Origin of the sequence: Actinomadura sp. 21ATH (assembly GCF_041951345.1) — a bacterium.
GTDB lineage: Bacteria > Actinomycetota > Actinomycetes > Streptosporangiales > Streptosporangiaceae > Spirillospora.
In genome coordinates this window covers 112,378-218,991 of record NZ_JBGNUR010000014.1, presented here as the reverse complement: position 1 = coordinate 218,991, position 106,614 = coordinate 112,378, and the positions used below count along the sequence as shown (strand labels likewise).

The window sequence follows — 106,614 nt, the reverse complement described above, 5'->3', positions numbered from 1 at the left end:
GTGGGTCGTTCGGTGGTTATGGCGAAGGGGAAACACCCGGTCCCATCCCGAACCCGGAAGTTAAGCCCTTCAGCGCCGATGGTACTGCATGGGAGACTGTGTGGGAGAGTAGGACACCGCCGGACATATATTGGTCGAGGGTCGCCCCGGTTTACGGGGCGGCCCTCGACGCGTGTCTGGGACCTGCCAAAATAGGTGAGAGCAGGTCGACGAAACCACCGAGAACAGTGACGGACGTGATGAGCGCGGAAGAGGACGGCCGCAGCGACGAGAGCCGCGAGCGGCGCGGCAAGGACGGGGGGCGCGGTACGCCTCCCCGCCGCGGGGGCGGCGCACGCAACGGCTCCGGAGGCGCGGGGTTCCGCAACAGCGGCGGCCCTCGGGATCGCGGCTCCCAGGGACAGCGCGGTCGTTCTGAAGGCGCGGCCGGTGAAGGCGGACGGGGTCGTCCGTTCAGCGGAGGGCGTCCCGGCTCGAGCGGTGGCTGGAAGGGCAAGCGAGACGATCGCGGCCAGGAGCGTCCGTTCAAGCGGTCCGATGACCGGCGCGGACCGAATACCGGGTCTCGCGGCTCGGGTCCCGGAGGCGGCTCGCAGGAGGGGCGCAGGTTCGGGTCTCGTCCCCAGGGCGCGAGCGGCGGTCCCCGCAGGGATGACCGTCCTCAGAGGAGCGATCGCTTCTCCCGGGACCCCGGTCCCAGGCGGGACGATCGCGGGCCCCGCCGCGATGATCGTCCGCAGCGCGACGATCGCTTCAAGCGCGATGACCGGCCGCGCCGGGATGACCGGTTCGCCGCCGGTGGCGGGCCTGGACGCGGTGAGCGTCCGCAGCGTCCCCCGCGCGATGACCGTTTCGGGCGTGACTCCGGCCCGCGGCGTGACGATCGTGGACCGCGACGCGATGACCGTCCGCAGCGGGACGACCGGTTCGCCCGTGGTGGCCGTCCTCAGCGTGATGAGCGTCCGGGGCGCGATGACCGCTTCAAGCGGGACGATCGGCCGCGTCGCGATGAGCGCTTCTCCAGGGACGACCGTCCGCAGCGTGATGACCGGCCGCGTCGCGATGAGCGTTTCGCTCGGGACGACCGGCCGCGCCGGGATGATCGTCCGCAGCGCGACGATCGCTTCAAGCGGGATGACCGGCCGCGTCGCGATGAGCGCTTCTCCAGGGATGACCGGCCGCGTCGGGATGACCGGGGTGCCCGTGACGATCGGCCCCGTCGGGACGACCGTCCTGCTCGTGGTGATCGGCCGCGTCGGGACGACCGTCCTGGACGGGGCGAGCGGTTCGGGCGTGGTGATGATCGTCGGCAGGGCGGCGGCGGGCCGCGGCGCGACGGGCGCGGACGCCCGGGCGACCGGGACAGGCCGCAGGGACGCTCTTACGGGCCGCGTGACCGTTCCGGGCGCCGGGACCAGATGGAGGCCCAGGAGCGGCAGGCGCCCAAGCACGACGATCCGCTGCTGCCGGATGACGTGACCGGTGAGGAGCTGGACGTGGAGGCGCGCGAGGAGCTGCGCACCCTGCCCAGGGACCTGGCCGGGCGCGTCGCGCGCCATCTCGTGATGGCGGGGCGGCTGGCGGAGGACGAGCCCGAGACCGCGTACCGGCACGCCAAGGCCGCGCGCCGGCTGGCGTCGCGGGTGGGTTTGGTGCGGGAGGCGGCGGGTCTCGCCGCGTACCACGCGGGCGAGTGGGCGGAAGCGCTCGCCGAACTGCGCGCGGCGCGCCGGCTGAGCAACGCCGAGGACGCGTACCTGCCCGTCATGGCGGACTGCGAGCGCGGCCTGGGTCGTCCCGAGCGCGCGCTGGACCTGGTGAAGTCGCCGGAGGCCCAGAAACTCGACCAGGCGTCCCGGATCGAGCTGCGGATCGTGGAGTCCGGCGCGCGCCGTGACCTGGGCCAGTACGACGCGGCCGTGGTCACGCTTCAGGTGCCGGAACTCAGGGACCGCAGGCTTCGCCCGTGGTCGGCGCGGCTGTTCTACGCGTACGCCGACGCCCTGGCCGAGGCCGGGCGGGACACCGAGGCGGCCGAGTGGTTCGCCAGGACGGCGGCCGCCGACCGCGACGGGGAGACCGACGCGGCCGAGCGGTACGCCGAGATGGAGGGCCTGGACATCCTCGACACCGAGGAGGACGAGGCCGAGGCCGCCGCGGCCGTCGACGAGAAGGCCGAAGGCGAGGCCGGGATGGACGGCGCGGGCGTGGAGCAGGACGGTCCGGACGCCGGAGAGGACGCCGGCGACGGTGCGGAGGCCGGCGAGGTCTCGGACCCGACCGCCATCGCGTTCAAGGCGGCCCCGGCCGAGCCGCAGGCGGCGCCGGAACGGCCCTCAGAGGAGTCCGAGGCGCCGCGAGGGTCCGTGCAGGGCTCCGACGTTCCCGAGGCGCCGGCGGTCTTCCTGGAGCCGCAGGCGGACGACCGGCCGGACCCGGACGCGGACGGGGACGAGGAAGGCCCCTCCGCAGGCTGATCGCCTCCCACTCCCCGGCCGGCCGCCGCGCGCCGGCCGGGGAGTTCGCGTTCACAGGGGCGGTGGGGTTGACGGGTGTCGCGGTTCGGCTGATATTCACGAGATCGTGCCGTTCGGGGGGTGAGGGCGTCATTCGCGCATGATCGACTCCCTCGCGACCTTGATCTCGTGAGGAGCGTCATGGCGACCCCCCTGAACCGACGCATGTTCCTGCGCGCCACGGCCATCGCCGGCGGCACCACCGCCTTCTCGGGCGCGCTCTGGCACCAGGCTTTCGCCGGGCCCGCGCAACCCGGGCCCGGCCCGTACGGAGCGCTCCTGCCCGCCGACGCCAACGGCCTGCAACTGCCCGAGGGCTTCCGCAGCAGGATCGTGGCCCGCTCCCTGCAGCGGGTGGCGGGCACGCGCCACACCTGGCATCCGGCCCCTGACGGCGGCGCGTGCTTCCAGGACGGCGACGGCTGGATCTACGTGAGCAACGCCGAGGTCCCCCTGGTGGGAGGCGTCTCCGCGATCCGGTTCGGCGCCGACGGCACGGTCGCGTCCGCGTACCGGATCCTGAACGGGACCACGCTCAACTGCGCGGGCGGGGCCACCCCGTGGAACACGTGGCTCTCCTGCGAGGAGCACGACTTCGGGCTCGTGTACGAGACGTACCCCCAGGGCGGCAAGGCGGCGCAGTCCCGTCCCGCCATGGGCCGGTTCAAGCACGAGGCGGCCGCCTGCGACCCCGACCGCAAGGTCGTGTACCTCACCGAGGACCAGTCGGACGGCTGCTTCTACCGTTTCCGCCCGAGCACCTGGGGCGACCTGTCATCAGGGACCCTTGAGGTCCTCCTGGGAACGGGGACCGGCCCGGTGCGCTGGGCCAGGGTGCCCAACCCCCGCATCTGGACCACGCCGACCCGCGACCAGGTCTCCGGGGCCATGCGGTTCGACGGCGGCGAAGGCTGCTACTACGCGCGCGGCATCTGCTACTTCACCACCAAGGGCGACGACCGGGTGTGGTCGTACGACGCCGCCGCCGAGACGCTCGACCTCGCCTACGACGACGACCTCGTCACCGGGGGCGAGCCCCCGCTCTCCGGCGTGGACAACATCACGGGCGCCGCCTCGGGGGATCTCTACATCGCCGAGGACGGCGACAACATGGAGATCAACATCATCACCCCGGAGGGGACCGTCGCGCCGTTCCTGCGCATCGTGGGACACGACGAGTCCGAGATCACCGGCCCGGCGTTCTCCCCTGACGGCAGGCGCCTCTACTTCTCCTCCCAGCGAGGCGAGAGCGGGTTCATCGGGGGGACCGACGGGTTCACGTACGAGGTGACCGGCCCCTTCCGGAGCTGACCGCCCGCTCCCTCACCGGCGGCCCCAGCCGCAGTGGCGGCCGGGGCGCCACCCGAGTCCGGCACGCCGGAACGACCGGCCGGTGGCGTGGCGCCGCGGCCGCCGGGCCGCCCCGTGCGGGGGGTGCGTCCCGGTGCCCGAGCACCAGCGGCACGGCGACGGGGCCCCTGAGGGGCCGACGTAGTGCGCGTGCATCAGGCGTGCCGGTTCAGGGCGTGCATGATGCCGGCGACGTTGCTCTCGGCGCCGTTGAGCAGCTCGTACTTGGCGGCCAGCTCTGGATCGGCCCCTTCGCGCGTCACCGCGTAGCGCTCGTTCGTGCGGTCGCGCACCATCTCCACCGCGTGGTCGAGGTCGAGGCCCTCCTCCTTGGCGTCGCGCACCGCGTCCACCCAGATCCGCAGTTCCTCGGCGGACCGCTCCAGCGTGTCGGCCACCTCCACCACGGGCCCGTAGTGGGCGAACAGCAGGCGCTGCGGTCCCAGCTCCCGGAACTTCCGCAGCGACGCCAGCGCCGTGTCGAGGTCGAAGTCCGGGGGAGGCGTGGCGGGGCGCACGTCCTTGGTCTCGGGGACGTAGATGCCGGCCGCGTCGCCCACGTACAGGTCGCCGGTCTGCGAGTCCATCAACCCCACGTGGTGCTTGGCGTGGCCGGGGGAGTAGTACGACTCCAGCCGGCGGCCGCCGCCCAGGTCGATCGACCCGGTCTCCTCGACGGCCCGGATCCGCGCCGCCTCCGTGGGGCGCAGTTCCCCGAACAGCGTGTCGAGGGCGTCGCCGTACACCATGCGCGCGCTGCGCATGAGCCGTTCCGGGGACGCCAGGTGCCGCGCGCCCTTCTCGTGCACGACCACCTCGGCCTCGGGGTACGTCTCCGCGATGTCGCCGACCCCGCCGGCGTGGTCGAGGTGGATGTGCGTGACGACCACCGTCGCGAGATCGGCGGGCCCGACGCCCAGCTCGCTCAGCGCGTTCCGGACGACCGGGGCCGACCCGGCGGTGCCCGGCTCCACCAGGCACGGCCGGTCGGACAGGATCAGGTATCCCGCGGTGATGCCCGAGTAGCCCGCCATGCGTGTGTCGATCTCGTAGACGTCCCCGCCGAGCGGCGTGATCGTGGTGTCCATCGGACGATCATCTCTCGCATCCGGCCGCGTTATCCACAGTTCGCGCGGCGGGATGGACGCGGGGCCGGTCAGCAGCGTCTCAGGACGAGGCCCGTGCGGGGTTTGGGGCCGAAGGACGTGGACTTGCGGGGGACGCGTTCGCCCTGGGCGGCGACGGCGAGGACGTCCTCGACCTTCAGCGGGTTGAGGATCACCGCGGTGCCGCCGGTACGGCGGGCGCGGGCGATGGCGGCCGCGGGGTCGTCGTGGACGACCTCGACGCTCCGCTCGTCCTCGGGGATCTTCCAGATGTCGCGGATGAGGAGATGGTCGAGGACCGCGGTGTCGAGGGCGCGCCAGCGGGCGGAGTGGTCGCGGGGCAGGGCGCGTTCGAGGCGGCCGGGGTCGGGGCCGGTGAGCAGGTGCAGGCCGTCGCCGGCGGCCAGCAGGAAGGCGGGGCCGGGGACGTCCCGAAGGGCCTCCGTACCGGAGACGGGGGTCACGTCGAACGCCTCGCGCGCCAGTGCGAGAGCGGTGGACGGGGGCAGGTCCGGCAGGACGCGGTGGATGGCGCCCAGGTGCGGCGGGTGGCGGGTGGAGTCGACCAGGAGGGCCAGGCCGTAGTCCCAGGTGGCCTCGGGGTGGCGGGCCTGGAGGGCGCGGTAGGTGGCGTAGCGGTGGTGGCCGTCGGCGATCAGCGCCTGGCGGGGGGCGAGGTCGGCGGCGATCCGGGCGTGCAGGGCCGGGTCGTCGATGCGCCAGAGGCGGTGCGGCTGGCCGCCGGCGCGGAAGTCCATGAGGGGTGGGAGCCCGGCCGCCGCATCGATGATCTCCGCGGTGTCGCCGCCGCCCTCGTAGATCAGGAAGATGGGCTCCAGGTTGGCGCGGGTCGCCTCCATGAGGGCGAGGCGGTCCCGCACGGGCCCGGGGTAGACGTTCTCGTGGGGCAGCACCACCTGGTCGGCCTCGGCGCGGATGCCGAGGGCGCCGATCAGCCCGCGCTGCCCGCCGGTCTCGTACAGGTAGAGCGCCGGCGCGGGGTCGGTGATCAGCGAGCCGTCCGCGAGCCAGCGGCGGAACGTGGCCGCGGCGTCGCCGTAGCCGTCCGGCAGCGTCAGCCGGACGATGTTGTGCCCGCCGCCCGCCTTCAGGCGCTCGACCTGGTCGCGGTCCAGCAGGTCGTACGGAGGGCTGGTGACCGCGGCGGGATCGATGTGCGGGGCGAACCGCACGCCGCGGAAAGGCGCCAGTTCGAGCCCCGCGCCGCGGCGGGCCCCGGGCTCCGGGCGGCCGGGCCCGGCGCCGAAGATCCGGGCGCTGAACTCCTCCGGGTCGTGCTCGGACGGGAAATCGGCCTCCACCGTGCGCATGCTAGTCAGCCACGGGTGAGGGAGCGGCGGGCGGGTACGGTCCAAGTGATCGGTGCGATCGGCGTGACCGGTGCGATCGGCGTCCGCGGGAGGTCCATATGGATGGTCAAGGATCGGGACGGCCGGACGATTCCCAGAGCGGCGTCCATCCCGACCCCGCCGGCCCGGACGGCGGGGTCTACGAGTGGTACACGCGGGGGCTGGCGCTGCTGAAGGCGGGCAGCGCGGCGGCGGCGGTGCAGCTGCTGGCGCGGGCGGCCGACGCCGAGCCGGCGTCGCGGTCGATCCGGGAGGCGCTGGCGCGGGCGCAGTTCGGGGCGCGGCGGTTCCGGGAGGCCGCCGAGAACTTCCGCTTCATCGTCGAGGTCGATCCGGCCGAGGACTACGCGCTGTTCGGGCTCGGGCTGTCCCTGAGCCGCCTCGGCGACTTCCAGGGCGCGGTGGAGCCGCTGGCCCTCGCCGCGGCCATGCGCCCCGAGAACAGGGACTACGCGAAGGCGCTGCGCCATGTGCGGGCCACCCTCGATGCCCGGAGGTGACGCTCTCGTACGATGGCGCGGATGAGAAGCTGTGACCGCCCGCTGTGCGAGGCATACGACGTCGCCCTGCTCGATCTCGACGGCGTCGTCTACATCGGCCACCGGCCGGTGCCCGCGGCGGCGGAGTCGCTGGCCAAGGCGCGGGCGGCGGGGCAGCGGCTCGCATTCGTGACCAACAACGCGTCCCGGACCCCGTCGGCGGTCGCGGCGCTGCTGACCGACGTGGGCGTCCCGGCGCGGGCGGAGGACGTGGTCACCTCCGCCCAGGCGGCCGCGCGGCTGCTGTCCGAGCGGCTCCCGCAGGGCGCGAAGGTGCTCGTGGTGGGCGGCATGGGACTGCGCCACGCCCTCTACGCGCGGGGCCTGAGGCCCGTCTCCACGGCCGCGGAGGAGCCGGCGGCGGTCGCCCAGGGCTACGACCCGGGCCTCTCCTACGGGCTGCTGGCGGAAGGGGCGGCGGCGGTACGGAACGGGGCGCTGTTCGTGGGCTCCAACGGCGACCTCACGATCCCGGGCGGGGGAGGCCCGCCGAAGCCGGGGAACGGCTCGCTGCTGAAGGTCATCGGCGCCGCGACCGGAGTGGAGCCGATCGTCACCGGCAAGCCCGAACGCCCCCTGCACCGCGAGTCGGTGATCCGCACGGAGGCGCGGCGCCCGCTGGTGGTGGGCGACCGTCTCGACACCGACATCGAGGGCGCCCACAACGGCGGCTCCGACAGCCTGCTGGTGTTCACGGGCGTGACCGAGCCGATGACCGCGCTCACGGCGCCGCCGCACCAGCGCCCCGCCTACCTCGCCCCCGACCTGTCCGGCCTGCTCGTACCGCATCCCGAGGTGCGCGAGGAGCAGGGCCGCTTCCTGTGCGGCGGCTGGACCGCGCAGTGGGACGGCGGCCAGGTCGAGCTGACGGGCGAGGGCGACGCCTACGACGGGCTGAGGGCCCTGTGCGCCGCCGCGTGGAGGGACGGGACGGTTCCGGAGGCGAGCGCGTTCGAGCGCTCGCTCCAGCGCCTCGATCTTGGCTGAACGTCCTCTTCCCGTTCGCCGGGCGGTCATGAGCGGATGATGACCTCTCCTGAGTTCATGACGGGAGAGGTGTTTCATGAGGCGTGTGTTGGCGGCGGGACTGGTGGCCGCGGGGCTCGCGGGTCTGGTGGGGGTGGCCGCCCCCGCCCAGGCCGAGGGCGGGAAGGCCGGGGGCGGGAGATTCGACCTGCAGGCGCACCGGGGCGGGCTCGGGCTGGTCGTCGAGAGCACGATCCCGGCGTTCGCGAACGCGCTGGAGCTCGGGGTCACCACCCTGGAGCTGGACGTGCAGATCACCGAGGACGGGCACGCGGTGGTGACGCACGACCGCCGGGTCAGCGACCGCAAATGCCAGGACACCGCCCCCGCCGTTCCGGGCGACCCCGAGTACCCCTATGTCGGGAAGTACGTCAACACGCTCTCGCTCAAGCAGGTCCGCACCATGGACTGCGGGACGCGAACCCTGCCGGAGTTCCCTGGGCAGCGGGCCGTGCCGGGGGCGAGGATGCCGCTCCTCCGCGAGGTGTTCGCGCTGGTTCACCGCTACCGCGCGTACGGCGTGAAGCTCAACGTCGAGACCAAGGTGGAGGCGGGGGCGCCGCACGAGACGGCTCCGCGCGAGCAGTTCGTCCAGGTCACGGCGCGGGAGGTGCGGCGCGCGCGCATGCTGCGCCAGGTGACGATCCAGAGCTTCGACTGGGGCGCGCTGATGCGGATACGCCAGGTCGAGCGCAGGCTGCCGCTCGTCGCGCTCACCAACTACGACTTCCTGCAGACAGGGCGGCCCGGGCGCTCGCCCTGGCTCGGCGGCATCGACATCGACGACTTCGGCGGCGACCCGCTGCGGGCGGTGAGGTCGTTCGGCGCGGACGCGTTCTCGCCCGTCCACGGGTTCCCGCAGAACGGCAAGGTCACCGACCCGGGCTACCGGCCGTACGTGACGAGGGACATGGTCCGGCGCGCGCACCGGATGCGGCTCAAGGTGGTCCCCTGGACCGTCGACGACGCCCCCACCATGGCCAAGCTCATCGACGACGGCGTGGACGGGATCATCACCGACCGCCCGGACGTCCTGCGCGCCGTCATGGCCGAGCGCGGCATGCGGCTGCCCCGCGCGTACCGGGGCCGCTGACCCCACCCGGCACGGCCCCCGCCGACGCCCGCCGTCCGGGGCCCGGACGGCGGGCGGCGAACGTCACAGCAGCTTGCGCAGGCGGAGCAGGTCGAAGATGCTCGCCTCGATCTTGAGCCGGCCGGACGCCCACGCCTTGGCCGGGTTCAGCTCGTCGTCGGCCAGCGCGACCAGGTCGTCGCTGGCCACGGTGAGCCGCACCTGGGCGCCCTTGGCGTCGCCGGTGGGCTCGAACGGGTCGAGCCCGCCGGCGTGCAGCCGGGTGGCGTAGGCCACCCCGAGATCGGGGATCCGGCAGCTGATCGTCCGTTCCACCACATGCTCGGCGAGCCGGTCGGCGTCCACCGCCGCCAGGCGTTCCGCGATGCGGCCGAGCGCGCCGCGGCACTCCTCCTCGTTCGCCATGGTCAGGCCGTTCCCCGTTCGATCGACGACGATGTCGTGATGGGACGGTAGCGTTCTGACCGGGCCCGTGCGACTCGCGGCGGGCGATCGGGGCCCGCTGGAGGGAGACGAGATGTCCGACGAGGCCGCGCAGGACCCGGCGCAGGCGGGGCCCCCGCGCGCGCACGCGGCGGCCCCGCCCGGTCCCGAGCCGACCGGCGATCCCCGCGTCGACGACGCCCTGGCCGGGCTGAACGGGCTGGCCGGCACCCCGGTCGCCGGGCACGTGGCGGTCTTCGGCGAGATCCACCGGCGCCTGCAGGACCTCCTGACCTCCGCCGACCAGGACGACCACCCGGCGGCCCCCGCCGCGCCCGCCCCCGGCGGGCCGCGCGGCCCGTACCCGGGGCCGCGTCCGGGCCCGCAGGGAGCCCGTCCGGCGGCCCCCGGGCCCTGGACCGGGACGGGCGGGGGGCGCGGGTGACGCGGCGGCGGCTGGACGCCGAACTGGTGCGGCGGAAGCTGGCGCGGTCGCGGGAGCACGCCTCGGAGCTGATCGCCGAAGGCCGGGTACGGGTCGGCGGCCGGCCGGCCTCGAAGGCCGCGACGCAGGTCGAGGCCGGGGCGGCGATCCTCGTCGACACCGCCGACGAGGGGCCCGGGTACGTCTCGCGCGGCGCGCACAAGCTGGCCGGGGCGCTGGCGGCGTTCGACGGGCTGAAGCCGGCGGGCCGGGTGTGCCTGGACGCGGGCGCGTCGACCGGCGGGTTCACCGACGTGCTGCTGCGCGCGGGCGCCGCGCGCGTGTACGCGGTCGACGTCGGCCGCGGCCAGATCGCCTGGTCGCTGCGCACCGACGACCGGGTCACCGTCCTCGAGCGGACCAACGTCCGCGACCTGACGCCCGAGCTGCTCGGCGCGCCCGAGGCGCCCGCGCCCGACCTGGTGGTCGGCGACCTGTCGTTCATCTCGCTGCGCCTGGTCCTGGAGCCGCTGCGGCGCTGCGCCGCGCCCGGCGCCGACTACGCGCTCATGGTGAAGCCGCAGTTCGAGGTGGGCAAGGACCTGGTCGGCGCGGGCGGCGTCGTGCGCGACCCGGAGCTGCGCGCCGGCGCGGTACGGGACGTCGCACAGCACGCGGCGACGCTCGGCCTGGGCGTGCTCGGCGTGACCGCGAGCCCGCTGCCGGGCCCGGCTGGCAACGTGGAGTACTTCCTGTGGATGCGGGCCGGCGCCCCGCCGCTGGCGGACGCCGACCTGGCGCGGGCCGTCGCGGAGGGACCGCAGTGATCCGTTCCGGCGGGCCCGACGTAGAAGCGGGCGTGGAAGGCACAGTGGAAGCGAACGCGGCAACGGCGTCGGAGCGTGCGCATGGGTGAGAGAGCGGTACTGGTCGTCACGCACACGGGACGGCCGGAGGCGGTGCGCAGCGCGCAACTGGTGATCGACCGGCTCAGCGCGGCGGGCATCTCGGTCCGCGTCCTGGAGAGCGAGGCCGCCGACATCGGCTGCGCGGGCGTGGACGTGCGGCCGGGCACCGCCGAGGCGGCCGAGGACGCCGAGGTCGTCATGGTGCTCGGCGGCGACGGCACGCTGCTGCGCGCCGCCGACCTGGCGCGCCCGGCCGGCACCCCGCTGCTCGGCGTCAACCTCGGCCACGTCGGCTTCCTCGCCGAGGCCGAGCGCGAGGACCTGGCCGCGACCGTCGACCGCGTCGTCAGCCGCCGGTACGACGTCGAGGAGCGGATGACGATCGACGTCGTCGTGCGCCGCAACGGCGGCGTCGACGGCACGACGTGGGCGCTGAACGAGGCCAGCGTGGAGAAGGCCGAGCGCGAGCGGATGCTGGAGGTCGTCGCCGAGATCGACGGCCGCCCGCTGTCCAACTGGGGCTGCGACGGCGTCGTGTGCGCCACCCCGACCGGCTCGACGGCGTACGCGTTCTCCGCGGGCGGCCCGGTGGTGTGGCCGGAGGTCGAGGCGATGCTGGTGGTGCCGATCAGCGCGCACGCGCTGTTCTCCAGGCCGCTGGTGGTCTCGCCGCGGTCCGCGGTGGCGATCGAGGTGCAGCCGGGCACGGCCCGCGCGGTGCTGTGGTGCGACGGCCGCCGCACCCTGGACCTGCCGCCGGGCGCGCGCGTCGAGGTCCGCCGTGGCGCCGCTCCGGTACGGCTCGCGCGGCTGCACCTGACGCCGTTCACCGACCGGCTGGTGACCAAGTTCGGGCTGCCGGTCACCGGCTGGCGCGGCCGGGCCCGGCAGGCCGCGGCCGCCGCCCTGCCGCCGGGCCCGCCGGCCGGGCCGCCGGACGACGAGCCGGCCGGCCGCGAGCTGACCAGGAGCCGTCCGGCAGACCTCAGCGGACCCGCGACGGGCGAGGTGACCAGGGACGATGCGATCGATACGGGCGGACCTGAACCGGGCGGGGAGGCCCCGGGCGGGCGAGGGCGGTAACCTCACCAGCGAGGCGCTGAAACCGGGATCTGTTTTGCGAGGGGTTGTGACGCTGGTGCGTCCGATGGTCGATGAGGTGCGGATCCAGGGCCTCGGTGTGATCGACGAGGCCGTGCTCGATCTGTCCCCGGGGTTCAACGTCGTCACCGGCGAGACCGGTGCGGGCAAGACCATGGTGGTCACCAGCCTGGGCCTGATGTTCGGCGGCCGCGCCGACCCGCAGCGGGTCCGGCCGGGCGCCGACCGCGCCACCGTGGAGGGCCGGATCGTGGTCGATCCGGGCGGCCGGGTGGTCGAGCGGGTCGAGGAGGCGGGCGGCGAGCTGGACGACGGCGCGCTGATCATCACCCGCTCGGTGTCGGCGGAGGGCCGCTCGCGGGCGCATCTGGGCGGCCGGTCCGTCCCGGTGAGCCTGCTGATCAACCTGGCCGACGATCTGGTGGCCGTGCACGGGCAGTCCGACCAGCAGCGGCTGCTGCAGGCTGGCCGGCAGCGCGGCGCGCTCGACCGGTACGCGGGCAACGCCCTGGTGAAGCCGCTGCGCGCGTACACCGCGACGTACCGGCGGCACCGCGAGGTCACCGCGCTGCTGGAGGAGCTGACGACCCGGGCGCGCGAGCGCGAGCAGGAGGCCGAGCTGCTGCGCTTCGGCCTGGAGGAGATCGAGAAGGTCGATCCCAAGCCGGGCGAGGACGCCGAGCTGGCGGCCGAGGAGGAGCGGCTCGGGCACGCCGACGCGCTGCGCGGCGCCGCCGACACCGCGCACGAGTCGCTGCTGGGCGACCCGTCGGCCGCGTTCGAGGCGGCCAACGTCGTGAGCCTGCTCGGCACCGCCCGCAACGCGCTGGACGCCGTGCGCGACCACGACCCCGAGCTGGCGGCGCTGGCCGACCGGCTCGCCGAGGCCGGCTACCTGGTCTCGGACGTGGCCACCGATCTGGCCGCCTACGCCGAGTCGGTGGACGCCGACCCGGCGCGGCTGGCGGTCGTCCAGGAGCGGCGCGCCGAGCTGACCGGGCTCACCCGCAAGTACGGGCAGACGCTCGACGAGGTCATCGAGTGGTCGCGGACGTCGGCCGCGCGGCTCACCGAGCTGGAGGGCGACGACGACCGGATCGAGGCGCTGCGCGCCGAGCACGCCGAGTTGTCGGAGCGGATCGCGGCCGAGGCCGCGGAGCTGACGTCGGTGCGCACGAGCACGGCCGAGCGGTTCTCGGCGGCGGTGACCGAGGAGCTGACCGCGCTCGCGATGCCGCACGCCCGCGTCCACGTGACCGTGAGCCCGACCGGCGAGTACGGCCCGCACGGCGCCGACGAGGTCGAGGTGCGGCTCGCGCCGCACCCGGGCGCGCAGCCGCTGCCGCTGCACAAGGGCGCCTCGGGCGGCGAGCTGTCGCGGGTGATGCTGGCGATCGAGGTGGTGTTCGCGGGCGCCGACCCGGTCCCGACGTTCGTGTTCGACGAGGTCGACGCGGGCGTGGGCGGCAAGGCCGCGGTCGAGATCGGCCGCCGGCTGGCGCGGCTGGCCCGCAACGCCCAGGTGATCGTCGTCACCCACCTGCCGCAGGTCGCGGCGTTCGCCGACCAGCACCTGCTGGTGGAGAAGTCCGACGACGGCACCGTGACCAGCAGCGGCGTCACCGCGCTCGACCGGGAGGGCAGGGTCCGCGAGCTGTCGCGGATGCTGGCCGGCCTGGAGGACTCCGAACTCGGCCGCGCCCACGCCGAGGAGCTCCTGGAGCTGGCCGCCGAGGAACGGTGACGGCCCCGCCCCTGCCCGCGGCCCGTTCCGGCGCCGGAACGGGCGGGCCGGGGCGGGTGATCCGTCTCACAGGCGGGCGTTCCGACAAGGGCGGCGAGCCGAAAACAACGCACCGTGCACGAACGAACACGCCTGCCCGTTCGTCGTTACCGGTGTCGCCCCCCGTGCTCTGGCAGGATGATTGTTGATGAACGACCCGTCTTCGACCACCGAGCGGCGCGTCCGGCTCTCCCAGAAGCTGCCGCGGCGCGTACTTCCGCTGCGCCGTGGCAGGGAGGACGGCCGCGCCGGAGTCAGCGCCACGGTACGGCTCGACCGCCGCACCAAGAACCTGACCAAGCGCCTGCAGCCCGGCGAGATCGCCGTCATCGACCATGTCGACCTCGACCGGGTCAGCGCCGAGGCGCTGGTGTCGTGCGAGGTCGGCGGCGTGGTGAACGTCGCGCCGAGCATCTCGGGCCGCTATCCCAACCTCGGCCCGCAGATCCTGGTGGAGGCCGGCATCCCGCTGGTCGACGACGTCGGCCCGGAGATCTTCACCCGGCTCGACGAGGGCGACCAGGTCCGGCTGGAGGACGAGGTCCTCTACCGCGGCGACGAGGTGATCGCCAAGGGCACGGCGCAGAACGCCGAGACCGTCGAGGCGTCCATCATCGAGGCCAAGGCGGGGCTGTCGCACCAGCTCGAGGCGTTCGTCGCCAACACGATGGAGTACGTCAAGCGCGAGCGCGACCTGCTCATCGACGGTGTCGGCGTGCCCGAGGTCACCACCCGGCTGGAGGGCCGGCACGCGCTCATCGTGGTGCGCGGCTACCACTACCGCGAGGACATCGCGGCGCTGCGGCCGTACATCCGGGAGTACCGCCCGGTGCTGATCGGCGTGGACGGCGGCGCGGACGCGCTGCTGGAGGCCGGCTACCGGCCCGACATGATCGTCGGCGACATGGACTCGGTCTCCGACGACGCGCTGACCTGCGGCGCCGAGATCGTCGTGCACGCGTACCGGGACGGCCGGGCGCCCGGCCTCAAGCGGGTGCACGAGCTCGACCAGGAGGCGGTGGTGTTCCCGGCCACCGCGACCAGCGAGGACATCGCGATGCTGCTCGCCGACGACAAGGGCGCCTCGCTCATCGTCGCGGTCGGCACGCACGCCAACATGGTGGAGTTCCTCGACAAGGGGCGCGCCGGGATGGCGAGCACGTTCCTCACCCGGCTCCGGGTGGGCAGCAAGCTCGTGGACGCCAAGGGCGTGAGCCGCCTCTACCGCAGCAGGATCTCCACCGGCTCGCTGCTGTTCCTCGTGCTCGGCGCCTTCATCGCCATGACCACCGCCGTGTTCATGTCGCCGGCCGGGGACGTCATCCGCCCGCTGCTGGCCGACCGCTGGCACGCGTTCATCTTCTGGCTGACCGGACTCTTCACGTGATCGATTTCCGCTACCACCTCGTCTCCATCGTCGCGATCTTCCTGTCGCTGGCGCTGGGCATCATCCTCGGCTCCACCACGCTGTCGCAGTCGGTGACCAAGGGCCTGCAGCGGCAGACCGCGGCGCTGGCCAAGAGCAACGAGGAGCACCGCCGCGCGGAGGACAGGCTGCGCCGCCAGGTGGAGGGCGACGAGAACTTCGCCCGCTCGCTGGCCCCGCAGATCGTCGCCGACCGGCTCAAGGGCCAGTCGGTGGTCTTCGTCGAGACGCCGGGCGCCAGCAACTCCAGCATCGAGCAGCTGAGCGGCCTGGCCAAGAACGCGGGCGCCACCGTCACGGGCCGGGTGACGATCCAGAAGAAGTTCCTGGACGACAACCAGACCAGCACCGTCGACGAGCTGGCGGCCCAGCTCAAGCCGGCCGACCTGGCGTTCCCGTCCGGCGCCGGCACCTACGACAAGGCCGGCGCGGTGCTGGCCTCGGCGCTGGTGACCAAGGACGCCGCCAGCGCGGGCCGGGAGGACGCCGCCACCGCCTCGATCCTGGGCGGGTTCCGGCAGGCGGGTTACGTGACCACCAGCGGGAAGCCCGGCCAGCATGCGACACTCGCGGTCATGATCGCACCGTCGTCGCCGTACGCGTCCGAGGGCGGCGACACCGACAACAAGGCGCTGCTCTCGCTGGCCGGCGCGCTGGACGGCGCCGGGAGCGGTGCCGTGGTCGGCGGCCCGACGACCTCCACGCAGGAGGGCGGGCTGCTCGCCGCGCTGCGCGACTCCGACACCGACAAGGCGGTCTCCTCGCAGGACACCGTCGACACGGCCTCGGGCCAGGTGGCGGCGATCCTGGCGCTGCAGAACGAGATGAGCGGCAGGACCGGCCGCTACGGGACGGGCTCGGGCGTGAACGGCTACCTCCCCTCGCCGGTCCCGGCCGCCGGAGGGAACGGGTGACCATGATCCGACCTGCCGCCCGGGTGCTCGCGGGCGCCGCGCTGGGCGCCGTCGCGGCGGGTGCCGCGTACCGTGCGCTGACCGCCCGCCCGCCCGGGCTGAACGGGCTGCCGGGCGAGGAGGTCTGGGGCCGCACCAACCACCGCGGCGAGCCGGTCACCCTCCTGGAAGGGCCCGCGTTCGTGGCCGGCGCCACCGCCGGCGCGCTGCTGGCGCCCGGCCTCGGCGGCCGGGTCCGCGCCGCCGCGCTGCTGGCCGGCGCCGGCGCCGGGATCCTCGGCGGGTACGACGACCTGGCCGGATCGGCGGACTCGCGCGGCTTCAAGGGGCATCTGGGCGCGCTGGCCAGGGGCGAGGTCACCAGCGGCGCGGTGAAGATCCTCGGGATCGGCGCGACCGGCCTGGCCGCCGCGGCCATCGCGGGCTCGTCCGCTCCGACCCGTACCGGGCGGGCGTTCGACACGCTGGTGAACGGCGCGATCGTGGCCGCCGGCGCCAACCTGATGAACCTGTTCGACCTGCGCCCCGGCCGCGCGATCAAGGTAGGGTTGATCACCGGCGTGCCGCTGGCGGTCACCCCCGCCGGCTCGGCCGTCGTCGCCGCCCCGCTGGGCGCCGCCGCCGCGCTGCTCCCCGAGGACCTGGCCGAGCGCGCCATGCTGGGCGACACCGGCTCCAACGCGCTCGGCGCGCTGCTGGGCCTGGCCGCGACCCGGCTGGGCCGCGGCCCCCGGCTGGCGGTGCTGGCCGGCCTGGCCGGGATGAACGCCGCCAGCGAGTTCGTCTCCTTCACCAAGGTGATCAAGAACACGCCGGTCCTGGACCGGATCGACATGCTGGGCCGCCGCCCGCCGGCGGTGCCCGCGCCGGGGGTCTCGGTCCCCGCGCAGGCGGGCCCGGCCCCGGTCGCCGACCCGGCCGGCTGAGCCCGCCGCGCCCGCGCGGCGCGGGCGTACGCCCGCGGCGGCGGGCCGGGCATGCCGGTCCGGTGCGGGCCGTGCCCACCCGAGCCGCACGGAAGGACCGTGCCGACCGGCCGGATCCGTGCGCGAGCCGTGCCCGTCCGCGCGGGCCCGCCGCGCGGCCGCCCCCCGACCATCGACCTACCGCCAGTGGTGAGAACCAGACCGTGACACCGACAGACGCGCCGCCGTCCCCCGCGGAGCGGGCGTGACGCCGCGCACGCGCCGGATCGCCGGCGGGCTGGCCGGTGCCGCGGTGGTCATCGGCGTGATCACGGTGCTGTCGCGGCTGGCGGGATTCGGGCGCACCTACGCGTTCTCGCAGACGGTCACCACGTCGTGCCTGAGCCAGGCGTACTTCACCGCCACGCAGCTGCCGAGCATCGTGTACGAGATCGTCGCGGGTGGCGCGCTGGCCGGCATGGTCGTGCCGGTGCTGGCGGGTCCGGCCGAGCGCGGCGACCGGGAGCAGGTCAAGCGGATCGCCTCGGCGCTGCTGACCTGGATCGTCCTGCTGATGCTGCCGCTGTCGGCGCTGATGGCGCTGCTGTCGCGGCCCCTGATGGAGCTGCTGGTGGGCGGCGACCTCCAGGGCTGCTCGCGGTCGGGGATCGTGTCGGTCGGCGCCGACATGATGGCGGTCATGGCGCCGCAGATGGTGATGTACGGGGTCGCGGTCGTCCTGTACGGCCTGCTCCAGTCGCACCGCCGGTTCGTCGCGCCCGCGCTGGCGCCGCTGATGTCGAGCGTGGTGGTGATCGGGGCGTACCTGGCGTACGCGCCGCTGGGCCGCGGGTACGAGAACGACCTGGCGGGCCTGCCGCTGCCGGCCGAGCTGACGCTGTCGATCGGGACGGCGCTCGGCGGGGTCGCGATGGCCGCGACGGCGGGCGTGGCGGCCTGGCGGCTGCGGCTGGGACTGCGGCCCGCGCTGCGCTTCCCCGAAGGAGTGGCGCCGAAGGTGCGGCGGCTCGCGGCCGCCGGGCTGGCGACGGTGCTGGCGCAGCAGCTGTCGGCGCTCCTGGTGGTGCGGCTGAGCTACGAGGGCACCGGCGGGGCGCTGGCCAACTACCAGTACGCGTGGGCGATCTACCTGCTGCCGTGGGCGATCCTCGCGGTGCCGATCGCGACCAGCGCGTTCCCGATGCTGTCGGCGCGCGTGGAGGAGCCCGCGGAGTTCGACCGGATCACCGCCGCCACCACCCGCGCGGTGATAGTGGCGTCGTGCGCGGGCGCGGCCGTGCTCGCCGCGGTGGCGCTCCCGGCCGCCGCGGTGTTCAATCCCGGGCAGGCGGACCAGCGGGAGGTGCTGAGCCGGGCGGTGCTGGCCTTCGCGCCGGGACTGCTCGGATACGGGCTCGTCGCCCACCTGGGCCGGGTGCTGTTCGCCTGCCATCGGGGGAGGATGGGGGCCGCCGCCACCGTCGCCGGCTGGCTGCTGGTGATGGCCGCCGACGTGGCGCTGGTGCTCACCGTCGAGCGGCAGTGGGTGGTGGCGGCGCTGGGCCTGGGCAACGCCGCCGGCATGACCGTGGCGGGGGCGCTGCTGCTGGCCGCGGTGGTGCGGGCCCGGGGCCGGGCGGCGGTACGGGGCGTACCGCGCGCGCTGGCCGCCGGGATCGCCGGGGGAGCCGCCGGAGGGGCCGCGGGCAACGCCGCCGCGGCGGCCTTGGGCACGGGGGGACAGGTGCTGAACATCGGGATCGCCGCACTCGCCGCCGCCGTCGCCGCGGCCGCGTTCGCGGCGGTCGCGTTCGTGATCGACGGCCGGGATCTGCGGGCCGTGCTGACGGGTGGGCGGAGGCCGGGGGGCCTGGGGGTCCGCCCCCGGAGTGACACTGAGCCGGAAGGTGGGCGGAATGACTGAACGACACGCTCCCGCGGGAGACGCGGGCAAGCTGGACGGGCTGCGGGTGGCGCTCGTCCTCGGCACCAGCGCGGGCGGCGTCGGCCGGCATGTGCGGTCGGTGGCGTTCGGGCTGGCCGGGCGGGGCGCGCGGGTGGTGGTGTGCGGGCCCGCGGAGACCGAGGAGACGTTCCGGTTCGGGCGGCACGGCGTGCGGTTCGCCGAGGTCGACCTCGCCGACCGGCCCCGCCCGGTGGCGGACGCGAAGGCGGTGGGGCGGCTGCGCGCGATGCTGCGCGGCGCGGACGTGGTGCACGCGCACGGGCTGCGGGCGGGCGGCCTGGCCGCGGCCGCCTGCGCGCGGGTCGCCCCCGGGCCGCTGCGGCTGGGCCGCGGCGGCGTCCCCCTCGTGGTGACGCTGCACAACGCCGTGACCGCCGGCGGGAGGACGGCCGTGGCGTACGCGGCGCTGGAGCGCGTCGTGGCGCTGGGCGCCGACGAGGTCCTCGGCGTCTCGCCCGACCTGGAGGACCGGATGCGCGAGCTGGGCGCCCGCTCGGTCGGGCACGCGCTGGTGCCGGCGCCGGTGCCGCGCTCGCAGCCGGGCCCGGCGGCCCGGTCGGACCTGCGCGCCGAGCTGGGCGTGGGGGAGCGGCCGCTGATCCTGACGGTGGCGCGGCTGGCCGACCAGAAGGGGCTGCCGCTGCTGCTGGACGCGGCGCGCGGGTGGGCCCGCCGGACGCCGCCGCCGCTGGTCGCGATCGTCGGGGGCGGCCCGCTGAAGAACGCGCTGCAGGAGCGGATCGACCGCGAGGACCTGCCGGTGCGGCTGCTGGGGAGCCGCGGCGACGTCCCGGCGCTGCTGGCGGCGGCCGACGTGACCGTGGTGCCGAGCCTCTGGGAGGGGCAGCCGCTGATCGTCCAGGAGATCCTGCGGACCGGGCGGCCGCTGGTGGCGACCCGCGTCGGCGGAATCCCCCAGATGGTGGGGGCGGGGCGGGCGCCGGGCTCCGGGGACGCGCTGCTGCACGGCCCGGAGGCCGAGGCGGCGCTGCTCGTCCCGCCGAACGACCCCGCCGCGCTGGAGCGGGCCGTGAGCCGCGTCCTGGACGACTCGGCCCTGGCCGTCCGGCTCGGCGCGGCGGCCGCGGAGCGGGCCGAGTCGCTGCCGAGCGAGTCCGACGCGGTGGACCAGCTCGCGGGCATCTACCTGCGCCTGGCCGGCTGAACCGGCGCCCGCGTGGGAGGTGGTCGGGTCTTAGACGCCTCCTGCGCGGATCCGGTTCGATCTTTTCCGGAAAAAGTTCTGGATCTTTGGAACGCACCGGGAGGGCCCTACGTTTCAGGAGGTAGTGGAGGGGAGTATCCCTGCGCGCCGGTTTCGTCAGCACGGCCGATCCGTATCGGCCCGGGACCGGCGGCCCGTACTCATCAGCAGGGCGGGAGAGACCTCCGGCGCTGAACCATGCCCGCCGGAGGTGCTGTTTTGCACGTGTCCCCCCTGGTGTGGGGCCTGACGCTGTTCGGGATCCTCGCCATCATCCTCGCCGACCTGTTCCTCATCCACCGCAACGACACCCGCGAGTTCACCACTCGCCGGGCCGCGTTCTGGTCGACGATCTACATCGGCCTCGCCGTCGTCTTCGGCCTCGGCGTCTGGGCGTTCTCCGGAGGCGAGTACGCCGCGCAGTACTTCGGCGGCTTCGTCACCGAGAAGAGCCTGAGCGTCGACAACCTCTTCGTCTTCATGGTGATCCTGGCGCGGTTCGCCGTGCCGAAGGCCGCGCAGCACACCGTGCTGATGGCCGGGATCATCATCGCGCTGGTCCTGCGCGGCGTCTTCATCGCCGCGGGCGCCGCCGCGCTGCACGCCTTCACCTGGGTGTTCATCATCTTCGGCGCGCTCCTGATCTGGACCGCGATCGGCATGATCCGGCACCTGGACGACGAGGAGGAGGTCAGCGAGAACTTCCTGCTGCGCTGGGCGCGCAAGGTCCTGCCGACGAGCGACGAGTACGAGGGCAACAGGCTCTTCACGCGCAAGAACGGCCGCCGGCTGTTCACCCCGCTGTTCATCGTGATCGTGGCGATCGGCTCCACCGACGTGATGTTCGCGCTGGACTCGATCCCGGCGATCTTCGGCCTGACCACCGAGCCGTACCTGGTCTTCACCGCCAACGCGTTCGCCCTGATGGGCCTGGTGCAGCTGTTCTTCCTGGTGGGCGGGCTCGCCGAGCGGCTGGTCTACCTGAGCCACGGGCTGGCGTTCATCCTCGGCTTCATCGGGGTGAAGCTGATCCTGCACGCGATGCACGAGTACGGTGTCTCCTGGGCTCCCGACATCCCGATCTGGCTGTCCCTCGCGGTGATCGCCGGAACGCTGGTGGCCGTCACGCTGGCCAGCCTCACGGTCGGCCGGCGGTCCGCGCCGGCCGCCGCGAAGGGCGGCCCGGAGGGCGCCGTGGAGGGCTCCTCCGGGACGGCGCCGAAGGCCGCCGGCGCGGGCGACGCGAGCGCCCCGGCCGCGCCGGCCGAGCGCGAGGAGGCGCGCGAGGTGTGAGGGCCGCGCGTTACCCGATCTGAGACGAAAGTCACTTCCCACGGTGACCCGAATCCTGTTCTAGAATCAGGGTCGACACCAATGGGGCTGAGAGAAGGTGACGCATGGCCATCGGGCTGACCGAAGAGCATGAGGCACTCGCCGAGTCGGTACGCGGATTCGCCGAGCGCAACATCACGGCCGCGGTCGTACGGGCCGCGCTGGACGCCGGCGAGGAGGTCCGCCCGGAGTTCTGGTCGGCCCTGGCCGAGCAGGGCCTGCTCGGCCTGCACCTGGACGAGGAGCACGGCGGCCAGGGCTACGGCCTGCTGGAGCTGGCCGTCGTCCTGGAGGAGCTGGGCCGGGCCGCGGCGCCCGGCCCGTTCCTGCCCACCGTGCTGGCCGGCGCGGTGGTGAACGCCTCCAGCAACGCCAAGGCCCGCGCCGAGCTGCTGCCCGGGCTCGGTGACGGCTCCCGGACCGGCGCCGTGGCTCTGTCCGGCGGCCTCACCGGGCGCCGGGACGGCGCCGCGCTCGTCGTCACCGGCACCGCCGAGCCGGTGCTGGGCGCCGCGCTCGCCGACGTGCTCGTCCTACCGGTCGCCGTCGAGGGCGGCGGGACCGAGTGGGTGGCCGTGGACGCCGCCGAGGCGACCGTGACCCCCGTCGAGGCCAGCCTCGACCGGGTCCGCCGGGTCGCCAGGGTCGAGCTGGCCGGGACGCAGGTCGCCGCCGACCGCGTCCTGGACGGCCTCACCGACGCCGGCGTCCGGGGCCTGGCCGTCACGCTGCTGGGCGCCGAGGCGGCCGGCACGGCGGGCTGGTGCGTCACCACCGCCGCCGAGTACGCCAAGGTCCGCGAGCAGTTCGGCCGCCCGATCGGCCAGTTCCAGGGCGTCAAGCACAAGGCCGCCCGGATGCTGATCGCGCTGGAGCAGGCCCGCGCCGCCGTCTGGGACGCCGCCCGCGCCCTGGACGACGGCGCCGAGGACGTCGCGTTCGCCACCGCGGTGGCGGGCGTGATCGCGCTGGACGCCGGCGTGAAGACCGCCCGCGACGCCATCCAGATCCTCGGCGGCATCGGCTTCACCTGGGAGCACGACGCGCACGTCTACCTGCGCCGCGCGCTGACGCTGCGCGCCCTCGCCGGCCCCGCCAAGGGATACGCGGCCGAGGTGGCGGAGGCGGCGCTGGCCGGCGGCCGCCGCGAGGTCGTGCTGGAGCTGGACGAGGACGCCCAGCCGGTGCGCGAGCGCGTCCGCGCCGAGGTCGCCGAGCTGGCGAAGATCTCCGACAAGGGCGAGCTGCACCGCACCATGGGCGACGCGGGCTGGACCGTGCCGCACCTGCCCGAGCCGTGGGGCCGCGGCGCGGACCCCGTCGAGCAGATCCTCATCCAGCAGGAGCTCAGGGCCGCCAAGGTCAAGACCCCCAACCTGGTGATCGGCGCCTGGCTGGTGCCGTCGCTGGTCGCCTACGGCAGCGACGAGCAGAAGGAGCGCTTCCTGCGCCCGACGCTGCGCGGCGAGATGATCTGGTGCCAGCTGTTCAGCGAGCCGGGCGCCGGCTCGGACCTGGCCTCGCTGTCGATGCGGGCCGAGCGGGTCGAGGGCGGCTGGAAGCTGACCGGCCAGAAGATCTGGACGTCGGTGGCCCAGCACGCGCAGTGGGGCTTCTGCCTGGCCCGGACGAACCCCGACGCGGCCAAGCACGACGGCATCACCTACTTCCTGGTCGACATGAAGGCGCCGGGCGTCGACGTGCGGCCGCTGCGCGAGCTGACCGGCGAGGCGCTGTTCAACGAGGTCTTCCTGGACGAGGTGTTCGTCCCCGACGACCAGGTCGTCGGCGAGGTCGACAAGGGCTGGCAGGTCGCCCGCAACACCCTCAGCAACGAGCGGGTGTCGCTGTCGACCGGCGGCGGCATGGGCATGGGCGTGCCCGAGCTGCTGAAGTTCTACGAGACCGAGGACGGCCTGGACCCGGTCGCCCTGGCCGAGGTGGGCGGGCTGGTCGCGCAGGGCCAGTCGATCGACCTGCTGGGCCTGCGGACCACGCTCAAGCAGCTGAACGGCGTGGAGCCGGGCGCCGAGGCGTCGGTCCGCAAGCTGCTCGGCGTCCAGTTCAACCAGGACGTCGCCGACCACTGCTGGGCCGCGCAGGGCGCCGCGGCCGCGACCGAGGTGCCGATGACGCGCAGCGGCATCGTGGCGCGGGCCATGCTGTTCAGCCGGGCGATGACGATCTACGGCGGCACCACCGAGGTCCAGCTGAACATCATCGGCGAGCGGCTCCTCGGCCTGCCCCGCGACCCCGAGCCGGGCAAGTAGCGGCGGGACCGCGGCGGGCGGCGCGCCCGCCGCGGTTCAGCGCGGCCGCCAGGCGTTGACGACGTTGACGAGGACGATGGCCACCCACACCGTGACCAGCCCGGGCATGCCCGCCTTCTCGACCGCGATGGCGCTGAGCGGGATCGCGGCGAGCAGCGAGACGATCGCCAGCGCGGGCGAGCGATCGGGCGCGGGCCTGGCCGGCGGCGCGCCCCGGGTCGGCCGGGCGGCGCGGGCGCCCTCGCGGGCGGCGAGCTGCTCGTCGATGCGCTCGACCAGCGTCTCGATGAAGGCGTCGTCGTACTCGGGCCCCAGCTCCTGCCGGGCCGCCAGCGCCGCGGCGAGATCGTCGCGCGGCAGGCGTTGACTGGTCATCCTCTGTTTATACGCACAATGACGGCGGCGTGGCGTCACCCCTGGGAACGAAACCGCGCGTACGACCCCGGAGTGAGAGGTCCGACCTGGATAAAATGCCGACTTCGTCCAGTTTCCGTACGGAGGTCCACGTGAGTGCTCGGGCCCGCTCGGCCGCCCCCCACGCCCGCACCGCCGCCGGCTGCGCGGCGTTCGCCCTCGCCCTCACCCTCACCGGCTGCGGCGGCGACGAGAAGGCCCCGGCCGGCGCCGGCGCGTCGTCGAGCCCGCCGGTCTCCGTGCCGTCCGTGCCGATCGGCACCCCGTCCGCCGGCGCCCCGAAGATGGAGAAGGTGCCCAAGGTCCAGGCCGGGCAGATCAGGCCGCTGGTCGGGCGCTGGAACGGGCCCAACGGCGACCACTTCCTGTTCAAGGCCGACGGCACCGGCGCCTGGATGAAGGGCCGCCAGGCGCTGTGGAACGGCCAGGTCATCCCCGAGGGCAAGGGCAAGTACCGCTTCTCCTGGCAGGGCGGTGACCCCAAGAGCGCCTCGTACTGGGGCGCCACGCTCAACGCCGGGGGCACGAAGATGGTGTTCGCCGGCACCAACCAGACCTACACGAAAGCCAAGGGATGACCGCCCAGGGAACTGAGACCGACACTCCAACGGAAACCGGCGCGGGCACGGGCGCGGGGGGATTCGCGTCGCCTGCTGATGCGGGGCGGCGGCTGGCCGGGGTGGACTACCTGGCCGACGAGTCGATCGCCACCACGGTGTTCCTCGCCCAGGCGCTCGGCAAGCCGCTGCTGGTGGAGGGCCCGGCCGGGGTCGGCAAGACCGAGCTGGCCAAGGCGGTCGCCGCCGCGACCGGCTCCGAGCTGATCCGGCTCCAGTGCTACGAGGGCCTGGACGAGGCCCGCGCGCTGTACGAGTTCAACTACAAGAAGCAGCTGCTGGCGATCCAGGCCGCGCCGCAGGACCGCGGCTGGCAGGAGACCCACGACGACATCTTCTCCGAGGAGTTCCTGCTGGAGCGGCCGCTGCTGGCCGCGATCCGGCGCGACCACCCCACCGTGCTGCTGATCGACGAGGCCGACAAGGCCGACGTCGAGGTCGAGGGCATGCTGCTGGAGGTGCTGTCGGACTTCCAGGTCACGATCCCCGAGCTGGGCACGGTCAGCGCGGTCCGCCGGCCGTTCGTGCTCATCACCTCGAACGCGGCGCGCGAGCTGTCGGAGGCGCTCAAGCGGCGCTGCCTCTACCTGCACCTGAACTACCCCGACCCCGAACGGGAACGCGACATCGTGCTCGCGCAGGTCCCCGGGATCGAGGCGGCGCTGGCCGAGCAGCTGGTCCGCACGGTCGGGACGCTGCGCGAGATGGAGGTCAAGAAGGCCCCGTCGATCGCCGAGACGGTCGACTGGGCGCGCACCCTGCTGGCCCTGGGCCTGGACGAGCTGGACGAGGCCGCCGTGTCGCGCACCCTCGGGGTCGTCCTCAAGCACGTCTCCGACCAGGAGCGCGCCACCCGGGAACTGGGCCTCAAGGGCTGAGCGCGCGATGAGCACCGACACCCCGGACCGCTCCGCCGAGGAGCGCCGCTCCCTGGTCGACCGGCACACCGGCTTCACCGCGGCGCTGCGCGAGGCCGGGCTGCCGGTGTCGGTGGCCGAGGGGCTGGACGCGGTGCGCGCGCTCCAGGTGATCGACCTGGTCGACCGGGAGGCGCTGCGCTCCGCGTACGCCGCGACGCTGGTGAAGAGGCCCGTGCACCGCACGACCTTCGACACCCTCTTCGACCTGTGGTTCCCGGCGGCGCTCGGCGACGGCGCCGCGGCCGGGCCGGACCTGCGCCGCCCCGTACCGGGGGAGCGCCGCGTGCCGCCGCCGCTGGACCCGCAGGTGCAGGCACGCCGCCGGGAGCTGTTCGACCTGCTGCTGTCGGGCGACGACGCGGGCCTGCGCCAGTTCGCCCGCACGGCCGTGTCCGAGTACGGGCAGACGCCCGGGCAGGAGTCCTGGTTCTCCTCCGGCGTGCTGCGGGCGATGTCGCCCGAGACGCTGATGGCGAGCCTGCTCAACGCCGTGCTGAACGACCGGGAGCGCGGCGGCATGGCCGAGCGCGTCGCGCGGCAGAACCTCCGCTCCCGGATCGAGCGGTTCCAGGACCTGGTCGCCGGCGAGGTGCGGCGCCGCATCGCCGAGGACACCGGGGTCGAGCGGACCGCGCGGATGGTGGTCCGGCCGCCGCTGGAGAAGCTGGACTTCGGCCGCGCCGCCCGCACCGACCTGGCCGCGATGCGCCGCGAGATCTACCCGATCGCGCGGCGGCTGGCGACCAAGCTGCAGCAGAAGCAGCGCGCGGGCAACCGCGGCCGGCTGGACTTCCGCCGGACGGTACGGGCCTCGCTGGCCAGCGGCGGGGTGCCGCTGACCACCCACCACCGGCCCCGCCGCCCGCACAAGCCCGAGCTGGTCGTGCTGTGCGACGCCAGCGACTCGGTGTCGGCGTTCGCGCACTTCACGCTGCTGCTGACGTTCGCGCTGCGGGAGCAGTTCAGCAAGGTGCGGGCGTTCGCGTTCATCGACGCCACCGACGAGATCACCAAGTACTTCGCCCCGGGCGTGGACGTGGTGGACGCCATGACCCGGCTGGCCCGGGAGGCCGACCTGGTCTGGATCACCGGCCGCAGCAACTACGGCCACGCGATCAAGGTGTTCGACCGCAAGTACGCCGACGCGATCACGCCGAAGACCTCGCTGCTGGTGCTGGGCGACGCCCGCTCCAACTACGGCGAGCTGTCGCTGCCGATCCTGGAGCGGATGGCGGGCCGGGCGCGGCACGCGTACTGGCTCAACCCCGAGCCCCGCTCGCAGTGGGACACCGGCGACTCGGCCGCCTCCCGGTACGGGGAGATCGTCCCGATGTACGAGTGCCGCAACCTGTCGCAGCTCACCGAGTTCATCGAGGAGCTGGCCTAGCCGCGGTCGGGGACGAGCGCCGCGAACACCGCCCCGAGCAGGGCGATGGCGCTGCAGACCAGGATCGCGACGTTCGCGCCGTGCGCGTACGCCTGCGCGGGGCTCGCGTGGCCGCCGCCGGTCCCGGTGACGATGGCGCCGACCAGCGCCACGCCGAGCGAGGCGCCGATGTAGCGCGCGGTGTTGTTGGCGCCCGAGCCCATGCTCGCGCGCTCGGGCGGCACGCTCTCCACGGCCAGCCGCGCCAGCATCGCGTTGCCCAGGCCGCTGCCGATCCCGGCGAGGATGAGCCCCGGGACCATCCGCCACCAGTGCTCGTCCGGGGCGAAGCCCAGCAGGGCGAGCTGGCCGGCGGCGTTGAGCGCCAGCGCGGCGGCCAGCAGCCGTCCCGCCGGCAGCCGTGCGGGCAGCCGCCGCGCCTGCGCCGCGGCGACGAACGACAGCCCCGACCAGATGGCCAGCAGGAACGCGGCGGCCAGCGGTCCCATGCCGAGCGTCACGTACAGGACGGTCGGCACGAAGCTCATCAGGCCGATGATCCCGAGCCCGGTGACCAGCGCGCCGGTGACCGACAGCAGGAAGCGGGGCCGCCGGAGCAGGCCCAGGTCCAGCATCGGCTCCCGGCGGCGGGCCTCCACCAGCACGAACGCGCCGAGCAGCACGGCCGCCAGGACGAGCAGCCCGGCGACCTCGGGACGGCTCCAGCCGAGCCGGCCCAGGGTGACCGCGGCCAGCAGCGCCGCGACGCCCAGGCTCATCGTCAGCACGCCCGGCACGTCCAGGCCGCGGCGCCGCGCGGCCCGCGACTCGCGCAGCGTGCGGGCCGCGACCGCGGCCAGCAGCGCCGATCCCGCGACGGTGGCCCAGTACCAGAGCCGCCAGCCGCCCAGGATCCCGAGCCCGGCGGCGGCGATCGGGCCGAGCGCGATGCCGAGCCCCACCATGGCGCCCCAGATCCCGGTGGCGTGGGCGCGCCTCGGCCCGGTGAAGGTAGCGCCGACGAGGCCCAGCCCGGCCGCGATCAGGGCGGCGCTGGCGGCGCCCTGGACGATCCGGCCCGCGACGAACACTGCGGAGCCGGGGGCGACGGCGCAGGCCGCGCTGGAGACCGCCAGCAGGGCGGCGCCGAACACGAACACCCGCTTGCGGCCGTGGTCGTCGGCCAGGCTGCCGACCGCCAGCAGCGCCGCCGCCAGGCCGAGGCTGATCGAGCTCATCAGCCAGATCTGGGCGGTGGGGCCCGAGCCGAGCCCGGCGGCGGTGTCGGTCAGCATCGCCAGCGGCGCGGTGTAGTTCATCAGCGCCAGGAGCGTGGCGGCGGCCGGCAGGGCCAGCGCGCCCCGGGCGCCTCCGGCCGTGCCGGCCGCGGGGGTGGCCAGTGTCGTCATCCCGTTCCCATCTGGAAGTTCAATCAACGAACTGCAATGGCGACGACCGTAGCACGGTCGAGTTCGGTCAATGAACTAACTGGACGGTAATGTGGGGCCATGGCACTCGGCAAGGACTACGTCAAGCAGGACTGCTCGCTGGCCCGCGCGCTGGAGGTCGTGGGGGAGCGCTGGACGCTGCTGATCGTCCGGGACGCCCTGTACGGCGTCCGCCGGTTCGGCCACTTCCAGGCCCACCTCGACATCCCCCGCGCCGTCCTGTCCGCCCGACTCCAGGCGCTCCTGGACGCCGGGGTGCTCGCCAAGGAGGGCCAGGACTACGTGCTGACGGCGACCGGCCGCGAGCTGTGGCCCGTCGTCCACACGCTGGCCCGCTGGGGCGACCGCAACTTCTCCGACCGGGGGGCGTGCCGGCTGTTCGTCCACATCGGCTGCGGCGAGCGCATCGACACCGGCGGCGCCTGCCCCGCCTGCGGGCGCGTCGTACCGCTGGAGGAGCTGGAGATGCACCCCGGCCCCGGCCTCGACCCCAACCGCGACGACCCCGTCAGCGTGGCCCTGCGCGGGCCCCACCGGCTGCTGGACCCGATCCTCGCCTGACAGCCCTGGTGTCAGATTGGTCACTGTGAGCGGCTAACCTGCACGCCCATGGAGACAGAAGCGACGGAAGGGACGCGTGCGCGCCCGCGCGGCAGCCTGCTCGGGCCCTTCTGGCGCCTCATCGACGGCCGGCCCGGCGACTCCCGGGCCCGGATCGCCCGCCGCGCCAGGATCCTGGTCACGCTCGCGACCGGGCTGGCCAACCTGGGCGGCGCGCTGGTCGTGCTGCTGTTCACGGTGGTGGTCCCCGAGCCCGCCGGCGAGGTCTCCGAACGGCTCCGCACGTTCAACTACCTGATCTTCACCGCGTACGTGGTCGCGGCGGTCCCGGCCGGGCTGGTGCTCGGCGAGCGCTTCTTCCGGCGGATCCGGCGGCTGGCCGAGCGGCACGGCGCCCCCGACAAGCACGAGCGCTCCCTGCTGCTGTACGGGCCGCTGCGGCTGATGGCCGTCCACCTGACGCTGTGGGGCATCGGCACCGTCGGCTGGGTCCTGGTCAACCTGCCGTTCTCCTGGCTGCTGGCGGTCAAGCTCGGCCTCACCAGCGCGCTCGGCGGCCTGACCACCTGCACGATCGTCTACCTGCTCACCGAGCGGCTGCTGCGGCGCGCGGTGACCAGCGCGCTCGCCGCCGGGACGCCGCGCCGCGCCGGCCTGCCCGGCGTGGTGGCCCGGTCGGTGCTGGCGTGGGCGCTGGGCACCGCCGTCCCGATCCTGGGCCTCATCGTGCTGGCGGTCGGCACTTTCGTCATCAACAAGGTCACGCTGCGCGACTTCGCGATGGCGACGCTCGCGCTGGGCGGCACCGCGCTCGTGGTCGGCCTCGCCGTCACCTACGCCGCGGCCCGCGCGATCGCCGACCCGGTCGAGTCGGTACGGCTGGGGCTGGCCAGGGTCGAGCGCGGCGACCTGGACGTCGAGGTCCCCGTCTACGACGCCAGCGAGGTCGGCCTCCTCCAGGCCGGCTTCAACCACATGGCCGCCGGGCTGCGCGAGCACGCCCGGCTCCAGGACCTGTTCGGGCGGCAGGTCGGCGAGGACGTCGCGCGGGTGGCGCTGGAGCGCGGCATCGACCTCGGCGGCGAGCTGCGCGAGGTCGCGGTGGTCTTCGTCGACATCATCGGCTCCACCCGGTTGGCCGCCGACCGGCCGCCCACCGAGGTGGTCAAGCTGCTGAACGACTTCTTCGCCGTCGTCGTCGAGACGATCGGCGAGCACGGCGGCTGGATCAACAAGTTCGAGGGGGACGCCGCGCTCGCGATCTTCGGGGCGCCGCTGCCGCTGGAGGACGCGCCGGTCCGGGCGCTGGCGGCGGCCCGCGCGCTGGCCGTCCGGCTGGACGGCGAGGTCCCGGAGCTGCGCGCGGCCGTCGGCGTGTCGGCGGGCGAGGCGGTCGCCGGGCACATCGGCGCCGAGGAGCGCTTCGAGTACACGGTGATCGGCGACCCGGTCAACGAGGCCGCCCGGCTCACCGACCTGGCCAAGAACACCGACGCGCGGGTGCTGGCGGCGGGCCGGCTGGTCGAGGCGGCCGGTCCCGAGGAGCGCGGCCGCTGGGAGCTGGGCGACGAGGTCGTGCTGCGCGGCCGCGCCGAGCCGACCGTCCTGGCCGTGCCGCGCCCGTGAGGGCTCAGGACGCGACGATCGTGGCCTTGCGCAGCGTCGTGTAGTACGGCGACCTGGTGAAGTCCGGGCCGGTCTCCTCGCCGATGTAGACGTCGGCGTGGTGCTCGCCCCCGTACCCGGGGCGGAACAGGTCCGTCACCTTCCAGGTGGCCGCCCGGAAGCGGTCGCAGACCTCCTTCGGCACGGGCCGGCCCTTCCAGTCCCTGCCGCAGTCGGCGATCCTGAACCGCTGGCCGCGCGCCAGGACGTCCCTGTCGGCCGCGGCGGACGTCCAGGCCCGCAGCGGCCTGGCGGTGGAGTCGCGGGTGCTGTCGTCCAGCCACCAGCCGGTGCTGTGCGACCAGTTGAGGTAGCGGCCGCGGTGCGGCCCGGCGGTGATCCGCCCGCTGCCCTCGGTCTGGATGATCTTGAGGAAGTCCGCCGGGTACGAGCCCAGCGGCGTCTTCCCCCACTTGCAGTGCAGCTCGGGGCACCCGCGCACGGCCTTGGACCTGCCGCCGTGGAAGGACTGCACGGCCGTGTAGTACGTCGTGATCCGCCAGGACGCCGGCTTCCCGAGGGGAACGGCCGTCCGGGCGGCAGGGACCGGCGCCGTGGCCGTGCCGGAGGGCGACCCCGAACGGCCGGTGGGCGGACCGGAGGGGCCGGTGGGCGCGGCGGTGGGCGGCGGGACCTCGGCGGGCCCCGTGGCGGCCGTCGACCGCGTGCCGCAACCGGTCAGGATCAGGCACACCACCGCAAGGACGGCCCTCGACCGCATCAGGCCCCTCTCCGTCACACCCGGCATCCGACCGCACCCATGGTGCCATGCGGCCCCGGCACGGCCCCGCGCCGGCGGTCAGGTGAAGCGGATGGCCTTCAGCGCGTCGGCCTCCGCGCGCGACAGCACCGTCACCGTGGCGGCCGGGGCGACCGTGCCGCCGCGGGCGCGCTGCACCAGCGGATGCCAGCGCCGGCAGTGCCGCGCGAACGTCATCGTCGCCACCACCCGGCCGCGCGCCCGCTGACCCTCCAGCGCCGTGCGCGGATCGACGTCGATCAGGACCAGGTGCACCCGGCCGCCGTGCCGGGCGGCCAGCCAGGAGAACATGTGCAGGATGTGCGGCCAGGTCCCGCGCGTGTGGGCGACCACGCCCTCACCGCGCATCACCGCCCGGGCGATCCACCACACGTGCGTGGTGTTCACCAGCGGCACCCGCGCCCGGGCCGGGACCACGCGCAGCCGCCGCGCCCACCGGTTGCGGGCCTGGCGGGAGTCGATCACGCTGCCCCCGTCGATCGGGACCGGCTCCGCCTCCGCGCCGCCCAGGCCGTACAGCCGGTCGAGCAGCGTGCTCTTGCCCGCGCCGGGCAGCCCCGCCACCAGCACGAGCGAGCCCGCGGGATAGCGCAGCTCGGGGCTCGCCCCCGCCCCTGCCTCCGCCTTATCGAGTTCGCGGATCACTCATCTCCCGGTCTCGGCCCCCGCGGTCACTGGTGGTTGGGAAAACGAACACCTGTGACCAGTGGTTCCTGCCCGGGATTCCGGGAAAGACGCGGGACCGTGCGGAAAAAGGCGCGGCGGTGCCGTCACCAGCCGCGGGCTTCCCATTCGGGGAGGCTGGGGCGCTCGCGGCCGAGGGTGGAGTCCTTGCCGTGCCCCGGGTAGAACCAGGTGCTGTCGGGCAGGCGGTCGAAGACGCGCTCGCTCACGTCGGCGAACAGCTGCTTGAAGCGGGCCTCGTCGCCCCAGGTGTTGCCGACGCCGCCGGGGAAGAGGCTGTCGCCGGTGAACAGGTGCGGACGCTCGTCGCCCGCGTACAGCAGGGCGATCGAGCCGGGCGTGTGGCCCCGCAGGTGGATGACGTCGAGCTCGGCCTCGCCGACCCGGATCGTGGAGCCGTGCTCCGCGGGCTCCGCGACCGGCACGGGCAGCGCCTCGGCGTCGAACGGATGGGCCGCGACCGGGGCGCCGGTGGCCTCGACCAGCTCCTCCAGCGCCATCCAGTGGTCCTGGTGGCGGTGGGTGGTCACGATCCGGACGAGCGGCGCGTCGCCGATCAGCTCCAGGAGGCGGGGCGCCTCGTTGGCGGCGTCGATGAGCAGCTGCTCGCCGGTCGCCGCGCAGCGCAGCAGGTAGGCGTTGTTGTCGTACGGGCCCACCGCGACCTTGGTGATCGTGAGCCCGGGCAGCTCGCGGACCTCGGCCCTGCCGCCGACCTCGACGTTCCCCGTGTAGCTCATCGTGCCCTCTCCCATGGTGCGGGCCCTGGACCGGGCGCCGTACGAACCCCGTGCGATCTCGGGCCCCCATCCTCCCCCATCCGCGGGGTGGCCGGGCACCGGGGTGACAGCCAGAATGGGTCAGCGGACTCAGCCGAGGCGTGCCGTTCCGGACGGACGTTTCCGGCTCGGTGGCACACCATCGAGTACGGAAGGGCAGTTTCGACCCTGGAGGGCGCGTTGGCCACGGTTTTCCGGTCGCGTCACGAGACGCGGCCGCTCCCGGCGGAGACGCCGGAAGAGATCCTGGGGCACGCCTGCACGCTGCTTCGGCTGTGCGGGCAGGACGCCGCGATCGCGGTGGCGCTGCTGGCCGTGGTGGCGGCCGGCGTGCTCACGCAGCTGGCGGCGGCGGGGAGCGTGCTCCCGCTGCCGCTCCTGGTCCCCGTCGCGGGGCCGTTCGCGATGGCGGCGGGCTACGCGGTCCGGGCCCGCCGCACGATGGTGTCGGCGCTGGCGGCGGTGCGGGCGGGCACGGGAGCCCCGCTCGACCCCACGGTGCCGTGGACGCCGGCCGGGCTCACCGCCGGCCTCCCCCCGGACGTCCGGGACGTCGAGCTGCGCCGCCTGCTGGGGGCCGCGTACCGGTGCTGCGACCTGTCCTGGCATGCGGTGGTCTGGGCGGTCGGGGCGAGCGTGGCGTTCGTCCTGTGGACGACGGTCATGACGGCGGCGGGGTGATCATGGCCGACCCTGACGCGCGGCCCGGGAGCTTCTGGGACCGGCTCGGCGACACCGACCGGCAGGCGCTGCGGGCCATGGGCCGGCGGACCGACATCCCCCCTGGCGGCACCCTGTGCCACCAGGGGGTGATCGCGGCCGGCGTGCACGTGGTGTTCAGGCTGGGGGCGCGCACCGCGACGGACGTGGTGGCCAAGGAGTTCGTGGACTCCAGCGAGGGCGACGAGTCGATCATCGACCTGGTGGGGCCGGGCGACCTGGTCGGCGCGCTGGCCCCGTGGGGGCATCCGCAGCGCGGCACCGTGACCGTGCTGGACCATGTGGCCACGCTGCGGCTGGACCGGGAGAAGTTCGGCAGCCTGCTGTCGGCCAACCCGCGGGTGGCCGAGGCGATGATGCACACGCTGGCGCGCACGACGACGTACGGCGGGCGGCGGCACGCGGTGCGGTCGGCCGAGCACCAGCAGCGCCTGGCGTACCACCTGCTGGAGCTGGCGCACCGGTTCGGGCGGCGCACCGCGCGCGGCGTGGAGATCCCGCTGCGGATGAGCCAGGCGGAGCTGGCCAACTGGTCCGGGATCTCGCGGGAGACGCTGGTGCGCTGGTTCCGGCTGTGGCGCTCGCGGGGCATCCTGGACCGCCGGCCGCGGCCGCTGACCATCCTCGATCCGGACGCGCTGCGGCAGGCGGCCAGCCCGTGGGGCGACGAGTGGCCCGACGCGGCGCCCGAGCCGGCCTCGGCGCCGGCCGCGACGCCGGCGGGCGGCGCGGGCGGCGCGGCCCGGATCGCCGCCCGCCCCCCGGTACGGCTGGAGGCCCCGGGCGGCGAGCTCCGGCTTCCGGAGGCCAAGCCGTTCTTCACCGGCCGCACCGTCAGCCTCGGCAAGCTCGACCTGCTGGTCTCCCAGTCGGAGCTGCCGCGCGCGGTGGTCGTCCAGGGCATGGCGGGGGTCGGCAAGACCACGCTCGCGCTGCACTGGGCGCACCGGGCCGCCGACCGCTTCCCCGACGGCGCGGTGTTCGTCGACCTGCGCGGCGACCTGCGCGGCACGGCCGCCCCCTCGGAGGTGATGGGGCAGGTGCTGCGCGGCGTCGGGGTGCCCGGCGACCAGCTGCCGCGCACCGAGGCGGAGCTGGAGGCGCAGTGCCGCTCGCTGCTGCCGGGGCGGCGGGTCCTGCTGATCCTCGACAACGCCGCCGAGGCGGCCCAGGTGCGGCCGATCATCGCGGCCGCCACGGCGGGCCTGGTGGTGGTGACCACGCAGCGCCGCCTCCCGGCGCTGTCGGAGGCCGCCGACGGCGCCGACGTCCGGACGCTGGAGCTGCGCGAGATGGCCACCCAGGAGGCCGTCGACCTCATCGCCGGCGTCCTCGGCCCGGGGGACCGGCGCGTGCGGGAGGAGAACCGCGCGGTCGTCCGGCTCGCCCGCGAGTGCGGCCACCTGCCGCTCGCGCTGGCGATCATGGCCGCGCGGCTGGCGGAGAACCCCGAGGAGTCGATCGCCGACACCGTCCGGGAGCTGGCCGACACCTCCCCGGCCGTGGGGCCGGGCCTCAACACCGTGCTCAGCCCCACGTTCGACATCGCCTACCGGGGCCTGCGCCGCGACCGGCGCGCGGCGTTCCGGCTGCTGGGGCTCGTCTCCGGCCCCGACTTCAACGCGAGCGCCCTCGCCGCGCTGCTGGACGCGGCGGAGGAGGAGGCGGCCGAGTGCCTGGAGGACCTGCGCCAGGCCCACCTCGTCCAGGACGTCGGACCCGGCCGCTACCGCATGCACGGGCTGCTGCGCGACTTCGTCCGGGAACGGGGCCTCAGCGAGGACGCCGACAGCGACCGGATGGCGGCGCAGCGCCGCCTCCTCGCCTGGTACCTCGCCGAGGCGCGGCAGGCCGGCGCGCACCTGACGCGCGCGCGGCGGCCCGTCCTGGACGGGCGGGAGAGCGCGCCGCCGGACGCCGTCGTGCGGCAGGTCGCCCTGTCGTGGTTCGAGGCCGAGCGCCGCAACCTGGTCGCGGCGGTGCACCAGGCGGCGCGGCTGGGGCTGCACCGCACCTGCTGGGAGCTGGCGGACGCGCTGTTCGACTTCCAGGCGTTCCGCCGCTACAGCGAGGACAACATCGCCGTCCACCAGGCCGGCCTGCGGGCGGCGCGGGCGGAGGAGGACTGGCAGGCCGCCGCCGTCATGCTGCACAACCTGGCGGTGGCGCACTTCGAGCTGGGCCTGCCGGTGGAGGCGATCGGGTACGGCGAGGACGCGCGGCGCGGGTTCCGCTCGGTCGACCCGCCCGACCGGTTCGGCGAGGCCGTGGCGCAGGCGACGCTCGCCGACGTGCACGCCTCCCTGGGCCGCTACCTGACCGCGATCCAGCACGCGCGCCGCTCGCTGGCCATCCACGAGGCCCTGGGGGACGCCGGGGGAGTGGCCAAGGGCCACGAGACGCTGGCGACCGCCCACATCGGGCTCGCCGACTACGACACCGCCCTGTCCCACGCGGGGGAGGCGCTGCGCATCCGCCGCGAGATCGGGGAGCTGCCCGGGGTCGCGGCGACGCTGCTGACGCTGGCGCGGGTGCACCGGCGGCGCGGAGCCGTCCACGAGGCCGTCTCGAACGCCCTGGAGGCGCTCTACATCCGGCAGGACCTGTCGGACCGGTACGGCGCTGCGCAGGCCCTCACCGAGCTGGCCCGCATGAACGCCTCGCTCGGGCTGCGCGACCTGGCCCTCCAGGACGCGGAGCAGGCGCTGCGGACGTACCGGGCGCTGGGCGCGCGGCACGGTGAGGCCAAGGCGCTGGTGACGCTCGGCATGCTGATGTGCGACGCCACCCGGTTCGCCGAGGCGTTCACGTACTGCGGCGAGGCGCTGCGGCTGCACCGCGAGATCGGCGACCGCTCCGGCGAGGCCGAGGCGCTGTCGCAGACCGGCATCGTGCACTGGCGCCTGGGCCGCTACCGCGAGGCCCGCGAGCACCTGGTCCGGGCGCTGGAGCTGCGCCGCGAGATCGGCGACCTGTACGGGGAGGCGCACGACCTGGAGCACCTGTCGATGGTCGTCCGGCGGCTCGAGCGCCACCAGGAGGCGTTCGTCCTGGGCCTGGAGGCGCTGGACCTGTGGCACCGGCTCGGCGCGCAGGCCGGGCTGGCCGGGACGCTCGGCAGCCTCGCCCGCACGTACCTGAAGCTGGACCTGTACGAGCAGGCCGAGCAGGCGGCCCGGCAGGCGCTGGGGATCCGCCGGGAGATCGGCGACTGGTACGGGATGGGCGTCGGGATGGACACCTTCGCCGCCGTCCTGCGGGCCGGGGGCCGTCCCGAGGAGGCGCTGAAGATGGAGCTGGAGGCGCTGCGGGTGCTCGGCGAGGTCGGCGACCGGCACAGCGAGGGCACCGCGCTGGTCCACCTGGCCGCGATCTACCTGGAGCTGGACCGCGCGGAGGAGGCGCTGGAGACCGGCGGGCAGGCGTACGACCTGGCCGTCGAGCTGGGCGACGCCCGGGAGCAGGCGATGGCGCTGCACACGATGGGGCGCGCCGGGCAGCGGCTGGGGCGGCACTCCCGCGCCGTGGAGCTGTTCCTGGACGAGATCGCCATCCGCCGGGACATGGGCGACCACCGGGGCCAGCGCAACGCGCTGGAGCGGCTGCGCGAGTCCTGCCTCGTGCTGGGCGACTCGGCCGCGGTGGCCGACTGCGACCGGCGGCTGCGCGCCGTCGACAGCTGGCTGGAGTCGGATGGCCCCGACGAGGACTGAGGTGCAACCCCTGGTGCAATTTGCATGCACGGCGCAGCGAAGTGTGGCGTAGTACGCAGTCGATCGCCTTACCGCCGCGTTCACTGGCGGTATGGACATCACCAGATTCTGGGACGTGCTCCCGGAGCGCGCGCGAGAGGCCCTGCTGCGCGCCGGCACCAACGTGATGATCAAACCGGGCGCGTTCCTGACCCGCGAGCACACCCGGGCCTCGCAGGTGTTCGTGCTGCGCTCGGGCGCGGTCAAGGTGTGGGTCGAGCGCGGCGGCGAGACCGTGATCCTGGACGTGCTGGGCCCGGGCGACGTCGTCGGCGAGCTGGAGGCGGTGGACGGCGGCGTCCGCGACGCCAGCGTGGAGGCGCTGACCCGGGTGCAGGCGCTGGTCCTGCCCGCGGCCCGGTTCCGCGCCGTGCTGGACGCCCACCCCGGCGCGGCCTGGGCGGTCGCCGCCGTCCTCGCCGAGCGGCTGCGCGACGCCAACGGCCTGCGCTCCGCCCACTTCCCCGACGAGCCCGAACGTCGGCTGGCGGGCCGGCTGCTGAGACTGGTCGCCCGCTTCGGCAAGCCGCCGCCCGGCGGCGGCGCCGGCTACGAGGTCCGCGTCCCGGTCAGCCAGCAGGACCTGGGCCGCTGGGCGGGCATGGGCCGCCGCAAGGTGGCCCAGATCCTGGCCGGGGAGCGCGACCGGCTCGCCGTCGCCCGCAACGTGATCACCGTCCGGTCGGTGGCGGCCCTGCACCGCCTGGCCGGCGACCCCGCCGCCGCGTTCGAGCCGGCCGCGGCCCCGGCGCGCGACGACCGCGAGCGCGTCGCCCCGTGAGCCGTCCCGTGACCGGAGACCTTCCCGAGACCCCCTAGAATCCGCCGGGCGCGTGCGGCCACGGCGGCGGCACGGGCAGCGGGCCGTCCGGCCGCATGATCAGCCCCTCTCCCGCGGAGCGCCCGCTCAGCCAGGCCAGCAGCGCCCGCCCGCCGCCCGAGATCTCGGCAGCGCCGCCGAGGTCCGCGGCGTCCCCCGTGTCGGTGGCCACCAGCCGGTAGCCCTCCAGCGCGCCCCGCAGATCGGGCGGCAGCGCCGCCAGGCCGGCCAGCGTGCTCGTCAGCGCCCATTCCACGTACGTCACGGGCCAGCCGGCCGGCCCGTACCCGGCCGCCAGGTCCACGTGGTGGGCCTCCACCTCGTTCCACCGGCGGTAGACGGTGTACCAGGCCGGGTGCGTCCAGCCGGGCATCGCCCGTACCGTCCGGTCCCACGCCTCCTCCGGAAGCCCCGACGCCTGGGCGGACAGCCGCTCCGCGGACGCGCGGACGTCCTCGGCCAGCGCCGCCGCGCTCCGCCCGGCGCCCGCCTCCAGATCGGCGTCGCGGGCCTCCATGCTCGGGTACTGCGGGATCTCCTCGCCCGTGCGCGCCCATTCGAGCAGGTTCCACAGGGAGTCGGCGTTGCGCGCGATGTGGGTGGCCACGTGCCCGCGCGTCCAGCCGGGCAGCGCCGACGGGCCGCGCAGCTCCTCCTCGCGCAGCCCGGCCACCGTGGCCACGATCCGTTCCGTTCCGGCGTCGACCTCCGCCAGGACCTTCCGCCACTCGCCCATCGCGCCCTGCCTCTCTCCGTGCCACCACACTGTGGAATCCCCATCCTGCCCTGGCCCGGCGGGGTCCACGCCGGTGACAATGATCTCCACGCGGCGGAAGGGGGACCTGCCCGTCGGCCGCCGCGCCCGCGGCCGGGTGCCCGGCGCGCCCGCCGGCGGGTTCCGGTAGCGAGAGATCTTCGAACACGTGTACGGTTCCTGGGTGACGCCCGCCGCCTTCCGGGACGGGGGAGGACCCTGAAGAAATGCCGCGGCGGGCTCCGCTGTTGAAGAGCCGGGGAGGTCTGTCAGACCCCCTGGCTAGCCTGAGAGCGACGTGTGTCTTCACCATGTCCGGCGACCGTGTCCCATGACCGTGTCCGCCGACTGGGTCACCCCCCCTGACACGCGGGCCAGAGACATGCCACTAGAGGAACCGGAACAACGCCGTGCATGACCGACTCATCGTGCGTGGAGCACGCGAGCACAACCTGAAGGACGTCTCGCTCGACCTGCCGCGGGACTCCATGATCGTGTTCACCGGGCTGTCCGGCTCCGGCAAGTCCAGCCTGGCCTTCGACACGATCTTCGCCGAGGGGCAGCGCCGGTACGTCGAGTCGCTGTCGGCGTACGCCCGGCAGTTCCTCGGCCAGATGGACAAGCCCGACGTCGACTTCATCGAGGGCCTGTCCCCGGCGGTGTCGATCGACCAGAAGTCCACCAGCAAGAACCCGCGCTCCACGGTCGGCACCATCACCGAGGTGTACGACTACCTGCGGCTGCTGTACGCCCGGATCGGCCACCCGCACTGCCCCGACTGCGGTCGCCCGATCAGCCGGCAGGCCCCCGAGCAGATCGTCGACCGGGTGCTGGAGCTGGAGGAGGGCACCCGCTTCCAGGTGCTGGCCCCGGTGATCCGCGACCGCAAGGGCGAGTACGCCGAGCTGTTCCGCGAGTTGCAGTCCAAGGGCTACTCGCGGGCGCTGGTCGACGGGCGGATGGTCCGGCTGGACGAGCCGCCGAAGCTCAAGAAGCAGGAGAAGCACCACATCTCCGTGGTCGTCGACCGGCTCGCGGTCAAGGACTCCGCCCGCCAGCGGCTGGCCGACTCGGTGGAGACCGCGCTCGGGCTGGCCGGCGGCACCATCGTGCTCGACTTCGTCGACCTGCCCGAGGACGACGAGCACCGCACCCGGATGTTCTCCGAGCACCTCTACTGCCCCTACGACGACCTGTCGTTCGAGGAGCTGGAGCCGCGCTCGTTCTCGTTCAACTCGCCGTACGGCGCCTGCCCCGACTGCACCGGCCTGGGCACCCGCATGGAGGTCGACCCCGAGCTGGTCGTCCCCGACCCCACGATGACGCTGGGCGAGGGCGCGATCCAGCCGTGGTCCAACGGCCACGTCAGCGACTACTTCCTGCGGCTGCTGTCGGCGCTGGGCGACGCCATGGGCTTCGACCTCAACACCGAGTGGGAGCGGCTGCCGGCCAAGGCCCGCAGGGCGATCCTCAACGGGCACGAGACGCAGGTCCACGTCCGCTACAAGAACCGCTACGGCCGCACCCGCTCGTACTACACCGCGTACGAGGGCGTGATCCCCTACATCCAGCGGCGGCACGCCGAGTCCGAGAGCGACTCCACCCGGGAGAAGTTCGAGGGCTACATGCGGGAGATCCCGTGCCCGTCCTGCGAGGGCGCGCGGCTCAAGCCGGTCGTGCTGGCGGTCACCATGGGCGGCCGGTCGATCGCCGACGTGGCGGCCATGCCGATCGGCGAGTGCGCCAAGTTCCTGCTGTCGCTGGAGCTCAGCGAGCGCGACCGGCACATCGCCGAGCGGGTGCTCAAGGAGATCAACGCCCGGCTGGGCTTCCTGCTGGACGTCGGGCTCGACTACCTCACCCTCGACCGCGCGTCGGCCACGCTGGCCGGCGGCGAGGCGCAGCGGATCCGGCTGGCCACCCAGATCGGCTCCGGCCTGGTCGGCGTGCTGTACGTGCTGGACGAGCCGTCCATCGGCCTGCACCAGCGCGACAACCACCGGCTGCTGGAGACGCTGATCCGGCTGCGCGACATGGGCAACACGCTGATCGTCGTCGAGCACGACGAGGACACAATCCAGGCCGCCGACTGGGTCGTCGACATCGGCCCCCGGGCCGGCGAGCACGGCGGCCAGATCGTGGTGTCCGGCACCGTCGACGACCTGCTGTCGTCCAAGGAGTCGCTGACCGGTGCGTACCTGTCCGGCCGGCGCGAGATCGCGGTGCCCGAGATCCGGCGGCCCCGGCAGAAGGGCCGCGAGGTCGCCGTCAAGGGCGCCCGGCAGAACAACCTCCAGGGCGTGGACGTCGCGTTCCCGCTCGGCGTGTTCACCGCGGTGACCGGCGTGTCCGGGTCCGGCAAGTCCACGCTGGTCAACGACATCCTCTACAACTCGCTGGCCAAGCAGCTGCACGGCGCCCGCACGGTGCCGGGCAAGCACCGCCGGGTCACCGGCGTCGACCAGCTCGACAAGGTCGTGCACGTCGACCAGTCGCCGATCGGCCGTACCCCGCGGTCCAACCCGGCGACCTACACCGGCGTGTTCGACCACATCCGCAAGCTGTTCGCGCAGACGACCGAGGCCAAGGTGCGCGGCTACCAGCCGGGCCGGTTCTCGTTCAACGTCAAGGGCGGCCGCTGCGAGAACTGCTCCGGCGACGGCACCATCAAGATCGAGATGAACTTCCTGCCGGACGTCTACGTCCCCTGCGAGGTCTGCCACGGCGCCCGCTACAACCGGGAGACGCTGGAGGTCCACTACAAGGGCAAGACGATCTCCGAGGTGCTGGACATGCCGATCGAGGAGGCCACCGCCTTCTTCGAGCCGATCAAGGCGATCCACCGGCACCTGAAGACGCTGCTGGACGTCGGGCTGGGCTACGTCCGGCTCGGCCAGCCCGCCACCACGCTGTCCGGCGGCGAGGCCCAGCGCGTGAAGCTGGCCTCGGAGCTGCAGCGCCGCTCCACCGGCCGGACGATCTACGTGCTGGACGAGCCGACCACCGGCCTGCACTTCGAGGACATCCGCAGGCTGCTCGGCGTGCTGAACGGGCTGGTCGACAAGGGCAACACGGTGATCGTCATCGAGCACAACCTGGACGTGATCAAGACGGCCGACTGGATCGTCGACATGGGTCCCGAGGGCGGCTCCCGCGGCGGCACCGTCGTGGCCACCGGAACGCCCGAGCAGGTCGCCAAGGTGGAGGCCAGCCACACCGGCCAGTTCCTGGCCAAGCTGCTGGACTGAACCGTCCGGAGGGTTGACGGGACCCCGGTCCCGGATTTGGATGGCGCCCAGAGGCGGACTTGCCGCGGCCCCCGGGGCCGCGGCCGAGGGGCGCACCCATGGGCCAGCTCCACATCGGGGGACGTTGGGTCGGCCCGCGTGACGGGGCCCGCCGCCAGATCCGCTGCCCGGCCGACGAGACGCCGGTCGCCAGCGTCGCCGAGGCCGGGCCCGAGGACGCCGCGGCCGCCGTGCTGGCGGCCCGGCGCGCCTTCGACGCGGGCCGCTGGCCCCGGATGCCGGCGCGCGACCGGGGCGCGCTGCTGTTACGGGTGGCCGAGCTGCTGGAGCGCGACCGGTTCGAGCTGGCCCGGGCCGAGTCGCTCGACACCGGCCGGCGGGTGGCCGAGAGCGAGCACGGCGCCGACGACGCGGCCGCGGTGTTCCGCTACTACGGCGGCCTCTGCCTGAACGGCACGGCGGGCTCCGCGGGGCGCGCGGTGGACACCGGCCGCGCCGACGTGGTCAGCCGGGTGGTGTCCGAGCCCGTCGGCGTCTGCGTGCTGATCACGCCGTGGAGCCATCCGCTGCCGCGGGCGGCGTGGAAGGTCGCCCCGGCGCTCGCGGCCGGCAACACGGTCGTGCTCAAGCCGAGCGAGCTGACCCCGTCGACGGCGGTCCTGCTGGCCCGGCTGCTGGTGGAGGCGGGGCTGCCGGCGGGCGCGTTCAACCTGGTCCTGGGCGCGGGCGACCGGGTCGGCCCCGCGCTGGTGACGCATCCGGCCGCCGACATGGTCTCGTTCACCGGCGGGCTCGGCACCGGCCGCGGCGTCCTGGCGGCCGCCGCCGGCACGGTGAAGAGGGTGGCGCTGGAACTGGGCGGCAAGAACCCCAACATCGTCTTCGCCGACGCCGATCCGGAGGCCGCGCTGGAGATGGCGCTGGCCGCGGCGTTCCTGCACTCCGGCCAGGCGCGCTCGGCCGGGGCCCGGCTGCTGGTGCACGCCCCGGTGCACGGCGAGCTCGTGGCCGGGCTGGCGGCGCGGGCGGGGCGGATCCGGCTGGGCGGCCCGTTCGATCCCGAGACCGAGACCGGGCCGCTGATCTCCCCGGGGCACCGCGCCAGGGTGGAGGCGTACGTCGCCGCCGGGCTGGACGAGGGCGCGCGGCTGTGCTGCGGCGGGAGCCGCCCCGGCGAGTCGTTCCTGCAGAAGGGCTACTACTACCTGCCGACGATCCTGGACGGCTGCCACGCCCGCATGCGGGTCGTCCGGGAGGAGTCGGCCGGGCCGGTGCTCACGGTCGAGACGTTCGAGACCGAGGAGGAGGCCGTGGCGCTGGCGAACGACACCGTCTACGGGCTGGCGGCCGCGGTCTGGACGCAGGACGCCGGCCGGGCGGAGCGGGTGGCGGCGCGGCTGCGGTACGGCACGGTGTGGATCAACGACTTCCACCCGTACGTGCCGCAGGCCGAGTGGGGCGGCTTCAAGCAGTCGGGGATCGGCCGTGAGCTGGGCCCGGCCGGGCTGGCCCGGTACCAGGAGGCCAAGCACGTGTGGCACAACGTGCTGCCCCGGCCGCGCCGCCGGTTCGGTTTCCGCCCCTGACCCCGCGGCGCGCGGGCGACCGCCTATCTTGGTCGGGAACACGCAGGTCGCGGGGGGTGAGGAAAAGATCACCCGGCGGAGTTTGAACCTTCAAACGCTCCCGTTCGTATTCTCCGGTGACAGCGTGCGAGCACGCGCGGTCGGCGCGCGTGCCGTACCGGCACCCCGCACCGAGACACGGAGGAGATCCATGGCACAGGCGCCCGCAGAGCGGACGGACAGCCCCGAAGCGCCGCCCGCGGCCGGACCGGCCACGGCGGGAGCGCCGGACGGCAGCACCCGGCGCGGGATGCTCATCGGCGCCGGGCTCGCGGGGGTCGCCGGGCTCGCGGCGGCCTGCGGCGGCGGCGACGAGGGCGGCGGCGGATCCGGCGGGGAGGACTCCGGCGGCGGAGGCGGCGAGGGCGGTGGCGGCGGCACCGGCGCCGCGCTCGCGAAGGCCGGCGAGATCCCCGTCGGCGGGGGCAAGGTCTTCGAGGCCGAGAAGGTCGTCGTCGTGCAGCCGGTCCAGGGCCAGTTCAAGGCGTACAGCAGCAAGTGCACGCACCGCGGCTGCCCGGTGGACGCCGTCGCGAACGGCACCATCAACTGCCCCTGCCACGGCAGCAAGTTCAAGATCGCCGATGGTTCGGTGGCCAGCCCGCCGGCCACCGAGCCGCTGGCGGAGCGGAAGATCACCGTCCAGGGCGACCAGATCACCCTGGCCTGACCCGCGCCCGGGCGGGGACGGGGCGCGCCCGCCCCCGCCCGGCCCGGATCAGCGGCCGTCCCAGCCGCGGTCGGCGTGGGCGACGGACCTCCCGTCCCCGTCCCCGTCCGCGCCGGTGATCCCGGTGGTCGCGGCCACCTCCGTGCGGAAGCGCGGCAGCGCCTCCGGGTGGTTCTCGCGGATGTAGGCCACCAGCCGCTCGCGGACGGCGCAGCGCAGGTCCCACCAGTCGGCGTCGTCGGCCGCGCTCATCAGCGCGCGCACCTGGAGCAGGCCGTTCGGCATCATGTCGGTGACCGCCAGGCCCCAGTCGCGGCGGTCCCACAGCGGGTTGTCGCGCAGCATCTCGTACAGCTCGGTGCGCAGCTCCTCGACCGGCACCGACCAGTCCACGTAGAACACGACCGTCCCGAGCAGGCGGTTGCTGCGGCGGGTCCAGTTCTCGAACGGCTGCTCGGTGAAGTACGACACGGGCAGCACCAGCCGCCGCTCGTCCCACACGCGCACGACCACGTACGACAGCGTCAGCTCCTCGACCCGTCCCCACTCGCCCTGCACGACCACGACGTCGTCCAGCCGCAGCGCGTCGCTGAAGGCGATCTGCAGCCCGGCGAACAGGTTCCCCAGGGCTGGGCGGGCCGCGATGCCGACGACCAGGCCGGCCACGCCGGCCGAGGCCAGCATCCCGGCGCCCAGCGTGCGGACGGCCGGGAACGTGAACAGCGCCGCGCCCACCGCGATCACCACGATCACCGCCGCGGCGATCCGGCGCAGCAGCAGCATCTGGGTGCGCGTCTTGCGGGCCCGCCGGTTGCGCTCGCCCTCGATGCGCATCAGCCGCTGCAGCGGCGGGTCGGTGAGCGCGTACGAGATCCGCAGCAGCAGCCAGGTGGTGGCGCCGATCGCGGCGATCTTCAGCAGGTGCCGGACCACGCCCTCGGCCGGATCGGCCAGGTACCGGTACGGCATCGCGGCCGCCGTGCTGATCACCACGGCGAACGTGAAGGCGGGCGCGGTGCAGTTCCGGGCCGCCTCGCCGGCGCCCGGCCAGCGCGCGGACAGCCGGCCGGCCAGCAGCCGGCGCGCCCCCTCGACCACGATCACCGAGGTGGCCACCGCGGCCGCCAGTACGATCCAGCTCCAGAACGCCGACACGGCCCTCCCGACCCCCTCCGGTCTCAGATGGTGCGTTCCCGACAGTGCCTTTTCCGACACTATGCACTCTCGCGGGGCCCTCTTTCCGATGATCTGCGCCCGGAACGAGATCTCCGTCACCGGTGCCGGACCTCCCGGAAGGGCCCGGATGTCGGCCCCGGCTACTAGGCTTTCCGGCGTGGCTGACCCGGCGAACTACCGACCCGCCCCGGGGTCCATTCCGGACTCGCCGGGCGTTTACCGCTTCCGCGACGAGCACGGCCGGGTCGTGTACGTCGGCAAGGCCAAGAGCCTGCGCTCCCGGCTCGGCTCCTACTTCGCCGACTTCGCCGGCCTGCACCCGCGCACCCAGACGATGCTGCGGACGGCCGCCGGGGTCGACTGGACCGTCGTCGGCACCGAGGTGGAGGCGCTCCAGCTCGAATACTCCTGGATCAAGGAGTTCGACCCGCGGTTCAACGTCCGCTACCGCGACGACAAGTCCTATCCGTACCTGGCCGTCACCCTCGACGAGGACTACCCGAGGGTGATGGTGATGCGCGGCGCCAAGCGCAGGGGAGTGCGGTACTTCGGCCCCTACTCGCACGCCTGGGCGATCCGCGAGACGGTCGACCAGCTGCTGCGGGTCTTCCCCGTGCGCACCTGCCGCCCGGGGGTCTTCAAGCGGCAGCGCCAGCTCGACCGGCCGTGCCTGCTCGGCTACATCGGCAAGTGCTCGGCGCCCTGCGTGGGCCGGGTGACGCCCGAGGAGCACCGGCTGCTGGCCGAGGACTTCTGCGACTTCATGGCGGGCAACACCGGCCGCTTCATCAAGCGGATCGAACGCGACATGCGCGAGGCCGCCGCCGTCCAGGAGTACGAGCGGGCCGCCCGGCTGCGCGACGACATCCGGGCGCTGGAGCGGGCGCTGGAGAAGCAGACCGTGGTGCTGCCCGACAGCACCGACTGCGACATGATCGCCTTCGCCGAGGACGAGCTGGAGGCGGCCGTCCAGGTGTTCTACGTGCGCGGCGGCCGGATCCGCGGCCAGCGCGGCTGGGTCGTCGACAAGGTCGAGGCGGTCACCACCTCCGACCTGGTCGAGACGTTCCTCCTGCAGATCTACGGCGACAGCGAGTCGGTGCCGCGCGAGGTGCTCGTCCCGGCCCTGCCGCCCGACGAGGCGGCGATGAGCGAGGTGCTGTCCGACCAGCGCGGCGGCCCGGTCCGGCTGCGGGTGCCGCAGCGCGGCGACAAGAAGGCGCTGCTCGACACCGTCGCCCGCAACGCGATGGAGGCGCTCAAGCAGCACAAGACGCGCCGCGCCAGCGACCTGACCACCCGCAGCCGGGCGCTCCAGGAGCTCCAGGACGCCCTGGAGCTGCCCGAGGCGCCGCTGCGGATCGAGTGCTACGACGTCTCCAACCTCCAGGGCTCCAACGTGGTGGCGTCCATGGTGGTGTTCGAGGACGGGCTGGCCCGCAAGAGCGAGTACCGCCGGTTCTCGATCAAGGCGGTGGAGGGGCAGGACGACGTCCGCTCCATCCACGAGGTGATCACCCGCCGGTTCCGCCGCTACCTGGCCGAGAGCGAGAAGTTCGGCGAGCTGGACGCGATCGGCGACGACCCCGGGGAGCGCGCCGAGAACCCGCAGGACGCCGCCGCCCACCAGCCCATCGACCCCGAGACGGGCAAGCCGCGCAAGTTCGCGTACCCGCCCAACCTGGTGATCGTCGACGGCGGCCCGCCGCAGGTCGCCGCCGCGCGGCGGGCGCTGGAGGAGCTGGGCATCGACGACATCGCGGTCTGCGGCATCGCCAAGCGGCTGGAGGAGCTCTGGCTGCCCGCCGACCCCGACCCGGTGATCCTGCCGCGCAACAGCGAGGGCATGTTCCTGGTCCAGCGGGTCCGCGACGAGGCGCACCGGTTCGCGATCAACTTCCACCGGCAGCGGCGGTCCAAGGCCATGACGGTGAGCGAGCTGGACGACGTGCCGGGGCTGGGGCCGGCCCGCCGGTCGGCCCTGCTGAAACATTTCGGGTCGGTGAAGCGGTTGAAAGAGGCGACGCCCGAGCAGATCGCCGAGGTCCCCGGCATCGGCCTGCGCAGCGCCGAGCAGATCGCCGCGGCCCTGCACGGCGGATCGGGCGCAGGTGCGGCCGCGCCGGCCGGCCCTGCCGGGGGCAGCGCGGGCGGCGCGGGTAGCGAAGGCAATGACCGGGGGGAGCCGAGTTGACCACCACCGATACTCAGATACCGGACATCGTGATCGTCACGGGCATGTCCGGCGCGGGCCGCAGCACCGCCGCCAAGTCGCTGGAGGACCTCGACTGGTTCGTGGTCGACAACCTCCCGCCCGGCCTGCTGGCCACGATGGCCGACCTGGGCGGCCGGGTGAAGGACGCGGTGCCGCGGATCGCCGTGGTGGTCGACGTGCGCAGCCGCGCGTTCACCGAGGACCTGCACTCCTCGATCGCCGAGCTGGAGGCCCGCGGCGTCCACCCCCGGGTGGTGTTCCTGGAGGCGTCCGACGCCGACCTGGTGCGCCGCTTCGAGAGCGTCCGGCGGCCGCACCCGCTGCAGGGCGACGGGCGGCTGGTCGACGGCATCGCCCGCGAGCGCGAGCTCGTCCGCGAGGTCCGCGCCGAGGCTGACCTGGTCCTGGACACCAGCGGCCTCAACGTGCACGAGCTGCGCGCCAAGATCGTCGGCTACTTCGGCAACGACACCGGCGAGTCCTCGCTGCGCGCCACCGTGGTCTCGTTCGGCTACAAGTACGGCCTGCCGGTGGACGCCGACCTGGTCGTCGACTGCCGCTTCCTGCCCAACCCGCACTGGGTCCCCGAGCTGCGCCCCAAGACCGGCCGCGACGCCGCCGTCCGCGACTACGTGCTCGGGCAGCGCGGCGCCAAGGAGTTCCTGGACGCCTACACCGAGGTCCTGCGGCTGCTCACCGAGGGGTACGAGCGCGAGGGCAAGCACTACGTGACCCTCGCCGTGGGATGCACCGGAGGCAAACACCGTAGTGTGGCCATGGCGGAGCAGATCGCCGCCCGGCTGAGGGACGAGGGCATCGAGGTGCAGGCGTCCCACCGAGACCTCGGCCGTGAGTGAGCCCTCCGGGCAGGTCCCGGACGACGAGAAGAACGGTATGCGGCAGAACGGCACGGGGGTGGCGGGGTGAGCCGGTCCGGTGCCGGGCCCGCGGTGGTGGCCCTGGGCGGCGGGCACGGCCTGTACGCCTCGCTCTCGGCGCTGCGGCGGGTCACCGACCGGCTCAGCGCGGTGGTGACCGTCGCCGACGACGGCGGCTCCAGCGGCCGGCTGCGCCGCGAGCTGGGCGTGCTGCCGCCCGGCGACCTGCGGATGGCGCTGGCCGCGCTGTGCGGCGACGACGAGTGGGGCCAGACCTGGCGCGACGTCGTCCAGCACCGCTTCCGCAGCCAGGGCGACCTGCACGACCACGCGGTCGGCAACCTGCTGATCGTCGCGCTGTGGGAGCTGCTGGGCGAGGGCACCGCCGCCTCGACGGTGGCCGGGCTCGACTGGGTCGGCCGGCTGCTGGGCGCGGGCGGCCGGGTGCTGCCGATGGCCTCGGTCCCGCTGGACATCGTCGCCGAGGTGCGCGGCGCCGATCCGGCCAGGCCCGACGACGTCACCCGCGTCAAGGGGCAGGTCGCCTGCGCCAAGACGCCCGGGACGGTGCTGAGCGTCTCGCTCGTCCCGTCCGACCCGCCCGCCTGCCCGGAGGCCCTGGAGGCCGTCGACGCCGCCGACTGGGTGGTGTTCGGCCCCGGCTCCTGGTTCACCAGCGTGCTGCCGCACCTCCAGGTGCCCGAGCTGGCCCGCGCGCTCACCGCGACCCGCGCGCGGCGGCTGGTCGCGCTCAACCTGGCGCCGCAGCCGGGGGAGACCGACGACTTCTCGCCGCAGACGCATCTGGAGGTCCTGCAGGCGCATGCGCCCGACCTGCGCGTGGACGTGGTGCTCGCCGACCGGGGGGTGGTCGACGATCCCGTCGCGCTGGACAAGGCGGTACAGGACCTGGGCGGCCGGCTGGAACTGGCCGACGTGGCCGCCGACGACGGCTCCCCGCGTCATGATCCCGCCCGGCTGGCCCAAGCCTTCGTGAAGATTTTCCGTGAGTGACGTCCGGCGCGGCCGACATCGGCCACACTGCTGGAAGTTCCTAGGGGGAGGGTGTCGAGCATGGCGATGACCGGTGTGGTGAAGGACGAGCTGAGCAGGCTGTCGGTGATGAAGCCCTGCTGCCGCAAGGCGGAGGTGTCGACGCTGCTGCGGTTCGCGGGGGGCCTCCACCTGGTCAGCGGGCGGATCGTGATCGAGGCGGAGATCGACACCGGCTCGGCCGCGCGGCGCCTGCGCAAGGACGTCGCCGAGGTCTTCGGCCACACCTCCGACGTGGTGGTGCTCGCGCCCAGCGGGCTGCGCAAGGGCAACCGCTACGTCGTCCGGGTCTTCCGCGAGGGGGAGTCGCTGGCCCGGCAGACCGGCCTGATCGACAACAACGGCCGGCCCGTCCGCGGGCTGCCCCGGCACGTGGTCGCGGGGGCGGCCTGCGACGCCGAGTCGGCCTGGCGCGGGGCGTTCCTGGCGCACGGCTCGCTGACCGAGCCGGGCCGGTCGATGTCGCTGGAGGTGACCTGCCCCGGCCCGGAGGCCGCGCTGGCGCTGGTCGGCGCCGCCCGCCGGCTCAAGATCCACGCCAAGGCCCGGGAGGTGCGCGGCGTCGACCGGGTCGTGGTCCGCGACGGCGACGCGATCAGCGCGCTGCTGACCCGGCTCGGCGCGCACGACAGCGTGCTGGCCTGGGAGGAGCGCCGGATGCGCCGCGAGGTGCGGGCCACCGCCAACCGCCTCGCCAACTTCGACGACGCCAACCTGCGCCGCTCCGCCCGCGCCGCCGTGGCCGCCGGCGCCCGGGTCGCCCGGGCCCTGGAGATCCTCGGCGACGACGCCCCCGAGCACCTGGTCAGCGCCGGCCGGCTGCGCCTGGAGCACAAGCAGGCGTCCCTGGAGGAGCTCGGCCAGCTCGCCGACCCGCCGCTGACCAAGGACGCCATCGCGGGCCGCATCCGCCGCCTGCTGGCGATGGCCGACAAGCGCGCCCAGGACCAGGGCGTCCCCGGCACCGAGGCCAACCTCACCGCCGACATGCTCGCCCCCTGACCCGGCCCGCCCCCCGCGCCCCCGCACGCACGGAGACACCCCCCGGCGCGGGCCGGTCCTGAGCGGAAGGACGGGCGCCGGTCTCACCCGGACGGGGGAAGCCGGGACCACCCTCCGGTTCCCCTCCGCCCATGTCGGGCACCGGGCCGGGCATTCGATAGGGTCGGGCCTGGGGCCTGCGGCCTCACCGATCCAGGTAACTGCGGCCCGGGTGATCGCCGGGTGAGAGTCGACGTATGAGGAGAGCCGTTCCCGTGACCATCCGAGTAGGCATCAACGGTTTCGGCCGGATCGGCCGCAACTTCTTCCGCGCCGTGAAGGCCTCCGGAGCCGACATCGAGATCGTGGCGGTCAACGACCTGACCGACAACGCCACGCTCGCCACCCTGCTCAAGTACGACAGCATCCTCGGCCGCCTCGGCGAGGACGTCCACGCCACCGCGGACGAGATCGTCGTCGGCGGCAAGTCGATCAAGGCGTTCGAGGAGCGCGACCCCGCCAACCTCAAGTGGGGCGACCTCGGCGTCGACATCGTCGTGGAGTCCACCGGCTTCTTCACCGACGCCACCAAGGCCAAGGTGCACGCCGACAACGGCGCCAAGAAGGTCATCATCTCGGCCCCGGCCAAGAACGAGGACCTCACCATCGTGCTCGGCGCCAACGAGGACAAGTACGACCCGGCGAAGCACACGGTGATCTCCAACGCCTCCTGCACCACCAACTGCCTGGCGCCGCTGGCCAAGGTCCTGCACGACAACTTCGTCGTCGAGAAGGGCCTGATGACGACGATCCACGCGTACACCCAGGACCAGAACCTCCAGGACGCCCCGCACAAGGACCTGCGCCGCGCCCGCGCCGCCGCGCTGAACGTGGTGCCGACCTCCACCGGCGCCGCCAAGGCCATCGGCCTGGTGCTGCCGGAGCTGAACGGCAAGCTGGACGGCTACGCGCTGCGCGTCCCGGTGCCGACCGGCTCGGCCACCGACCTGACCGCGACCGTGTCCCGCGACGTCACCGTCGAGGAGGTCAACGCCGCGTTCAAGAAGGCCGCCGAGGGCGAGCTCAAGGGCTACCTCACCTACACCGAGGACCCGATCGTCTCCTCCGACATCGTCACCGACCCGGCCTCCTGCATCTTCGACTCCGGGCTGACCAAGGTCATCGGCGACCAGGTGAAGGTCGTCGGCTGGTACGACAACGAGTGGGGCTACTCCAACCGCCTCGTCGACCTGGTGAAGCTCGTCGGCTCGTCGCTCTGATCCCAGCTGATCCGCTCGTGCCCGCCGTGGCGGCGCCGCCCTTCCCAGGGCCGCGCGGCCACGGCGGGCCCGTATCCGGAAGGACACCGCATTCCGATGCGCACCATTGACGATCTGGACGTGGCCGGGAGGCGCGTCCTGGTCCGCGCGGATCTGAACGTGCCGCTGGAGGACGGCCGGATCACCGACGACGGCCGGATCCGGGCCAGCGTCCCGACGATCCAGAGGCTGCGCGACAAGGGCGCCCGCGTCATCGTCTGCGCCCACCTCGGCCGCCCCAAGGGCGAGGTCAGGCCCGAGTTCTCGCTGGCCCCCGTGGCCGCGCGGCTGGGTGAGCTGCTGGGCGCCGAGGTGGCGTTCGCGGCCGACGTGGTGGGCGAGTCCGCCCGCGCCGCCGCCGAGGGCCTGACCGACGGGCAGGTCGCGCTGCTGGAGAACCTGCGCTTCGAGGCCGGGGAGACCAGCAAGGACGACGCCGAGCGCGGCGCGTTCGCCGACCGGCTCGCCGCCCTGGCCGAGGCGTACGTCGGCGACGGGTTCGGCGCCGTCCACCGCAGGCACGCCAGCGTGTACGACGTGCCGAAGCGGCTGCCGCACGCGGCCGGGGGGCTGATCGCCGCCGAGGTCGAGGTCCTGAAGAGGCTGACCGAGGACGTCGCGCGTCCGTACGCCGTCGTCCTGGGCGGCTCCAAGGTCTCCGACAAGCTCGGCGTGATCGACAACCTGCTCGGCAAGGCCGACCGCATCCTGATCGGCGGCGGCATGGTCTTCACCTTCCTCAAGGCCCAGGGCCACGAGGTCGGCGGGAGCCTGCTGGAGGAGGACCAGCTCGGCACCGTGCGCGAGTACCTGCGCCGGGCCGAGGAGTCGGGCGTGGAGTTCGTGCTGCCGGTCGACATCGTCGCCGCGACCGCGTTCGCCGCCGACGCCGAGCACTCGGTGGTCGCCGCCGACGCCATCCCGGCCGACCGGATGGGCCTGGACATCGGCCCCGAGTCCGGCAAGCTGTTCGCCTCCCGCCTGGCGGGCGCCGGCACCGTCTTCTGGAACGGCCCCATGGGCGTGTTCGAGATGGAGCCGTACTCCCACGGCACCCGCGCGGTCGCGCAGGGCCTCCTCGACTCCGGCGCGTTCACCGTCGTCGGCGGCGGCGACTCGGCCGCGGCGGTCCGCACGCTCGGCTTCGACGAGAACGGCTTCTCCCACATCTCCACCGGCGGCGGCGCCAGCCTCGAGTACCTCGAGGGCAAGGCGCTGCCCGGCCTGCAGGCTCTGGAGGACTGACGCATGGCCCCGAAGAACCCCGCTTCCCAGCCCGCCGGCCGCAGGCCGCTGATGGCCGGCAACTGGAAGATGAACAACAACCACTTCGAGACGATCAAGCTGGTCCAGCAGCTGGCGTTCGGGCTCAAGGACGCCGACTTCGACGCCGTCGACATCGCCGTGCTGCCGCCGTTCACCAACCTGCGGACGGTCGAGTCGCTGGTGGAGGCCGACAAGCTGCGGATCACCTACGGCTCGCAGGACATCTCCCCGCACGTCTCCGGCGCCTACACCGGCGAGATCTCCGGGGCGATGCTGGCCAAGCTGCGGTGCAAGTACGCGACGGTCGGGCACTCCGAGCGCCGCCAGTACCACAACGAGGACGACGCGCTGGTCAACGCCAAGGCCAAGGCCGCCCTGGCGAACGAGATCACGCCGATCGTCTGCGTGGGCGAGGGGCTGGAGGTCCGCAAGGCCGGCCGCCACGTCGAGCACACGCTGGCCCAGGTCGAGGGCGCCCTGGAGAAGATCCCGGCCGACCAGGCCCGCACCGTGGTGATCGCGTACGAGCCGGTCTGGGCGATCGGCACCGGCGAGGTGGCCACCCCGCAGGACGCGCAGGAGGTGTGCGCCGCGATCCGGGGCAGGCTCGCCGAGCTGTACGACGGCGAGGTCGCCGCCGACGTGCGTATCCTGTACGGAGGTTCGGTCAAGGGCGGCAACGTCGCCGGGATCATGGCGCAGGCCGATGTGGACGGCGCCCTGGTCGGCGGCGCCAGCCTGGACCCGGGCGAGTTCATCAAGATCTGCCGGTACCGGGACCTGCCGGTCACGGTCTGACCGGGCCCGGGACCGGCCGTCATGGCCGGTCCCGGCATGGTCGGTTCTGATCAATTCGGTTGCGGTACGGGGATTCTTGCCGAACCAGCGGGAAGTTCGTCGTACCCTTCCGTACTGACGGGCCGATCGCCCGGCATACCGCGTCCGTGAACCTGAATACAGCGTTCCCTTGAAGAACAAGCGCCCCGCCTCGGCGGGGTCGGCCGGAAGAGGCACTCAACAGTGGCAATCATCGCAACGTCCGCCGTGCTCCTGCTCACCAGCGTGCTGATGGTGGTCCTCGTCCTCGCGCACAAGGGCAAGGGCGGCGGGCTGTCGGACATGTTCGGCGGCGGCGTCACCTCGTCGCTGGGCGGCTCCTCGGTGGTCGAGCGCAACCTGGACCGCCTGACGGTCGCCACGGGGATCATCTGGTTCGCCTCGATCATCGTCCTCGGGCTGCTGTTCAAGAGCAAGGGCGTCGGCTGAACGGGCCGTACAGGCAGAGATGAGAAAGGGCCCCCGCCGCGCGGTCAGGGCGGTGCGGGGCGCACACGAGCGAGGAGTAATCCGTGGGTAGTGGCAACGCGATTCGGGGCAGCCGTGTCGGGGCCGGTCCGATGGGAGAGGCCGAGCGGGGCGACGCCGCCCCCCGGGTCTGGGTGACGTTCTACTGTGCCAACCGGCACGAGACCCGCCCCAGCTTCGCGACCGACGTCGCCGTCCCCGACACGTGGGACTGCCCCCGCTGCGGGTTCCCGGCGGGCCAGGACTCGGACAACCCCCCGGCCCCGCCGAAGACCGAGCCGTACAAGACGCACCTGGCGTACGTGAAGGAGCGGCGCAGCGACGAGGACGGCGAGGCCATCCTCGAGGAGGCGCTGGCCAAGCTCCGCCAGAAGCGCGCCGCGGTCAAGGCCGCCATGGAGTCCGCCGGCCGCGTCTGACGGCCTCCGGCTCTAGCGTGTGGCGTGCACGGCCCGGTTCCCCGAGTGGGGACCGGGCTCGATGCGTTCCAGGGGCTCCCGCGGCGGCGCGGCGCGGCGGGCCAGGCGGCGTCCGTAGCGGTGCAGGGGCGCCTCGACCGCGCGGTACGTCAGCTCGCTGATCACCAGCACCAGGATCAGGTAGGGGACCAGCAGCCAGGGCGCGTCCCGGTCGGGGCGGCCGATGGTGAGGTCGAGGCCCATCAGCAGCACCGGGTGGATCAGGTACACCGAGTAGCTGATCACGCCGAGCCGGGCCAGCGGGCGCGGTACGGCGCGGTGCCGCAGCGCCATGCCGGCGGCGAACACCAGCGCGGTCACCAGGATCGTGATCACCCAGGACCGCTTGAGGATCTCCTCGCTCTGGCCGGGCGCCCAGACCCGCAGGTGCCACAGCCCGCCCGCGATCGCGGCGACGAGGACGGCCCCGGCGGCGACGGCGGCGGCGCGGACCCGGATCTGGCGCCGTTCGGCGCGGTGGATCGCGGTGCCGGCGAACATCACCCCGAGCAGCATCAGGCCCTCCCAGGGCTCGACGCGGCCGTTGAGGAGCACCAGCGCCGCCGCGAGCGCCCCGCCCAGCAGCGCCCCGGCACGGCTCACGGCGGTCCGCGCGGAGCAGGCGGCCCAGATCGCCGCCACCATGATCGCGAAGGCGGCGACCGCGACCGGGGCGACGCCGTAGCGGGCCGACAGCGCCGCGCTGGGCAGCAGCAGCGCCAGGCTCAGCGACGCCAGCGCGAGGACGGCCGCGACGGTGGCCGAGTGGCGGTTCGCCCGCCCGGCCGCGAACAGCGCCACCACCAGCAGGTAGAACGCCATCTCGTACGACAGCGTCCACAGGACGTTCAGGGCGCTCGGGACGGCGAGGAGGTCCTGCATCATCGTCAGGTGCGCCAGCGCGGCGCCCAGCGGGTCGAAGTCGGTTCCGAGGCCCTGCCGGAGCGGGGTGAGGCCGGCGAGCGCGACCAGCAGGGTCACGGCGAGCACGGCCAGCAGCAGCGGGTAGATGCGGAACAGCCGGCCGATCCAGAACCGCCGCAGCGATCCGCTCCGCTCCAGCGAGGCGGGGATGATGTAGCCGCTGACCAGGAAGAAGACCAGGACGCCTGCGTGCCCGGGATCGACCCAGCGCAGGATCTCGTGCCGGAACTGCGGCAGGTAGTGGTAGCAGCCGTGGTGCACGGCGACGACGAGCGCCGCGATGCCCCGCAGCCCGTCCAGCCATCCCAGCCGGATGGGCGCCGCGCCCGCGGCCTGTGCCGCGGCAGGGGCGTCTGGGGCGGGATGTCCGGTTTGCATGGCACGCCGACAGTAGTCGACGCGATCTGTCAAATCCGTGCGAACGGGACGGATGACACCTGATCTTCAGCAAACTGTCAGCCTGGCCGCCCGCGGCGGTACGGGCGCGCTCCGGCGGCCGGGGCCGAACGCCGCATAAAATTCGGAGATGAGCTCGATGGACGCGGTGGATCAGGCGATCCTGCGCCGGCTGCAGCGCGACGGTCGGCAGACGAACCGGGAACTGGCCGACGCGGTGGGCATCGCGCCCTCGACGGCCCTGGAGCGCACCCGGGCGCTGCGCGCCCGCGGCGTGATCACGGGTTTCCACGCCGGGGTGGACCTGGAGGCGCTGGGCCGCGGCGTGCAGGCGCTGATCTCGATCCGGATCCGGCCGCAGTCGCGGGAGGCCATCGAGTCGACCCGCGACCACATGGCCGCGATGCCCGAGACGCTGGGCGTGTTCGTGGTGACGGGCGCCGAGGACATCCTGGTGCACGTGGCGGTGCCCAGCACCCAGTACCTGCGGGACTTCGTCCTCGACCGGCTGGCGCGGCGCAAGGAGTTCGTGGACGTGCGGACGACGGTGGTGTACGACTACGTGCAGCCCGCCGAGCAGTCCGAACTTCCCACGCCGGAACGCCGGGATCGTCGAAGCCCGTACGGCTGAGCGGCGGCTCGCGGCCTTCTCGCCGTACAACAGCCGGGCTCCGCCGCCCGAACCGAACGAATTACGGATTCTGAACGCCCGCTCCGCACTTTTGCCTAGCGTTGCGGGCATGGACCAACGAAACGGCTTCTCCGGCGTCCTGCTCGTCCTGGCCGCCGGCGTCCTCTGGGGGACGGTCGGGCCGGCGCAGGTGCTGGCGGACTCTCCGGCCCCGCCGGTCACGCTCGGCGCCGCGCGCATCCTGTCGGGCGGGCTGCTGCTGGCGGCGCTCGTCCTCGCGACGGCGCCGCGGGCGTTCCGCGGGCTCGGCGGGCCGGCCCGCCTGCCATTGCTCGCGGCCGCCGCGGCGACGGGGACGTTCCAGGCCGCGTTCCTGACGGCGGTCGACCGTACCGGCGCCGCCGTGGCCACCGCGATCGTCTTCGGCCTGGTGCCGGTCTCCACCGGCGTCTGCGAGCGCCTGGTCCTGCGCACCCGGCTGAGCCGCCGCTGGGCGGCCGGCACGGCCTGCGCGGTCGGCGGCTGCGCGCTGCTGATGGTGCCCGGCCTCACCGGCGCGCTCGATCCGCTCGGGCTCGCGCTCGCCCTGGTCGGCGGGTGCTGCTTCGGCGTCTACACCGTGTCGGCCAAGATCCTGGGCGAGCGCGGGGTGAACATGGCGGCCGCCGTCGCGGTGACGCTGCTGGCCGGCGGCGCGCTGCTGCTTCCCTGGGCGCTGCACGGGGCGGCCGAGCTGGCCGGCGGCCGCTCCCTCGCCCTGGTGGCCTGGCTGGGCCCGGCCACGACGGCGGTCGCGTACATGTGCTTCGTGATCGGGCTGCGGCGGGTCACCGCCGCCACCGCGGGCACGCTCAGCCTGGCGGAGCCGCTGGTCGCGGCCGTCCTGGCCCTGGCCGTGCTGGGGGAGCGGCTGTCGGCGGCCACCACCGCCGGGTGCCTCCTCCTGCTGGGCGGCCTCGTCCTGGTGTCCGTACCGGGCCGGGTCCGCCCGTTCCGCCGGCCCCGGCGAAGCGCGCGGGTATGCTTGCCGGACGCGACTGGCGCAGTCAAGGTGGAGACGACCACCGGGGAGCGAAGCTAGTCCGCACACCGCGCGCCTGGGTGTACGGGCCCCTCAGCGGGGGGTCCGCGCGCACAGGACCGCCGGCGCGACCAGTGCGGAGGCCGCCATGCACCAGCCGTCCCTCTCCCACCTGCGCGAGCAGGACCCCGATCTGGCGGGGCTCGTCGAGGCCGAGGCCCGGCGCCAGTTCGAGAAGCTCCGGCTCATCGCCTCGGAGAACTACGTCTCGCCCGCCGTGCTGGAGGCCACCGGCTCGGTGCTGACCAACAAGTACTCCGAGGGGTACGCGGGCCGCCGCTACTACGAGGGCCAGCAGCTCGTCGACCCGGTCGAGCTGCTGGCGATCGAGCGGGCCAAGGAGCTGTTCGGCACCGAGCACGCCAACGTCCAGCCGTACTCGGGCTCGCCCGCCAACCTCGCCGTCTACATGGCGTTCCTCGACCCGGGCGACAAGGTGATGGGCCTGTCGCTGCCGATGGGCGGCCACCTCACGCACGGCTGGCCGGTGTCGGCGACCGGGAAGTGGTTCAGCCCCGTCCGGTACGACGTGCGCGCCGACACCGGCCGGGTCGACATGGACCAGGTCCGGGACCTGGCGCTCAAGGAGCGGCCCAGGCTGATCTGGTGCGGCGGCACCGCGATCCCGCGCACGATCGACTTCCCCGCGTTCGCCGAGATCGCCCGCGAGACCGGCGCCGTGCTCGCCGCGGACATCGCGCACATCGCGGGCCTGATCGCCGGCGGCGCGCACCCGTCCCCGGTCGGCCACGCCGACGTGATCTCCACGACCACGCACAAGACGCTCCGCGGCCCGCGCGGCGCCATGGTCATGGCGACCGCCGAGCACGCCGCCGCGGTCGACAAGGCCGTCTTCCCCGGCCTCCAGGGCGGCCCGCACAACCACACCACCGCCGCCATCGCGGTCGCGCTGCGGGAGGCGGCGCGGCCGGAGTTCGCCGACTACGCGCACCGGATCGTCGCCAACGCCAAGGCGCTGGCCGCCGCCCTGGTGGAGCGCGGCTTCGACCTGATCTCGGGCGGCACCGACAACCACCTGATCCTCATCGACCTGACGGGCAAGGGCGTTCCGGGCAAGCCCGCGGCCAAGGCGCTCGACGCGGCCGGGATCGAGCTCAACCACAACGCGGTGCCGTTCGATCCGCGCAAGCCGTTCGACCCCTCGGGACTGCGGATCGGCACCGCGGCGATCACCACCCGCGGGCTCACCCCGGACCTGATGCCGCAGGTGGCCGCGTGGATCGACGACGTCGTCCAGGCCGCCGCGCGGGGCGAGGACGAGCAGGGCGGGGAGCGGGAACGGGTCGCGGGGGAGATCCGCGAGCTGCTGGCCGCCCACCCGATGCCCGGCTGGGCCCCGGCGCCGTGACCGGTCAGCGGGCCCGGCGGAACACCGTGATCATGCGCCATGCCTCGGGGTCGGTCACCGCCACCTCGCCGAAGTCCCCGTACCGGGCGACCGGCTCCAGTGCCCCCGACAGGCGCACGGCCGCGTCCACCTCGGTCGCGCTCCAGAACCGGTAGGGCACCACGTCCCGCAGCACCCGGGCGGGCCCTTCGCCCTCCTCGATGACCATCGTAACGTGGTCGTCGGAGACCTGGGTGACCGGGTCGAGCAGGTCGGTGGGCTCGCCCCAGCGGACGGTGGCGCGCGCGTCGGCGCGCTCCACCGTCCACCCGCCGCTCACGCTGGGCTCGGCGCCGAGCCGGTCGCGCGGGTGCGCCATCTCCACGATGTAGAGGCCGTCGCCGTCGAGGTGCTCGGCGGCGCGGTCCAGGTGGGCGGTGAACGCGTCCAGCGTCATCAGGTGGGAGGTCGAGTCGAGCATCGTCACGACCAGGTCGAACCGGCGGCCGAGCGCGAAGTCGGTCATGTCCTCCTGGACGACCTCCAGCTCCACCCCGGCGGCCGCGGCGCGCTCCGCCGCGTACGCGCACATCGCCGGATGGATGTCGAGCGCGGTCGCGGCCACGCCCCGCCGGGCGAACTCGACGGCGTGCTCGGCCGGACCGGCGGCCAGCTCCAGGACGCGGCGGACCGGGCCGGGGGAGCGGCGGTGCCGCGCGCACCAGCCGAGCAGCGCGTCCACCTCGGGCGGCACCGCACGGAACGAGCACGCCAGCTGGTAGGCCCAGGGATCGTCGTAGATGCCGGTCACCCGCACATCCTGCCACCCTGTCCCCGGCGATGCTTGAGCGCTGCGCGGCCGAGGCCGTAGCGTGCCAGGCATGATCGACCCTGCGAGCCGGACTCCCGGCGACGACCGGCTGCCCCTGCTGAAGCCCGAGGTCCTGGGCGAGGAGCAGCGGGAGGTGTACCAGGCGATCACCGGCGGCCCGCGCCGCGACGGCCCGTCCCCGCTGCGCTACATGGACGAGGAGGGGCGGTTGCTCGGCCCGTTCAACGCGATGCTCTACAGCCCGGCCGTCGGGCTGCCGCTCCAGGAGCTGGGCGCCGCGCTGCGGTTCCGCACGGCGTTCACCAAGCGCGAGCGCGAGATCGCGATCCTCGTGGTGGCGGCGCACCGGCGCTCGGACTTCGAGTGGTACGCGCACGAGCGGATCGGCCGCCGCGCCGGCCTCACCGACGAGGAGCTGGCGGCGCTGCGCGGCGGGCGCGCCCCGCTACTGGGCGACGCGCGGGAGCGGGTGGTGTACGAGGCGGCGCGGCAGCTGATGGACGACGGCGACCTCGCCGACCCCGTCTACACCGAGGCAGTCGCGACGCTCGGCCGTCCCGCCGTGGTCGAGCTGGTCACCCTGGTCGGCTACTACGCAGCGGTGGCCCTCCAGCTGCGGGTGTTCCGGGTGGCGGTGCCGGAGGGGGAGGACGCGCCCGCCTGGGAGTGAACGCGGCCGGGAGCGAACCCGGCCGGGAGTGCACAAGTCCATCGTCGCGTCCCGCGCTTTGCAGCAGGATGAGGCCATGGATGTCCCCAGTGTCCCCCTCGCTCCCGATTTCGACGCTGGCGGGACGCCGTACTGGTCGCGGGCGCTCGGCGACGCGCCGCCCGGCGAGCGGCTCCCCGGCCCGATGACGGCCGACGTGTGCGTCGTCGGCGCCGGCTGCACCGGCCTCTGGACGGCCTACTATCTCAAGCGCGCCGATCCCGGCCTGCGCGTCGTCGTCCTGGAGCGGGGCACACCTGGCCACGGCGCTTCCGGAGCCGGCGGCGGCCGCCTGTCGGGGGAGTCGCCCGCCGCGTGCGCGCGGCTGGCCCGGCGGCACGGCCGGTTCGCCGTGATCGCCTTACAGCGCGCGCTGTTCGAGACCGTCGACGAGATCGTCCGGGTGGCCGTCGACGAGGGCGTGGAGGCGGACCTGCTCAAGAGCGGGCTGCTGTACGTCGCGCGCAACCCCGCGCAGCTCGCCCGCCTGGAGACCCACGTACGCCTGAGCCGCACGTGGGGCTGGGCCGAGCGCGACCTGCACCTCGACACCCTCGACCGGGTGAACGTCGCGGGCGCGGCCGGCGCCGCGTGGAGCCCGCACGGCGCGCGCGTCCAGCCCGCCGCCCTGGTCAGGGGGCTGGCGCGGGCCGCCGCCGGCCTGGGCGTGGAGATCTACGAGCACACTCCCGTGCTGCGGATCCGCCCACGTTCCAGCGTCTCGCCCGCCGCGGCCGCCACCCCGCACGGGACGGTCGCCGCCGAGTACGTCATCCGCGCCACCGAGGGCTTCACCGCCGCCCTGGAGGGCCACCACCGGGACTGGCTCCCGATGACCACCTCCATGATCGTCACCACTCCGCTGCCGGCCGGGTCCTGGGCGGAGATCGGCTGGGAGGGCGCCGAGCTGCTCGCCGACCTGGCGCACGCCGGCGTCCGGCTCCAGCGCACCGCCGACGGCCGCGTCGCCGTCGGGGGCCGCGGCCGCCCGTACCGCTACGGGTCGCGGGTGGCGGACTCGGGACGTACCGATCCCGGCGCCGTGGCGGCGCTCTGGCGCGCGCTCGTCGCGATGTTCCCGGCCGCGTCCGCCGCGTCGGTCGCCGGCGCCTGGTCGGGGCTGCTCGGCGTGCCCCGCGACCGCTGCCCGTCGGTCACCCTGGACCACCGCACCGGCCTCGGGCACGCGGGCGGCTTCGCCCTCAGCGGGCTGACGGCGTCCAACCTCGCCGCCCGCACCCTCCGCGACCTGCTCCTCGAACACGACACCCCGCTCACCGCGCTGCCGTGGGTGCACTGGCGCAACCGCCGCTGGGAACCCGAGCCGCTGCGCTGGCTCGGCATCCAGGCCGGTTACGCCCTCTACCGCGCGGCCGACGCCCACGAGCGCTCGTCCGCCTCCCCGAAGACCTCGCCCCTCGCCCGCCTCGCCGCCGTCCTGACCCGCCGCTAGGACGTCTCCGCCACCAGCCGCTGGACGTCGGCGTAGGACGGCACGCCCGCCGGGGCGGCCTGCTCCAGAGCCGTCGTGACGGCCGCGCGCAGCGCCGCGCGGAAGAGGAGCGAGCCGTAGCTGACGCGCCTGACGCCCCATCCGGCCAGCTCGTCCACGGCCGTCCTTCCCGGGAGGAACAGGACGTTCAGCGGCAGGGGAGTCGCCGCCACGACGCCGCGCACGTCCCGTTCCGCCGCGATCCCCGGGACGAAGATCCCGTCGGCGCCGGCGGCCGTGTAGGCGCGCACCCGGTCCAGCGCCTCCGCCTCGTGCCCGGGCAGCCAGTGCGCGTCGGTACGGGCGTTCACGAACAGGTCCGGGGCCGCCGCCTTGACCGCCTCGACCAGGGCGGCGTGCTCCTTCACCGGCCGGAGGGAGCCGTCGGCGCGGCCGTCCTCGATGTTGATCCCGGCGACGCCGTACGAGGCCAGCTCCCCGGCCAGCGCGGCGACCTCCCCGGGACGGTCGGAGAAGCCGCCCTCGACGTCGACCGTGACCGGGACCGGCAGCCGCACCAGGGCGCGCGCCAGGCGCACGGTCTCGTCCCGGGTGGCGTTCTCGCCGTCGGGCCGGCCCGCCGCCGCGGCGACTCCAAGGCTGGTCGTCCCGATCGCCGGGAACCCCGCCTCGGCCAGCGCCGCGCCGCTGGCGAAATCCCAGGCGTTCGGCAGGAGCAGCGGGCGGTCCCCAAGGTGCAGGTCGCGAAAGGTCATGTCCCGACGCTACGCCGGGGACGTTTCGACGCCGGCCGAAGGACGCGCGCCGCGGAACGCCGAACGGTGGGGTAGGCGCCACCTCGCAATAGGGGGCAGGCTGGATTGTCTCACTTGAGACTATCTTGCAAAACTCCTAATCAGCCGACCCTGAGGAGTCCCCATGCGGATCAGCCGCCGTACCGCCCTCCGCGCGGGCGCCCTGGCCACCGCCGGCGCCGCCGCCGGTGCCGCCGCGCCCGCCGCCGCCCACGGCCCCGGCCGGATCGACACCCACCACCACGCCCTGCCGCCGGACATGCGCCGGTGGGCGATCGAGCACGGCCTGCTCCCGCCGCGCGGCGGCCCCCGCTGGGGCCGCTGGGACCTGGGGGAGACCCTCGACGCGATGGACGCCAACCGCATCGCCCTCGGCGTCGCCTCGGCCCCCGCCCCGTCCTTCGTCTTCAAGGACAGGGCCCTCGCCGCCTCCGGCGCCCGCACGTTCAACGAGTCCCTCGCCGGCCTGGTCAGGGACCACCCCCGCCGCTTCGGCTTCTTCGCGTACCTGCCGCTCCTCCACGTCGACGTGGCGCTGGAGGAGGCCGCGTACGCCCTGGACGAGCTGGGCGCCGACGGCGTCCTCATGATGAACACCGCCGGCGGCCGCTACCTGGGCCACAGGGCCTTCGACCCGCTGTTCGCCGAACTGGACCGCCGCCGCGCCGTCGTCATGACCCACCCCGACGCGCTCCCCGAAGACCCCGAACCGCTCCCCGGCATCGAGAACTCCGTCGCCGACTTCATGCTCGACACCACCCGCTGCGCCCTCGACCTGATCCGCTCCGGGACCCTGGACCGCCACCCCCGCGTGTCGATCATCCTGTCCCACGGCGGCGGCTTCCTCCCGTACATCGGAGGCCGCGCCGAACGCGCCGGCCGGATGGGCGAGGGCCCCTCCCCGGACGCCTTCCGCCGCGCCCTCCGCCGCTTCCACTACGACACCGCCCTGCCCCTGTCGCCGTACGCCTCGCCCACCCTGCTGAAGGCCGCCGGAGCGGACCGCGTCCTGTACGGCACGGACTGGCCCCAGGTGAACGCCTCCGAGGTCGCCATCGCCCGCCGCGCCTTCGACCGCGACCCCGCCCTCACCCCGCCGGCCCGCGCCGCGATCAACCGCCACAACGCGCTCCGCCTCCTCCCCACCGTCGCCGCCCGCCTCACCCGCTGACGAACCCGGCCCACACGACGGTCCGTACACCCTCGGCGCGGTACCCCCAGCGCAGGGCGAGCGCGTCCACGATCCGCAGCCCCCGCCCCGACTCGCCGCCCGCCTCGCCCCGCACCGCCGGCCGCGCCCCGCCCGCCCCATCGTCCCCGACCTCGACCCGCAGAAGCCCGCCCCCGCCGTACACCCTGACGGTGACCTTCCCGCCGCGCCCGGAGGCGGTGTGGCGCACCGCGTTCCCGACCAGCTCGTCCACGACCAGCGCCATCTCGTACAGGACCTCGCCGTCCCGCCCGAGATGCTCCGGCACGAGCGTCTCCCGCAGGAACCTCCGGGCCTGCGCCGCGGACCGTTCCACCCCGGGCAGCGCCACCTCGCCCAGCAGCCCGCTCACGCCCGAGCCTCCGCCGCGATCCTGCGCGCCACCACGTCCAGCCGGTCGGCCTCCAGCTCGCCGCCCCGCCACACCAGCAGCCACCGCCCGTCCCGCTGCACCGCCAGGACGGCCTCCCGCCGCCCGTCCCGGCACGGCACGTACAGAACGGCCTCCGCGTAGTACGGGAACACCAGCACCGCCGACGCGAGCACCGCCCGCAACTCCCAGGCGAGCCGCACGAGCAGCCCGTACCGCGCCCCACATGCCCCCATCACCCACTCCTCCCGTTGAACTCACGGCAAGAATCCTTGCGGAGCGTGATCGAGACAATGCGCAGGAGGCGGCCGTCGAGTTCTGGTTCCCGGCATCTCGAAAACCTGAAATTCCACAGTTCACGGAAGCGATTGACGCGCGTACGGAGTGTAAGAAGGGTGAGGTCATGCCCCCTGACAATCGGAAGGCTTATCGCCGTCGGAAGATCGGTGAGGCGCTGCGGCGCTACCGCGAGGAGCGCGGCATGACCCAGGAGGTCGCCGGTCGGCTCCTGGATCGCTCGGCCTCGTCGCTCAGCGCGTTCGAGAACGGGTACCAGTCCATCCGTCCCCGTGATCTCGCGTACATCCTCGACGCGTACGGAGTGTCCGACCCGGACGAACGCGGACGGCTCCTCGCCCTTGTCGGCCAGGGGCGCCAGTACGGCTGGTGGCATGACTTCCGCCAGCGCCTGGAGCCCGGCGTCCTCGACTTCGCCTCCCTGGAGGCTGACGCGACCCGCATCCGATCCTTCGAGCCCCAACTCGTTCCCGGCCTGCTCCAGACCGAGGACTACGCCAGGAGCATCATCAGCGGCGCGGGGACCTCGCTTCCCAACATGCGGAACATCGAGACCGGCGTCGAGTTCCGCATGAGACGGCAGAGGCAGCTCGCGCAGGCGGGCCACCCGGAGATGGCGGTCGTCATCGGCGAGGGCGCGCTGCTTCAGTGCGTGGGCAGTCCGCAGACCATGCGCGCGCAGATGGAGAAGATCGCAGGGGCCGCTCGGCTCCCGCACTTCGACATCCGCGTCCTGCCGTACGCCGCCGGCGTCCATCCGGGCGTGGACGGCTCATTCGTGATCCTCGACCTCGGCCACGAGACGCAACTGCAGGTCGTCGCCCTGCACAGCCTGACGCGCAGCTGGTACGTCGAGGAACCGGACGAGATCGACCTCTACTGCCGCTCGTTCGATCGGCTCCAGGAGATGGCCCTGGACAAGGACCAGTCGAGGGAACTGCTCCACGGGATAGTGTCCCGTACATGACGGAACAACGAGCTTCCAGCCTTGACTGGCGCAAAAGTAGCCATAGCGGCACAGACGGAACCGACTGCGTAGAACTCGCGGCTCTGGACTCCGACCAGCTCGTCGCGGCCCGTGACTCCAAGGATCCGGTCGGCGGGACGCTCGCGTTCTCGCGTGGGGCATGGCACTCCTTCGTCGAGCAGATCAAGGCAGGCGCGTTCGACGCCTCTCGGATTCGCGGGCGCTGATCGAAAGGAGTGTCCGAGCATGAGCGAGCGGCATCTCTCCCACCTCTCGTGGCGCACCAGCAGCCACAGTGGAGGACAAGGCCAGCAGTGCGTGCAGATCGCGCCGCTGGACGCCGATCGCGGCATGGCCGCGCGTGACTCCAAGGATCCGGACGGCGGGACGCTCGCGTTCTCGCGCGGGGCGTGGGGTGTCCTCGTCGGGCGGATCAAGGCAGGGGTCCTCGACCTGCGCTGAACGGGTCGACCGCCTGATCACCTCCGGCCTCTGGGGGAGGTCCGCGTCCATCAGGACTGTCGGTGGGGACTCGTTGGATGGCGGGATGACCGCATTTGAGCTTGCAGCCCGGCTCCCGTCGATCGCGGCGGTCCGGAGGCTGAGCCGGTCCTTCGCCGTGCTGGACGCGATCTTGAGCGACGGCGGGGACGGTACCTACGGTTTCGATCGGCGTTGGGGTCCGGATGCGGAACTGGCCTCGATGGACAACGGCGGCGGGGACGAGTACTCGATCGTCTTCACCGCCGCCGGCGCGTTCGTCCGGGGCTTCGATCATGAATCGGTGATGAGCCCTTACGGCGACGAGAACTACCGCACCTGGCCGGGGCTGATCGAAGCGGTTCCCCGGGAGTTCGCGGAATGGGTGAGCGAACCGGCCTTCTGCGATGACGGCGGCGCGGGGCCGTTCCTGGCCGCCACCGTGTGCCTGTGGCGCCGCCATGACCAACCGGCCTGGCAGACGGGCGACATCGAGTTCCCCACCGGCCGCCGCGCCGGAGACGACCCGGACGGCGCGTCCTGGCTGTTCCATCTCCTCGCCGACGGCACCCCGGACGCCTACTGCGGATATGCCTCCGACTACTTCGGCCACCCTGTCGACCCGGCGGACGTGAGGCACGTCTTCGAGCACCGCCCGCTCGACCCGGAACTCGTCCGGCGCCTCAACCCCGACGCCAGCCTGGCCGGTCTGGCCGAACCCCTCGACATCATCGGCTTTCCCTCGCCCTAGGGACGGCCGCCGGATCAGGTCGTTCGGTAGCGGAGGAGGACGACGCCGTTGCGGAACGGGCGGGCCTCCACCATGCGCAGCTCGTGCGTTGCGGCGTCGTCGGTGAAGAGCCGGGCGCCGTGGCCCAGGACCACCGGATAGACGAACAGCCGGTATTCGTCGACCAGGCCGGCCGCCATGAGGCCGTGGACGAGCGTGATGCTGCCGGTGGTGACGATGTCCCGGCCCGGCCGCGCCTTCAGCGCACGGATCTCTTCGCTCAGATCTCCGCTCAGCACGGTGCTGTTCTCCCATTGCGGGTCGCGCAGTGTGCCGGAGACGACGTACTTGGCGACCTTCCCGAGGTAGTCGCTGACGCCGCTCGGATCGCCGGTCCGGTGCGGCCAGTAGCCGCGCATGTCCTCGAACGTCACGCGCCCGAACAGCACGGCGTCGGCCGCCGCGCTCTGCTCCCGGAGCGCCCCGACCAGATCCGACTGGTCGGCCTCCCGGTCGTCGGCCACGCTGAACCAGCCTTCCGAGGCGTCGATGACCCCGTCGAGCGTGATGTTCTCGGTGACGATCAGATCCCTCATCCCGGTCCTTCCGTGCGCAGGTCCGTACAGGGAGGCAGACCGGCGGGGACGGCCGGAATCATCGATGGCGGGCCGGCCCGACTTTGGTCTATCCGGAATAGCCGGGCGACGGGTGCCGGGGCGGGACGGGCGCTCGTACCGTGTGATCTCGGGTGGCCGGTCCGGCGGAGGGGATGCGAGCGTGGACGTCAAGGGGATCTCGTACACGGTCGACGAGAGACCGGCCGAGGGCGTGCGCCGGGATCTGCGCGCCATCGCCGAGGGCCTGCACTGCACGACGGTGATGCTGATCGGGACGGACACCGCGCGGCAGATGGAGGCCGCGCGGTACGCCCTGGAGATCGGGCTGGACGTCTACATCCGGCCCTACCTGCCCGACCGTCCGCGCAGCGCGCTGCTCGCCCATCTGGCGGAGACGGCCGCGGGCGCCGAGAAGCTGCGCGCCGAGTTCCCGGGCCGGGTCACGCTGCTGGTCGGTACCGAGTTCTCGCTGACGTCCCCGGGCATGCTCCCGGGGCCGCGCGTCTTCGTCCGCCTCCAGGTGCTGGTGCGGCCGCGGCTGAGGCGCCTGTTCGACCGGCGCATCACGCGGAAGCTCAACGTGCTGCTCGCCGCCGCGCTCGCGGTGGCGCGCCGGGCGTTCGAGGGACCGGTCACGTACGCGGCGGGCGCGTGGGAGCGCGTCGACTGGGACGGCTTCGACGTGGTGGGCGTCAACCTCTACCGCCAGGGCGGCGACCTCGCGGCCTACCGGGAACGGCTGCGGGCGCTGGTACGGGAGAGCGGCAAGCCGGTCGTCATCACGGAGTTCGGGTGCGGTGCGCACGAGGGCGCGGAGTTGCGGGGGCCGGCCTCGTTCCTGATCGTGAACTGGTTCGCCGACCCGCCCCGGGTGAAGGACGGTCACGTGCGGAACGAGCGCACGCAGGCCGGCTACCTGGGCGAACTCCTCGACGTGTACGCGGCGGAGGGCGTCCACGGCGCGTTCGTGTTCACGTTCTCCATGCCCGATTTCCCCCATCACCCCGATCCGCGCCATGACCTGGACATGGCCGGGTTCGGCGTGGTCAAGCAGGCCGCCGACGCTCCCGGCTGGGAGCCGAAGGAGGCGTTCCACGAGGTGGCGCGCCGCTACGGGGGCGCCACGGCGGATCCCGGTTGAGGGCGGGGCCGGCCGCCCGGGAGAGTGGCGGCATGGGCTACGGACGGTACGTGTTCCTCGATCCCGGCGGCACGGGCGGGTACCGGCTGCACGTGATCGTCGAAGCGCCGACCGGCGTCGTCTACCAGCAGCAGTACGGCGGGACCGCCTGCCGCCAGGGCGAGCTGGAGGGCTTCCTCGTCCCGGTGCACGGGCCCGGTGCCCTGGACGCGCTCCGGAGGCTGTTCGAGAAGCACTTCCGCGGCGCCGGGACGTGGAACCACGCGTGGCGCGACGAGGAGCGCCGCACGCTGCGCGAGGCCGTCGAAGCCATCCCCTACTGGGCATGCGACGGGGAGAACGAGGAGCCGCACCCGCTGCGCCTCGACGAGAACCGGATGCCGGACGCCGACGAGGCGTGGGTGCCGGTGGCGACGCCCGACGGGCCCGGCGTCCTGGTGTGGCCCAACTCCGACTGAGAGACGGGGTCAGTCGCCGGCGACCGCCACCGCGTCCACCTCGAAGAGCATGTCCGGGAGCGCGAGCGCCGCGACGCCGTTGAGGGTCTGCGTGGGCGGCCGGGTCCCCCAGATCGCCGCGATCCGCTCGCCCAGGATCCCCAGCTTGGTCTCGTCGTGGCCGACGATGAACGTGCGGAGCTGCACCACGTCCGCGTAGCCCAGGCCCGCGGCGGCGAGCGCGGTGCCGAGGTTGGCGAAGGAACGTTCGACCTGCTCGGCGAAGTCGTCCGAGGTGACATGGCCGTCGCCGTCGGAGGCGTACTGGCCCGCGATGAACACCAGTTCCCCCGACGCGCGGGCGACGTGGCTGTAACCGAACCGGGCGGGGTCGTGCAGGCCCTCGGGGTTGATGATCTCGGGCATCGTTGCTCCAGACTGGATCGTGCGGCGGACGGTGCCGATGATCTTCATGGCACGACCACGTCAACGTCCGGAGTGCGCGCCGCCTTCCCGGGTCAGCGGTCGCGGTTGCGGATGAGGAAGAGCACGGCCGCGATCAGGGCGGCCAGGGCGACGGCCACGGCGACGAGGAGGAGCCAGCCTGGTGCGTCGTTCTCGCGCGCCACGTCGGCCAGGATTCCGGTCATTCGCGTTCTCCCGTCAGATCGCCCGCGCCCGCCAGGAGGGCCAGCAGTACGGGGAATTCCAGATAGGCGTGGTAACTCGCGACGGCACCGTACAGCGTCTTGCCGCCCGCGTAGTCGGTGGCGAAGAGGACGGCGAGCAGGGCCCCGCCGGCCAGGCCCAGCAGCCAGGCGCGGCGGCCGCGCAGGGCTCCGGCGCGCTGCTCGAACCGTTCCGTGGCGGGACGCGCGTAGCGGGGCATGAACCACACCCAGACCACGTAGTGCATCGTCTGCAGGAACGCGAAGACCACCAGCAGCCGCAGCGCGAGCGCCGTGTCCAGCCAGGCGGGCGGGGTGTAGGCGGCCATCAGCCGCTCCCCGCCGCCCGCGAACGCCGCGGCGGCCCCGTTCTGGTCGCCGCCGAACCAGGCGTCGAACGTCCCCGCGAGGATCAGCGCCGGGACGATCAGCACCCAGGCGACGTGCGTAGCCCGGAACGCGGCGCGGCCTTCACGCAGCTCCCGCGCCCATTCCCACAGGAAGAACAGCGGTACGACATTGTGCAGGTGCGTCAGGAAGACGAAGTGGTACGCGGGGAACGCCAGCGAGCCGGCCGCGGCCAGGCCCAGGAACGCGAGAGCCGCCACGAGCAGCGGAACGCGGCGGCGCAGGCCCCACCAGCACGCCACGGCGAGCACGGAGTAGCCGAGCAGGATCTCGGCGGGCGCCGACCAGGAGAGCATCGGCACCAGCCGGCACAGCATGATCCCGGTGATGAGGACGACCAGGAGACCGAGGAAGCGGCCGGTGAGGATCGCGGCGAACCGCCCCGACACGTACCGGATCTCCAGCACGTTGTGCAGAATGCCGAACATGGCCAGGCCGAGGACCGTCACCGTGGCGGGCAGCCGCAGCGCGGCCACCAGTGCCGCCCCCGCCACCACGCAGAAGGCGGCGATCAGCGTGCGCGGCGTCGCCGCGGCGAACGCCCGCCCGCCCGGCAGCACTTCGGCGGCGATGACCGTCCCCCTCGTCCCGTGACCGGCTACCCGGCCGCGCTCGCCCTGACCCTGGCCGTCGAACTCCCGGTGTACGCCGTCGCGCTGCGCGCCCTGCTCGGCGTCCGCGCCGCGGCGGCCCTGGCGATGGCCGCCGGGATCAACCTGGTGACGCATCCTGTCGTGTGGCTGACGCTGGGCGCGGCGGCGCGGTTCCACGGAGGGTACGAGATCGTTCTGCTCCCTGTCGAGATCGCCGCCTGGCTGACCGAGGCGGCGATCCTGTACGCGCTGCTGCGGCGGCGCGGCCGGGACCTGGCCGGCGTCGCGGTGGCGGCCAACGCGGCCTCGTTCCTGGCCGGGCTGCTCCTCATCGGCCTGTGACGTTCACCGGCCGCGGAACGTCCTAGACCTTGACGCCGTCCATGGCGCGCAGGGCGGTCGCGGCGCGTTCCCGCAGGAACTCCTCGGCGTCCCGCTCCGCGATGGCCCGCAGGTGGGGGAGGAGGTCGCGGTAGCCCGTGTACGAGGCGGCGAACACCGAGGCGTAGCGCACCCGCGCGTCCCCGTCCGCGAGCGCCGCGCCGATCCGCTCGGACACGTGCCGGTCCGGCTTGCCCGGCGCCGCCAGGCCCAGCCGCAGCACCGCCTGCCCCCGCGAGCGCGGGTCGGCCGACTGGTCGAGGGCCTGGCAGAGGTCCGGGACGGTCCAGGGCCGCAGCGTCTGGTCCGCCGTCGACGCCAGCGTCTCGACGACGTTCTGCGGATCGCCGGTGAGGTAGATGTATCCGATGCCGAACATCGCGTCCTGCACGTAGCGGAGCGAGCCGGTCTTGAGAGTGCGCTTGCCGAGCGTGTGCCCGTCGGCCTGCCAGACGACCTCGCCATCGGTTCCGGCCTCCCGGTCGCGTTCGGTGACGCTGACCATCGGCCACTGGAAGCCCTTGGCGAACTCGTCGACATGCTCGACCGTCGTCTCGGGGCGGAGGACGCGCCGTCGCGTCGCGAAACGATCATGTGAACGAGACATGCGCGGCATTGTCCTGGCACACCTGACCCACCGCCACCGGAATGCCACATTTGGTGCACCCCGCTCACGCTGTGTCGCTCATCCGCCAGAGCCGCGGCGCCCGCCGGAACCGCTCCGGCTTCCGCTCGCGGGACGAGCCGGCTCAGGATCTCCTGGCCGCCGAGCGGGCGGGCGGCGGCGTTGGAGCCGTACACCCCGGCACGGCTCCGAAAGCATGCCGAACGGGCGTGTCAGGCGTCTCCGGAGCCGACGAAGCGGGACAGCAGGCGGGCTCCAGTTCCTGAGCACGCTGCCGGGTCCGGTACGGGACGGCGTCGCGCAGGCGGGCGCCGAGGCGTTCCAGGTGCTCTTCCTCACCGCGCTCCCGGTGGCCCTCGCCGGGCTGGCCGCTGCGCTGCCGCTGAGGAACGTCCCGCTCACTTCACCTCCCGGCGGGACAGCCGGAACAGGCCGATGACCAGCGGGAGGAGCAGCCACACCGCCAGCGACACGCCGATCCTGGCCCACTCGCCGGCGGTGGCGGTGCCCGCGGCCGGGTCCGACAGGACGGCCAGCGTGCGGTTGGCGTCCAGCCACTCGGCGGGCTTCTGCAGCTTCTTGACCAGCTCGTTCAGCGTCGACCACAGCGTGGGGACGACGAAGAACAGCACGATCGACAGCGCGGGGCTCTGCAGCAGCAGCCCGAACGCGAGGCCCATGAAGACCATCGCGAGCGAGAAGACGAGCAGCCCGCCGAGCCGCGCCGGCGGGATCGACCAGTCGCCGGCCGAGCGGCCGAACGCGCCGCCGAGCGCGCGGGTCGCGGCGGCCACGGCCAGCCCGATCACCAGGAACGCGGTGGCCAGCAGGCCGGTGGCCGCCGCCTTGGCGCCGAGCACCCGGAACCGGCCGGGGACCAGGGCGAACGTCGTCAGCGCCGTCCGCTGCGACCATTCGCTGGTCACCGCCAGGATGCCGATGACCGGCAGCAGCAGCGACACCCCGGCCTGGGTGGCGACCAGCATCTCCAGCAGCGTCTGGTCCTGCTCCGGAACGGTGAAGACGATCACCGGCATCAGCGCCACCGTCGACAGCGCGATGATGATCAGCAGCCCTCGGCCGGAACGGGTGTCGGTCATCTTGCGCAGCTCGACGGCCGTCAGCCGCGCCGCCGAGGGCCGGGCCGGCTCGGTGAGGACGGCCGGCGCGGGAGCGGTCATGGTCACTTGAGGGCCTCCTCGGCCGGTACGGGAACGGCGGCCGGGACGGCGGGCGCCCCGGCGGTCAGGGACAGGAACAGCTCCTCCAGGCCGCCCCCGCCCGCCTGGCGCAGCTCGGTCAGCACGACCCCGGCCGCCGCCGCGGCGCGGCCCACGGCCTCGGCCGGCGCGTCCACCGTGAAGGCCCCCGCCCCCTCGGGACGCGCCGTCAGCCCCGCGGCCGCGAGCGCGGCGTGCAGCGCGGCGGCGTCCAGGCCGCGCACCAGCACCCCGCCCGGCGCGGTCAGCAGCTCCGCCTTGGTGCCCTGGGCGGCGATCCGGCCGCCGGAGATCACCACGAACCGGTCGGCGACCGCCTCGACCTCGCGCAGCAGGTGGGACGACAGCAGCACCGTCCCGCCGCGGTCGGCGAACTCGCGCAGCAGCGTCCGCATCCAGAAGATGCCCTCGGGGTCCAGGCCGTTGGCGGGCTCGTCCAGGATCAGCACGCCCGGGTCGCCGATCAGCGCCTGGGCGATCCCCAGCCGCTGCCGCATCCCCAGCGAGTAGCCGCCGACGCGGCGGCGGGCCGCCTTGGCCGGCAGGCCGACGCGTTCGAGCATCTCCGCCGCCCGCGCCTGCTCGACCCCGAGGACGTGGGCGGCCAGGCCCAGCGTCTCGCGGCCGGTCCGGCCCGGGTGCATGGCGGCGGCGTCCAGCAGCACGCCGACGTGCCGGCCGGGGTTGGCGATCCGGGCGTACGGGACGCCCAGCACGGTCGCCCCGCCCGCGCTCGGCGGGGTCAGCCCGCAGATCATCCGCATCGTGGTCGACTTGCCCGCGCCGTTCGGGCCGAGGAAGCCGGTGACGGTCCCCGGCTCGCAGCGGAACGACACCGCGTCGACCGCGGTGACCTCCCGGTAGCGTTTGGTCAGCTGTACGACATCGATCATGCCTTCAGGCTGCCGGGCCGGCCGGGGACGGCGCGTCGGCCGATGGTCGAGGACGCGGCGACCGAAGTCGACTCCCCCGGGCCGACCGGATCAGGCGCCGGCGGCCGCGTCCTCGCCGCCGCTCGCGTCGTGCACGAGCAGCGCGATCTGGACCCGGTTGTTGAGCTCCAGCTTGGTGAGCATCCGCGACACGTACGCCTTGACGGTCGCCACGCTCAGCGACAGCTCCCTGCCGATCTCGCTGTTGGTACGGCCCCGTCCCACCAGCGTCGCCACCGCCCGCTCGCCCTCGCTCAGCCGGTCCAGCAGCGCGCGGGCGCGCTCCCGGCGCGGGTCGACGCCGGTGCCCGCGACGTAGGTCATCATCCGCCGCAGCACCTCCGGCGAGATCATCGGCTCGCCCGCCGCGACCTGCCGGATCGCCCGGATGATCTCCGGCGGCGGGGTGTGCTTGAGCAGGAAGCCGCTGGCCCCGGCCCGCATCGCGCGCAGGATGTGGTCGTCGGTGTCGAACGTGGTCAGGATGATGATCTCGGGCGGCTCGCGGCGGGCGCGCAGCCGCTCGGTGGCGGCCAGCCCGTCCAGCCGCGGCATCCGGATGTCCATCAGCACCACGTCGGGACGGTGCTCGTTCACCGCGGGCAGCACCTCGGTCCCGTCGGCGACGTCGGCCACGACCGCCAGGTCGTCGGCGGCGGCCAGCATCATCGACAGGCCGGCGCGCACCAGCGCGTCGTCGTCCACGATCAGCACCCGGATGGGGGAGTCCATCCCGCCACCCTACTGAGCCCCGATCACCGTCCGGGCGCGGGCGCGCGCAGCGCCGACCCGTGCAGCAGCGAGACGACCGGGTTGGGCTCGCGGGTGCGGGCCAGCCGCTCCTCGACGGCCCGGCGCCGCCGGACGCGGTGGCGGTGCGCCGCGCCCCGGTGGAAGCGCACGAGCTGCGCGGCGGGCGGTCGCGGCGCGCCGGACGGCTCGTACCCGTGCGCTTCCAGCCTCCCGCCAGGTCAGCGCGGCGCTGACGACGTCGCCCTTGTACCACGGCATGCCCTTCAGCGACCCGATCGCGTCCCGCCCGTCCCGGACGAGATGGACGAACTGCGCGTCCGGGAACATCCTCCGCAGCATCGGGACGCGGCGGAAGTAGCTCGGCCGCTTGTCGCTCCACCGCTCCTTGCCGTGCTCGCGCGCGTACGCCCGGAATACGGTCGCCAGCGCCGAGCCGAGCGTCGGCGGCCCGGCGGCGATCTCCTCGGTGACCAGGCCCGCGTCCAGCCCCAGCACGGCGAACTTGGTCGCCTTCCGGCCGGTGATCCACTCGCCCAGCTCCCGCCGGTTCGCCGCGTCCTCCAGGGCGCCGAAGGCGTGCCGCTCCTCGTAGGCGGCGTGCACGAACCTCGTCTCCGACGGCATCGCGCTGCGCGGATGGCAGTGCAGCATCTGCTGGAGCAGGGTCGTCCCGGAACGCGGGCAGCCGATGACGAAGACCGGCCGGTGGGAGCGGCCGGACGGGCCGGAGTGGTGGGCGTCGTGTGTCATGCCCGCAGAGCGTGCCGGGCGCGCCTGGCGGGACCCTGAAAACGACCTTGGACGGCCCTGAGCGTTCCGTTTCCCCGCCCGGTGCGGGCCGGTCCGAGCGCGGGCCGGGCTCAGTGCGGGTCGGCGGGTTCGGGGCGGGCCGGGAGGCGGGCGTGGAGGCGGAAGCGGCCGTCACCGGTGCGGCCGTGCTCCAGCGTGCCGCCGAGGATGTCGACCCGCTCGCGCAGGCCCAGCAGCCCCGCGCCCGCGCCCGGCAGGCCCAGCGCCCGCGCCGGGCCCGGCGGCAGCAGGTTGACGATCTCGATGTCCAGGCCCCCGCCCTCGGCGGGCCCGATCGCCACATGGACGCGGGCGCCCGGCGCGTGCTTGCGCGCGTTGGTGAGGCCCTCCTGGACGATCCGGTACGCGTGCCGCCCGATCCGGGCCGGGACCGCGCCGGGATCGGGCACGCGGTCGTCCAGCGTGACCTGGGCCCCGGTCCGCCGGGACTCCTGGACCAGCGCCGGGACGTCGGCGAGCGTCGGCTGCGGCCGGTCGGCGCCCGCGGCGCCGGGCTCGCCCGGCCCGCCGGGGGCGGGCGGCGGCGCGCGCAGGACGCCGAGGACCTCGCGCAGGTCCTCCATCGCCTCGTACGCGCTGCGGCGGATCACCCCCGCGGCCTCGCGCTGGTCGGCCGGCGCGTCGGCGTGGAACTCCAGCGCCCCGGCGTGCACCGCGAGCAGCGAGATCCGGTGCGCCAGCACGTCGTGCATCTCCCGGGCGATCCGCTCGCGCTCCAGATGGCGGGCCTCCTCCACGCGCAGCCGCTGGCCCTCCTCGGCCTGCCGGGCGCGCTCCTTCAGCGACTCGATCAGCTGCGCCCGGGACCGGATCAGCAGCCCGGTGCTGATCAGGACCGCGTACCCGAGCGGGAACACGATCAGCGACTCGATCCGCTCCTGCCTGGTGAGCGACGGCACCGACAGGAACGTGACCGCGATGAACGACAGGTTGAGCGAGGTCACCGCGGCCGTGGCCCGCCAGCCGCTGTTGACCGCCACGGTGAACACCGACATCGCGGTGGCGCCCCAGGCCGAGGAGGCGAACAGGCCCGCGGCCGTCAGGAGCAGGCAGATCCGCACCGGCCAGCGCCGCCGGAACAGCACCAGCACCGCGCAGGCGACCGCCCCGATCACCAGGTCCCGGGCGAGGTGGATCTCCTTGGGGTGGGGATAGGTCTGCCGGGCGCCCTCCAGGACGAGCAGGCCGAGCGCCGCGGCCAGCACCGCGATGCTCGCCTCGCGCATCAGGAAGAGCCCGCGGAGCCTCACGGCCCCCACGCTATCCAGCCCCGGCGGGCCCGGCATCGGCCGCGGGTCGGTGCCGCCGCCGACTTTGGTCGGTACGTCAGCCAAGGGGCAGGCCCTGCACGGGCTTGCCGAGGGCGCCGCCCGCGACCCAGTCCTCCCACGACTTGGCCCACGGCGTCGGGCCGTTCCCGAACTCCAGCTTCCGCGTCGTCCCGCGGACCTCGATGACGTCGCCGCGGTTGGTGAAGTCGTAGAACCACTTGGCGTCGCCGGGGGAGGCGTTCACGCAGCCGTGGCTGACGTTGGCGCTGCCCTGCGAGCCGGTCGACCAGGGCGCCGAGTGGATGAACGTGCCGCTGTAGGTCATCCGGACGTTCCACTTGGTCGGCGTCCGGTACTCGCCCGGGTTCCCGGTGGTGGCCGAGTCCATGACCATCTTCGCCTGCTTCTCCTGCGCGATCATCGAGCCGGAGTAGCTGTCGTCGCCGGGCTTGCCGAGGCTGACCTTCATCGTCCGCACGGTCCGGTCCCCGTCGGTGACCGTCGCCCGGTACTTCTTCGCGTCGATCCGGGTGACGTGCTTCGGGCCGACGCTGAAGTTCAGCGTGCGGTCCTTCATGCCGTACAGGCCCTCGCCCGCCTTCACCCCGGCGAGACGCGCGACGACCTGGACCTTCTGCCCGGGCGGCCAGTACTCGCGGGGCCGGAAGTCGACCTCCTTGTCGCTGATCCAGTACCAGGCGCCCTCCACCGGCGTGGACATCCGGACCTGGAGCGACCGCTCGATCGCGGCCTTGCCCTCCTTGGTGGGCACCGGCCGGCTCAGCAGCAGCTGGATCGGCATCCCGACGCCGACCTTCTCGCCCTCCAGCGGCGACATGCCGCTCTCCAGCCTCTGCTTCGGGGTCAGCGTGGTGAACGTGGACGTCGCCGTCATCGGCTCGCCGCCGTCCGCCTCGCCCTTGGCGGTGACGGTGTACGCCGTCGCCGGCCGCAGGCCCCAGGTCGTCCGCCAGGACGCGCCGTCATCGGCCAGCCTGCCCTCGGCCTTGCGGCCCTTCGCGTCCGCGACCGTGACGCTCGTCAGCTTCCCGCCGTCCGCCTTCACCGTCACCGGCTGGTCCGGGGCCACCTCGCGGGCGCCGTTCGCCGGGGTGACGGCCACCTTCCCGGCGCGGGAGCCGTCCCCGCCCCCGCCGTCGCCGCCGGCCGAGCACCCGGCGGCGACGACGACCACCGCGCAGCCCGCCGCCGCGGCCGCTCTCAGCCGATGGCGCCCGACCCGCGCGGGCCCGGCGCCGTTCGTTCCGATCCTGTCCGCTCCGACCCTGCCTGACGTGATCGCCCGGCCCATGAGCACTTCGGATCCTCCTCAACGCTCGGAGTCTCACCCTGCGGAAGGGCTTTCCCCCGCCCGCCAGACTATGCCGGGCGGGCGGGGCCGAGCGCGGGAACCGTCAGGGCGAGGCGATGCGCTGGATGCCCGGCGGCAGCTGCGCGGCGGCCGCCCGGTCGAGCAGGAACAGCGTCCGGTGCCGGCCGCGCGCGCCCGCGACCGGGACCTGCACCGGGCCGGCGCCCGACAGCCCCATCCGGACCGCGTCGGCCTTGCCTTCGCCCGCCGCCAGCACCCAGACCTCCTGCGCGGCCTGGATCGACGGCAGCGTCAGCGAGATCCGCGTCGGCGGCGGCTTGGGCGCGCCGCGCACCGCCACCACCGCGCGCTCGTCGTACAGCGCCGGCATCTCCGGGAACAGCGACGCCACGTGCGCGTCCGGCCCCATGCCGAGCATCAGGATGTCGAACGACGGCACCGGCCCGTGGTCCTCGGGCCGGGCCGCCGCGCGCAGCTCCGCCGCGTAGCGGGCCGCCGCCGCCTCCGGATCGGCGCCGTCCGGCCCGTCGGTGGCCGGCATCGGGTGCACCCGCGCCGGGTCGGCGCCCACGTGGTCGAGCAGCGCCTCGCGCGCCCCGGTCTCGTTGCGCTCGGGGTCGCCGGCCGGCAGGAACCGCTCGTCGCCCCACCAGATGTCCAGCCGCGACCAGTCGATCGCGTCGCGCGCGCCGTTGGCGGCCAGCTCGGCGAGCACGGCCGTGCCCACCCCGCCGCCGGTGAGGACGACGGACGCGGCACCGCGCGCCGCCTGCACGTCCACCACGCGGGTGACCAGCCGCGCCGCCGCGGCCTTGGCCAGCAGCTCCTGGTCGCGGTGGACCAGGACGGACGGCGGCGTCACTTCCGCTCGCCCTCGTGCCGCGCCTCGGCCGCCGCCCCGGCGTCCGCCACCCCGGCCTCCGCCGCCTCGGGCGCCGACACCGCGTCCGGGTGGCCGGGCCGCTCGACGACCGCGGACAGGTCCTTGGCGAAGCGCGCGGCCGCGTCGTGGTACACCTCGTCCGGGTCCAGCCGGCGCAGCTCCTCGGCCAGCAGGTCGGGCAGCGGGCGCCGCATCAGCGACACCTGCCGGTCGGGCTGGTCGGGCCGCGACAGGGTCGCCACCCGGCCGTCCGGCCGAGAGACGGCGATGTCGCCGGCGACCGTCGTCAGCCGGACGCCGGTGATCCCCGGCCCCTCGGACACCACCCGCGACACCGGCACCCCGAGCCGCACCGACAGCCAGGAGGCCAGCAGCTCGGCGCTCGGGCTGTCGGCCTCGGCCGCGACCTCGCCCGACACGACCTCGTCGTGGTCCTGGTCGAGCGCCGCCGCCAGCAGCGACCGCCACGAGGTCAGCCGGGTCCAGGTGAAGTCGGTGTCGCCCGGCTTGTACGCGTTGGCCAGCCGGGCCAGCGTGCCCAGCCGGTCGCGCGCCGCGTACGCGTCGGTGACCCGCCGCTGCGCCAGCCGCCCCAGCGGGTCCTCGCTCGGCGCCGGCGGCACCTTGCCGCCCGGCCACCACGTCACCACGGGCGTGTCGGGCATCAGCAGCGGCACCACCACCGAGTCGGCGTGCAGCGCCAGCGGCCCGTACATGCGCAGCAGCACGGTCTCGCCGGGCCCGGTCTCGCCCATCCGGATCTCGGCGTCCAGCCGGGACGAGTTGCCCCGCGAGTCCCGGGAGATCACCGTCAGCACCCGGCACGGGTGCTCGCGGGCCGCCTCGGTCGCCGCCCGCACGGCGTCGTACTGCGCCGACTCGTCGGTCACGATGATCAGGGTCAGCACCATGCCCACGGCCGGGCCGCCCATCAGGTGCCGGGCCTGCGTCAGCGCGTCCTGGATGCGGCGGGTGCTGGTGTTGGTGAGATCGATGTTCAACTTAGAGTCGCCTCCATGCGCGGCCGTCGCGGGCCATCAGCTCGTCGGCGCCGTCAGGGCCGTACCCGCCGGACTTGTACTGCTCGACCGCGCCCTGCGCCGCCCAGTGCTCCTCGATCGGGTCGAGGATCTTCCAGGACAGCTCGACCTCCTCCTGGCGGGGGAACAGCGGCGGATCGCCGATCAGCACGTCCAGCAGCAGCCGCTCGTACGCCTCGGGGGAGGACTCGGTGAACGACTCGCCGTAGGCGAAGTCCATGTTGACGTCGCGGATCTCCATCGAGGTGCCGGGCACCTTGGAGCCGAACCGCACCGTGATGCCCTCGTCCGGCTGGACCCGCATGACCAGCGCGTTCTCGCCCAGCTCCTCGGTGTCGGTCTGCGAGAACGGCAGGTGCGGCGCCTGCTGGAACACCAGCGCCACCTCGGTCACCCGCCGGCTGAGCCGCTTGCCGGTGCGCAGGTAGAACGGCACCCCGGCCCAGCGCCGGTTGTCGATCTCCAGCTTGACGGCGGCGTACGTCTCGGTCCGGGAGCTCTGGGGGATGCCCTCCTCCTCCAGGTAGCCCTGGACGCTCACGCCGCCCTGCCAGCCCGCCGCGTACTGCCCGCGCGCGGTGGCCAGGTCGAGCTCGCCCGGCACCCGCACCGACGAGAGGATCTTGGCCTTCTCGGCGCGGACCGCCTCCGCGCTGAACGACGTCGGCTCCTCCATCGCCGTCAGGGCCAGCAGCTGGAGCAGGTGGTTCTGGATCACGTCGCGGGCGGCGCCGATGCCGTCGTAGTAGCCGGCCCGGCCGCCGATGCCGATGTCCTCGGCCATCGTGATCTGCACGTGGTCGACGTACGACCGGTTCCAGATCGGCTCGAACATCGTGTTGGCGAACCGCAGCGCGAGGATGTTCTGCACCGTCTCCTTGCCGAGGTAGTGGTCGATCCGGAAGATCGACTCCTCGGGGAAGACGCGGTGCACGGTGTCGTTCAGGTCCTTGGCGCTGGCCAGGTCGTGGCCGAACGGCTTCTCCACCACGACCCGGCGCCAGGAGCCCTCGTCGTGCTCGGCCAGCCCGCTGCGCTGCAGCTGCTCCACCACCTGCGGGAAGAACTTGGGCGGGATCGACAGATAGAACGCGTAGTTGCCGCCCGTCCCGCGGCTCTCGTCCAGCTCCTTGACCGCCATCGCCAGCGCGTCGAACGCCCCCGGGTCGTGGAACTCGCCGGGCACGAAGTGCATGCCCTCCGACAGGTGCGTCCAGACGTCCTCGCGGAACGGCGTCCGCGCGTGCTGCTTGACCGACTCGTACGCGATCTGCCGGAAGTCCTGGTGATCCCAGTCGCGCCGGGCGAAGCCCACCAGCGAGAACCCCGGCGGCAGCAGACCGCGGTTGGCCAGGTCGTAGATGGCCGGCAGCAGCTTCTTGCGCGACAGGTCTCCGGTCACCCCGAAAAGCACCAGCACGCACGGGCCCGCCACCCTCGGAAGCCGCTTGTCCCGGGGATCCCGGAGCGGATTGGGTGTCTTGGTCACGTGACGGCCCCCTCTTCTAGCACCACGTCGTGGACCGTTCCTGCCCACTGTGGCGTCCCTATGCAAGTCGTCCCTATGCGACAAGTCATACGTCTGTGATGTCTCATCCGGCCGCCTCGCCGGGCGGCCGGGCGGGAACTCGTGACGGCGAGCTCATGGCCCTCCCCGGGCGGAGTCCAGCAGCCGGGCCAGCCCCGCCCAGCGGTCCTGCAGGTGCAGCCGGACCACGGGCCGGCCACCGCGCGCCGCGGCGCGGGCCTCGCCGAGGGCGCGCGCCACCTGCAGCGGGCCCAGCCGCTGGTGCCGGCCCGGAACCGGTACGTCGTGGACCACGTTCCCGGTCACCACCAGGTATACGCCCTTCTCCCGGTGATCATTCCCGATCGCGGGGTAACGGTGGCCCCAGCTGATCGTCACGGGCCGGGCGCAGCGCGCGGCCAGCACCGCGGCCAGCCGCCTGACCTGGGCGCCCTGCCCGCGCTCGGGGTCGGGGTCCAGGTGCGCGACGATCGCCAGATGCCCGTCGGAGGCGGCCCGCCGCACCACCGCGTCCAGCAGCGCGGCCAGGTCGGCCGCCGCGGCGAACGCGGGGTCGGCGGTGTGCACCTCCACGGCCTGCCCGGGGTCCCCCTCGGCGAACATCACCGGGTCGGGCGCCGACTCGGCGGGGTCGCGCTCGGGCGCCCGCAGCGGGTCGATGTCGAGCAGGTGCGCGGCCACGGCGGCGGCGTACTCCCACAGGACGAGCTGCGCGGGCAGCGGCCCGGACACGGTCGCGTCGTCCTGCCGCGGCCGCCCCTCCAGCGTCACCAGGAACAGGTCGTCGTCGGGGACCACCGGCAGCCCGCCGTGCTGCACCACCGGCAGCAGCCGCCCGCCGGTCGCCTCCGCCAGCAGCGGCGCGATCCAGTCGGCCGTGCCGGGTCCGGCCGAGTCGGCGGACCCGGCGAGCTCCGCGGCCGGATAGCCGCCGAGCACCATCGTCTCCCGGCCCGAGCGGGCCGCGCCGCCCAGGATGGCGCCCAGCACCAGGCCGGGGTTGTTCTCCGGGCGGGTCAGCGACGGCAGCACGCGCGCCGCGCCGTCCAGCAGCGCCGCCACGTCGGCGCCCGCCAGGCCGGCCGGAACCAGCGCGTACGGCGACAGCGCCCCGAACGCGGTCGCCTCGGGCGCCTCGATCAGCGGATGCCCGGCGTCGGCGGCCTTCTTCGCCGGCACGCCGCCCGGGGCGGTCACCACCACGAACCGCCGCGCGATCTCCTCCGGGCCGAGGTCCAGGTCCTGGAACAGCTGGACGAAGACCCGCCGCAGCGTGTCGGTGGCCTGGTCGTTGCCCGTGACCACGACCAGCGTGCGGCGCAGCCGCTCCCGGTCGCCGGCCGCCCGCAGCAGCGGGCCCGGCTCCAGGCCGTCCAGCACGGTCAGCGACATGCCGCCCGGCCCGCGCGGCGGCTCGGCGGGCCAGGACGCCGTCTCGAACGCGCCGACGGCCGCGGCGGCGCCGGGCGGGACGTCGATCCCGTCCGCGCCGCTCCCGCCGTCCTCGCCGCCGTCCGCGTCGCCGGAACCGGAAGGCGCGGCCGGCGCGGGCTTCTCCGCCGCCGCCGCTGCCTCCGCCGCCGCGTGCAGCGCGGCGAAGTGCCGGAAGACCAGCTCGGCGGCGCGGGCCGGGGCGCCGCGCCCCAGCAGCGCCACCTCGGTCAGCCCGTCGGCCTCCGCCGCGGCGCGCAGCTCGGCGATCCGGTCCAGCAGCGCGCGGGTCGGACCCGGCTGGCCGGGCCAGCACAGCTGCCGGCCGTCCTGCCCGGCCCGCACGGCCGACGGGAACAGCGACGGATCCTCCGACGCCAGCCGGACCGGGATCTGATCGATCCACAGCCGGCCCAGCATGCGCTCGGCGGCCTCGCGGATCGGGCCGCGAGCCGTGATGGACGCCTTCCCGGAGACGACCGCCGTGTAGGTCGTCACGCGCGCGCCGCCGTCCGTACCGCCTCGGTGAGCCGGCCCGCGCCCGCCACCGGATCGCGGAGGTGCAGCCGGACGACCGGCAGCCCGCGCCGGCGCAGCGCGCGGACCTCGGCCATCGCCCGCGCCAGCCGCACCTGGCCCAGCGTGTACGGGCGGCCCGGCACCGGCAGGTCGGCGAACGCGTCGCCCGCCGGCGGCTCACCGCTCACGATCAGGAACGCGCCGGTCCCCGGCCCGTCCTTGTGCACCGCGCCGGTGGCGTGCAGGTGCCCCGGGCCCGGCCCGTACGACACCGGGCGGCCCCGGCGGCGGGCCAGCGCGGGCGCGAGGTAGCGGCCGGAGAAGTCGCCCGACAGGTAGGTCACGATCGACAGGTAGCCGTCGTCCGGGACCGAGGCCAGCAGCACGTCCAGCACCCCCGGCACGTCCCGGCCGCCCATCCCGGCGCCGGCCGGCCACGCCAGGTCGGTGTGCACCTCGATGTCGCCGTCGACCAGGACGGGCGGCTCGTCGGGGAGCGGGCCGCCGGCGGCCATCCGCAGCAGCGTCGCCGCGTCGTCCTCGGCCTCCTGCACCACCGTGCTGCCGGGCTCGAACGGGTTCACGCCCAGCAGCCAGCCGGTCACCGCGGCCGCGTACTCCCAGAGCAGGAACTGCGCGCCCAGCGGCGCCCACAGCGAGGTGTCGGCCTCGTTCTGCGCGTCCCGCGGGTTGATCGCGATCTCGTGCGCGTCGCCGAGGTCCGCCTCGGGCACGCCCGGCGGGTCGAACACCAGCACGCCGCGGCCGCGCTTGCCGGTGCCGACCGACAGCAGGTGCGAGATCCACGCCGGCAGCGCGCCGGACCCGCCCGGCTCGCGCAGCACCAGCTTGTCGCGGGCGACGCCGTCCTCGCCCCGCTGCGCGCAGCCGCCGAGGATCGCTCCCAGCAGCAGCCCGGGGTTGTCGTCGTCCTTGCCCAGCGACGGCGCCAGCGTCGCCGCCTCCTCCAGCAGCCCGAGCGCGTCGGCGCCCGCCAGCACCGAGGGCACCAGCCCGTACGCCGACAGCGCGCTGTAGTGGCCGGGCAGGTACGGGTCGGTGAGGCCGATCCGGAACCCGCTCTGCCGGGCGAAGTCGTGCAGCGGGCTGCCGTGGTCGGTGATGACCAGGAACCGCCCGGAGATCTCCCGCTCGGACAGCCCGTGCCGGCGGAACGCGTCGGAGAAGATCCGCCGGTACGCGTCGCCCTCCAGCGACACGCCGGACTTGCTGGACAGCACCACCAGCGTGCGGTCGAGCCGGCGCAGCGCCCGGCCCAGCGCGGCGGTGTCGCCGCCGTCGAGGACGGTCAGCTCACCGGCCGCGGACCCGGCGGGCTGCGCCGCCATGATCGCCTCGGCGGCCATGCTCTCCGCGCCCAGCCCGATCAGCACGATGTGGTCGAGTCCGGAGTAGCGGACCTCCGAGATCAGCCCCTCGATCTGGTCGAGCAGCCCGCGGGAGGCGTACGGCAGGTCGAGCCAGCCCAGCCGGCTGTGGTCGACCGTCCGCCGCCCCCACAGCCGCGGGTCCTTGGCGGCCAGCGCGCTCGGCACGCCGCAGCTCACCAGGTAGTCGCGCGCCTGCAGCGCCGAGTCGAGCACGTCGCCGCGCGTCAGTACGTCGAATCCGGACACCCGTCCCTCCTGGCTTCCTCCCCCGGCTCCCTATCGTTCCAGGATTGAACGGGCGTCCGCGACCTTCTCCGCGATCTTCTGGTTCCGCAACGTGAGATTCCGCGCGCCGATTCCGCCCCGCCGCGCGCCGCCCCCGGCACGTCTCAGGAGGTGAGCGCCTTGGTCAGCTGGGCGAGCCCGTCGACGCGGTCACGCAGATGCAGCCGCACGACCGGGCGCCCGATCGAGCGCAGCGTCCGCATGTCGCCGTACGCCTGCGCGCGCTGGAGCTCGCCGAGCGTGTACGGCCGGCCCGGCACCGCGACGTCGGCGGCGACCTCACCGGTGATCTGCAGGAACACCCCGCCGCTCGGACCGCCCTTGTGGTACTGGCCGGCGGCGTGCAGGCCGCGTGGCGCCCAGCCGAACGTGACCGGGACCGGGTTCTTGCGCACGGCGGCGCCCCGGTCGGCCAGCAGCGAGCGCATCCCGGCCGCGTCCGGGTCGCCCCACCGGTCCAGGAACGCCAGCACCGCCAGGTAGCCGCGGTCGGGGACCGCGTCCAGCAGCGTCTCCAGCGCCCCCGGCAGGTCGCGGGCGCCCTTCAGCATGCCGCCGGGGTCGTGCACCTCCACGGCGCCCGACACCAGCGCCGGCGGCCGGTTGACGACCGTCGGCCCGGCGCCGTCCTCCGAGCGCAGCAGCCCGGCGGTGTCCTCCCGCGAGGCCCGCACGTCCGGCTCGTCGAACGGGTTGACGCCGATGACGCGGGCCGCGACGGCGACCGCGTACTCCCACAGCAGGAACTGCGCGCCCAGCGGCCCGGCCACGCTCAGCCCGGACTCGCGGCCCGGCCCCGGCGCGTCGGCCCGGCTGCCCAGCAGCACCCGGCAGTGGCCGGGCGCCGCCGCGAAGCCCGGCGCGTCCACGCTCTCGACCACCACCGGCAGCAGGCCCCTGCCGCCCTTGCCGGTCGACTCGGCGACCAGGTGCTCGGCCCAGCCGGCGAAGCCCGCCAGCCCCGAGCCGTGGTCGGCGATCACCAGCTTGTCGCGGCCGGCCAGCGCCGCCGCGCCGAGCGCGGCGCCCAGCGCGAGCGCCGGGTTGTCGTAGGGCTGGCGCAGCGCCGGCGCCAGCGCCGCCGCCTCCTCCAGCAGCCGCGCCACGTCGGCGCCCGCCAGCGCGCTCGGCACCAGCCCGGGCGCGCCCAGCGCCGCGTACCGCCCGGCGGTGTCGGCGTCGGCGGGCACCAGCCGGTACCCGGCGTCGCGCGCGGCCGCCTCCAGCGGCGAGCCCGGCGCGGTCACGGCGACGAAGCGGCGGGCCAGCTCGGCACCGGTGATCCCGGCCCGGCGGAACGCCGCCTCGAAGATCCGCCGGTGCGCGTCGGTCTCGACCGAGGCGCCGCTCAGGCTGGACACCACGACCAGCGTGCGCGCCAGCCGCTCGTCCTCCAGCGCCGCCCTGGCCTGGTGCGGGTCGGAGCCGTCCAGGACGGTCAGCTCCACCCCCGCGGTACGGGTGACCGCCTCGGCGGCGAGCGCGGACCCGCCCGCGCCCGCCAGCACGACCCGGTCGAGCCCCGCGCCGCGCGCCTCGCCCGCCAGCTCGGCCAGCCGGCCGAGCAGCGGGCGGGAGCGCGCGGGCAGGTCGAGCCAGCCCAGCCGGCGGGCGGCGGTCGCGGCGGCGTCCGGCCCCCACAGGCCCGGCGCCGCCGAGGCGAGCCGGCCGGGGACGCCGTCGGAGACGAGCCGCTCCAGCACGGTCTCGCTCTCGTGGACGGCGCCGCCGCGGAGGGTGACCGACGCCCCGCCGGCGGTCACCACGGACGTCATGCGGCCCCGCCCTTGGGGCCGCCCTTCGCGCCGCCCTTGTCGCGCAGCTCGTCGGCGATGGTGCCGAGCAGCTCGTTCCAGGACGCCTCGAACTTCTCGACGCCCTCGTCCTCCAGGACGCGGACGACGTCGTCGTAGTCGACGCCGGCGTCCTTGAGCGCGGCCATGTGGGCGCGGGCCTCGTCGTAGAAGGCGCGGACGGTGTCGCCGGTCACCTCGGCGTGGTCGGCGGCGGCGTCCAGCGTCGCCTCCGGCATCGTGTTGACGGTGCCGGGCGCGACGAGCTGGTCGACGTACAGCGTGTCGGGCAGGTTCGGGTCCTTGACCCCGGTGGACGCCCACAGCGGGCGCTGCGGGCGGGCGCCGGCGTTCTTGAGCGACGTCCAGCGGTCGCCGCCGAACTTCTCCTCGTACAGGGCGTACGCGAGCCGCGCGTTGGCGACCCCGGCCTTGGACCGCAGCCCCTTGGCGGCCTCGGACCCGATCTTGTCGAGCCGCTTGTCGATCTCGGTGTCGACCCGGCTGACGAAGAACGAGGCCACCGACGCGATCGTGGACAGGTCGACGCCGTTCTCGCGGGCCCGCTCCAGGCCCTCGAAGAACGCGTCGATGACCTGCCCGTACCGCTCCAGCGAGAAGATCAGCGTCACGTTCACGCTGATGCCCTCGGAGAGCGCCTGGCTGATCGCCGGCAGCCCCTCCTCGGTCGCCGGGATCTTGATGAACAGGTTGGGCCGGTCCACCAGCCACCACAGCGCCCGCGCCTCGGCGGCGGTGCGCTCGGAGTCGCGGGCCAGCCGCGGGTCCACCTCGATCGACACCCGGCCGTCGAGCCGGTCGGTGCGCTCGTACACCGGGCGCAGCACGTCGCAGCCCCACCGGATGTCGTAGGTGGTGATCGCGCGGGCCGCCTCCTCGACGTCCACCTCGCGCACCGCCAGGTCGCGGACCTGGTCGTCGTAGGCGGAGCCCTTGCTCAGCGCCTTGGCGAAGATGGTGGGGTTGGAGGTGACCCCCACCACGTTCCGCTCCTTGACCAGCTGCTCCAGGTTGCCCGTCCGCAGCCGTTCCCGGCTGATGTCGTCGAGCCAGATGGACACGCCTTCGGCGGAAAGCTTGTTCAGGTTCTCGGTCATCGCTGTCTCCTCGTCGAGTTTGCGGGGGGAACGGCCGCGGACGCGGTACGGCGGCTAGTTGCCGGTGGTCTCGCCCCGCCCGGCGCCGCGGACACCGGCCTTGATGAGGCTGGCGTGGGCGGCGGCCACGACCCGCTCGGCGGTGATGCCGAACTGCTGGTACAGGGTCTTGTAGTCGGCCGAGGCGCCGAAGTGCTCCAGGCTCACCGACTCGCCGTCGTCGCCGATGTACGACCGCCAGCCCAGCGCGATCCCGGCCTCCACCGACACGCGGGCGCGCACCGACGGCGGCAGGACCTGCTGCCGGTAGGCGTCGTCCTGCGCGTCGAACCACTCCACGCACGGCATCGACACGACCCGGGTCGGGGTGCCCTCGGCCTCCAGCGACTCGCGGGCCTCCAGCGCCAGCGACACCTCGCTGCCGGTCGCGATCAGGATCACCTCGGGCCGGCCGTTGCCGGCCTCGGCCAGCACGTACCCGCCCTTGGCGGTGCCCTCGGCGGAGGCGAGCCCGTTCCCGCGCTCCACGGTCGGCAGCTTCTGCCGGGTGAGGGCCAGGCCCGCCGGGCGGTCGGTGTGCTCCAGGATCGTGCGCCACGCCCACGCCGTCTCGTTGGCGTCGGCGGGACGCACCACGTCCAGGCCCGGGATCGCGCGCAGCGCCCACAGGTGCTCGACCGGCTGGTGCGTCGGGCCGTCCTCGCCCAGGCCGATGGAGTCGTGCGTCCACACGAACGTCACCGGCAGCTTCATCAGCGCCGCCAGCCGCACCGCCGGCCGCATGTAGTCGCTGAAGACCAGGAACGTCCCGCCGTACGGGCGGGTCCCGCCGTGCAGCGCGATGCCGTTGCAGATGGCGCCCATGGCGTGCTCGCGGACGCCGAAGTGCAGCGTGCGGCCGTACCGGTGCCCGGGGAACTCCTTGGTCTGGAACTCCTCGGGGATGAACGACGGCTCGCCCTTCATCGTGGTGTTGTTGCTCTCGGCCAGGTCGGCCGAGCCGCCCCACAGCTCCGGCAGCACGCCCGCCAGCGCGCCCAGGACCTGCCCGGACGCGGCGCGGGTGGCGACGTCCTTGCCGGCCTCGAACTCCGGCACCGCGCCGGCCCAGCCGTCGGGCAGCCGGCGCGCGGAGATGCGGTCGAACTCGGCGGCGCGCTCGGCGTTGGCCTCGCGCCACGCCCGGTACGACTTGTCCCACTCGGCGTGCAGCGCGCGGCCCCGGTCGGCGACCTCGCGGGCGTGGGCCAGCACGTCGTCGGCCACGTCGAACGACTTGGCCGGGTCCAGGCCCAGCACCTTCTTGGTGGCGGCGACCTCGTCGGCGCCCAGCGCGGAACCGTGGATCTTGCCGGTGTTCTTCTTGTTCGGCGCCGGCCAGCCGATGATCGTGCGCAGTGCGATGAACGAGGGCCGCTCGGTCTCGGCCTTCGCCGCCTCGAACGCGGCGGCCAGCGCGGCGGCGTTCTCCTCGTAGTCGCCGTTCACCGTCCAGTCGACCTCGTGGACGTCCCAGCCGTACGCGGCGTAGCGGGCGCGGACGTCCTCCGACAGCGCGATCGCGGTGTCGTCCTCGATCGAGATGTGGTTGTCGTCGTACAGCAGCACCAGGTTGCCCAGCTTCTGGTGCCCGGCCAGCGCCGACGCCTCGTGGCTGATGCCCTCCTCGATGTCGCCGTCGGAGCAGAACGCCCAGATGGTGTGGTCGAAGGGGGACTCGCCGGGGGCGGCGTCCGGGTCGAACAGGCCGCGCTCGCGGCGGGCGGCCATCGCCATGCCCACGGCGTTGGCGATGCCCTGACCCAGCGGGCCGGTGGTGGTCTCCACGCCGGCGGTGTGCCCGTGCTCGGGGTGCCCCGGCGTCAGGCTGCCCCACTTGCGCAGCGACTTGAGGTCGTCGAGCGTCAGCGGGTAGCCCGACAGGTACAGCTGGATGTACAGCGTCAGGCTCGAGTGCCCGCAGGACAGGACGAACCGGTCGCGGCCCGCCCAGGACGGGTCCGTCGGGTCGTGCCGAAGGAACCGCTGGAAGAGCAGGTAGGCGGCGGGCGCCAGGCTCATCGCCGTCCCGGGGTGGCCCGAGCCGGCCTCCTCGACCGCGTCCATGGCGAGGGCGCGGACAACGTCCACCGCCCGCCGGTCCAGGTCGGACCATTCAAACGTGCTGATGTCCCCAGTCACGGAACGCCAGGCTCCTCTCGAACCGAAATCTCGTTATATGTGCGGCTACGTGCCCGGGGCAGGCCCAGTTCAGCCCGCGAAACGGCCCGCGAACCCCGATCGCCCCGTGCCCGGCCGCCGGTCGCGGCCCGGTGAAGATCATGACCTGCCCTTCCCGAGCCTATCGAACGGGACGCCCGCCGCCGGTGACCCGCGGACCTGCCGCCGGCGAGCCGCCCGGGGGCGCGCCCCGGCCCGTACCGACCCTGGACGACCCTTGCCCGAACGTTTTGCCCGCTAACCGTTACCTGGAATGTAGTCAAGCAAATACAGTTCAGGCAGTCGCCGCTTGCGCGGCGACGGCCCCGGCCTGACCCGCACGAGGTGTGGTGCCGGGTTCCTGTTTCACCGGCGGTCGCCCGGCGCGGCCGGGTCTTACACCGCCTCCGCAGGCGTTTCGGCTCTCCGCCCCACTGGCGGCGAGGTCACGCAGGTTGATCGCGGCGTTGACGTCGCGGCCCAGGTTCAGGCCGCATGCGTCGCACCGGTAGGTCCGTTCGGACAGCGACAGGCTTGGCTTTCGCCCACCGCATCCCGAACAGGTCTTGGAACTGGGGTACCAGCGGTCGGCCACCACCAGCCGCCCACCGCACCAGCCGGTCTTGTAGGCCAGCATCCGACGGGCCTGCCCGAACCCGGCATCGGCCACCGCCCGCGCCAGCCGCCGGTTGGCCACCATCCCGGTGACGTTCAGGTCCTCGACCACGAGCGTCTCGTAGCGCTGGGCGAGGGTGCTGGTGGCCTTGTGGAGGGCGTCGTTGCGTACGTTGGTGATGCGGGCGTGGCGGCGGGCCAGGCGTGCGGCGGCTTTGGCACGGTTGGCCGACCCCTTGGCCTTGCGGGAGTGTGCCCTGCTGAGCCGCCGCAGCTTGCGTAGCCCGGCGTGCAGGGCTTTGGCGCCGGGGATCTCGGTCACGGTGCCGTGGTCGTCCACCACCGTCAGCAGCGTCTTGACGCCCAGGTCGATACCGGCGGTACTCCCCGGGCGCGCATGCCGGTCGGGGACGGCGCGGTCGATCTCCACGGTGAACGACACGTGCCAGCGGTGCGCGGTCCGCGCCACGGTCGCCGACAGGATCCGCGCCGTCCCGTTCTCCTCCCACCACGCCAGCGCCGGGTCGGCCTTCTTGATCGCGTTCCACCGCTTGTGCATCTGTGCCGCAGACCACCACTTGCCCTCGGCCGCGTACCGGTCCTGGCAGGCGGCCAGGCCCCAGTTCCACGCGAACCGGGACGCGCCCGCGTGCGAGACCAGCGCCCGCTGCTGCGCGGGCGTGGGATCGAGCGCAAACCTGAACGCCTGCGTCACTAACACCGCACACACGGTAACGAGCACAGCTGACGAAATCAGCGGAATCCTGATCCGTCGCGTGGGTCGGCCCGACCGGCCTGCGACCTGCCTCCGGCACGGCTCCGGCGCGCACGGGCGGCCCCGGTGCGTGACCTCGGGAGGGGGCGGACTACAGTGAACCCGCGGTTCGAAAGCACATGGCCGCAGCAGATACGCCGATCCGAGGTGCGGCCAAATCGCGCGGGGGCACCGCCGAGGTGGACGCGATTTCTCTTGCCTAGTTGGACGTGGACCCGATTGTGACGGTGCTCAGTAACAAGCTCGCCATCGAGCTCGACGACGAGGTGCCGGCGGCACCTCCGCCGCCCCCCGCGGGCCCGGAGCGGCCGGCCGGCCGGCGCCCGCTCGGCGCGCTCGTCCGCGCCTACGTGGCGCTGACCAAGCCGCGCGTGATCGAGCTGCTGCTGATCACGACGCTGCCGGTGATGTTCCTGGCGGCCGGGGGAGTGCCGCCGCTCGGGACCGCGCTGGCGACGCTGGCCTTCGGCACGCTGTCGGCCGGCGCGGCGAACGCGATCAACTGCTACATCGACCGCGACATCGACGCCAAGATGCGCCGGACCCGCCGCCGCCCGCTGGCCCGGGCCCAGGTCAGCCCGACCGAGGCGCTGGTCTTCGGGGTGGTGCTGGCCGCGGCGTCCACCGCCGGGTTCGCGCTCGCGGTCAACGTCGTGGCCGCGGCGATGTCGCTGTTCGCGATCCTCTTCTACATCTTCGTGTACTCGCTGCTGCTCAAGCGGCGGACCTCGCAGAACGTCGTGTGGGGCGGCATCGCCGGCTGCATGCCGGTGCTCATCGGCTGGTCGGCGATCACCGGGAGCCTGGCCTGGACCCCGTTCGTCCTGTTCGGCGTGGTGTTCCTGTGGACGCCGCCGCACACCTGGACGCTGGCGATGCGCTACCGCGAGGACTACGCGGTAGCCAACGTGCCGATGCTCCCGGTGGTGGCCACCGAGCGCCGGGTGATCGTGGAGAGCCTGGCCTACACCTGGGCCACCGTCGCCTGCTCGCTGGTCCTGTGGCCGGTCGCGGGGATGAGCCTGGTGTACGGGGCGCTCGCGGTCGTCCTCGGCGCGGTCTTCCTGCTGGAGGGGCACCGCCTGCTGCGCGCCTCGATGGCGGGGCTGACCGGCGTGCACCTGCGCCCGATGCGGTTCTTCCACCTGTCGAACGTCTACCTGGCGCTGCTGTTCACTGCGGTCGCGGTCGACCCGTTCTTCACCTGACGAACCGGCGCGGGCCTTAGCGATCGCGGGCCGCGCCGGGTTACGCTCGCGAAATGGCGCGTGTGGATCCGAAGGCGGTGCTCGAGGGGCGGGTCCCCGGCCGGCCCCCGATCGCCCTGATCATCGGGCTGGTGGTCACCTCGGCGTGCGCGCTGCTCGCGCTGGGCGTGGACCTGCTGTTCGGCGGCGGGACCGGCTTCTGGCCCGGGCTGGCGCTGGCGATCGTGCCGATCCCGCTGCTGGTCTCGCTGGTGCTGGCGCTGGACCGGCTGGAGCCCGAGCCGCCGCGGCTGCTGGCGTTCGCGTTCATGTGGGGCGCGGGCGTGGCGATCCTGGGCGCGCTGGTGTTCAACACGCTCGGGATGCTGTACGTCACAGTGCCGGCGTTCGGCGAGGACAAGGCCCACTTCGTCAGCGCGACGTTCGGGGCGCCGCTGGTCGAGGAGACCCTCAAGGGCCTGTTCCTGTTCGGCGTCCTCTGGTTCCGCCGCAACGAGATCGACGGCTTCGTCGACGGGGTGATCTACGCCGCCATGGTGGGCTTCGGCTTCGCCATGATGGAGAACGTCACGTACTACATGCGCGCCTACGAGGAGGGCGGCGCGCAGGGCCTCCAGGCGGTGTTCATCCTGCGCGGCGTCGTCGCCCCGCTGAGCCACCCCCTCTTCACCTCCATGACCGGCCTCGGCGTCGCCTGGGCCGCCACCCGGCGGCAGCTGCGGTTCGCGATGCCCGTCCTGGGGCTGCTGGCCGCGATGGTCCTCCACGGGCTCTGGAACGGCGCCACGACGTTCGGGCTGGGCGGGCTCGCCGTCGTGTACGCGCTGGACTTCGGCATCCTGATCGTGCTGATCGTGCTGGTGTTCGTGGAGCGGCGCACCACCGTCCGGCGGATCGAGACGTACCTGCCGATGTACGCCGCGACCGGCCTGGTCACCGCCGCCGACGTCCAGATGCTGCGCGGCATGCACGGCCGCCGCGCCGCCCGCCGCTGGGCCCGGCTGTCGGGCGGCCCCGGCGCGGCCCGCGCCATGACCGACTACCAGCTCGCCGCCACCGAGCTCGCCCTGCTGCACAAGCGCGCCGAACGCGGGATCGCCGACCCCCGGTGGTTCGAGACCCGCCGGGACGCGCTGCTGGGGCTGATGAGCATCGCCCGGCAGGCGTTCCTGCGCACCCCGCCCCAGGCCCCGCCGCCCTGGGCGCCGCGCGGCCCGTCCGGCTTCATGCCGCCGCCGCGCCACTGACCGGGGGCCGGATCCGGATCACCCGGGTCCGCCCATACGATTGGTGCCGTGGCTGACGGAAATCCCCTGACCCGCGTGCGCGACGCCGTCTGGCGCCCCACGCCCGCCTCGCTCCGCCTGCTCGCCCTCCTGGGCGTGCTCGGCAACGCGGGCATCATCGGCACCGGCGGCGCGGTCCGCGTCACCGAGTCCGGCCTGGGCTGCCCCGAGTGGCCCAAGTGCACGGGGGACAGCCTCGTCCCGACGCCGCATCCCGAGCACCACGCCGTCAACATGGCGATCGAGTTCGGCAACCGGATGCTGACGTTCCTGGTGCTGGCCGTGGGCCTGCTCGTCTTCATCGCCGCGCTGCGGCTGCGGCCGCGCCGCCGCGACCTGGTGCTGCTGGCCGCCGCCCAGCCCGCCAGCGTGTTCGCGCAGGCGATCATCGGCGGCATCGTGGTGCTCACCGAGCTGCACCCGGCCTCGGTGTCGCTGCACTTCCTGGTCTCGCCCGCGCTGCTGATCTTCTGCGTGGCGCTGTGGATGCGGGCGGGCGAGGGCGACGCGCCGCCCCGCCGGCTGACCGGCCCGGTCCTGCGCGGGCTGAGCGTGGCGCTGTGCGCCGCCACCGCGGTCGTCCTGGTCGCGGGCACCGTGGTCACCGGCACCGGTCCGCACGCGGGCGACAGCGAATCGCGCCGCTACGGCTTCAACATCGAGGACGTCACCCGCGTCCACAGCGTGCTGGCCTGGGTGACGGTCGCGCTGACGGTCGTCGTGCTGGCCGCCGCGTACCGGACCGGGGCCCCGGCGCTCTTCCGCCGCCGGGTGCTGGTCCTCCTCGCCGTGGAGCTGGCCCAGGGGCTGATCGGGTACGTCCAGTACCTCAACGGCGTCCCCGCGCCGCTGGTCGTCCTGCACATGCTCGGCGCCGCGGTCATGTGGATCGCCGCCCTCCGGCTGGTCTTCGCGACCCGGGAGCGCGGCCCGGTCCCCGCGGCCGCCCCCGCCGGCGCGGTGCGGGAGCCCCAGCCCGCCTGACGGCGGGCCGGGGCACCCCGCCGGCCTTCCGCTGAGCGGCGCTACGTGAAGTAGCGCAGCAGCACGTACGCCCACGCCATCAGGGTGCTGAGCACCGTGACGACGATCCCGTACCGGGTGAACTGCCAGAACGAGATCGGATGCCCCGTCCGGGCGGCGATGCCGAGCGCGACCACGTTGGCGCTGGCGGCCACGGCGGTGCCGTTGCCGCTGAAGTCGGCGCCCAGCGCGAACGCCCACCACAGCGCCTGGCCGGTGCCCGGATCGGGCGCCCCCTCGACCAGGCCCTCGACGATCGGCGCCATCGTCGCGGTGTAGGGGATGTTGTCGAAGAACGCCCCCAGCACGGCCGACCCGAACAGCAGGCCGGTCGCCGCGGTGACGTAGTCGTTCCCGACCGTCTCGACCGCCCACTCGCCGATGCTCTCGATCACGCCGGTGTGCACCAGGCCCGAGACCATCACGAACAGGCCGCCGAAGAACACCAGCGTCGGCCACTCGACCTCGCCCATGACGTCGTTCACGTCGGCCCGGGTGACCAGGATCATCACGCCGGCGCCGACCAGCGCCACGATCGACGGCTCCACGTGCAGCACCGAGTGCAGCGCGAACCCGGCCACCACCAGCGCGAGGACGCCCAGGCAGCGCGCCAGCAGCGCCGGATCGGTGATCGCGCGCCGCTCCTGGAGCGCCATCACCTCGTCGATGTGCGCGGACTCGTTCCTCAGCGCCTTGCGGAACAGCACCCGCGTCAGCGCCACGAACGCGATGAACGTGATCACCACGATCGGCGCCATGTGGACCAGGAAGTCGTTGAACGACAGTCCCGCCCGGCTGCCGATGATGATGTTCGGCGGGTCGCCGATCAGCGTGGCGGCCCCGCCGATGTTGGAGGCCAGCACCTCGGCGATCAGGTACGGCTGCGCCGGGAAGCGCAGCCGGTTGCAGACCACCACCGTCACCGGCGCCACCAGCATGATCGTGGTGACGTTGTCCAGGAACGGCGAGGCCACCGCGGTGATGACCATCAGCATCACCATCAGCCGGTACGGCCGCCCCCTGGACTTCTTGGCCGCCCAGATCGCCAGGAAGTCGAAGATCCCGGTCTGCTTGATGATGCCGACGATGATCATCATCCCGAGCAGCAGGAAGATGACGTTCCAGTCGATGCCCTCGTGCTCGGAGAAGAACACCTCGGCGCCGGGGGTGAGCCCGAGCACCGTCATCACCCCGGCGGCGATGAGGACGACCTTGACCTTGTCGGCCTTCTCGGTGGCGATGAAGAAGAACGCCACCACGAAGACCGCGAGCGCGACGACGGGGGTCACCGGCGACACCCCCCGCCCGCGCCCGCGCCGGGTCCGTGGGGCGGTGCCCCCGCCCGTCTCTCGGGCTCGCGCTCCCGGCGGCCCGCTAGGCCCCGGGGCCCGCCAGCGTCAGCCCGGCCAGGAGCCGGTCCAGCAGCACGGCCCCGGTCAGCGACCCGGCCGCGTCGATCACCGCCACCAGCGGGCTGCGCTGGCGCGCCATCAGCGCCGCCACCTCCAGCAGCGTGGCGTCGGCCCGCACCGTCGCCGGGCGCCCGGCGGGCCGGCCCAGGCAGTCGCCGACTGTCATCTCGCCCAGCTCCTGCCAGAAGAGGTCGGCGTGCGCCTCGTCCACGGTCCGGGCCAGCGCCGGGTCCTGCTGGTAGGCGCTCGGCACGGCCAGCCGCAGCACCTGCGTGCCCGGCAGCACCACCCGGGGCCGCCCGCCGTCGTCGACGACGATCAGCCCCGGCAGGCGGCCCAGCGCCATCACCCGTACCGCGTGGGCGACCGGGTCGCCCATCCGCACGGTGGGCACCTGTACCGCGATGTCGCGTGCTTGCATGACGTCCTTTCGGGCCCTCACCGCATGAGATGGCATGTCCGCTCCGTCCGTTCCGGCGGCCGCCGCGTGCTCGGCCCGCCTCGGTGGTGGTGTACGGGGACCCTGATCCACTGTGGAGAACGCGCATCACGGCCCATGGCGATCGAGGCCGGGCGGCCCGCCGGGTTCCGAGCCGACGCAATTGAGCGGTATCGCCTGTGACATGGCGTCTCCTCCTAAATATTCCTTTCTGTCAAGTCTTCGAGCAGGAAGGACCGCATCACCATCGGGAGCGGCACCCATATCCGCGCGCGAGCCCCATGCAGCGGCAGGTCAGGCGCTCCCCCGTACGGAGCCGCCCGCGGGCGGCTCCGGCCGCGGCGGCCCCGCGGCCGGTACATGGCGGACCCCGGCGCTAATGGGCGTTCGCCCTGATGGCGGGAGGCCGGCGCGTCAGGGAGCCTGGAGAGGAACGCCATAGCCGAGCGAGGTCGTAGGAATGCAACTGCAGCTGCCCGACTCACCGGGCGCCCGCGTCGCCGCTCTCCTCGCCCTGGCCGCGTTCCTGGCGGTGCTGTCCGCCCTGGCGGGGTTCCGCCGCGTCCCCGCGAGCGAGCGCCTCGTCGTCCTGCGCTTCGGCAGGCTGCTGGGGGCCCGCGGCCCGGGCCTGCGCTACCTGCTGCCCTTCGCCGACCGGGGCCTGCGCGTCTCGATGCGCAAGGCGCCCCTCGACATCTGGTTCCGGGGCACCACGCACGACGGCGTCCCCGTACGGGTGAAGGCCCTGGCGCTGCTCGGGGCCGACGACCCGGTCCGCTACGCCCTGACCGCCGACGAGCCCACCTCGGCGGCCCGCGCGGTGGCCGAGACCGCCCTCCGCTCGGTCATCGCCGAGCGCGACCTGGCCGACCTGCCGCGGATGAGGTCCGAGGGCGACCCCGAACTGCTCCACCGCGTGAACGCGGCCATCGCCCCGTGGGGGATCACGGCGGCCCTGGTCACCATCACCGAGGTGGACGCCCCCGTCCAGGCCGAGCTGCTCCGCTGGGCCGAGACCCTCAAGCCCGCGCCCTGACGAGCCCGCACGCCGAACGCGACCGCCGGGACAGAGCCGCCCCCGCCCCGGCCACGGGGGAGCGCCTCAGAGGGTCTTCTTGAGGAACTCGCGGAGGCGGGGGAGGGGCCAGGTGTTGATGACGTCGTCGGGCGTCAGCCAGCCGCGCTGGGCGGTGCCGATGCCGTAGCGGATGTTGCGGTGGTGGGCCAGGGAGTGGGCGTCGGTGTCCACGGAGAACTTGACGCCGTGGTGCAGGGCCCGCCGGACCAGGTCGGCGGGCAGGTCGAGCCGGTCGGGGAACGAGTCGATCTCCATCGCGGTGCCGGTGCGGGCGGCGGCCCTGAAGACCTCGTCCCAGTCGGCGTCGACCGGGCGGCGCTTGCCGAGGGAGCGGGCGGTCGGGTGGCCGATCACATGGACGTGCGGGTTCTCGCAGGCGCGGACCAGGCGGCGGGTCATCTCGGCCTGGTCCTGGGTGAAGTGCGAGTGGACCGACGCCACGCAGATGTCGAAGCCGGACAGGAACCCGGCGTCCCAGTCGACGCGGCCGTCCGGGCCGATGTTGAGCTCGGTGCCGTGCAGGAGGGTGAGGTCCGGGTACTTCTCCTGGAGCGCGCGCACCCGGTCGCGCTGGGCGAGCATCTTCTCGTCGGTCATGCGCTGCATGAACAGGTCGGGCGCGTGGTCGGTGATCGCGTAGTACTCCAGGCCGCGGGCCTCCGCGGCGGCGACCATCTCCTCCAGGCTCGCGATGCCGTCGGTGAGGTCGGTGTGGGAGTGCAGGTCGCCGCGCAGGTCCTCGACGGTGACCAGGCGGGGCAGCGCGTCCTTGAGGGCGGCCTCGATCTCGCCCTCGTCCTCGCGCAGGACCGGCGGGATCCACGGCAGGCCCAGCCGGGCGTAGACCTCCTCCTCGGTCTCGGAGACGATCAGCTCGCCGGACCCGGCGTCGAACAGGCCGTACTCCGACAGCTTCAGGCCCGCGCGGACGGCGATCTCACGGGTGCGGACGTTGTGGGCCTGCGAGCCGGTGAAGTACTGCAGGGCCGCGCCCCACGACTCGGGCGGGACGACCCGCAGGTCGACCTGGAGGCCCTTGGTCGTGCGGACCGACGTCTTCTTGTCGCCGCTCGCGATCACCTCCGCGACGAACGGCAGCGCGGTGAACGCGTCCATGATCGGGCGGGGGTCGGCGGAGGCGGCCAGGACGTCGACGTCGCCGATCGTCTCGCGCATCCGGCGCAGGGACCCGGCGTACGTGCAGCGCTCGCAGCCGGTGACCGCGGACAGCGCGGCCACGATCTCCTCGGCCACGCCGGCCGCCACGTCGATCAGGACCCGCTCGCCGGACTGCTGCATCAGCTCGATGCCGTGCAGGATGTTCTGCTCGGTCTTGGGGCCGAAGCCCTTGAGGCCCTTCAGCCGGCCCGCGCCGATCGCCTCGGCCAGCTCGGCGACCGAGGCGACGCCCAGCTCCTCGTACAGGGTGAGGGCCTTCTTGGGGCCGAGGGTCGGGATCGCGGTCAGGGCGCGGACGCCCGCGGGGATCTGCGCGCGCAGCTCCTCGACCTGCCGGATCGTGCCGGTGGTGTTGTAGTCGAGGAGCTTCTTGGCGATCGCCTCGCCGACCGTCGGGATCGTGCGGAGCCCGGCGAGGTCCATCCCGGCGATGTCGTCGGGGTGCCCGGCGACCGCGCGGGCCGCCTTCTCGTACGCCCTGATCTTGAACGCGTCGCCGCCCGTGATCGAGAGCAGGTCCGCCAGTTCCTGTACGAGTGCCGCGGCCTCGTCGTTCGCCCGTGCCATACGGCGAGTCTAGGACGCGGGTACGACAGTCACGCGGGCGTCACCGGAGCGGCGCGACCGGCCCGCCCGGGTTGGCGTGCCGGGCCTCGACCACGGCCTCGGCGATGCCCGCGACCTGCGCCTCGGGCAGCCGGCGGTAGCCGTCGTCGGTGACGACCGAGACCACCGGGTAGAGTCCCCGGGCACGGTCCGGGCCGCCGGTGGCCGAGTCGTCGTCGGCCGCGTCGTACAGCGCCTGGACGCAGACGGTCGCGGCGTCCTCGATGGACAGGTCGCGCCGGTAGAGCTTCTTGAGGGCGCCGGTGGCGTACGGGGAGCCCGACCCCTCGGCGTGGTAGTCGCGGGCCTCCTGCGGCGACCCGGTGATGTCGTAGGTGTAGATCTTGCCCTCGCCGGCGCCGGGGTCGTAGCCGGCGAACAGCGGGACGACCGCCAGCCCCTGCATGGCCTGGGCGAGGTTGGCCTGGACGACGGCGCCGAGGCGGCGGGCCTTGCCCGGCAGCGACAGCGGGACGGTCTCCATCTTCTCGTAGTGCTCCAGCTCGACCTGGAACAGCCGGACCATCTCCAGCGCCAGCCCGACCGTCCCGGCGAACGCCACCACCGAGTGGTCGTCGGCGCGCTGCACCTTCTCCAGCTCGCGGTAGGCGATCTGGTGGCCGCGCGTGGCGCGGCGGTCGCCGGCCATCATGACGCCGCCGGGGAAGGTGAGCGCCAGCACGGTCGTCCCGTGCGGCAGGTCCAGTGCGGCGGAGTCCTCGCGGGGGACGCGGTTGACCGGAAGCGACTCGGGCGCGTGGACCCGCAGGAAGTCCACGAACGACGGCGTGCCCGCCTCGAAGTACTCGGGCGGCAGGCCCTGGTCATCTCCCCAGCCGGTCACGGCGACCCCTCTCACGCTTACGCGGACTCCGTCCCTCCGATCCTTCCACGCCGGCCCGCGCTTCGCACAACGCGGCGGGCCCGCGTCAGCCGGGGGCGGGCGCCTGCTTCTGCGGGCCGAGCGCGGCGCCCGCGCAGGCGACGACGACGCAGACGATCGCGACCCACTGGCGGCCGGTGAGGACCTCGTTCAGCAGGACCACGCCGACCAGCGCGGCCACGGCGGGCTCCAGGCTCATCAGGATCCCGAAGACGCGGGCGGGCATCCGCCGCAGCGCCTCCAGCTCCAGCGAGTACGGGATCACCGAGGACAGCACGCCCACGCCGATGCCCAGGAGCAGCAGCTCCGGGTCCAGCAGCGCCGAGCCGCCCGCGTGCACGCCCATCGGCAGGATCGCGGCCGTGCCGACGACGCTGGCCACCGCCAGCCCGGTGGTGCCGGAGAAGCGCTGCCCGGTCGAGGCGCTGAACAGGATGTACGCGGCCCAGCAGGCGCCCGCCAGCAGCGCGAACGCGATGCCCACGGGGTCGACGTCGCCGCCGCCGCGCGCCAGCATCACCACGCCCGCCCCGGCCAGCACCGCCCACAGCAGGTCGCGGGCGCGCCGGGAGGCCACGATGGAGATCAGCAGCGGGCCGAGGAACTCGATCGTGACCGCCATGCCCAGCGGGATGCGGGCGAACGACTGGTAGATCGAGAAGTTCATCAGCGCCAGCGACAGCCCGAACCCGGCGGCGATCAGCAGGCTCTTGCGGGAGTGGTCGCGCAGCACGCTCCGCAGCGCCTTGCGGGCCAGGAACCCCAGCACGACCGCCGAGGTGAGCAGCCGCATGAGCACCATGGCGCTGGGCGGCATCTGGTCGAACAGGTGCTTGGCCAGCCCGGCGCCGACCTGGAGCGACAGGATGCCGAGCAGGATGAGGGCGGGCGGCGGCACCATCCCGGACGACAGCGGCCGCAGCCGCGCGGCGAATCCGCCCGGCCCGCCGTACGAGCCGGGTGCCTCAGCGAGCGCCATCGATCACTCCCACCGGAAGAAGCGCGCGGCCAGGGCGAGTCCCGCGGCGGCCCAGACGGCCAGGACGAGCAGCGGCCCGCCGGGGAAGGCGGCGCCGTCCTGCAGGACCTGGCGCAGGCCGTCGGCGAGGGCCGAGATGGGCAGCAGCTCCAGCGCCGCGGCGACCCCGGACGGGAACCGGTCCAGCGGGAACACCACGCCGCCGACCGCCAGGAGCAGCACGTACACCAGGTTGGCGGCGGCCAGGGTGGCCTCCGCGCGCAGCGTCCCGGCCATGAGCAGCCCGAACCCGCTGAACGCGGCGGTGCCCAGCAGGATCAGCGCCAGCGCCGACCCCGGGTCGCCGTGCGGGCTCCAGCCCATGGCGAGGGCGACGGCGCAGATGACGGCCGCCTGGAGCGCCTCGACCGCCAGCACGGCGAGCGTCTTGGCGGCGATCAGCCCGGTGCGGGACAGGGGAGTGGCGCCCAGCCGCTTGAGGACGCCGTAGCGGCGTTCGAAGCCGGTGCCGATGGCCTGGCCGGTGAACGCGGTGGACATCACGGCCAGCGCCAGGATGCCGGGTGCCAGGAAGTCCACCCGCGGCTCGGGGCCGAGGTCGAGCAGGGACGTGCCGCCGAACAGGGCCAGCAGCACCACCGGGATGATCAGCGTCAGGAGCAGCTGCTCGCCGTTGCGCAGGACGGCGCGCAGCTCGTACCCGGCCTGGGACAGGACCATCCGGGCCGGCGAGACCGCGCCCGGCGCCGGGCTGAGGTCGAGGGTCGTCACGCGCGCAGCTCCCGTCCGGTCAGCTCCAGGAAGACGTCCTCCAGGGTGCGGCGCTCGATCCGCAGCTCCTCGGCCATGACGCCGTGCGAGGCGCACCACGCGGTGACGGTGGCCAGCAGCTCGGGCCGCACGTCCCCCTCGACGAGGTAGTGCCCGGCGGGGGACTCCTTGGCGGCGCTGCCGACCGGCAGCGCCGTCAGCAGCTCGTCCAGCCCGAGGCCGGGCCGGGCGCGGAAGCGCAGCTGGCGCTCGGCGCCGGTCAGCTCGGCCGGGCTGCCCTGGGCCACGACGGTGCCGTGGTCGACGATGACGACATGGTCGGCCAACCGCTCGGCCTCCTCCATGTAGTGGGTGGTGAGCACGACGGCCGCCCCGGCGGCGCGCAGCTCCTCGACCAGCTCCCAGGTGGAGTGCCGGGCCTGCGGGTCCAGGCCGGTGGTGGGCTCGTCCAGGAAGACCAGCTCGGGCCGCCCCACCAGGGCGACCGCGAGCGAGAGCCGCTGCTGCTGCCCGCCGGACAGGCGGCGGTACGGGGTGCGCGCGTGCCCGGTCAGGCCGAGCCGCTCCAGGAGCGCGGCGCAGTCGAGGGGAGCGGTGTGGAACGAGGCGATCAGGCGCAGGAACTCGCCGGCCCGCGCCGTGCCGGGGACGCCGCCGGACTGGGGCATCACCCCGACGCGCGGCTTGAGGGCCCGGGCGTCGGCGACCGGGTCGAGGCCGAGGACGCGCACCGTTCCCGAGTCGGCGCGGCGGAAGCCCTCGCAGATCTCGATCGCGGTCGTCTTGCCCGCGCCGTTGGGCCCGAGCAGCGCGGTGACCGCGCCCCTGGCGGCGCGGAAGGAGAGCCCGTCCACGGCGGTTCTCGCGCCGTACCGCTTGACCAGATCCGCGAGCTCGACCGCGCTGTCTTCCCCCGGGGGTGCCACTGCCATGGATCCGAGTTTAGGTCCGCCCGGAGGCGGCTCTCGCCCCGGCGGGGCGGTTGCGGGGAAGTGGTCGCTGACCTGCGGTGATCCAGGTCACGGTAAGGAAGTGGTCAAGAATTTGGACAGCTGACACAAAAGCGCATAAACCAATGTTTGAAACGGGGTCGTACCGCGACCGGCGCCCGCCCGCGCGTACGGCTTCTTCTGGTTTCTTCCCGCTTCTGCTTCGAACGGACACGCACTGGGGGACACATGCCGCTGTCGGCGAACGAGATCCGGACGCTGAACGAACTCGCCCGGCTGACCGCCGAGGAGGATCCCGACTACGTCCGGCGTCTCATGACCCACGGCGGCCGCGACCGCCGCGACCGCCGGCGCGCGCCCCGGGAGCGGTTCCGCGTCCCCACCTTCCGCGAGATCCTGTGGGGCCTGCGCTCGGTGCGGCGCGTGCTGCTGCCGCTCCTGCTCGTGGGCGCCGTCCTGGCCGGCGGCGTCGTGGGCGCCTCCCTGATCGCCATGCACAGCGGCGACGTCGCGCACGTGCGCCCCGACGGCCCCAACGCCCGCCTCCAGCCCTGAGCGGGTCGTACCAAAAGATCAAAAATCACGTCTTCGCAGCTTAGGTAAGCCTTACCTGCGTGAGCCACGACATCCCGGAACCGTTGGTTAGCGGGAAGGAATTACGGCACACTGATGTTGTGAAAAACGTGAGCGAGCAGACGAGGATCGGGGTGACCGAGCGCGACACCCGTGCCCGGGTGGCCCGGCTCGTCCTCGAACACGGTCCCATCACCGCCTCCGCGCTGGGTGATCGGGTCGGCCTCACGCCGGCCGCCATCCGGCGCCACCTGGACGCCCTCCTGGCCGAGGGCATGATCGAGATCCGGCGGGCCCGGCCGCAGCCGCGGCGCGGGCGGGGGCGGCCGGCCAAGTTCTTCGCCATCACCGACGCGGGGCGCAGCGCGTTCGTGCACGCCTACGACGACCTGGCGGGCAGCGCGCTGCGCTTCCTCGCCGAGACGGCCGGTGAGCGGGCGGTCACGGAGTTCGCGCGGCGGCAGATAGCCGACCTCGAACGCCGCTACCTGCCCGTCGTCCAGGCGGCCCCGCCCCACCAGCGGGTCCGCAAGCTGGCCGAGGCGCTGTCGGGGGACGGCTACGCGGCCGCGGCCGCCAAGGGCCCCCGGCCCGGCGGCGGCGAGCAGCTGTGCCAGCACCACTGCCCGGTCGCGCACGTCGCCGCGGAGTTCCCGCAGCTGTGCGAGGCCGAGACCGAGGCGTTCAGCCGGCTCCTGGGCACCCCCGTCCAGCGGCTGGCGACCATCGCCCACGGCGACGGGATCTGCACCACCCACGTCAGCCCCCGCTCCCTCTGCGGAGAGGACGCGGGGGCGGCGGACGGTCCCGCCGCGGGCACGGACGGCTCGGCATCGATCGACGACGACATCAGCGACGAGGAGTCCGGGAGGACCTCCCTATGACTACGGCAGCCCACCCGGAGCTGGAAGGGCTCGACAGGTACAAGTTCGGCTGGTCGGACCCCGACACGGCCGGAGCCTCGGCCCGCCGCGGCCTGAACGAAGAGGTCGTGCGCGACATCTCCGCCAAGAAGGACGAGCCCGAGTGGATGCTCGACCTCCGGCTCAAGGGGCTGCGGCTGTTCGACAAGAAGCCGATGCCCGGCTGGGGCTCGGACCTGTCGGAGATCGACTTCGACAACATCAAGTACTTCGTCCGGTCCACCGAGAAGCAGGCCGCCTCCTGGGAGGACCTGCCCGAGGACATCAAGAACACCTACGACAAGCTCGGCATCCCCGAGGCGGAGAAGCAGCGCCTGATCGCCGGCGTCGCCGCCCAGTACGAGTCCGAGGTCGTCTACCACAAGATCCGTGAGGACCTGGAGGAGAAGGGCGTCCTGTTCCTGGACACCGACACCGGGCTGCGCGAGCACCCGGAGATCTTCCAGGAGTACTTCGGCTCGGTGATCCCCGTCGGCGACAACAAGTTCGCCGCGCTGAACACCGCGGTGTGGTCGGGCGGCTCGTTCATCTACGTCCCGCCGGGCGTGCACGTGGAGATCCCGCTCCAGGCCTACTTCCGGATCAACACCGAGAACATGGGCCAGTTCGAGCGGACGCTGATCATCGCCGACGAGGGCTCGTACGTCCACTACGTCGAGGGCTGTACCGCTCCGATCTACAAGTCGGACTCGCTGCACTCGGCGGTCGTGGAGATCGTGGTGAAGAAGGACGCCCGCGTCCGCTACACCACGATCCAGAACTGGTCCAACAACGTCTACAACCTGGTGACCAAGCGCGCCGTCGCCTACGAGGGCGCGACGATGGAGTGGGTCGACGGCAACATCGGCTCCAAGGTCACCATGAAGTACCCAGCGGTCTACCTGCTCGGCGAGCACGCCAAGGGCGAGACGCTGTCGATCGCGTTCTCCGGCGAGGGCCAGCACCAGGACGCGGGCGCCAAGATGGTGCACGCGGCGCCCAACACCTCCAGCACCATCGTCTCCAAGTCGGTGGCGCGCGGCGGCGGGCGCACGTCCTACCGGGGCCTGGTGCAGATCCAGGAGGGCGCCCACCACAGCAAGTCGACGGTCAAGTGCGACGCGCTGCTGGTCGACCAGATCAGCCGGTCCGACACCTACCCGTACGTCGACGTCCGCGAGGACGACGTGGAGATGGGCCACGAGGCCACCGTCTCCAAGGTGTCGG

98 protein-coding genes, 1 rRNA gene and 1 pseudogene (1 of these 100 only partly in view) are annotated in these 106,614 nt (G+C 73.9%); 58 read left to right on the top strand and 42 right to left on the bottom strand.

Translation table 11 applies throughout. The features are described 5' to 3' along the window. Positions 1-8 precede the first annotated feature (8 nt). The 4 genes from rrf (at position 9) to ACA361_RS32110 (ending at position 3,827) form a co-directional block, all read left to right on the top strand. Positions 9-125, top strand: a 5S ribosomal RNA gene (gene rrf / locus ACA361_RS32125). A gap of 526 nt (positions 126-651) precedes the next feature. Next, positions 652-1,479 (top strand): hypothetical protein, encoded by an 828-nt coding sequence (locus ACA361_RS32120; protein ID WP_375018259.1) that lies wholly within the window; start codon positions 652-654, stop codon positions 1,477-1,479. Continuing rightward, on the top strand, positions 1,419-2,477 hold the full coding sequence (locus ACA361_RS32115) for a hypothetical protein (protein WP_375018257.1): 1,059 nt from the start codon (positions 1,419-1,421) through the stop codon (positions 2,475-2,477). Before ACA361_RS32120 ends, ACA361_RS32115 begins: the two co-directional genes overlap by 61 nt. 180 nt (positions 2,478-2,657) lie before the next feature. Further along, a complete protein-coding gene (locus tag ACA361_RS32110; protein WP_375018255.1) occupies positions 2,658-3,827 on the top strand; it encodes an alkaline phosphatase PhoX in 1,170 nt (389 codons plus the stop codon). 194 nt (positions 3,828-4,021) lie between these two features. Here ACA361_RS32110 and ACA361_RS32105 read toward each other — a convergent pair whose 3' ends face one another. Together ACA361_RS32105 and ACA361_RS32100 are read right to left on the bottom strand one after the other, a co-directional pair. Further along, positions 4,022-4,954: an MBL fold metallo-hydrolase gene (locus ACA361_RS32105; protein WP_375018253.1), complete on the bottom strand. Its 933-nt coding sequence runs from the start codon at positions 4,952-4,954 to the stop codon at positions 4,022-4,024. A gap of 68 nt (positions 4,955-5,022) precedes the next feature. Then, a complete protein-coding gene (locus ACA361_RS32100) occupies positions 5,023-6,303 on the bottom strand; it encodes a DUF1015 family protein (RefSeq protein WP_375018251.1) in 1,281 nt (426 codons plus the stop codon). A 98-nt stretch (positions 6,304-6,401) separates the two neighbouring features. Here ACA361_RS32100 and ACA361_RS32095 point away from each other — a divergent pair, with 98 nt between their 5' ends. The 3 genes from ACA361_RS32095 to ACA361_RS32085 all read left to right on the top strand — a co-directional run bounded on the left by ACA361_RS32095 (position 6,402) and on the right by ACA361_RS32085 (position 9,000). Then, complete coding sequence (locus ACA361_RS32095; protein WP_375018249.1) at positions 6,402-6,842, top strand: tetratricopeptide repeat protein; 441 nt, start codon at positions 6,402-6,404, stop codon at positions 6,840-6,842. Between the two features lie 21 nt (positions 6,843-6,863). Continuing rightward, entirely contained in the window at positions 6,864-7,868 is a 1,005-nt protein-coding gene (locus tag ACA361_RS32090) for an HAD-IIA family hydrolase (protein ID WP_375018247.1), read from the top strand. A gap of 76 nt (positions 7,869-7,944) precedes the next feature. Then, entirely contained in the window at positions 7,945-9,000 is a 1,056-nt protein-coding gene (locus ACA361_RS32085; RefSeq protein ID WP_375018245.1) for a glycerophosphodiester phosphodiesterase family protein, read from the top strand. A 63-nt stretch (positions 9,001-9,063) separates the two neighbouring features. Here the strand turns inward: ACA361_RS32085 and ACA361_RS32080 are convergent, their stop codons facing one another. Continuing rightward, on the bottom strand, positions 9,064-9,405 hold the full coding sequence (locus ACA361_RS32080) for an SCP2 sterol-binding domain-containing protein (protein ID WP_375018243.1): 342 nt from the start codon (positions 9,403-9,405) through the stop codon (positions 9,064-9,066). Between the two features lie 112 nt (positions 9,406-9,517). On the opposite strand from ACA361_RS32080, the gene ACA361_RS32075 reads away from it, so the two are divergent. The 11 genes and pseudogenes from ACA361_RS32075 (at position 9,518) to ACA361_RS32025 (ending at position 23,656) form a co-directional block, all read left to right on the top strand. After that, the gene (locus ACA361_RS32075; protein WP_375018241.1) at positions 9,518-9,868 is read left to right on the top strand and encodes a hypothetical protein; all 351 of its coding nucleotides are present in this window, start codon (positions 9,518-9,520) and stop codon (positions 9,866-9,868) included. Continuing rightward, on the top strand, positions 9,865-10,674 hold the full coding sequence (locus ACA361_RS32070; RefSeq protein WP_375018239.1) for a TlyA family RNA methyltransferase: 810 nt from the start codon (positions 9,865-9,867) through the stop codon (positions 10,672-10,674). The genes ACA361_RS32075 and ACA361_RS32070 overlap by 4 nt, the downstream gene beginning before the upstream one ends. Before the next feature lie 81 nt (positions 10,675-10,755). After that, a pseudogene (locus ACA361_RS32065) lies at positions 10,756-11,643 on the top strand (NAD kinase); the annotation flags it as partial. 259 nt (positions 11,644-11,902) lie between these two features. After that, positions 11,903-13,600 carry a DNA repair protein RecN gene (recN, locus tag ACA361_RS32060; RefSeq protein WP_375018237.1) on the top strand — a complete coding sequence of 566 codons (1,698 nt, stop codon included), beginning with the start codon at positions 11,903-11,905 and terminating at the stop codon, positions 13,598-13,600. Positions 13,601-13,787: 187 nt separating this feature from the next. Next, positions 13,788-15,026: a putative cytokinetic ring protein SteA gene (steA, locus tag ACA361_RS32055; RefSeq protein WP_375018235.1), complete on the top strand. Its 1,239-nt coding sequence runs from the start codon at positions 13,788-13,790 to the stop codon at positions 15,024-15,026. Next, positions 15,023-15,979 carry a copper transporter gene (locus ACA361_RS32050; RefSeq protein WP_375018233.1) on the top strand — a complete coding sequence of 319 codons (957 nt, stop codon included), beginning with the start codon at positions 15,023-15,025 and terminating at the stop codon, positions 15,977-15,979. The genes steA and ACA361_RS32050 overlap by 4 nt, the downstream gene beginning before the upstream one ends. 2 nt (positions 15,980-15,981) lie before the next feature. After that, positions 15,982-16,905 carry a hypothetical protein gene (locus ACA361_RS32045; protein WP_375018231.1) on the top strand — a complete coding sequence of 308 codons (924 nt, stop codon included), beginning with the start codon at positions 15,982-15,984 and terminating at the stop codon, positions 16,903-16,905. A 244-nt stretch (positions 16,906-17,149) separates the two neighbouring features. Then, the gene (gene murJ / locus ACA361_RS32040; protein WP_375018229.1) at positions 17,150-18,808 is read left to right on the top strand and encodes a murein biosynthesis integral membrane protein MurJ; all 1,659 of its coding nucleotides are present in this window, start codon (positions 17,150-17,152) and stop codon (positions 18,806-18,808) included. Beyond that, positions 18,801-20,015, top strand: coding sequence for a glycosyltransferase family 4 protein (locus ACA361_RS32035; protein WP_375018227.1), 1,215 nt, complete (start codon positions 18,801-18,803; stop codon positions 20,013-20,015). Before murJ ends, ACA361_RS32035 begins: the two co-directional genes overlap by 8 nt. 258 nt (positions 20,016-20,273) lie before the next feature. Continuing rightward, positions 20,274-21,347 carry a TerC family protein gene (locus tag ACA361_RS32030; RefSeq protein ID WP_375018225.1) on the top strand — a complete coding sequence of 358 codons (1,074 nt, stop codon included), beginning with the start codon at positions 20,274-20,276 and terminating at the stop codon, positions 21,345-21,347. A gap of 104 nt (positions 21,348-21,451) precedes the next feature. Next, positions 21,452-23,656 carry an acyl-CoA dehydrogenase gene (locus ACA361_RS32025; protein WP_375018223.1) on the top strand — a complete coding sequence of 735 codons (2,205 nt, stop codon included), beginning with the start codon at positions 21,452-21,454 and terminating at the stop codon, positions 23,654-23,656. Positions 23,657-23,692: 36 nt separating this feature from the next. On the opposite strand, the gene ACA361_RS32020 is transcribed toward ACA361_RS32025, so the two are convergent. Continuing rightward, the gene (locus tag ACA361_RS32020; protein WP_375018221.1) at positions 23,693-24,031 is read right to left on the bottom strand and encodes a hypothetical protein; all 339 of its coding nucleotides are present in this window, start codon (positions 24,029-24,031) and stop codon (positions 23,693-23,695) included. A 131-nt stretch (positions 24,032-24,162) separates the two neighbouring features. On the opposite strand from ACA361_RS32020, the gene ACA361_RS32015 reads away from it, so the two are divergent. The 3 genes from ACA361_RS32015 to ACA361_RS32005 are packed head-to-tail and all read left to right on the top strand — an operon-like array spanning position 24,163 to position 26,994. Continuing rightward, positions 24,163-24,648, top strand: a complete 486-nt coding sequence (locus ACA361_RS32015; protein ID WP_375018219.1) for a hypothetical protein — start codon at positions 24,163-24,165, stop codon at positions 24,646-24,648. Beyond that, positions 24,645-25,565, top strand: a complete 921-nt coding sequence (locus ACA361_RS32010) for an AAA family ATPase (protein WP_375018217.1) — start codon at positions 24,645-24,647, stop codon at positions 25,563-25,565. Before ACA361_RS32015 ends, ACA361_RS32010 begins: the two co-directional genes overlap by 4 nt. Positions 25,566-25,572: 7 nt before the next feature. Next, positions 25,573-26,994, top strand: coding sequence for a VWA domain-containing protein (locus ACA361_RS32005; RefSeq protein ID WP_375018215.1), 1,422 nt, complete (start codon positions 25,573-25,575; stop codon positions 26,992-26,994). Here ACA361_RS32005 and ACA361_RS32000 read toward each other — a convergent pair. Continuing rightward, positions 26,991-28,382, bottom strand: a complete 1,392-nt coding sequence (locus ACA361_RS32000; protein ID WP_375018213.1) for an MFS transporter — start codon at positions 28,380-28,382, stop codon at positions 26,991-26,993. The two genes, ACA361_RS32005 and ACA361_RS32000, sit on opposite strands and share 4 nt — an antisense overlap. A 99-nt stretch (positions 28,383-28,481) precedes the next feature. Between ACA361_RS32000 and ACA361_RS31995 the strand changes: the two genes are divergently transcribed. Together ACA361_RS31995 and ACA361_RS31990 are read left to right on the top strand one after the other, a co-directional pair. After that, complete coding sequence (locus ACA361_RS31995) at positions 28,482-28,982, top strand: winged helix-turn-helix transcriptional regulator (protein WP_375018211.1); 501 nt, start codon at positions 28,482-28,484, stop codon at positions 28,980-28,982. A gap of 48 nt (positions 28,983-29,030) precedes the next feature. Next, positions 29,031-30,608 (top strand): adenylate/guanylate cyclase domain-containing protein, encoded by a 1,578-nt coding sequence (locus ACA361_RS31990; protein WP_375018209.1) that lies wholly within the window; start codon positions 29,031-29,033, stop codon positions 30,606-30,608. Positions 30,609-30,612: 4 nt separating this feature from the next. Here ACA361_RS31990 and ACA361_RS31985 read toward each other — a convergent pair whose 3' ends face one another. The 3 genes from ACA361_RS31985 to ACA361_RS31975 form a co-directional block, all read right to left on the bottom strand. Further along, entirely contained in the window at positions 30,613-31,368 is a 756-nt protein-coding gene (locus ACA361_RS31985) for a hypothetical protein (protein ID WP_375018207.1), read from the bottom strand. A 78-nt stretch (positions 31,369-31,446) separates the two neighbouring features. Continuing rightward, on the bottom strand, positions 31,447-32,052 hold the full coding sequence (locus tag ACA361_RS31980; protein WP_375018205.1) for an AAA family ATPase: 606 nt from the start codon (positions 32,050-32,052) through the stop codon (positions 31,447-31,449). Positions 32,053-32,177: 125 nt separating this feature from the next. After that, entirely contained in the window at positions 32,178-32,831 is a 654-nt protein-coding gene (locus ACA361_RS31975) for an MBL fold metallo-hydrolase (RefSeq protein WP_375018203.1), read from the bottom strand. A 219-nt stretch (positions 32,832-33,050) separates the two neighbouring features. Between ACA361_RS31975 and ACA361_RS31970 the strand changes: the two genes are divergently transcribed. The 3 genes from ACA361_RS31970 to ACA361_RS31960 all read left to right on the top strand — a co-directional run bounded on the left by ACA361_RS31970 (position 33,051) and on the right by ACA361_RS31960 (position 38,123). Continuing rightward, entirely contained in the window at positions 33,051-33,551 is a 501-nt protein-coding gene (locus tag ACA361_RS31970) for a hypothetical protein (protein ID WP_375018201.1), read from the top strand. Beyond that, a complete protein-coding gene (locus tag ACA361_RS31965) occupies positions 33,521-37,303 on the top strand; it encodes a tetratricopeptide repeat protein (RefSeq protein ID WP_375018199.1) in 3,783 nt (1,260 codons plus the stop codon). The genes ACA361_RS31970 and ACA361_RS31965 overlap by 31 nt, the downstream gene beginning before the upstream one ends. Before the next feature lie 91 nt (positions 37,304-37,394). Beyond that, positions 37,395-38,123: a Crp/Fnr family transcriptional regulator gene (locus ACA361_RS31960; RefSeq protein WP_375018197.1), complete on the top strand. Its 729-nt coding sequence runs from the start codon at positions 37,395-37,397 to the stop codon at positions 38,121-38,123. Positions 38,124-38,157: 34 nt separating this feature from the next. Here ACA361_RS31960 and ACA361_RS31955 read toward each other — a convergent pair whose 3' ends face one another. Beyond that, positions 38,158-38,898, bottom strand: a complete 741-nt coding sequence (locus ACA361_RS31955; RefSeq protein ID WP_375018195.1) for a maleylpyruvate isomerase family mycothiol-dependent enzyme — start codon at positions 38,896-38,898, stop codon at positions 38,158-38,160. Positions 38,899-39,326: 428 nt separating this feature from the next. Here ACA361_RS31955 and uvrA point away from each other — a divergent pair, with 428 nt between their 5' ends. From uvrA to ACA361_RS31940, 3 genes are all read left to right on the top strand, one after another. Continuing rightward, positions 39,327-42,164, top strand: coding sequence for an excinuclease ABC subunit UvrA (uvrA, locus tag ACA361_RS31950; protein ID WP_375018193.1), 2,838 nt, complete (start codon positions 39,327-39,329; stop codon positions 42,162-42,164). A 98-nt stretch (positions 42,165-42,262) separates the two neighbouring features. Next, positions 42,263-43,750 carry an aldehyde dehydrogenase family protein gene (locus tag ACA361_RS31945; RefSeq protein ID WP_375018191.1) on the top strand — a complete coding sequence of 496 codons (1,488 nt, stop codon included), beginning with the start codon at positions 42,263-42,265 and terminating at the stop codon, positions 43,748-43,750. Positions 43,751-43,940: 190 nt separating this feature from the next. After that, positions 43,941-44,459, top strand: a complete 519-nt coding sequence (locus ACA361_RS31940) for a Rieske (2Fe-2S) protein (RefSeq protein WP_375018189.1) — start codon at positions 43,941-43,943, stop codon at positions 44,457-44,459. A gap of 48 nt (positions 44,460-44,507) precedes the next feature. Here the strand turns inward: ACA361_RS31940 and ACA361_RS31935 are convergent, their stop codons facing one another. Next, positions 44,508-45,614: a mechanosensitive ion channel family protein gene (locus tag ACA361_RS31935; protein WP_375018187.1), complete on the bottom strand. Its 1,107-nt coding sequence runs from the start codon at positions 45,612-45,614 to the stop codon at positions 44,508-44,510. A 148-nt stretch (positions 45,615-45,762) separates the two neighbouring features. On the opposite strand from ACA361_RS31935, the gene uvrC reads away from it, so the two are divergent. The 9 genes from uvrC to ACA361_RS31890 all read left to right on the top strand — a co-directional run bounded on the left by uvrC (position 45,763) and on the right by ACA361_RS31890 (position 55,071). Beyond that, the gene (gene uvrC / locus ACA361_RS31930; protein WP_375018185.1) at positions 45,763-47,829 is read left to right on the top strand and encodes an excinuclease ABC subunit UvrC; all 2,067 of its coding nucleotides are present in this window, start codon (positions 45,763-45,765) and stop codon (positions 47,827-47,829) included. 44 nt (positions 47,830-47,873) lie between these two features. Continuing rightward, positions 47,874-48,707: an RNase adapter RapZ gene (rapZ, locus tag ACA361_RS31925; RefSeq protein ID WP_375018277.1), complete on the top strand. Its 834-nt coding sequence runs from the start codon at positions 47,874-47,876 to the stop codon at positions 48,705-48,707. A 66-nt stretch (positions 48,708-48,773) separates the two neighbouring features. Continuing rightward, on the top strand, positions 48,774-49,742 hold the full coding sequence (gene yvcK / locus ACA361_RS31920) for a uridine diphosphate-N-acetylglucosamine-binding protein YvcK (RefSeq protein WP_375018183.1): 969 nt from the start codon (positions 48,774-48,776) through the stop codon (positions 49,740-49,742). Positions 49,743-49,802: 60 nt separating this feature from the next. Further along, complete coding sequence (whiA, locus tag ACA361_RS31915) at positions 49,803-50,783, top strand: DNA-binding protein WhiA (RefSeq protein ID WP_366623402.1); 981 nt, start codon at positions 49,803-49,805, stop codon at positions 50,781-50,783. A gap of 254 nt (positions 50,784-51,037) precedes the next feature. Then, the gene (gene gap, locus ACA361_RS31910) at positions 51,038-52,042 is read left to right on the top strand and encodes a type I glyceraldehyde-3-phosphate dehydrogenase (protein WP_375018180.1); all 1,005 of its coding nucleotides are present in this window, start codon (positions 51,038-51,040) and stop codon (positions 52,040-52,042) included. Positions 52,043-52,138: 96 nt separating this feature from the next. After that, positions 52,139-53,326 (top strand): phosphoglycerate kinase, encoded by a 1,188-nt coding sequence (locus ACA361_RS31905; protein ID WP_375018178.1) that lies wholly within the window; start codon positions 52,139-52,141, stop codon positions 53,324-53,326. Between the two features lie 3 nt (positions 53,327-53,329). After that, a complete protein-coding gene (gene tpiA, locus ACA361_RS31900) occupies positions 53,330-54,145 on the top strand; it encodes a triose-phosphate isomerase (RefSeq protein ID WP_375018176.1) in 816 nt (271 codons plus the stop codon). A 222-nt stretch (positions 54,146-54,367) separates the two neighbouring features. Further along, complete coding sequence (gene secG / locus ACA361_RS31895; RefSeq protein ID WP_375018174.1) at positions 54,368-54,613, top strand: preprotein translocase subunit SecG; 246 nt, start codon at positions 54,368-54,370, stop codon at positions 54,611-54,613. An 83-nt stretch (positions 54,614-54,696) separates the two neighbouring features. Continuing rightward, positions 54,697-55,071, top strand: coding sequence for an RNA polymerase-binding protein RbpA (locus ACA361_RS31890; RefSeq protein WP_197012671.1), 375 nt, complete (start codon positions 54,697-54,699; stop codon positions 55,069-55,071). 12 nt (positions 55,072-55,083) lie between these two features. Here ACA361_RS31890 and ACA361_RS31885 read toward each other — a convergent pair whose 3' ends face one another. After that, a complete protein-coding gene (locus ACA361_RS31885; RefSeq protein WP_375018172.1) occupies positions 55,084-56,412 on the bottom strand; it encodes an acyltransferase family protein in 1,329 nt (442 codons plus the stop codon). 148 nt (positions 56,413-56,560) lie between these two features. On the opposite strand from ACA361_RS31885, the gene ACA361_RS31880 reads away from it, so the two are divergent. The 3 genes from ACA361_RS31880 to glyA all read left to right on the top strand — a co-directional run bounded on the left by ACA361_RS31880 (position 56,561) and on the right by glyA (position 59,511). Continuing rightward, complete coding sequence (locus ACA361_RS31880; RefSeq protein WP_375018170.1) at positions 56,561-57,061, top strand: Lrp/AsnC family transcriptional regulator; 501 nt, start codon at positions 56,561-56,563, stop codon at positions 57,059-57,061. 109 nt (positions 57,062-57,170) lie between these two features. After that, the gene (locus ACA361_RS31875; RefSeq protein WP_375018168.1) at positions 57,171-58,142 is read left to right on the top strand and encodes a DMT family transporter; all 972 of its coding nucleotides are present in this window, start codon (positions 57,171-57,173) and stop codon (positions 58,140-58,142) included. Between the two features lie 88 nt (positions 58,143-58,230). Next, on the top strand, positions 58,231-59,511 hold the full coding sequence (glyA, locus tag ACA361_RS31870; RefSeq protein WP_375018166.1) for a serine hydroxymethyltransferase: 1,281 nt from the start codon (positions 58,231-58,233) through the stop codon (positions 59,509-59,511). 4 nt (positions 59,512-59,515) lie between these two features. Here glyA and ACA361_RS31865 read toward each other — a convergent pair whose 3' ends face one another. Continuing rightward, complete coding sequence (locus tag ACA361_RS31865) at positions 59,516-60,301, bottom strand: class I SAM-dependent methyltransferase (protein ID WP_375018164.1); 786 nt, start codon at positions 60,299-60,301, stop codon at positions 59,516-59,518. Between the two features lie 70 nt (positions 60,302-60,371). Here ACA361_RS31865 and ACA361_RS31860 point away from each other — a divergent pair, with 70 nt between their 5' ends. Together ACA361_RS31860 and ACA361_RS31855 are read left to right on the top strand one after the other, a co-directional pair. After that, positions 60,372-60,992 carry a carboxymuconolactone decarboxylase family protein gene (locus ACA361_RS31860; RefSeq protein ID WP_375018163.1) on the top strand — a complete coding sequence of 207 codons (621 nt, stop codon included), beginning with the start codon at positions 60,372-60,374 and terminating at the stop codon, positions 60,990-60,992. A gap of 76 nt (positions 60,993-61,068) precedes the next feature. Next, a complete protein-coding gene (locus ACA361_RS31855) occupies positions 61,069-62,484 on the top strand; it encodes an NAD(P)/FAD-dependent oxidoreductase (RefSeq protein WP_375018161.1) in 1,416 nt (471 codons plus the stop codon). Here the strand turns inward: ACA361_RS31855 and ACA361_RS31850 are convergent. Beyond that, positions 62,481-63,239: an isocitrate lyase/phosphoenolpyruvate mutase family protein gene (locus ACA361_RS31850; RefSeq protein ID WP_375018159.1), complete on the bottom strand. Its 759-nt coding sequence runs from the start codon at positions 63,237-63,239 to the stop codon at positions 62,481-62,483. The two genes, ACA361_RS31855 and ACA361_RS31850, sit on opposite strands and share 4 nt — an antisense overlap. 163 nt (positions 63,240-63,402) lie before the next feature. Here ACA361_RS31850 and ACA361_RS31845 point away from each other — a divergent pair, with 163 nt between their 5' ends. After that, a complete protein-coding gene (locus tag ACA361_RS31845) occupies positions 63,403-64,449 on the top strand; it encodes an amidohydrolase family protein (RefSeq protein WP_375018157.1) in 1,047 nt (348 codons plus the stop codon). Here the strand turns inward: ACA361_RS31845 and ACA361_RS31840 are convergent. Beyond that, positions 64,439-64,840, bottom strand: a complete 402-nt coding sequence (locus ACA361_RS31840) for an ATP-binding protein (RefSeq protein ID WP_375018155.1) — start codon at positions 64,838-64,840, stop codon at positions 64,439-64,441. The genes ACA361_RS31845 and ACA361_RS31840 overlap by 11 nt on opposite strands. Continuing rightward, positions 64,837-65,094: a hypothetical protein gene (locus ACA361_RS31835; protein ID WP_366623372.1), complete on the bottom strand. Its 258-nt coding sequence runs from the start codon at positions 65,092-65,094 to the stop codon at positions 64,837-64,839. The genes ACA361_RS31840 and ACA361_RS31835 overlap by 4 nt, the downstream gene beginning before the upstream one ends. Here ACA361_RS31835 and ACA361_RS31830 point away from each other — a divergent pair. The 4 genes from ACA361_RS31830 to ACA361_RS31815 all read left to right on the top strand — a co-directional run bounded on the left by ACA361_RS31830 (position 65,085) and on the right by ACA361_RS31815 (position 67,353). Beyond that, complete coding sequence (locus ACA361_RS31830) at positions 65,085-66,122, top strand: helix-turn-helix domain-containing protein (RefSeq protein ID WP_375018153.1); 1,038 nt, start codon at positions 65,085-65,087, stop codon at positions 66,120-66,122. The genes ACA361_RS31835 and ACA361_RS31830 overlap by 10 nt on opposite strands. Further along, on the top strand, positions 66,119-66,349 hold the full coding sequence (locus ACA361_RS31825; RefSeq protein WP_375018151.1) for a DUF397 domain-containing protein: 231 nt from the start codon (positions 66,119-66,121) through the stop codon (positions 66,347-66,349). Before ACA361_RS31830 ends, ACA361_RS31825 begins: the two co-directional genes overlap by 4 nt. Positions 66,350-66,368: 19 nt before the next feature. Then, positions 66,369-66,584, top strand: a complete 216-nt coding sequence (locus ACA361_RS31820) for a DUF397 domain-containing protein (RefSeq protein WP_375018149.1) — start codon at positions 66,369-66,371, stop codon at positions 66,582-66,584. 157 nt (positions 66,585-66,741) lie between these two features. Continuing rightward, positions 66,742-67,353 carry a hypothetical protein gene (locus tag ACA361_RS31815; protein ID WP_375018147.1) on the top strand — a complete coding sequence of 204 codons (612 nt, stop codon included), beginning with the start codon at positions 66,742-66,744 and terminating at the stop codon, positions 67,351-67,353. 14 nt (positions 67,354-67,367) lie between these two features. On the opposite strand, the gene ACA361_RS31810 is transcribed toward ACA361_RS31815, so the two are convergent. Continuing rightward, complete coding sequence (locus ACA361_RS31810) at positions 67,368-67,928, bottom strand: dihydrofolate reductase family protein (protein ID WP_375018145.1); 561 nt, start codon at positions 67,926-67,928, stop codon at positions 67,368-67,370. A 181-nt stretch (positions 67,929-68,109) separates the two neighbouring features. On the opposite strand from ACA361_RS31810, the gene ACA361_RS31805 reads away from it, so the two are divergent. Both ACA361_RS31805 and ACA361_RS31800 read left to right on the top strand, forming a co-directional pair. Beyond that, entirely contained in the window at positions 68,110-69,090 is a 981-nt protein-coding gene (locus ACA361_RS31805) for a hypothetical protein (RefSeq protein WP_375018144.1), read from the top strand. A 32-nt stretch (positions 69,091-69,122) separates the two neighbouring features. Further along, the gene (locus tag ACA361_RS31800) at positions 69,123-69,548 is read left to right on the top strand and encodes a DUF6210 family protein (protein ID WP_375018142.1); all 426 of its coding nucleotides are present in this window, start codon (positions 69,123-69,125) and stop codon (positions 69,546-69,548) included. 9 nt (positions 69,549-69,557) lie between these two features. Here the strand turns inward: ACA361_RS31800 and ACA361_RS31795 are convergent, their stop codons facing one another. From ACA361_RS31795 to ACA361_RS31785, 3 genes are read right to left on the bottom strand one after another with little or no spacing between them, the layout of a single operon-like run. Further along, positions 69,558-70,001, bottom strand: a complete 444-nt coding sequence (locus tag ACA361_RS31795) for a RidA family protein (RefSeq protein WP_375018140.1) — start codon at positions 69,999-70,001, stop codon at positions 69,558-69,560. A 44-nt stretch (positions 70,002-70,045) separates the two neighbouring features. Beyond that, positions 70,046-70,177, bottom strand: a complete 132-nt coding sequence (locus ACA361_RS31790) for a hypothetical protein (RefSeq protein WP_375018138.1) — start codon at positions 70,175-70,177, stop codon at positions 70,046-70,048. Then, positions 70,174-71,163, bottom strand: coding sequence for a hypothetical protein (locus tag ACA361_RS31785; protein WP_375018136.1), 990 nt, complete (start codon positions 71,161-71,163; stop codon positions 70,174-70,176). Before ACA361_RS31785 ends, ACA361_RS31790 begins: the two co-directional genes overlap by 4 nt. 30 nt (positions 71,164-71,193) lie before the next feature. Here ACA361_RS31785 and ACA361_RS31780 point away from each other — a divergent pair, with 30 nt between their 5' ends. Then, positions 71,194-71,538 carry a hypothetical protein gene (locus ACA361_RS31780; protein WP_375018134.1) on the top strand — a complete coding sequence of 115 codons (345 nt, stop codon included), beginning with the start codon at positions 71,194-71,196 and terminating at the stop codon, positions 71,536-71,538. Between the two features lie 22 nt (positions 71,539-71,560). Here ACA361_RS31780 and ACA361_RS31775 read toward each other — a convergent pair whose 3' ends face one another. The 16 genes from ACA361_RS31775 to ACA361_RS31700 form a co-directional block, all read right to left on the bottom strand. Beyond that, a complete protein-coding gene (locus ACA361_RS31775; RefSeq protein WP_375018132.1) occupies positions 71,561-72,184 on the bottom strand; it encodes a HEAT repeat domain-containing protein in 624 nt (207 codons plus the stop codon). A gap of 416 nt (positions 72,185-72,600) precedes the next feature. Continuing rightward, positions 72,601-73,383 carry an ABC transporter permease gene (locus ACA361_RS31770; protein WP_375018275.1) on the bottom strand — a complete coding sequence of 261 codons (783 nt, stop codon included), beginning with the start codon at positions 73,381-73,383 and terminating at the stop codon, positions 72,601-72,603. Positions 73,384-73,385: 2 nt separating this feature from the next. Then, positions 73,386-74,315, bottom strand: a complete 930-nt coding sequence (locus ACA361_RS31765) for an ABC transporter ATP-binding protein (protein WP_375018130.1) — start codon at positions 74,313-74,315, stop codon at positions 73,386-73,388. Positions 74,316-74,405: 90 nt separating this feature from the next. Then, complete coding sequence (locus ACA361_RS31760; protein WP_375018128.1) at positions 74,406-75,086, bottom strand: response regulator; 681 nt, start codon at positions 75,084-75,086, stop codon at positions 74,406-74,408. 9 nt (positions 75,087-75,095) lie between these two features. Next, the gene (locus ACA361_RS31755) at positions 75,096-75,857 is read right to left on the bottom strand and encodes a sulfotransferase (protein ID WP_375018126.1); all 762 of its coding nucleotides are present in this window, start codon (positions 75,855-75,857) and stop codon (positions 75,096-75,098) included. A 110-nt stretch (positions 75,858-75,967) separates the two neighbouring features. Then, on the bottom strand, positions 75,968-77,167 hold the full coding sequence (locus ACA361_RS31750; RefSeq protein WP_375018124.1) for a sensor histidine kinase: 1,200 nt from the start codon (positions 77,165-77,167) through the stop codon (positions 75,968-75,970). A gap of 76 nt (positions 77,168-77,243) precedes the next feature. Further along, positions 77,244-78,500: an Ig-like domain-containing protein gene (locus tag ACA361_RS31745; RefSeq protein ID WP_375018273.1), complete on the bottom strand. Its 1,257-nt coding sequence runs from the start codon at positions 78,498-78,500 to the stop codon at positions 77,244-77,246. Positions 78,501-78,603: 103 nt separating this feature from the next. Then, on the bottom strand, positions 78,604-79,383 hold the full coding sequence (pgl, locus tag ACA361_RS31740; RefSeq protein WP_375018122.1) for a 6-phosphogluconolactonase: 780 nt from the start codon (positions 79,381-79,383) through the stop codon (positions 78,604-78,606). Further along, positions 79,380-80,405: a glucose-6-phosphate dehydrogenase assembly protein OpcA gene (locus tag ACA361_RS31735; RefSeq protein WP_375018120.1), complete on the bottom strand. Its 1,026-nt coding sequence runs from the start codon at positions 80,403-80,405 to the stop codon at positions 79,380-79,382. Before ACA361_RS31735 ends, pgl begins: the two co-directional genes overlap by 4 nt. 1 nt (position 80,406) lies before the next feature. Then, positions 80,407-81,933, bottom strand: a complete 1,527-nt coding sequence (gene zwf / locus ACA361_RS31730; RefSeq protein WP_375018119.1) for a glucose-6-phosphate dehydrogenase — start codon at positions 81,931-81,933, stop codon at positions 80,407-80,409. Between the two features lie 153 nt (positions 81,934-82,086). Then, the gene (locus ACA361_RS31725; protein WP_375018117.1) at positions 82,087-83,901 is read right to left on the bottom strand and encodes a hypothetical protein; all 1,815 of its coding nucleotides are present in this window, start codon (positions 83,899-83,901) and stop codon (positions 82,087-82,089) included. Further along, on the bottom strand, positions 83,898-85,559 hold the full coding sequence (locus ACA361_RS31720; RefSeq protein WP_375018115.1) for a phosphoheptose isomerase: 1,662 nt from the start codon (positions 85,557-85,559) through the stop codon (positions 83,898-83,900). Before ACA361_RS31720 ends, ACA361_RS31725 begins: the two co-directional genes overlap by 4 nt. A gap of 143 nt (positions 85,560-85,702) precedes the next feature. Next, a complete protein-coding gene (locus tag ACA361_RS31715) occupies positions 85,703-87,373 on the bottom strand; it encodes a glucose-6-phosphate isomerase (RefSeq protein ID WP_375018114.1) in 1,671 nt (556 codons plus the stop codon). Beyond that, the gene (gene tal, locus ACA361_RS31710; RefSeq protein ID WP_375018112.1) at positions 87,370-88,509 is read right to left on the bottom strand and encodes a transaldolase; all 1,140 of its coding nucleotides are present in this window, start codon (positions 88,507-88,509) and stop codon (positions 87,370-87,372) included. The genes ACA361_RS31715 and tal overlap by 4 nt, the downstream gene beginning before the upstream one ends. Before the next feature lie 54 nt (positions 88,510-88,563). Beyond that, positions 88,564-90,690 carry a transketolase gene (gene tkt / locus ACA361_RS31705; protein WP_375018110.1) on the bottom strand — a complete coding sequence of 709 codons (2,127 nt, stop codon included), beginning with the start codon at positions 90,688-90,690 and terminating at the stop codon, positions 88,564-88,566. Positions 90,691-91,003: 313 nt separating this feature from the next. Continuing rightward, positions 91,004-92,038 (bottom strand): RNA-guided endonuclease InsQ/TnpB family protein, encoded by a 1,035-nt coding sequence (locus ACA361_RS31700; RefSeq protein WP_375018109.1) that lies wholly within the window; start codon positions 92,036-92,038, stop codon positions 91,004-91,006. A 281-nt stretch (positions 92,039-92,319) separates the two neighbouring features. On the opposite strand from ACA361_RS31700, the gene ACA361_RS31695 reads away from it, so the two are divergent. Genes ACA361_RS31695 through ACA361_RS31685 form a run of 3 tightly spaced genes read left to right on the top strand, consistent with a single transcriptional unit; the run spans position 92,320 to position 95,576 of the window. Continuing rightward, the gene (locus ACA361_RS31695; RefSeq protein ID WP_375018107.1) at positions 92,320-93,306 is read left to right on the top strand and encodes a heme o synthase; all 987 of its coding nucleotides are present in this window, start codon (positions 92,320-92,322) and stop codon (positions 93,304-93,306) included. Positions 93,307-93,359: 53 nt separating this feature from the next. After that, positions 93,360-94,553 carry a PrsW family intramembrane metalloprotease gene (locus ACA361_RS31690; RefSeq protein ID WP_375018105.1) on the top strand — a complete coding sequence of 398 codons (1,194 nt, stop codon included), beginning with the start codon at positions 93,360-93,362 and terminating at the stop codon, positions 94,551-94,553. 48 nt (positions 94,554-94,601) lie between these two features. Continuing rightward, entirely contained in the window at positions 94,602-95,576 is a 975-nt protein-coding gene (locus ACA361_RS31685; RefSeq protein ID WP_375018103.1) for a heme A synthase, read from the top strand. Between the two features lie 41 nt (positions 95,577-95,617). Here the strand turns inward: ACA361_RS31685 and ACA361_RS31680 are convergent, their stop codons facing one another. Beyond that, positions 95,618-96,904 (bottom strand): ArsB/NhaD family transporter, encoded by a 1,287-nt coding sequence (locus ACA361_RS31680; RefSeq protein ID WP_375018101.1) that lies wholly within the window; start codon positions 96,902-96,904, stop codon positions 95,618-95,620. Between the two features lie 85 nt (positions 96,905-96,989). After that, complete coding sequence (locus tag ACA361_RS31675; protein WP_375018099.1) at positions 96,990-97,448, bottom strand: CBS domain-containing protein; 459 nt, start codon at positions 97,446-97,448, stop codon at positions 96,990-96,992. A gap of 478 nt (positions 97,449-97,926) precedes the next feature. On the opposite strand from ACA361_RS31675, the gene ACA361_RS31670 reads away from it, so the two are divergent. Next, on the top strand, positions 97,927-98,502 hold the full coding sequence (locus ACA361_RS31670) for an SPFH domain-containing protein (protein ID WP_375018097.1): 576 nt from the start codon (positions 97,927-97,929) through the stop codon (positions 98,500-98,502). Positions 98,503-98,568: 66 nt separating this feature from the next. Here ACA361_RS31670 and polX read toward each other — a convergent pair whose 3' ends face one another. The 5 genes from polX to ACA361_RS31645 form a co-directional block, all read right to left on the bottom strand. Beyond that, complete coding sequence (gene polX, locus ACA361_RS31665; protein WP_375018095.1) at positions 98,569-100,290, bottom strand: DNA polymerase/3'-5' exonuclease PolX; 1,722 nt, start codon at positions 100,288-100,290, stop codon at positions 98,569-98,571. Between the two features lie 40 nt (positions 100,291-100,330). Then, positions 100,331-101,173 (bottom strand): proteasome subunit beta, encoded by an 843-nt coding sequence (prcB, locus tag ACA361_RS31660; RefSeq protein ID WP_375018271.1) that lies wholly within the window; start codon positions 101,171-101,173, stop codon positions 100,331-100,333. Positions 101,174-101,258: 85 nt separating this feature from the next. Beyond that, a complete protein-coding gene (locus ACA361_RS31655) occupies positions 101,259-102,191 on the bottom strand; it encodes a DMT family transporter (protein ID WP_375018093.1) in 933 nt (310 codons plus the stop codon). A 3-nt stretch (positions 102,192-102,194) separates the two neighbouring features. After that, a complete protein-coding gene (locus ACA361_RS31650; RefSeq protein WP_375018269.1) occupies positions 102,195-102,911 on the bottom strand; it encodes an ABC transporter permease in 717 nt (238 codons plus the stop codon). A gap of 47 nt (positions 102,912-102,958) precedes the next feature. Beyond that, a complete protein-coding gene (locus tag ACA361_RS31645; RefSeq protein WP_375018092.1) occupies positions 102,959-103,894 on the bottom strand; it encodes an ABC transporter ATP-binding protein in 936 nt (311 codons plus the stop codon). Between the two features lie 246 nt (positions 103,895-104,140). On the opposite strand from ACA361_RS31645, the gene ACA361_RS31640 reads away from it, so the two are divergent. From ACA361_RS31640 to sufB, 3 genes are all read left to right on the top strand, one after another. After that, complete coding sequence (locus ACA361_RS31640; RefSeq protein WP_375018090.1) at positions 104,141-104,467, top strand: hypothetical protein; 327 nt, start codon at positions 104,141-104,143, stop codon at positions 104,465-104,467. A 128-nt stretch (positions 104,468-104,595) separates the two neighbouring features. Then, positions 104,596-105,369 carry a helix-turn-helix transcriptional regulator gene (locus ACA361_RS31635; RefSeq protein ID WP_375018088.1) on the top strand — a complete coding sequence of 258 codons (774 nt, stop codon included), beginning with the start codon at positions 104,596-104,598 and terminating at the stop codon, positions 105,367-105,369. After that, positions 105,366-106,614, top strand: partial view of a Fe-S cluster assembly protein SufB gene (sufB, locus tag ACA361_RS31630; protein ID WP_375018087.1) — the 5' portion only. 164 nt of this gene lie beyond the right edge of the window; the window shows 1,249 of its 1,413 coding nt (coding positions 1-1,249); its start codon is at positions 105,366-105,368; its stop codon lies off the right edge, out of view. The genes ACA361_RS31635 and sufB overlap by 4 nt, the downstream gene beginning before the upstream one ends.

Excerpts from the sequence above, each read along its gene's own strand:
- ACA361_RS32110 (WP_375018255.1), top strand. The coding sequence starts at position 2,658 with ATGGCGACCCCCCTGAACCGACGCATGTTCCTGCGCGCCACGGCCATC.
- ACA361_RS31985 (WP_375018207.1), bottom strand. The coding sequence starts at position 31,368 with ATGCGGTCGAGGGCCGTCCTTGCGGTGGTGTGCCTGATCCTGACCGGT.
- ACA361_RS31765 (WP_375018130.1), bottom strand. The coding sequence starts at position 74,315 with ATGATCGATGTCGTACAGCTGACCAAACGCTACCGGGAGGTCACCGCG.
- ACA361_RS31690 (WP_375018105.1), top strand. The coding sequence starts at position 93,360 with ATGGCGCGTGTGGATCCGAAGGCGGTGCTCGAGGGGCGGGTCCCCGGC.
- ACA361_RS31945 (WP_375018191.1), top strand. The coding sequence starts at position 42,263 with ATGGGCCAGCTCCACATCGGGGGACGTTGGGTCGGCCCGCGTGACGGG.
- ACA361_RS31640 (WP_375018090.1), top strand. The coding sequence starts at position 104,141 with ATGCCGCTGTCGGCGAACGAGATCCGGACGCTGAACGAACTCGCCCGG.
- ACA361_RS31655 (WP_375018093.1), bottom strand. The coding sequence starts at position 102,191 with ATGGCGCTCGCTGAGGCACCCGGCTCGTACGGCGGGCCGGGCGGATTC.
- ACA361_RS31670 (WP_375018097.1), top strand. The coding sequence starts at position 97,927 with ATGCAACTGCAGCTGCCCGACTCACCGGGCGCCCGCGTCGCCGCTCTC.
- ACA361_RS31850 (WP_375018159.1), bottom strand. The coding sequence starts at position 63,239 with ATGACCTTTCGCGACCTGCACCTTGGGGACCGCCCGCTGCTCCTGCCG.
- ACA361_RS32010 (WP_375018217.1), top strand. The coding sequence starts at position 24,645 with ATGACCGCCCAGGGAACTGAGACCGACACTCCAACGGAAACCGGCGCG.
- ACA361_RS31650 (WP_375018269.1), bottom strand. The coding sequence starts at position 102,911 with ATGGTCCTGTCCCAGGCCGGGTACGAGCTGCGCGCCGTCCTGCGCAAC.
- rapZ (WP_375018277.1), top strand. The coding sequence starts at position 47,874 with ATGTCCGGCGCGGGCCGCAGCACCGCCGCCAAGTCGCTGGAGGACCTC.
- ACA361_RS32095 (WP_375018249.1), top strand. The coding sequence starts at position 6,402 with ATGGATGGTCAAGGATCGGGACGGCCGGACGATTCCCAGAGCGGCGTC.
- ACA361_RS31990 (WP_375018209.1), top strand. The coding sequence starts at position 29,031 with ATGGAGACAGAAGCGACGGAAGGGACGCGTGCGCGCCCGCGCGGCAGC.
- ACA361_RS31675 (WP_375018099.1), bottom strand. The coding sequence starts at position 97,448 with ATGCAAGCACGCGACATCGCGGTACAGGTGCCCACCGTGCGGATGGGC.
- ACA361_RS32090 (WP_375018247.1), top strand. The coding sequence starts at position 6,864 with ATGAGAAGCTGTGACCGCCCGCTGTGCGAGGCATACGACGTCGCCCTG.
- ACA361_RS31875 (WP_375018168.1), top strand. The coding sequence starts at position 57,171 with ATGGACCAACGAAACGGCTTCTCCGGCGTCCTGCTCGTCCTGGCCGCC.
- polX (WP_375018095.1), bottom strand. The coding sequence starts at position 100,290 with ATGGCACGGGCGAACGACGAGGCCGCGGCACTCGTACAGGAACTGGCG.
- ACA361_RS32105 (WP_375018253.1), bottom strand. The coding sequence starts at position 4,954 with ATGGACACCACGATCACGCCGCTCGGCGGGGACGTCTACGAGATCGAC.
- ACA361_RS32075 (WP_375018241.1), top strand. The coding sequence starts at position 9,518 with ATGTCCGACGAGGCCGCGCAGGACCCGGCGCAGGCGGGGCCCCCGCGC.
- ACA361_RS32025 (WP_375018223.1), top strand. The coding sequence starts at position 21,452 with ATGGCCATCGGGCTGACCGAAGAGCATGAGGCACTCGCCGAGTCGGTA.
- ACA361_RS31755 (WP_375018126.1), bottom strand. The coding sequence starts at position 75,857 with ATGACACACGACGCCCACCACTCCGGCCCGTCCGGCCGCTCCCACCGG.
- whiA (WP_366623402.1), top strand. The coding sequence starts at position 49,803 with ATGGCGATGACCGGTGTGGTGAAGGACGAGCTGAGCAGGCTGTCGGTG.
- ACA361_RS32100 (WP_375018251.1), bottom strand. The coding sequence starts at position 6,303 with ATGCGCACGGTGGAGGCCGATTTCCCGTCCGAGCACGACCCGGAGGAG.
- ACA361_RS31645 (WP_375018092.1), bottom strand. The coding sequence starts at position 103,894 with ATGGCAGTGGCACCCCCGGGGGAAGACAGCGCGGTCGAGCTCGCGGAT.
- ACA361_RS32085 (WP_375018245.1), top strand. The coding sequence starts at position 7,945 with ATGAGGCGTGTGTTGGCGGCGGGACTGGTGGCCGCGGGGCTCGCGGGT.
- ACA361_RS31885 (WP_375018172.1), bottom strand. The coding sequence starts at position 56,412 with ATGCAAACCGGACATCCCGCCCCAGACGCCCCTGCCGCGGCACAGGCC.
- ACA361_RS31745 (WP_375018273.1), bottom strand. The coding sequence starts at position 78,500 with ATGGGCCGGGCGATCACGTCAGGCAGGGTCGGAGCGGACAGGATCGGA.
- tpiA (WP_375018176.1), top strand. The coding sequence starts at position 53,330 with ATGGCCCCGAAGAACCCCGCTTCCCAGCCCGCCGGCCGCAGGCCGCTG.
- ACA361_RS31830 (WP_375018153.1), top strand. The coding sequence starts at position 65,085 with ATGCCCCCATCACCCACTCCTCCCGTTGAACTCACGGCAAGAATCCTT.
- ACA361_RS31905 (WP_375018178.1), top strand. The coding sequence starts at position 52,139 with ATGCGCACCATTGACGATCTGGACGTGGCCGGGAGGCGCGTCCTGGTC.
- ACA361_RS31770 (WP_375018275.1), bottom strand. The coding sequence starts at position 73,383 with ATGACCGCTCCCGCGCCGGCCGTCCTCACCGAGCCGGCCCGGCCCTCG.
- ACA361_RS32045 (WP_375018231.1), top strand. The coding sequence starts at position 15,982 with ATGATCCGACCTGCCGCCCGGGTGCTCGCGGGCGCCGCGCTGGGCGCC.
- ACA361_RS32115 (WP_375018257.1), top strand. The coding sequence starts at position 1,419 with ATGGAGGCCCAGGAGCGGCAGGCGCCCAAGCACGACGATCCGCTGCTG.
- ACA361_RS31825 (WP_375018151.1), top strand. The coding sequence starts at position 66,119 with ATGACGGAACAACGAGCTTCCAGCCTTGACTGGCGCAAAAGTAGCCAT.
- ACA361_RS32120 (WP_375018259.1), top strand. The coding sequence starts at position 652 with ATGACCGTCCTCAGAGGAGCGATCGCTTCTCCCGGGACCCCGGTCCCA.
- steA (WP_375018235.1), top strand. The coding sequence starts at position 13,788 with ATGAACGACCCGTCTTCGACCACCGAGCGGCGCGTCCGGCTCTCCCAG.
- ACA361_RS31790 (WP_375018138.1), bottom strand. The coding sequence starts at position 70,177 with ATGACCGGAATCCTGGCCGACGTGGCGCGCGAGAACGACGCACCAGGC.
- ACA361_RS31860 (WP_375018163.1), top strand. The coding sequence starts at position 60,372 with ATGATCGACCCTGCGAGCCGGACTCCCGGCGACGACCGGCTGCCCCTG.
- ACA361_RS31835 (WP_366623372.1), bottom strand. The coding sequence starts at position 65,094 with ATGGGGGCATGTGGGGCGCGGTACGGGCTGCTCGTGCGGCTCGCCTGG.
- ACA361_RS31955 (WP_375018195.1), bottom strand. The coding sequence starts at position 38,898 with ATGGGCGAGTGGCGGAAGGTCCTGGCGGAGGTCGACGCCGGAACGGAA.
- ACA361_RS31715 (WP_375018114.1), bottom strand. The coding sequence starts at position 87,373 with ATGACGTCCGTGGTGACCGCCGGCGGGGCGTCGGTCACCCTCCGCGGC.
- tal (WP_375018112.1), bottom strand. The coding sequence starts at position 88,509 with ATGACCGAGAACCTGAACAAGCTTTCCGCCGAAGGCGTGTCCATCTGG.
- ACA361_RS31940 (WP_375018189.1), top strand. The coding sequence starts at position 43,941 with ATGGCACAGGCGCCCGCAGAGCGGACGGACAGCCCCGAAGCGCCGCCC.
- ACA361_RS31975 (WP_375018203.1), bottom strand. The coding sequence starts at position 32,831 with ATGAGCTACACGGGGAACGTCGAGGTCGGCGGCAGGGCCGAGGTCCGC.
- ACA361_RS32020 (WP_375018221.1), bottom strand. The coding sequence starts at position 24,031 with ATGACCAGTCAACGCCTGCCGCGCGACGATCTCGCCGCGGCGCTGGCG.
- ACA361_RS32000 (WP_375018213.1), bottom strand. The coding sequence starts at position 28,382 with ATGACGACACTGGCCACCCCCGCGGCCGGCACGGCCGGAGGCGCCCGG.
- ACA361_RS31880 (WP_375018170.1), top strand. The coding sequence starts at position 56,561 with ATGAGCTCGATGGACGCGGTGGATCAGGCGATCCTGCGCCGGCTGCAG.
- ACA361_RS31855 (WP_375018161.1), top strand. The coding sequence starts at position 61,069 with ATGGATGTCCCCAGTGTCCCCCTCGCTCCCGATTTCGACGCTGGCGGG.
- ACA361_RS31960 (WP_375018197.1), top strand. The coding sequence starts at position 37,395 with ATGGACATCACCAGATTCTGGGACGTGCTCCCGGAGCGCGCGCGAGAG.
- ACA361_RS31810 (WP_375018145.1), bottom strand. The coding sequence starts at position 67,928 with ATGAGGGATCTGATCGTCACCGAGAACATCACGCTCGACGGGGTCATC.
- uvrC (WP_375018185.1), top strand. The coding sequence starts at position 45,763 with ATGTCGGCCCCGGCTACTAGGCTTTCCGGCGTGGCTGACCCGGCGAAC.
- ACA361_RS32005 (WP_375018215.1), top strand. The coding sequence starts at position 25,573 with ATGAGCACCGACACCCCGGACCGCTCCGCCGAGGAGCGCCGCTCCCTG.
- ACA361_RS32080 (WP_375018243.1), bottom strand. The coding sequence starts at position 9,405 with ATGGCGAACGAGGAGGAGTGCCGCGGCGCGCTCGGCCGCATCGCGGAA.
- recN (WP_375018237.1), top strand. The coding sequence starts at position 11,903 with ATGGTCGATGAGGTGCGGATCCAGGGCCTCGGTGTGATCGACGAGGCC.
- ACA361_RS31800 (WP_375018142.1), top strand. The coding sequence starts at position 69,123 with ATGGGCTACGGACGGTACGTGTTCCTCGATCCCGGCGGCACGGGCGGG.
- ACA361_RS31775 (WP_375018132.1), bottom strand. The coding sequence starts at position 72,184 with ATGTCTCGTTCACATGATCGTTTCGCGACGCGACGGCGCGTCCTCCGC.
- ACA361_RS31845 (WP_375018157.1), top strand. The coding sequence starts at position 63,403 with ATGCGGATCAGCCGCCGTACCGCCCTCCGCGCGGGCGCCCTGGCCACC.
- ACA361_RS31995 (WP_375018211.1), top strand. The coding sequence starts at position 28,482 with ATGGCACTCGGCAAGGACTACGTCAAGCAGGACTGCTCGCTGGCCCGC.
- ACA361_RS31795 (WP_375018140.1), bottom strand. The coding sequence starts at position 70,001 with ATGAAGATCATCGGCACCGTCCGCCGCACGATCCAGTCTGGAGCAACG.
- ACA361_RS32035 (WP_375018227.1), top strand. The coding sequence starts at position 18,801 with ATGACTGAACGACACGCTCCCGCGGGAGACGCGGGCAAGCTGGACGGG.
- ACA361_RS31760 (WP_375018128.1), bottom strand. The coding sequence starts at position 75,086 with ATGGACTCCCCCATCCGGGTGCTGATCGTGGACGACGACGCGCTGGTG.
- ACA361_RS31820 (WP_375018149.1), top strand. The coding sequence starts at position 66,369 with ATGAGCGAGCGGCATCTCTCCCACCTCTCGTGGCGCACCAGCAGCCAC.
- glyA (WP_375018166.1), top strand. The coding sequence starts at position 58,231 with ATGCACCAGCCGTCCCTCTCCCACCTGCGCGAGCAGGACCCCGATCTG.